The organism is Enterococcus sp. DIV0294, from assembly GCF_050558155.1.
GTDB lineage: Bacteria > Bacillota > Bacilli > Lactobacillales > Enterococcaceae > Enterococcus > Enterococcus faecalis.
On record NZ_CP187889.1, the window covers coordinates 282,040 to 397,382 of the forward strand.

Annotated in this window: 108 protein-coding genes, 1 tRNA gene, 2 pseudogenes and 3 other annotated features (2 of these 114 only partly in view); of the genes and pseudogenes, 82 read left to right on the forward strand and 29 right to left on the reverse strand. The window is 38.1% G+C overall.

The window, feature by feature from the left end; translation table 11 throughout:
- Window positions 1–29, reverse strand: partial view of a PucR family transcriptional regulator gene (locus IGJ20_RS01485; RefSeq protein ID WP_002355248.1) — the 5' end (the start) only. It extends 1,564 nt beyond the left edge of the window; 29 of the gene's 1,593 nt are visible here — the first part of the coding sequence; the start codon lies at window positions 27–29; its stop codon lies off the left edge, out of view.
- A 122-nt stretch (window positions 30–151) separates the two neighbouring features.
- Between IGJ20_RS01485 and fdrA the strand changes: the two genes are divergently transcribed.
- The 9 genes and pseudogenes from fdrA to IGJ20_RS01530 all read left to right on the forward strand — a co-directional run bounded on the left by fdrA (window position 152) and on the right by IGJ20_RS01530 (window position 14,113).
- On the forward strand, window positions 152–3,163 hold the full coding sequence (gene fdrA, locus IGJ20_RS01490; protein ID WP_002355249.1) for a DUF1116 domain-containing protein: 3,012 nt from the start codon (window positions 152–154) through the stop codon (window positions 3,161–3,163).
- Window positions 3,156–3,989, forward strand: coding sequence for a DUF2877 domain-containing protein (locus IGJ20_RS01495; RefSeq protein WP_002355250.1), 834 nt, complete (start codon window positions 3,156–3,158; stop codon window positions 3,987–3,989). The genes fdrA and IGJ20_RS01495 overlap by 8 nt, the downstream gene beginning before the upstream one ends.
- Window positions 3,990–3,998: 9 nt before the next feature.
- Entirely contained in the window at window positions 3,999–5,252 is a 1,254-nt protein-coding gene (locus IGJ20_RS01500) for an MFS transporter (RefSeq protein WP_002355251.1), read from the forward strand.
- A 134-nt stretch (window positions 5,253–5,386) separates the two neighbouring features.
- Window positions 5,387–6,325 carry a carbamate kinase gene (gene arcC / locus IGJ20_RS01505; protein WP_002355252.1) on the forward strand — a complete coding sequence of 313 codons (939 nt, stop codon included), beginning with the start codon at window positions 5,387–5,389 and terminating at the stop codon, window positions 6,323–6,325.
- A gap of 6 nt (window positions 6,326–6,331) precedes the next feature.
- Window positions 6,332–7,552 carry a dicarboxylate/amino acid:cation symporter gene (locus tag IGJ20_RS01510; RefSeq protein WP_202522299.1) on the forward strand — a complete coding sequence of 407 codons (1,221 nt, stop codon included), beginning with the start codon at window positions 6,332–6,334 and terminating at the stop codon, window positions 7,550–7,552.
- 89 nt (window positions 7,553–7,641) lie between these two features.
- The gene (gene allD, locus IGJ20_RS01515; RefSeq protein WP_202522300.1) at window positions 7,642–8,703 is read left to right on the forward strand and encodes an ureidoglycolate dehydrogenase; all 1,062 of its coding nucleotides are present in this window, start codon (window positions 7,642–7,644) and stop codon (window positions 8,701–8,703) included.
- Window positions 8,703–10,124 carry a hypothetical protein gene (locus IGJ20_RS01520; RefSeq protein WP_002392492.1) on the forward strand — a complete coding sequence of 474 codons (1,422 nt, stop codon included), beginning with the start codon at window positions 8,703–8,705 and terminating at the stop codon, window positions 10,122–10,124. Before allD ends, IGJ20_RS01520 begins: the two co-directional genes overlap by 1 nt.
- Before the next feature lie 24 nt (window positions 10,125–10,148).
- Window positions 10,149–11,372 carry an amidohydrolase family protein gene (locus IGJ20_RS01525; protein WP_002389547.1) on the forward strand — a complete coding sequence of 408 codons (1,224 nt, stop codon included), beginning with the start codon at window positions 10,149–10,151 and terminating at the stop codon, window positions 11,370–11,372.
- 446 nt (window positions 11,373–11,818) lie between these two features.
- Window positions 11,819–14,113 (forward strand): annotated as a pseudogene (locus IGJ20_RS01530) (WxL domain-containing protein).
- Window positions 14,114–14,205: 92 nt separating this feature from the next.
- Here the strand turns inward: IGJ20_RS01530 and IGJ20_RS01535 are convergent.
- Window positions 14,206–14,385 (reverse strand): hypothetical protein, encoded by a 180-nt coding sequence (locus IGJ20_RS01535; RefSeq protein WP_033591568.1) that lies wholly within the window; start codon window positions 14,383–14,385, stop codon window positions 14,206–14,208.
- Between the two features lie 185 nt (window positions 14,386–14,570).
- Between IGJ20_RS01535 and IGJ20_RS01540 the strand changes: the two genes are divergently transcribed.
- On the forward strand, window positions 14,571–15,944 hold the full coding sequence (locus IGJ20_RS01540; protein WP_202522301.1) for a PcsB-like coiled-coil domain-containing protein: 1,374 nt from the start codon (window positions 14,571–14,573) through the stop codon (window positions 15,942–15,944).
- Between the two features lie 117 nt (window positions 15,945–16,061).
- Window positions 16,062–16,291 (forward strand) — a binding site (T-box leader).
- 60 nt (window positions 16,292–16,351) lie between these two features.
- Window positions 16,352–17,479, forward strand: coding sequence for a 5-methyltetrahydropteroyltriglutamate--homocysteine S-methyltransferase (locus IGJ20_RS01545; protein ID WP_202522302.1), 1,128 nt, complete (start codon window positions 16,352–16,354; stop codon window positions 17,477–17,479).
- Between the two features lie 50 nt (window positions 17,480–17,529).
- Here IGJ20_RS01545 and IGJ20_RS01550 read toward each other — a convergent pair whose 3' ends face one another.
- Together IGJ20_RS01550 and IGJ20_RS01555 are read right to left on the reverse strand one after the other, a co-directional pair.
- The gene (locus IGJ20_RS01550; protein WP_077932736.1) at window positions 17,530–18,714 is read right to left on the reverse strand and encodes an AI-2E family transporter; all 1,185 of its coding nucleotides are present in this window, start codon (window positions 18,712–18,714) and stop codon (window positions 17,530–17,532) included.
- Between the two features lie 15 nt (window positions 18,715–18,729).
- Window positions 18,730–19,245 (reverse strand): HdeD family acid-resistance protein, encoded by a 516-nt coding sequence (locus IGJ20_RS01555; protein WP_002395439.1) that lies wholly within the window; start codon window positions 19,243–19,245, stop codon window positions 18,730–18,732.
- Between the two features lie 192 nt (window positions 19,246–19,437).
- On the opposite strand from IGJ20_RS01555, the gene IGJ20_RS01560 reads away from it, so the two are divergent.
- From IGJ20_RS01560 to IGJ20_RS01585, 6 genes are all read left to right on the forward strand, one after another.
- Complete coding sequence (locus IGJ20_RS01560) at window positions 19,438–20,124, forward strand: DUF969 domain-containing protein (protein WP_002355265.1); 687 nt, start codon at window positions 19,438–19,440, stop codon at window positions 20,122–20,124.
- Window positions 20,121–21,065, forward strand: coding sequence for a DUF979 domain-containing protein (locus tag IGJ20_RS01565; RefSeq protein ID WP_002355267.1), 945 nt, complete (start codon window positions 20,121–20,123; stop codon window positions 21,063–21,065). The genes IGJ20_RS01560 and IGJ20_RS01565 overlap by 4 nt, the downstream gene beginning before the upstream one ends.
- 15 nt (window positions 21,066–21,080) lie before the next feature.
- Complete coding sequence (gene pcp, locus IGJ20_RS01570; protein ID WP_077932735.1) at window positions 21,081–21,722, forward strand: pyroglutamyl-peptidase I; 642 nt, start codon at window positions 21,081–21,083, stop codon at window positions 21,720–21,722.
- A 281-nt stretch (window positions 21,723–22,003) separates the two neighbouring features.
- Window positions 22,004–22,179: a binding site (T-box leader), on the forward strand.
- 131 nt (window positions 22,180–22,310) lie between these two features.
- On the forward strand, window positions 22,311–23,714 hold the full coding sequence (gene nhaC / locus IGJ20_RS01575; protein WP_202522303.1) for a Na+/H+ antiporter NhaC: 1,404 nt from the start codon (window positions 22,311–22,313) through the stop codon (window positions 23,712–23,714).
- Window positions 23,715–23,867: 153 nt separating this feature from the next.
- Window positions 23,868–24,302, forward strand: a complete 435-nt coding sequence (locus tag IGJ20_RS01580; RefSeq protein ID WP_002362972.1) for a MarR family winged helix-turn-helix transcriptional regulator — start codon at window positions 23,868–23,870, stop codon at window positions 24,300–24,302.
- A 4-nt stretch (window positions 24,303–24,306) separates the two neighbouring features.
- Window positions 24,307–24,942 (forward strand): nitroreductase family protein, encoded by a 636-nt coding sequence (locus tag IGJ20_RS01585; protein WP_002358386.1) that lies wholly within the window; start codon window positions 24,307–24,309, stop codon window positions 24,940–24,942.
- Window positions 24,943–24,984: 42 nt separating this feature from the next.
- On the opposite strand, the gene IGJ20_RS01590 is transcribed toward IGJ20_RS01585, so the two are convergent.
- On the reverse strand, window positions 24,985–25,818 hold the full coding sequence (locus IGJ20_RS01590; protein ID WP_002367875.1) for a Cof-type HAD-IIB family hydrolase: 834 nt from the start codon (window positions 25,816–25,818) through the stop codon (window positions 24,985–24,987).
- A 183-nt stretch (window positions 25,819–26,001) separates the two neighbouring features.
- On the opposite strand from IGJ20_RS01590, the gene IGJ20_RS01595 reads away from it, so the two are divergent.
- From IGJ20_RS01595 to IGJ20_RS01605, 3 genes are read left to right on the forward strand one after another with little or no spacing between them, the layout of a single operon-like run.
- Window positions 26,002–27,750 carry a PTS transporter subunit EIIC gene (locus IGJ20_RS01595; RefSeq protein WP_202522304.1) on the forward strand — a complete coding sequence of 583 codons (1,749 nt, stop codon included), beginning with the start codon at window positions 26,002–26,004 and terminating at the stop codon, window positions 27,748–27,750.
- Window positions 27,741–29,774 carry a BglG family transcription antiterminator gene (locus IGJ20_RS01600; RefSeq protein ID WP_202522305.1) on the forward strand — a complete coding sequence of 678 codons (2,034 nt, stop codon included), beginning with the start codon at window positions 27,741–27,743 and terminating at the stop codon, window positions 29,772–29,774. The genes IGJ20_RS01595 and IGJ20_RS01600 overlap by 10 nt, the downstream gene beginning before the upstream one ends.
- Before the next feature lie 10 nt (window positions 29,775–29,784).
- Complete coding sequence (locus IGJ20_RS01605) at window positions 29,785–30,219, forward strand: PTS sugar transporter subunit IIA (protein WP_002358391.1); 435 nt, start codon at window positions 29,785–29,787, stop codon at window positions 30,217–30,219.
- A gap of 255 nt (window positions 30,220–30,474) precedes the next feature.
- Here the strand turns inward: IGJ20_RS01605 and IGJ20_RS01610 are convergent, their stop codons facing one another.
- Window positions 30,475–30,570 carry a type I toxin-antitoxin system Fst family toxin gene (locus tag IGJ20_RS01610; protein ID WP_122975133.1) on the reverse strand — a complete coding sequence of 32 codons (96 nt, stop codon included), beginning with the start codon at window positions 30,568–30,570 and terminating at the stop codon, window positions 30,475–30,477.
- Between the two features lie 245 nt (window positions 30,571–30,815).
- Here IGJ20_RS01610 and IGJ20_RS01615 point away from each other — a divergent pair, with 245 nt between their 5' ends.
- The 5 genes from IGJ20_RS01615 to IGJ20_RS01635 all read left to right on the forward strand — a co-directional run bounded on the left by IGJ20_RS01615 (window position 30,816) and on the right by IGJ20_RS01635 (window position 35,729).
- Window positions 30,816–32,588, forward strand: coding sequence for a PTS mannitol-specific transporter subunit IIBC (locus IGJ20_RS01615; RefSeq protein WP_010821364.1), 1,773 nt, complete (start codon window positions 30,816–30,818; stop codon window positions 32,586–32,588).
- A 14-nt stretch (window positions 32,589–32,602) separates the two neighbouring features.
- Window positions 32,603–33,040: a PTS sugar transporter subunit IIA gene (locus tag IGJ20_RS01620; protein ID WP_002355279.1), complete on the forward strand. Its 438-nt coding sequence runs from the start codon at window positions 32,603–32,605 to the stop codon at window positions 33,038–33,040.
- A gap of 14 nt (window positions 33,041–33,054) precedes the next feature.
- A complete protein-coding gene (locus tag IGJ20_RS01625) occupies window positions 33,055–34,209 on the forward strand; it encodes a mannitol-1-phosphate 5-dehydrogenase (protein ID WP_202522306.1) in 1,155 nt (384 codons plus the stop codon).
- 117 nt (window positions 34,210–34,326) lie between these two features.
- Entirely contained in the window at window positions 34,327–34,884 is a 558-nt protein-coding gene (locus IGJ20_RS01630) for a helix-turn-helix domain-containing protein (RefSeq protein WP_430605247.1), read from the forward strand.
- Entirely contained in the window at window positions 34,854–35,729 is an 876-nt protein-coding gene (locus tag IGJ20_RS01635) for an IS3 family transposase (RefSeq protein WP_430605285.1), read from the forward strand. The genes IGJ20_RS01630 and IGJ20_RS01635 overlap by 31 nt, the downstream gene beginning before the upstream one ends.
- A gap of 61 nt (window positions 35,730–35,790) precedes the next feature.
- Here the strand turns inward: IGJ20_RS01635 and IGJ20_RS01640 are convergent, their stop codons facing one another.
- Together IGJ20_RS01640 and IGJ20_RS01645 are read right to left on the reverse strand one after the other, a co-directional pair.
- Window positions 35,791–36,906 carry an NAD(P)/FAD-dependent oxidoreductase gene (locus IGJ20_RS01640; protein WP_202522308.1) on the reverse strand — a complete coding sequence of 372 codons (1,116 nt, stop codon included), beginning with the start codon at window positions 36,904–36,906 and terminating at the stop codon, window positions 35,791–35,793.
- A gap of 78 nt (window positions 36,907–36,984) precedes the next feature.
- Entirely contained in the window at window positions 36,985–37,623 is a 639-nt protein-coding gene (locus IGJ20_RS01645; protein ID WP_010819173.1) for an NAD(P)H-binding protein, read from the reverse strand.
- A gap of 320 nt (window positions 37,624–37,943) precedes the next feature.
- Here IGJ20_RS01645 and IGJ20_RS01650 point away from each other — a divergent pair, with 320 nt between their 5' ends.
- From IGJ20_RS01650 to IGJ20_RS01660, 3 genes are read left to right on the forward strand one after another with little or no spacing between them, the layout of a single operon-like run.
- Window positions 37,944–39,122: an efflux RND transporter periplasmic adaptor subunit gene (locus IGJ20_RS01650; RefSeq protein ID WP_202522309.1), complete on the forward strand. Its 1,179-nt coding sequence runs from the start codon at window positions 37,944–37,946 to the stop codon at window positions 39,120–39,122.
- A 9-nt stretch (window positions 39,123–39,131) separates the two neighbouring features.
- Window positions 39,132–39,842 (forward strand): ABC transporter ATP-binding protein, encoded by a 711-nt coding sequence (locus IGJ20_RS01655; protein ID WP_002383683.1) that lies wholly within the window; start codon window positions 39,132–39,134, stop codon window positions 39,840–39,842.
- Window positions 39,839–41,068 (forward strand): ABC transporter permease, encoded by a 1,230-nt coding sequence (locus IGJ20_RS01660; RefSeq protein WP_202522310.1) that lies wholly within the window; start codon window positions 39,839–39,841, stop codon window positions 41,066–41,068. Before IGJ20_RS01655 ends, IGJ20_RS01660 begins: the two co-directional genes overlap by 4 nt.
- A gap of 54 nt (window positions 41,069–41,122) precedes the next feature.
- On the opposite strand, the gene IGJ20_RS01665 is transcribed toward IGJ20_RS01660, so the two are convergent.
- Together IGJ20_RS01665 and IGJ20_RS01670 are read right to left on the reverse strand one after the other, a co-directional pair.
- Complete coding sequence (locus IGJ20_RS01665) at window positions 41,123–41,827, reverse strand: DUF4811 domain-containing protein (RefSeq protein ID WP_002361178.1); 705 nt, start codon at window positions 41,825–41,827, stop codon at window positions 41,123–41,125.
- Window positions 41,827–43,344: an MDR family MFS transporter gene (locus IGJ20_RS01670; protein WP_016634022.1), complete on the reverse strand. Its 1,518-nt coding sequence runs from the start codon at window positions 43,342–43,344 to the stop codon at window positions 41,827–41,829. Before IGJ20_RS01670 ends, IGJ20_RS01665 begins: the two co-directional genes overlap by 1 nt.
- 100 nt (window positions 43,345–43,444) lie before the next feature.
- Between IGJ20_RS01670 and IGJ20_RS01675 the strand changes: the two genes are divergently transcribed.
- The 6 genes from IGJ20_RS01675 (at window position 43,445) to IGJ20_RS01700 (ending at window position 48,277) form a co-directional block, all read left to right on the forward strand.
- Window positions 43,445–43,912 carry a MerR family transcriptional regulator gene (locus IGJ20_RS01675; RefSeq protein ID WP_010819735.1) on the forward strand — a complete coding sequence of 156 codons (468 nt, stop codon included), beginning with the start codon at window positions 43,445–43,447 and terminating at the stop codon, window positions 43,910–43,912.
- A 130-nt stretch (window positions 43,913–44,042) separates the two neighbouring features.
- Window positions 44,043–44,795: an IclR family transcriptional regulator gene (locus IGJ20_RS01680; RefSeq protein WP_002355294.1), complete on the forward strand. Its 753-nt coding sequence runs from the start codon at window positions 44,043–44,045 to the stop codon at window positions 44,793–44,795.
- Window positions 44,796–44,955: 160 nt separating this feature from the next.
- Window positions 44,956–45,603 (forward strand): bifunctional 4-hydroxy-2-oxoglutarate aldolase/2-dehydro-3-deoxy-phosphogluconate aldolase, encoded by a 648-nt coding sequence (locus IGJ20_RS01685; RefSeq protein ID WP_002367887.1) that lies wholly within the window; start codon window positions 44,956–44,958, stop codon window positions 45,601–45,603.
- A gap of 4 nt (window positions 45,604–45,607) precedes the next feature.
- Entirely contained in the window at window positions 45,608–46,615 is a 1,008-nt protein-coding gene (locus tag IGJ20_RS01690; RefSeq protein WP_202522311.1) for a sugar kinase, read from the forward strand.
- A gap of 12 nt (window positions 46,616–46,627) precedes the next feature.
- Window positions 46,628–47,467 carry a 5-dehydro-4-deoxy-D-glucuronate isomerase gene (gene kduI / locus IGJ20_RS01695; protein ID WP_002355301.1) on the forward strand — a complete coding sequence of 280 codons (840 nt, stop codon included), beginning with the start codon at window positions 46,628–46,630 and terminating at the stop codon, window positions 47,465–47,467.
- Between the two features lie 21 nt (window positions 47,468–47,488).
- Complete coding sequence (locus IGJ20_RS01700; RefSeq protein WP_002355302.1) at window positions 47,489–48,277, forward strand: gluconate 5-dehydrogenase; 789 nt, start codon at window positions 47,489–47,491, stop codon at window positions 48,275–48,277.
- A 61-nt stretch (window positions 48,278–48,338) separates the two neighbouring features.
- Here IGJ20_RS01700 and IGJ20_RS01705 read toward each other — a convergent pair whose 3' ends face one another.
- Window positions 48,339–48,539 carry a hypothetical protein gene (locus IGJ20_RS01705; protein ID WP_002355314.1) on the reverse strand — a complete coding sequence of 67 codons (201 nt, stop codon included), beginning with the start codon at window positions 48,537–48,539 and terminating at the stop codon, window positions 48,339–48,341.
- A 106-nt stretch (window positions 48,540–48,645) separates the two neighbouring features.
- Window positions 48,646–50,127, reverse strand: coding sequence for a peptide MFS transporter (locus IGJ20_RS01710; protein ID WP_002355315.1), 1,482 nt, complete (start codon window positions 50,125–50,127; stop codon window positions 48,646–48,648).
- A gap of 816 nt (window positions 50,128–50,943) precedes the next feature.
- Here IGJ20_RS01710 and IGJ20_RS01715 point away from each other — a divergent pair.
- Window positions 50,944–51,543: a LysM peptidoglycan-binding domain-containing protein gene (locus tag IGJ20_RS01715; RefSeq protein WP_002355317.1), complete on the forward strand. Its 600-nt coding sequence runs from the start codon at window positions 50,944–50,946 to the stop codon at window positions 51,541–51,543.
- A gap of 69 nt (window positions 51,544–51,612) precedes the next feature.
- Here the strand turns inward: IGJ20_RS01715 and IGJ20_RS01720 are convergent, their stop codons facing one another.
- On the reverse strand, window positions 51,613–51,993 hold the full coding sequence (locus IGJ20_RS01720) for a PaaI family thioesterase (RefSeq protein ID WP_181036290.1): 381 nt from the start codon (window positions 51,991–51,993) through the stop codon (window positions 51,613–51,615).
- Between the two features lie 110 nt (window positions 51,994–52,103).
- Between IGJ20_RS01720 and menB the strand changes: the two genes are divergently transcribed.
- Genes menB through menC form a run of 6 tightly spaced genes read left to right on the forward strand, consistent with a single transcriptional unit; the run spans window position 52,104 to window position 59,448 of the window.
- Window positions 52,104–52,973, forward strand: coding sequence for a 1,4-dihydroxy-2-naphthoyl-CoA synthase (gene menB / locus IGJ20_RS01725; RefSeq protein WP_002391106.1), 870 nt, complete (start codon window positions 52,104–52,106; stop codon window positions 52,971–52,973).
- 4 nt (window positions 52,974–52,977) lie between these two features.
- Complete coding sequence (locus IGJ20_RS01730; protein WP_202522617.1) at window positions 52,978–54,435, forward strand: o-succinylbenzoate--CoA ligase; 1,458 nt, start codon at window positions 52,978–52,980, stop codon at window positions 54,433–54,435.
- Entirely contained in the window at window positions 54,432–55,799 is a 1,368-nt protein-coding gene (locus tag IGJ20_RS01735) for an isochorismate synthase (RefSeq protein WP_141416877.1), read from the forward strand. The genes IGJ20_RS01730 and IGJ20_RS01735 overlap by 4 nt, the downstream gene beginning before the upstream one ends.
- The gene (gene menD / locus IGJ20_RS01740; RefSeq protein WP_202489134.1) at window positions 55,799–57,532 is read left to right on the forward strand and encodes a 2-succinyl-5-enolpyruvyl-6-hydroxy-3-cyclohexene-1-carboxylic-acid synthase; all 1,734 of its coding nucleotides are present in this window, start codon (window positions 55,799–55,801) and stop codon (window positions 57,530–57,532) included. The genes IGJ20_RS01735 and menD overlap by 1 nt, the downstream gene beginning before the upstream one ends.
- Window positions 57,520–58,344, forward strand: a complete 825-nt coding sequence (menH, locus tag IGJ20_RS01745; RefSeq protein WP_202522312.1) for a 2-succinyl-6-hydroxy-2,4-cyclohexadiene-1-carboxylate synthase — start codon at window positions 57,520–57,522, stop codon at window positions 58,342–58,344. Before menD ends, menH begins: the two co-directional genes overlap by 13 nt.
- Window positions 58,345–59,448 (forward strand): o-succinylbenzoate synthase, encoded by a 1,104-nt coding sequence (gene menC / locus IGJ20_RS01750; RefSeq protein ID WP_010817022.1) that lies wholly within the window; start codon window positions 58,345–58,347, stop codon window positions 59,446–59,448.
- A gap of 56 nt (window positions 59,449–59,504) precedes the next feature.
- Here the strand turns inward: menC and IGJ20_RS01755 are convergent, their stop codons facing one another.
- Complete coding sequence (locus IGJ20_RS01755; protein WP_002379076.1) at window positions 59,505–60,203, reverse strand: glucosamine-6-phosphate deaminase; 699 nt, start codon at window positions 60,201–60,203, stop codon at window positions 59,505–59,507.
- Window positions 60,204–60,454: 251 nt separating this feature from the next.
- The gene (locus IGJ20_RS01760) at window positions 60,455–61,981 is read right to left on the reverse strand and encodes an AMP-binding protein (protein ID WP_002361196.1); all 1,527 of its coding nucleotides are present in this window, start codon (window positions 61,979–61,981) and stop codon (window positions 60,455–60,457) included.
- A 220-nt stretch (window positions 61,982–62,201) separates the two neighbouring features.
- Here IGJ20_RS01760 and IGJ20_RS01765 point away from each other — a divergent pair, with 220 nt between their 5' ends.
- Entirely contained in the window at window positions 62,202–62,603 is a 402-nt protein-coding gene (locus tag IGJ20_RS01765; protein WP_430605248.1) for an organic hydroperoxide resistance protein, read from the forward strand.
- A 43-nt stretch (window positions 62,604–62,646) separates the two neighbouring features.
- On the opposite strand, the gene IGJ20_RS01770 is transcribed toward IGJ20_RS01765, so the two are convergent.
- On the reverse strand, window positions 62,647–63,417 hold the full coding sequence (locus IGJ20_RS01770) for a sulfite exporter TauE/SafE family protein (protein ID WP_262238536.1): 771 nt from the start codon (window positions 63,415–63,417) through the stop codon (window positions 62,647–62,649).
- Window positions 63,418–63,586: 169 nt separating this feature from the next.
- On the opposite strand from IGJ20_RS01770, the gene IGJ20_RS01775 reads away from it, so the two are divergent.
- The 7 genes and pseudogenes from IGJ20_RS01775 (at window position 63,587) to IGJ20_RS01805 (ending at window position 68,911) form a co-directional block, all read left to right on the forward strand.
- Window positions 63,587–64,390 (forward strand): PTS mannose/fructose/sorbose/N-acetylgalactosamine transporter subunit IIC, encoded by an 804-nt coding sequence (locus IGJ20_RS01775; protein WP_002358431.1) that lies wholly within the window; start codon window positions 63,587–63,589, stop codon window positions 64,388–64,390.
- Window positions 64,383–65,200, forward strand: a pseudogene (locus IGJ20_RS01780) (PTS system mannose/fructose/sorbose family transporter subunit IID). Before IGJ20_RS01775 ends, IGJ20_RS01780 begins: the two are co-directional and overlap by 8 nt.
- A gap of 30 nt (window positions 65,201–65,230) precedes the next feature.
- On the forward strand, window positions 65,231–65,707 hold the full coding sequence (locus tag IGJ20_RS01785) for a PTS system mannose/fructose/N-acetylgalactosamine-transporter subunit IIB (protein ID WP_002355337.1): 477 nt from the start codon (window positions 65,231–65,233) through the stop codon (window positions 65,705–65,707).
- Between the two features lie 16 nt (window positions 65,708–65,723).
- Window positions 65,724–66,575: a MurR/RpiR family transcriptional regulator gene (locus IGJ20_RS01790; RefSeq protein ID WP_002355339.1), complete on the forward strand. Its 852-nt coding sequence runs from the start codon at window positions 65,724–65,726 to the stop codon at window positions 66,573–66,575.
- A 14-nt stretch (window positions 66,576–66,589) separates the two neighbouring features.
- Window positions 66,590–67,480 carry an N-acetylmuramic acid 6-phosphate etherase gene (gene murQ / locus IGJ20_RS01795; RefSeq protein WP_002409113.1) on the forward strand — a complete coding sequence of 297 codons (891 nt, stop codon included), beginning with the start codon at window positions 66,590–66,592 and terminating at the stop codon, window positions 67,478–67,480.
- A 12-nt stretch (window positions 67,481–67,492) separates the two neighbouring features.
- Window positions 67,493–68,482, forward strand: coding sequence for a serine hydrolase domain-containing protein (locus IGJ20_RS01800; RefSeq protein WP_202522314.1), 990 nt, complete (start codon window positions 67,493–67,495; stop codon window positions 68,480–68,482).
- Window positions 68,483–68,491: 9 nt separating this feature from the next.
- A complete protein-coding gene (locus IGJ20_RS01805; RefSeq protein ID WP_202522618.1) occupies window positions 68,492–68,911 on the forward strand; it encodes a PTS sugar transporter subunit IIA in 420 nt (139 codons plus the stop codon).
- 178 nt (window positions 68,912–69,089) lie between these two features.
- On the opposite strand, the gene IGJ20_RS01810 is transcribed toward IGJ20_RS01805, so the two are convergent.
- A complete protein-coding gene (locus tag IGJ20_RS01810) occupies window positions 69,090–69,899 on the reverse strand; it encodes a DUF1189 domain-containing protein (RefSeq protein WP_002355344.1) in 810 nt (269 codons plus the stop codon).
- 193 nt (window positions 69,900–70,092) lie between these two features.
- Between IGJ20_RS01810 and IGJ20_RS01815 the strand changes: the two genes are divergently transcribed.
- From IGJ20_RS01815 to IGJ20_RS01845, 7 genes are all read left to right on the forward strand, one after another.
- Complete coding sequence (locus IGJ20_RS01815; protein WP_002361201.1) at window positions 70,093–70,701, forward strand: superoxide dismutase; 609 nt, start codon at window positions 70,093–70,095, stop codon at window positions 70,699–70,701.
- Between the two features lie 147 nt (window positions 70,702–70,848).
- Entirely contained in the window at window positions 70,849–71,829 is a 981-nt protein-coding gene (gene dapF, locus IGJ20_RS01820) for a diaminopimelate epimerase (RefSeq protein ID WP_010777383.1), read from the forward strand.
- Window positions 71,830–71,978: 149 nt separating this feature from the next.
- A complete protein-coding gene (locus IGJ20_RS01825; protein WP_002394662.1) occupies window positions 71,979–73,187 on the forward strand; it encodes an LCP family protein in 1,209 nt (402 codons plus the stop codon).
- A 130-nt stretch (window positions 73,188–73,317) separates the two neighbouring features.
- Complete coding sequence (gene nagB / locus IGJ20_RS01830) at window positions 73,318–74,019, forward strand: glucosamine-6-phosphate deaminase (protein WP_002355352.1); 702 nt, start codon at window positions 73,318–73,320, stop codon at window positions 74,017–74,019.
- A 95-nt stretch (window positions 74,020–74,114) separates the two neighbouring features.
- Window positions 74,115–74,816: an MgtC/SapB family protein gene (locus IGJ20_RS01835; RefSeq protein ID WP_002355354.1), complete on the forward strand. Its 702-nt coding sequence runs from the start codon at window positions 74,115–74,117 to the stop codon at window positions 74,814–74,816.
- Window positions 74,817–74,974: 158 nt separating this feature from the next.
- Window positions 74,975–75,544 (forward strand): LemA family protein, encoded by a 570-nt coding sequence (locus tag IGJ20_RS01840; protein ID WP_002385314.1) that lies wholly within the window; start codon window positions 74,975–74,977, stop codon window positions 75,542–75,544.
- A gap of 44 nt (window positions 75,545–75,588) precedes the next feature.
- Entirely contained in the window at window positions 75,589–76,875 is a 1,287-nt protein-coding gene (locus tag IGJ20_RS01845) for a TPM domain-containing protein (protein ID WP_202522315.1), read from the forward strand.
- 39 nt (window positions 76,876–76,914) lie between these two features.
- On the opposite strand, the gene nrdF is transcribed toward IGJ20_RS01845, so the two are convergent.
- From nrdF to IGJ20_RS01865, 4 genes are all read right to left on the reverse strand, one after another.
- The gene (nrdF, locus tag IGJ20_RS01850) at window positions 76,915–77,880 is read right to left on the reverse strand and encodes a class 1b ribonucleoside-diphosphate reductase subunit beta (RefSeq protein WP_002355357.1); all 966 of its coding nucleotides are present in this window, start codon (window positions 77,878–77,880) and stop codon (window positions 76,915–76,917) included.
- A 200-nt stretch (window positions 77,881–78,080) separates the two neighbouring features.
- Entirely contained in the window at window positions 78,081–80,240 is a 2,160-nt protein-coding gene (nrdE, locus tag IGJ20_RS01855; protein WP_002355358.1) for a class 1b ribonucleoside-diphosphate reductase subunit alpha, read from the reverse strand.
- Window positions 80,221–80,598 carry a class Ib ribonucleoside-diphosphate reductase assembly flavoprotein NrdI gene (nrdI, locus tag IGJ20_RS01860; protein WP_002355359.1) on the reverse strand — a complete coding sequence of 126 codons (378 nt, stop codon included), beginning with the start codon at window positions 80,596–80,598 and terminating at the stop codon, window positions 80,221–80,223. Before nrdI ends, nrdE begins: the two co-directional genes overlap by 20 nt.
- A 1-nt stretch (window position 80,599) precedes the next feature.
- On the reverse strand, window positions 80,600–80,824 hold the full coding sequence (locus IGJ20_RS01865) for a redoxin NrdH (RefSeq protein ID WP_002355360.1): 225 nt from the start codon (window positions 80,822–80,824) through the stop codon (window positions 80,600–80,602).
- Between the two features lie 512 nt (window positions 80,825–81,336).
- Between IGJ20_RS01865 and IGJ20_RS01870 the strand changes: the two genes are divergently transcribed.
- The 12 genes from IGJ20_RS01870 to IGJ20_RS01925 all read left to right on the forward strand — a co-directional run bounded on the left by IGJ20_RS01870 (window position 81,337) and on the right by IGJ20_RS01925 (window position 96,065).
- Window positions 81,337–81,810 carry a ferrous iron transport protein A gene (locus tag IGJ20_RS01870; protein ID WP_002355361.1) on the forward strand — a complete coding sequence of 158 codons (474 nt, stop codon included), beginning with the start codon at window positions 81,337–81,339 and terminating at the stop codon, window positions 81,808–81,810.
- On the forward strand, window positions 81,807–83,957 hold the full coding sequence (gene feoB, locus IGJ20_RS01875; RefSeq protein ID WP_002355363.1) for a ferrous iron transport protein B: 2,151 nt from the start codon (window positions 81,807–81,809) through the stop codon (window positions 83,955–83,957). Before IGJ20_RS01870 ends, feoB begins: the two co-directional genes overlap by 4 nt.
- Window positions 83,958–83,963: 6 nt before the next feature.
- A complete protein-coding gene (locus tag IGJ20_RS01880; protein WP_002355364.1) occupies window positions 83,964–84,101 on the forward strand; it encodes a hypothetical protein in 138 nt (45 codons plus the stop codon).
- Window positions 84,102–84,182: 81 nt separating this feature from the next.
- Window positions 84,183–84,256 (forward strand) — tRNA-Lys (locus tag IGJ20_RS01885).
- Window positions 84,257–84,534: 278 nt separating this feature from the next.
- Window positions 84,535–85,410 (forward strand): aldo/keto reductase, encoded by an 876-nt coding sequence (locus tag IGJ20_RS01890; protein WP_002392650.1) that lies wholly within the window; start codon window positions 84,535–84,537, stop codon window positions 85,408–85,410.
- Window positions 85,411–85,432: 22 nt separating this feature from the next.
- On the forward strand, window positions 85,433–85,915 hold the full coding sequence (locus IGJ20_RS01895) for a VOC family protein (RefSeq protein WP_002382933.1): 483 nt from the start codon (window positions 85,433–85,435) through the stop codon (window positions 85,913–85,915).
- Between the two features lie 164 nt (window positions 85,916–86,079).
- Window positions 86,080–87,525, forward strand: a complete 1,446-nt coding sequence (gene cls / locus IGJ20_RS01900; protein WP_202522316.1) for a cardiolipin synthase — start codon at window positions 86,080–86,082, stop codon at window positions 87,523–87,525.
- A 291-nt stretch (window positions 87,526–87,816) separates the two neighbouring features.
- Window positions 87,817–88,031 (forward strand) — a binding site (T-box leader).
- Window positions 88,032–88,222: 191 nt separating this feature from the next.
- On the forward strand, window positions 88,223–89,479 hold the full coding sequence (gene tyrS, locus IGJ20_RS01905; RefSeq protein WP_202522317.1) for a tyrosine--tRNA ligase: 1,257 nt from the start codon (window positions 88,223–88,225) through the stop codon (window positions 89,477–89,479).
- Between the two features lie 298 nt (window positions 89,480–89,777).
- Window positions 89,778–91,640, forward strand: coding sequence for a tyrosine decarboxylase (gene tdc / locus IGJ20_RS01910; RefSeq protein WP_002355450.1), 1,863 nt, complete (start codon window positions 89,778–89,780; stop codon window positions 91,638–91,640).
- Between the two features lie 202 nt (window positions 91,641–91,842).
- Window positions 91,843–93,261, forward strand: a complete 1,419-nt coding sequence (gene tyrP / locus IGJ20_RS01915; protein WP_002355453.1) for a tyrosine-tyramine antiporter — start codon at window positions 91,843–91,845, stop codon at window positions 93,259–93,261.
- 124 nt (window positions 93,262–93,385) lie between these two features.
- Window positions 93,386–94,792, forward strand: a complete 1,407-nt coding sequence (nhaC, locus tag IGJ20_RS01920) for a Na+/H+ antiporter NhaC (RefSeq protein WP_002363118.1) — start codon at window positions 93,386–93,388, stop codon at window positions 94,790–94,792.
- A 355-nt stretch (window positions 94,793–95,147) separates the two neighbouring features.
- Complete coding sequence (locus IGJ20_RS01925; protein ID WP_202522318.1) at window positions 95,148–96,065, forward strand: hypothetical protein; 918 nt, start codon at window positions 95,148–95,150, stop codon at window positions 96,063–96,065.
- A gap of 51 nt (window positions 96,066–96,116) precedes the next feature.
- Here the strand turns inward: IGJ20_RS01925 and IGJ20_RS01930 are convergent, their stop codons facing one another.
- The 3 genes from IGJ20_RS01930 to IGJ20_RS01940 all read right to left on the reverse strand — a co-directional run bounded on the left by IGJ20_RS01930 (window position 96,117) and on the right by IGJ20_RS01940 (window position 98,298).
- Window positions 96,117–96,566 (reverse strand): YehR family lipoprotein, encoded by a 450-nt coding sequence (locus IGJ20_RS01930; RefSeq protein ID WP_002379087.1) that lies wholly within the window; start codon window positions 96,564–96,566, stop codon window positions 96,117–96,119.
- Window positions 96,567–96,706: 140 nt separating this feature from the next.
- On the reverse strand, window positions 96,707–97,213 hold the full coding sequence (locus IGJ20_RS01935) for a phosphatidylglycerophosphatase A family protein (RefSeq protein ID WP_002355457.1): 507 nt from the start codon (window positions 97,211–97,213) through the stop codon (window positions 96,707–96,709).
- A 131-nt stretch (window positions 97,214–97,344) separates the two neighbouring features.
- Window positions 97,345–98,298 carry an L-lactate dehydrogenase gene (locus IGJ20_RS01940; protein ID WP_086317632.1) on the reverse strand — a complete coding sequence of 318 codons (954 nt, stop codon included), beginning with the start codon at window positions 98,296–98,298 and terminating at the stop codon, window positions 97,345–97,347.
- Between the two features lie 168 nt (window positions 98,299–98,466).
- Between IGJ20_RS01940 and IGJ20_RS01945 the strand changes: the two genes are divergently transcribed.
- Together IGJ20_RS01945 and IGJ20_RS01950 are read left to right on the forward strand one after the other, a co-directional pair.
- Complete coding sequence (locus tag IGJ20_RS01945; protein ID WP_002361220.1) at window positions 98,467–98,829, forward strand: DUF4809 family protein; 363 nt, start codon at window positions 98,467–98,469, stop codon at window positions 98,827–98,829.
- A 15-nt stretch (window positions 98,830–98,844) separates the two neighbouring features.
- Entirely contained in the window at window positions 98,845–99,255 is a 411-nt protein-coding gene (locus IGJ20_RS01950) for a DUF4809 family protein (RefSeq protein ID WP_202522319.1), read from the forward strand.
- 46 nt (window positions 99,256–99,301) lie between these two features.
- Here the strand turns inward: IGJ20_RS01950 and IGJ20_RS01955 are convergent, their stop codons facing one another.
- Window positions 99,302–100,129 carry a LysR family transcriptional regulator gene (locus IGJ20_RS01955; protein WP_002358639.1) on the reverse strand — a complete coding sequence of 276 codons (828 nt, stop codon included), beginning with the start codon at window positions 100,127–100,129 and terminating at the stop codon, window positions 99,302–99,304.
- A gap of 141 nt (window positions 100,130–100,270) precedes the next feature.
- On the opposite strand from IGJ20_RS01955, the gene IGJ20_RS01960 reads away from it, so the two are divergent.
- Both IGJ20_RS01960 and IGJ20_RS01965 read left to right on the forward strand, forming a co-directional pair.
- Window positions 100,271–101,239, forward strand: coding sequence for a TDT family transporter (locus IGJ20_RS01960; RefSeq protein ID WP_002355462.1), 969 nt, complete (start codon window positions 100,271–100,273; stop codon window positions 101,237–101,239).
- Between the two features lie 20 nt (window positions 101,240–101,259).
- Window positions 101,260–102,219 carry a GDP-mannose 4,6-dehydratase gene (locus IGJ20_RS01965; protein ID WP_086317634.1) on the forward strand — a complete coding sequence of 320 codons (960 nt, stop codon included), beginning with the start codon at window positions 101,260–101,262 and terminating at the stop codon, window positions 102,217–102,219.
- Window positions 102,220–102,232: 13 nt separating this feature from the next.
- On the opposite strand, the gene IGJ20_RS01970 is transcribed toward IGJ20_RS01965, so the two are convergent.
- The gene (locus tag IGJ20_RS01970) at window positions 102,233–102,580 is read right to left on the reverse strand and encodes a winged helix-turn-helix transcriptional regulator (protein WP_002355464.1); all 348 of its coding nucleotides are present in this window, start codon (window positions 102,578–102,580) and stop codon (window positions 102,233–102,235) included.
- A 111-nt stretch (window positions 102,581–102,691) separates the two neighbouring features.
- Here IGJ20_RS01970 and IGJ20_RS01975 point away from each other — a divergent pair, with 111 nt between their 5' ends.
- Both IGJ20_RS01975 and IGJ20_RS01980 read left to right on the forward strand, forming a co-directional pair.
- Window positions 102,692–103,309, forward strand: coding sequence for a nitroreductase family protein (locus tag IGJ20_RS01975; protein ID WP_172759308.1), 618 nt, complete (start codon window positions 102,692–102,694; stop codon window positions 103,307–103,309).
- A gap of 187 nt (window positions 103,310–103,496) precedes the next feature.
- The gene (locus IGJ20_RS01980) at window positions 103,497–104,510 is read left to right on the forward strand and encodes a lipoate--protein ligase (protein WP_002371455.1); all 1,014 of its coding nucleotides are present in this window, start codon (window positions 103,497–103,499) and stop codon (window positions 104,508–104,510) included.
- A 70-nt stretch (window positions 104,511–104,580) separates the two neighbouring features.
- On the opposite strand, the gene IGJ20_RS01985 is transcribed toward IGJ20_RS01980, so the two are convergent.
- Together IGJ20_RS01985 and IGJ20_RS01990 are read right to left on the reverse strand one after the other, a co-directional pair.
- Window positions 104,581–105,435, reverse strand: coding sequence for a M48 family metallopeptidase (locus IGJ20_RS01985; protein WP_202522320.1), 855 nt, complete (start codon window positions 105,433–105,435; stop codon window positions 104,581–104,583).
- 182 nt (window positions 105,436–105,617) lie between these two features.
- Window positions 105,618–105,896, reverse strand: a complete 279-nt coding sequence (locus tag IGJ20_RS01990) for a hypothetical protein (protein WP_010819744.1) — start codon at window positions 105,894–105,896, stop codon at window positions 105,618–105,620.
- Between the two features lie 291 nt (window positions 105,897–106,187).
- Between IGJ20_RS01990 and IGJ20_RS01995 the strand changes: the two genes are divergently transcribed.
- From IGJ20_RS01995 to IGJ20_RS02030, 8 genes are all read left to right on the forward strand, one after another.
- Window positions 106,188–106,472, forward strand: coding sequence for a hypothetical protein (locus IGJ20_RS01995; RefSeq protein WP_025190152.1), 285 nt, complete (start codon window positions 106,188–106,190; stop codon window positions 106,470–106,472).
- Between the two features lie 4 nt (window positions 106,473–106,476).
- Window positions 106,477–107,412 carry a LacI family DNA-binding transcriptional regulator gene (locus tag IGJ20_RS02000; RefSeq protein ID WP_002361227.1) on the forward strand — a complete coding sequence of 312 codons (936 nt, stop codon included), beginning with the start codon at window positions 106,477–106,479 and terminating at the stop codon, window positions 107,410–107,412.
- 170 nt (window positions 107,413–107,582) lie between these two features.
- Window positions 107,583–108,179, forward strand: a complete 597-nt coding sequence (locus IGJ20_RS02005; protein ID WP_002355475.1) for a nitroreductase family protein — start codon at window positions 107,583–107,585, stop codon at window positions 108,177–108,179.
- Between the two features lie 42 nt (window positions 108,180–108,221).
- The gene (locus IGJ20_RS02010; protein WP_002355476.1) at window positions 108,222–109,067 is read left to right on the forward strand and encodes a VOC family protein; all 846 of its coding nucleotides are present in this window, start codon (window positions 108,222–108,224) and stop codon (window positions 109,065–109,067) included.
- Window positions 109,068–109,196: 129 nt separating this feature from the next.
- Window positions 109,197–109,958 (forward strand): DeoR/GlpR family DNA-binding transcription regulator, encoded by a 762-nt coding sequence (locus IGJ20_RS02015; protein ID WP_002371456.1) that lies wholly within the window; start codon window positions 109,197–109,199, stop codon window positions 109,956–109,958.
- A 12-nt stretch (window positions 109,959–109,970) separates the two neighbouring features.
- On the forward strand, window positions 109,971–111,371 hold the full coding sequence (locus tag IGJ20_RS02020; protein ID WP_086317638.1) for a M24 family metallopeptidase: 1,401 nt from the start codon (window positions 109,971–109,973) through the stop codon (window positions 111,369–111,371).
- A gap of 86 nt (window positions 111,372–111,457) precedes the next feature.
- A complete protein-coding gene (locus IGJ20_RS02025; RefSeq protein ID WP_430605249.1) occupies window positions 111,458–112,108 on the forward strand; it encodes a uracil-DNA glycosylase in 651 nt (216 codons plus the stop codon).
- A 174-nt stretch (window positions 112,109–112,282) separates the two neighbouring features.
- Window positions 112,283–113,623, forward strand: coding sequence for an MATE family efflux transporter (locus IGJ20_RS02030; protein ID WP_202522322.1), 1,341 nt, complete (start codon window positions 112,283–112,285; stop codon window positions 113,621–113,623).
- 24 nt (window positions 113,624–113,647) lie between these two features.
- Here IGJ20_RS02030 and IGJ20_RS02035 read toward each other — a convergent pair whose 3' ends face one another.
- Window positions 113,648–115,343, reverse strand: partial view of a M3 family oligoendopeptidase gene (locus IGJ20_RS02035; protein ID WP_025190153.1) — the 3' portion only. Its footprint extends 131 nt past the window's final position; 1,696 of the gene's 1,827 nt are visible here — the last part of the coding sequence; its start codon lies beyond the right edge, outside the window; it ends in the stop codon at window positions 113,648–113,650.

Sequence of the window (115,343 nt, forward strand, 5' to 3'; positions counted from 1 at the left end):
CCTATCGATAATAACTCTCTTAATTTCATCATTTTCTCCTTTTTTCCTCTTATGGATAAAAATTATACCATTTTTTTAGAATTATGTCCGATGAAAACACTTTCTCGTTTCGATACAATAGCATTGTAAGGAATAGATAGGAGGATGAACAATGTTACACACAGTAATTTTGAAAAACAATTACCAAGACTCCATCAACTTAATGTTATTGACCAATAAAATCAATGCATTAGATGGTGTAACCATGAGTCAAATCATGATGGGAACAGATGCCAACAAAGACATCCTTAACAACACGAACTTGTTAACGGATGAGGCCAATAGTGCATCTGCAAACGACATGATGATTGTGGTTGACAGCGAAAAAGAAAACATCATGGAAGAAGTTATGCCAGCGATTGATGAATTCTTAGATGATTTATCAGCAAAGGGAACTAGTGAAGAAGCACAAGCAGCAACTTCTTGGTCAGAAGCGTTTGATCTTTTACCAGAGGCGAATGTAGCGCTATTCAGTATTCCTGGTGAATATGGTGCGCCAGAAATGGAACGTGCCTTAAAAAATGATTTACACGTGTTCTCTTTCACGGATAATGTGTCAATTGAAGATGAAGTACGTTTGAAAAAATTAGCGCATGAAAAAGGCTTACTAATGATGGGCCCTGACTGTGGAACTGGTATTATCTCAAGTATTCCAATCGCCTTTACAAATGTTGTTTCTCCAGGAAACATTGGCGTTGTTGGTGCTTCAGGAACAGGGATTCAAGAAGTTACAACGATTATTGACCGCTTAGGTGGCGGAGTTGTTCACGCCATTGGTACTGGTGGTCGTGACTTAAGCGACAAAGTAGGCGCTATCACAGTGAAAGATGCTATTGTGGCTTTAGAAAATCACGAACCAACCGATGTGATTACAGTTATTTCTAAACCACCTGCAAAAGAAGTTCGTGATGAAGTGGTTGAATTATTACAAAGTATTTCAAAACCAGTCGTTGCGATTTTCTTAGGAGAAAAACCAACAAGTCACGAAGGCAAAGTTTATCTAGCTCATACATTAGAAGAAACAGCTAAAATTGCTGTTGATTTAGCAAATGATGTGGCCGTGAAGAAAAATTACTTTGAAGCATTAGCAAAACCAGCTGTACCAACATTACCAGAAGATAAAGTTGTAAAAGGCTTATATTCAGGTGGTACATTAGCTTCTGAAGCAGGTATGTTAATTTCTGAAGCTTTAGATCTTGGCGGTTTAGTGAAAGCAGAAGGTTATGTCTTGAAATCTCACGGTTATGAAGTCATTGACTTAGGCGATGATATGTATACACAAGGTCGTCCGCACCCAATGATTGACCCAGATGTTCGTATCGAAAAAATTCGTGAATACGCACAAGATGAAAAAACTGGGATTATCTTATTCGATGTGGTGTTAGGCTACGGTGCTCATGAAGACATGGTTGGTGCATTGTTACCAGCAATTGAAGAAGCGCGTGCCACAGCCAAAGAAGCCGGACGTGATCTTTACTTTGTTGCAACTGTTTGTGGGACTACGAAAGATCCGCAAAATTACCAATCGTCGGTTGATCGTTTGAAAGAAGGCGGCGTTTTAGTTGCAGAAAGCAATGCTAAAGCTGTTCAATTAGCTCTATTGCTAAAAGGAATCGAAATTTCAGAAGACGATAAAGAAGTGGTTGCTTACAACGGACCAACTGTCGATGTACCAAAACCAGGCGAAAAAGTAATGGAACTATTAACAACCAAACCAAGAATTATTAACGTTGGGTTGCAAAGCTTTACAGAATCAATCGTTGATTACGGTGGCGAAACCGTTCAATTTAACTGGCGTCCACGTGCTAACGGCAATAAAAAAATGATTAAAATTTTGGATGCTTTGGAAGATTACAGTGAACAAATCGAAGCTGAAAATCACAAAGTAACAGACAAAATTAAAAATGCACAACCATTCTTAGTAGATGTGGTACCTGCGAAATCAGTGATTCCAGAATTAAATGATGATGCACAAAAAACATTACTTCATGCTGGACCACCAATCCAATGGTCTGAAATGACTGGACCAATGAAAGGTGCTTGTATCGGAGCTGCATTATTCGAACGTTGGGCAGACAATGAAGAAGATGCTTTGAAGATTTTTGAAGCTGGCGAAGTACGTTTCATTCCTTGTCACCATGTAAAAGCAGTTGGACCAATGGGCGGTATTACTTCTGGTAATATGCCAGTCTTTGTTGTAGAAAATCGCTTAGAAGGTAACGAAGCATACTGTATCTTGAATGAAGGTATCGGTAAAGTATTGCGTTTTGGTGCTTATTCACAAGAAGTAGTTGATCGTTTAGATTGGATTAAAGATGTTTTAGGACCAACTATTGCGAAAGCCTTGAAACTTTCTGAAGAAGGCTTGAACTTAAACGTATTGATTGCGCGCTCTATTACAATGGGTGACGAGTTCCACCAAAGAAATATTGCCGCATCTTTGAACTTCTTAAAAGAATTGTCTCCATTAATTATCAAAACAGATATTCCAGAAGATCAAAAATACGAAGTAATCAAATTCTTAGCTGACACAGATCAATTCTTCTTAAATGTCATGATGGCAACTGGAAAAGCAATTGTTGATGGTGCCCGTAAAGATACCAACGGAACGATTGTCACAACGATGACTCGTAACGGCGTGAACTTTGGGGTTCGGATTGCAGAAACAGGCGATCAATGGCATACCGCACCAGTAAATACACCAAAAGGTCTTTACTTCACTGGTTTCAGCGAAGAAGACGGAAATCCTGATGTCGGGGATAGTGCAATTACTGAAACAGTAGGCGTTGGAGCAATGGCTATGGTAGCTGCACCTGGCGTAACACGGTTTGTTGGTGCAGGTGGCTTTGAAGATGCGTTAGCAACCTCAAATGAAATGGCAAAAATCTGTGAAGGACACAACCCAACATTCTCAATTCCAACTTGGGATTTCCAAGGAACTTGTTTAGGAATTGATATCCGTAAAGTGGTGGAATTAGGAATTACACCAATCATCAATACAGGGATTGCACACAAAAATGCCGGTGTTGGTCAAATTGGTGCAGGGACAGTTAGAGCACCTCTAGGCTGTTTTGAAAAAGCCCTAGAAGCGTATGCTGAGAAACTAGGCATTACGGTTGAATAACCAACTAGTCATTAGTGACTACATTTTTCCTATCCACCAATATGGCAAGATGGGAACCATTCACAGTGTTTTTGAACGTTCATTTAATCTGAAAGTCCAGGATCAATTAATCAATGTTGCAAACTTCCATAATTATTTATCAAGCTTTGGTATGTTTTTGCCAGATCAATTGTTTCAAGAAATCTTTCCGTATGTACAACAAGGTAATAAAGTCAAAATCACAGAAAATCAGTTGACCTTTTACAGTACAGTCGGCGTGAAAACGATCCAACTCACACCTGCCGAGGTCGTTTCTTTAAACATTACTCATTTCAAGTTAGAAAAAGACCAATTACGCTTGTTGCGAGACCGCTTATTAGCGAGAAACTTAGAACGTAGAATTGGCCTGCCTTTAGACGAACGAGCAAAGCATATTTTCAAAAAAATGAGCCAAAAACAAAAAGTTTGGACACTATCGGAATGGCAAGAAGTAACGAATTATCTGATTGGTCGGGGCAAAGGGTTAACCCCGAGTGGTGATGACATTTTAGTAGCGTATCAAACAATTCTGTTCATACTTGCTGATGAAAGAGCTGCGGCGTTAGCCGCTACTCTTTCGGCAGCAAATTTATCCACAACAGATGTTAGTAAAGGCTATATTGCAAGCTCGGCTAAAGGATATGTAAATTCATTGTTGTATCAGTTACTCTTGGATTTGGAGAACCATCGGGATAATAGAGTTGACGAAAATATTGACAGAATTATACAAATCGGACATTCCTCTGGTAAAGATATGTCATTTGGAATGTTACTAGCTTTACAATCTGTAGAGTTAGATGAGAAGTGAGGAGAAGACATGGAGAATAGTAAAAAAAATCAAGCAGTGCAAGTGAGCAATAGTTACTGGATTAAAGTCGTAGCCATTTTCTTCGTAGGCTGGATTTTAATGTACGCAACACGAACTATTTTTAATCCAGTGATGGGGGTCATTGGAGAACAATTTGGTCTAAGTAACACACAACTTGGTTTAGCCAATAGTATCTTCTTTCTAACCTATGCTGTTGCACAGATTCCTTTTGGGATGATTGGCGATAAAATTGGGCGGAAATTAGTCATTGCTGTTGGGTTTATCGTTCTTGCTATTTCTACTTATTTTAGTGGATTAGCGACAACCTTTGTTATGTTTTTAGTCATTCGTGCAATTGCTGGTATTGGTCAAGGAGCTTACTATGGCCCACAATATGCGCTATCGACAGAAGCGATTCCAGCAAGTAAACGGACCATCGGTAATGCCATCATCAATAGTGGGATGGCCTTCGGTACATCAGGTGGGTACCTACTTTCAAGTAAGTTGGTTTTAGAAAATGGTGAACATTGGAGCAAACCATTCTTTATCATGGCGATTCCAACGTTTATCGTAGGAATTCTTTTCTATACAATTTTGAAAGAAAAAGTGATTCGTCCTGGTGAAGAAGCCGCACGAGCAGCTGCTGAAGAAGGACCGCAAGAAAAGATCTCATTAAAAGAAATTTTCTCAAATCGTAATTTATTAGCCGCATTTATTTTATGTTTCACAAGTATTTATGCAAACTTTGTCATTATTACTTGGTTGCCACAATTTTTAATTGCTGAACGTGGCTTTACAGGAGCGAGCGTTGGTTTCATTTCATCACTTGTACCATGGGCCTCTATTCCAGGCGCCTTAATCTTCGCTCGTTTGAATGATAAAACAGGTGCGACGAAAAAATTAGTCTTTACATTAGTACCTTTAGCAATCCTATCTGTCTTTGCGATTGCTTTTGTAACAAATCGGACATTGTTAATTTCTGTTTTAATTCTTTATGGGTTAACAGGGAAATTAGCGTTAGATCCAATTATGGTGACTTTTGTTACCAAACATGCACCAAAAGCGGCCTTAGGAACAACGTTAAGTGCCTATAATTTTATCGGGATGTCAGGGTCAATCCTAGCACCGTATGTCACAGGATATTTAGCAGATACAGCAGGCTCAATGCAAGTTGGCTTCTATCTTTCTTGTGTACTATTAGTTATTGGTTTACTAGCTTTTGCTTTCTTAGCTAAAGATGAGAGTAAACCGAAATTAGGTTAATTATCCCTTCGATAATGACTGAAACAATCAAAATGAGCAAGACAAAATCTTTCATTTCGTAAACAAATTATTTCTTATCCGTCGATACTGAAAAGATTTTGTCTTTGCTTTACTAAAAAGGAGCGAATCAATCAATGAGTTTAAACGTAATTGCCCTAGGTGGGAATGCTATTTTAGATACGGATCCAACAGATGAAGGCCAAAAAGCCGTCGTTAATCACGCGGCCAAATATATTGCAGAATTTGTTGCTAAAGGTGAACAAGTCATTGTCTGTCACGGAAACGGACCACAAGTAGGGAATTTGCTTTTACAACAAAAAGCAGGCGAAAGTGAAAAAAATCCAGCGTTGAAATTGGATACTTGTGTTGCGATGACACAAGGAAGCATCGGTTACTGGTTACAAAATGCTTTAACTAATGAGTTTGAAAAACGTAACATTGCTAAACCAGTTATCTCTGTAGTTACGCAAGTGCGTGTGGACAAAGAAGATCCTTCGTTTAAAAAACCATCCAAACCAATTGGTCCATTCTATACAAAAGAAGAAGCTGACGCGGAAGCAGCCAAAGATGGCTCTACGTATGTGGAAGATGCTGGCCGTGGCTACCGAAAAGTTGTTCCATCACCAATGCCTAAAGAAATTGTTGAAAAAGAGGCGGTTCGTGCTTTAGTAGAGGCGGACGTTTTAACTATCTGTTCTGGTGGCGGGGGCATTCCGGTCGTAGCAGAAGACGGACAATACGTAGGCGTGGAAGCGGTTAACGACAAAGATTTCTCTGCACGTGTTTTAGCTGAAAACGTTGATGCAGACCGTTTGATTATTTTGACAGGCGTTGATAACATCTACATTAATTACAATCAACCAGATCAAAAAGCATTAGAACAAATCAGTGTAGCCGAAGCAGAAGAATACATTAAAGAAGGTCACTTTGCTGCTGGTAGTATGCTACCAAAAATCGAAGCTGCCTTAGACTTCGTAAAAGGTGATGACAAACGGAAAGCAATCATTACTTCTATCGAAAACTTAGAAAACATCGATAAAGAAGCAGGAACTGTGATCAGTCAAAAGGGGTAGTTTACCATGAAAAAACCGTCCATGATCACCCAAATTGCAATTGCTGTTGTCGTAGGAATCCTCGTAGGACTCTTGATTCCTGCTAGCGGTAATTACTTGAAAATAGTTGGAGATGTCTTTTTGCGACTGATGCAAATGGCTATTCCTATCTTGATCTTAGGGCAAATTGTCCAAGCAGTTGGCAGTATTAATCCAAAAGAATTAACGAGCCTTGGGGGTAGAACAATCGCTGTTTTCGGGATTTCCTCCTTAGCTGCCGCTTTATGGGGCGTCCTAATGGCAGTCATTTTTAATCCAGGATATGGTGTTGAAATGACTGGCTTCCAAGATGCTTCTATTAAAGCGCAAGAAATCTCAATTACTGATACGATTTTAAATTTCGTTCCGAAAAATATTTTTGATTCACTGACTCAAGGATCGATTATTCAAATTATTGTCTTTGCATTATTTTTTGGTTTAGCACTGAATAAATACTTACAAAGCCATCCAGAGACACAACTCTTCCAAATAATTGTGGACTTTAATGAAGTTATCATTACAGTCATTCGATACGTCATGTATCTAGCACCTCTGGGGATTTTTGCTTTAATTGCTTCAACAATTAGTCACTTAGGCCTTCAAATTATTTTACCGTTAGTGAAGTATCTATTGGTCTATGGATTAGGAACTATTTTATTTTTGGGCATCTGGATTTTGGTTATCACATTGTACTGTAAAGTAAGTCCACTACGTTTAATTACAAACATGAAAAATATGTCTGTGATGGCCTTGGCGACAACTTCTTCAGCAATTACTTTACCAGTAGCTTTGGAAGAAACAGAAACAAAATTAGGTTTAAGTAAGCGAATTACTAACTTAGTGTTGCCGTTAGGTATGTCATTAAACAGTAACGGTTCAGCGATGCATATGGCTTTTACTGTAATGACTATCGCTCAGATGTATCAGCTAGAGTTTGATATTACGAAAATGATTTACTTAGCAATTACAGCAACGTTTGTCTCACTAGCAAACGCAGTTGTTCCCGGTGCGGGCTTAGTCTCACTGGCAGTGATTGTTCCGCAAATGGGTTTACCCATTGAGAGTATTGCAATTTTTGCAGGCGTCGAATGGTTTGTTGGCATGTTACGAACAATTTTAAATGTCAATTCAGATGTTTACTCTGCTATCCTAGTTGCAAAATCAGTGGATGAAATTGACTATACTGTCTTTAACAGTAGCAATAAGTAGTGAAAAAAGGGGAGGAAATGCAAGGACGAAGAAGAAAATCACTTGTTTTCTTTCCCTTTTTTAAGATTAATGATAAAGGAGCAAGCGCAATGGAAGAAATGGTTGTCGTTACACCGAAGAAATTAGAAAAGCTGATGAAACAAAAATTAGAAGCTGCTGGTTTACATTCTGAACATGCCGAAGAAGTTGCTCGACATTTAACTTTTGCAGATGCTAGCGGTATTCATTCACACGGGGCGGTTCGTATGGATTATTATGCGGAACGGATTGCAAAAGGCGGGATCACGATTGACCCCGAATTATCATTTGAAAAAACTGGACCGTCCACTGCCATTTTTCATGGCGATAATGGCGTGGGTCAATTTGTTTGTAACGAAGCATTAGCTGCTGCAGTTGACCTAGCCAAAGATTCAGGGTTAGCATATGTTGGCGTTTCTCAAACGAGTCATAGCGGGACGTTATCGTATTATGTTAAAAAAGCAGCGGAACAAGGCATGGTTGCTCTTTCGATGTGTCAATCTGATCCAATGGTGGTACCGTTTGGTGGTACAAGCAATTATTTTGGAACAAATCCAATCGCTTTTGCAGCACCTAGAGCAGGTCATGAACCAGTCGTGTTTGATATGGCTACGACAGTACAGGCATGGGGGAAAATTTTAGATGCACGTTCAAGAGATGTTGAAATTCCCGACACGTGGGCAGTAGACGAAAAAGGCCAGCCAACGACTGATCCTTATGAAGTACGAGGTTTATTGCCGATTTCAGGACCAAAAGGATATGGACTAATGATGATGGTCGATGTCTTAGCTGGTTCGTTGTTAGGCTTACCTTTTGGTAAACATGTCAGTTCCATGTATGCGGATTTAACGGAGAAACGGAATCTGGGTCAGACGTTTTTAGTCATTGATCCAAGCCGCTTTACAGATTCTGAACGATTTAAAGAAAATATTAATCAAATGGTGGAAGAACTTCATAGTGTGCCTACAGCAGAAGGGTTTCAACAAGTTTACTATCCAGGAGAAATTGGTCAGCTAAACTATCAAAAAGCCATGTCAGAAGGCATTGAAATTCCACAAAGTATTTATGATTATTTAGTTAGTGAGATTGTACATTACGATAAATATGGCGGGCAAGGTGCCTTTGCCAAATAATGAGGAGCGCAGAGAGTATTCGCTGCTGCGTTGCTCTCGCCTTCTTTCTATTGGAGGAAAGTAAAATGAAAAAATCGTCAAAAGTAGCACTTATTTTTGCATTCTTAGTTAGTATTTTTGTGCCAGTTGCGGCCTTTGCTGATGAGATTGGGGATGTAGTTGCCCCGACAGGAATCATGGCATTAGTTGTGATTATTCCATTGATTGTTGTTTTGGTTCTATTGTTTATGAAAGTCGATATGATTATCGCTGGTTTAATTGGTGGCGTCTTAGCGATGCTGATTGGTGGCATTGGACTAGAAGAAGCGAATAAACAGATGTTGGAAGCTATCCCAATGATGTTAGGAATTACCGTTCCCATCATTAATTCAGCTGTTGCGATGGCGGTCTTTAAAGCAGGTAGTTATTCAGCTGCATTAACTTTAGCCAAACGAGGCACAAAAGGAAAAGTCGAGTATGTTTCAGCTTTTATTGTTATCTTATTAGCCGCAGCCACATATATGTCAGGAATTGGTGGCGGAAGTGCGATGGTTATTGCACCATTGGCCTTTGCTGCAGTTGGCGTTGTTCCTGAATTAATTGCAGCAATGTCTTTAGCTGCTGCGGTATCATTTACAACATCACCCGCTTCATTAGAATCAAGTATTGTTTCAAAATTAGGCGATATCAGTGTCGGTTCATATGTTTCAACCATGCGACCTTACTGGTTATTCTTCGTAGCATTAGCGATTGTTTTAGCCTTTTGGGGCACGAAACATAGAAATGTTGGCTTTAAAGAGTCGGCAGATGATGAATTTGATAAAAAGAGCAATGGTGAATTATTTAAAATTACCTTGCCAGCCATTTTCTTATTGTTTGCTGTAATTTTTGGACCAATTGTGAATGATTTAATTGGTTTTGCCTTCTTTACGCCACTTGTATACATGATTTTAACATTAGTTTTAATTTTCTTATGTACAGATTTCTCAATGAACAAATCTGTCGAAGCGATGGTAGATGGGTCTACATATATTTTGACTCGTTTATTCCAAGTAGGAATTTTCTTAGCCTTTATTAATGTTATTGCGGAAACAGGAACGTTTGCTGTAATCGCAGGTGTTGCTGAAAATGCACCAGCCTTTATTGTCGTGCCAGTTGCCATTTTAACAGGGATTTTAATTGGGATTCCAGCTGGGGCCTACGTAGGTTCTGTTTTAACTTTAGTGCTACCAGTTGCTGTATCGTTGAACTTCCCACCGTTAGCATTAGGTTTTGTAGCAATGGGTGTTGGTTTAGGTAGTCAAATGAGTTTTGTTAATATTACTATGCAAGCTTTATCTTCAGGCTTCCAAATTCCAATTTTGGATGTAGTTAAAGGAAACGTGAAATGGTTAAGTATTGCCTCTGTACTATTATTAGTTATCGGTTTAATCTTTGGATAAAAAACAATTTAGGGAGTGGAAAACATGGATTTATTAATTAAACAAGTTCGTCTTCAAGACGGTGAAGCATTACAAGATGTAGCTATTAAAGAAGGAAAAATCATTGAAATCGCCCCAGTTATTACTGGCGATGCCAAAGAAGTCATCGAAGCAGATGGTCGTGTTTTAATCCCAGGTTTTGTAGAAAGCCATTTACATTTGGACAAGGCATTAATCGCTGATCGTAAACCAAATAAATCAGGTACGTTGAAAGAAGCGATTGAAGTAACCGCAGAATTAAAACCAACATTTACCGAAGAAGACATTTACGACCGTGCTAAACGTGCCTTAGAAATGTTAATCGTTCATGGAACCACGGCGTTAAGAACGCATGCAGAATTTGACCCAGCGCAAGGTTTTACTGGCTTCAAAACAATTATGCGTTTGAAAGAAGAATACAAAGAGTTAATTGACATGCAAGTAGTGGCGTTTCCGCAAGAAGGAATTTTTAAAGCCCCTGGAACAGAACAAATGATGTATGAAGCAATGGATATGGGCGCAGACGTTGTCGGCGGTATTCCTTATAATGATGCACCAGCGAAAGAACATATTGATTTAGTGTTTGAAATTGCTAAAAAATATGATAAAGATGTAGATTTACACCAAGATTTTGCCGATGAAGCTGATGATATGAGTATTGAATATTTATGTGAAAAAACCATCGCTGAAGGCTACCAAGGACGTGTTTCAGTGGGCCACTTAACGGCATTGCACGCCTTACCTGAAGCGGAATTGGCGCCTATCATTGCAAAAATGGCGGAAGCAAATATTAGCGTGATGGCTTTACCAGCAACGGATTTACATTTAGGGGCTCGCGGTGATCAGTACAATGTTCGACGTGCGGTTACGCCAATCCGTAAATTACGCGATGGTGGCGTGAATGTCTGTATTGCTACAAATAATATTCGCAATGCTTTTACACCATATGGCACAGGGGATATTGTTCAAACAGCGATGCTAGCCATTCCTGTTGGGCACCTAGGTGGAGCGGATGACTTAAAAACAGTGCTACCAATGGTAACAACAAGTCCTGCTCGTGCGATGGGACTAGAAGGATACGGTGTCGCAGTTGGGAATAAAGCAGATTTAGTCTTATTAGACACAAAAGTGGTTGAACATGCGATTATTGATATTCCAGAACGGTTATATGTTATTAAAAACGGCCGTGTTACAGTTAAGACAGACAAAAAAGTCGAAATCATTCGTTAAGAAAAAAACAAAAAGCTCAAAAGGTTAGTTTGCGCAACTAACTTTTTGAGCTTTTTTTGATAAAGGTAAAGCTAGGAAGGTGAAAATATGATTAATTTATCCTGTTTTAGCTATGATTCTCTATTGAAAAGTTTATTTTCAGTTTATTTTTGGTCGATTTTCCTTGATATATATAGAATCTTCAGGAAATGCTCCTGTCTGTTTAAAATTCGGAATTTCAGAAATTATTCTTTTTTGCTAAACTAGTTATAACTGGTTAGTAAAAAGAAGTATTGGACGAATAGCGCTGAAACAAGTGAATGATCCAAAGTATAAAGAAAAATGAAACCGATACCACAAGACAAGACTGTTGCTGAAAATGGTAAGTGATCATTCTGCTAAGTTTAGTGTCTTAATGTTTAGTTAACTAAGAATTGTTGGATTGTTCTTTAGAAAGAAGGGACAATATGAAGCGAAGTAAATGGAAAGAATTGATAGTAACGGGCATCTGCCATATATTAGTATTCCCCATACTAATACAGACAACTGTTTTTGCAGAAACATTACCAAGTACAAAACAAGTAAGAGAAGGAACCAATCATTCATTAACAGCAGAAAAAGCCGAAAGTGAACAACCACAGACAAAGGATAAACTACATGATGAAGAACCACTAGCATTGCCAAAAAGTGAGTTAATCGATAATGGGGCTAATGTTACAAGTCAAACGATTAGAGAAAGAATTGAGACGCCTAACCTAACTTATCGTTATGGATTTATTAATGAAGAGGGGCAGCCAGTAAACGCCAATGAGATCCTTCTACAGTATCATAGTTGGCAAGGCAATTCCCCAAATGGCATAAATGTGTGGGAAGGTGAAAGTCAACCAGTGACAGCATCTACAGTGGCTAATTTAAAAGAAGTGGTAATTCCAAGTGAGAAAGTAGCCGTCTATCCCGACATGTCAACGGTGCTTGCAGCGAGTAATCAAACATTTTTTTTACCAAGATATTATACTTCTTTAAGCTTATACAATAAGAAAGGGGAAATTGATCCCAATTATCCGCTGCCAACTATTTCCGACGCACCAGGAAACCAATATCCAACAACAATTTCGCAATTTGAATTGGAAAAAATGTCTGAACAACAATATAGTCAGAAAATAGGAGTAACGTTTAACATTAGCGAGAGCCAAAAACTAATCGTTCCTTTGTACAACCAAGTGAAGGTTGATTCATCGAATCAATCTGGGCTATTGAATTACTTTGAATTTTCAGGGCCGGTTTACTATCATGTTATCAATCGCAAAGTGACAGAACATTTTGTGAATAATCATGGGAAAACAATTCTGCCGCCACCGGGGTTTAGACAAGGAAAGCAAACGCTTATTGAACGTGACCCTTACACCTTTAAACAGAACGGCCTTTTGCCAAGTAGCTATGAAATCGACTCAAAAACGTATCAATTTCAAGGATGGTATAAAGGGAAAACGAAACCTGAAAATTTAGAAAAAAGCGTAACGCCCAGTTATGATATTACCTATGATGACAATGATGATTTAACTGTTGTCTATAAGGAGATACCTCAAAAAAATTATACATTTGAGGATGTAAACGGTGTTGAAATTGCACCACCATCTGATTTTATTCAGGATCACCAACAACCAATAACTACGGATGGCTTTCGCTATTTAGCTGGAAAAAAACTGCCACAACAATACAGCGTTAACGGTAAAACTTATTTATATCAAGGTTGGTATCAAGATAAAACAAAACAAGAGAGCTTAGAAAAAACGAAGCGCCCCATAAACTCCCCTGTTTTTAATGAAATGAACGCTATTACAGCAGTGTATAAGGAAATAACTGCAAAAGCTGAAATGCAAATAGAAGGACTAGTCAAAGTCATGCCAAGTGGTTATATACAAATTTGGCAGATTATGCTTACAAATGTGGGAGAAGTACCGTTAAAAAAAATAAACTTAAAGCCAGCAAGTGGTTGGTCACCAGGTCTAGCTCGGCCAATCCAAGTCACGATTCGTGTTGGATCTGAACCAAACAAAATTGTTCCTATTGCTGATGAAAATTGGCGAGTTGGCATTGCTTTAAATACGGAAGTGCCTATTGGTCAGACAGCAACTATTATGATGACAACAATTGCTACAGGTGAACCAGATCAAGTGTTACAAGCGGCTGTTGAAATGAATGGGAATTTTTCTGCTGCTCACGCAGCTGATACTGTCAGAATCCAACCTAAAAATCAAGAAATTGTGGCACCAGATGAGGAAGGTTTTATCAGCACACCAACTTTTGATTTTGGTAAAGTCGCCATTTCTAGCAACACGCAGCAACATGGTTTAAAGCAGGCAGCAGATTATTATGAAAATGGTCAGGAAAATCCATATTTACGTTTGAAAAAATCACAATCCAATTGGGCACTAACTGCAGAACTATCCCCCTTTGAAGGAAGAGTGGATCAACTATCATCAATGACAAAGTTATTGTTAGGAACAACCAATGTTTCAGGTTTTATTCAGTACAATCAACCAACGGAAACTAAAGTTGCTCTTGGCAAAACAACCGCTATTTAATTAGTTGCCAACGGTGTAGCTAGCCATATTGTTGCCAATGGTCAGTTTGACGAAAGTGATGTTTATCAATTTGATTTTTCTTTTGATCAAATCAAATTAGAAATTCCAGCAAATCAAGGTAGAAAAGATCAAACTTATCAAGCAATGGTGACTTGGAATTTAGTGACAGGCCCATAAGTCCATAAAAAATAAGTTGAATAGTTTGGATCAAAAACATTGCATAGAAATAATAAAAGGCGGCTCAACGAAGCGGCCTTTTTCTTGGTTCATTACCAAAATATAACGAATTTTGTAACAAAAACGTTTGATAAAAAGAAGGAAAAATGATTAATTTTACGAAAAAAAGCATATATCGACAAAAAAGAAGCAAAATTTGAATAAAAAAAGAAAAAATATGAAAAAAAATCGAAGAATTGTTTAACAATTGAAAACACGTGAAAACCAGTCATGGCAAGGTGTAAAAGCCTTACAAAAGGTAAGTTTACCTATTATGGAGAAAGAAGGAGTGATCTGAAATGTTTTTGTAACATTTCTATTGCTTAATTGAAATATGGGTGTGGTAGAATGTTTTTGTCGTAAGAAAAGATTAAGATATTTTAAATAAACTTTAGAAATTAATTCGGAGGAATGACAAGTGAAGAAACGTCTATTTGCATCAGTATTACTATGTTCATTAACGCTATCAGCAATTGCTACCCCAAGCATCGCTTTGGCGGACAATGTTGATAAAAAAATTGAAGAAAAAAATCAAGAAATTTCATCATTAAAAGCAAAACAAGGGGATTTAGCTTCACAAGTATCTTCTTTAGAAGCAGAAGTATCTTCAGTATTTGATGAAAGCATGGCTTTACGTGAACAAAAGCAAACACTAAAAGCAAAATCAGAACAATTACAACAAGAAATTACAAACTTGAATCAACGTATTGAAAAACGTAACGAAGCAATCAAAAATCAAGCACGTGATGTTCAAGTTAATGGACAAAGCACAACAATGCTAGATGCAGTTTTAGATGCGGACTCAGTTGCAGATGCAATCAGCCGTGTTCAAGCTGTTTCAACAATCGTAAGTGCCAACAACGACTTAATGCAACAACAAAAAGAAGACAAACAAGCCGTTGTTGATAAAAAAGCTGAAAACGAGAAAAAAATGAAACAACTTGAAGCAACAGAAGCTGAATTAGAAACAAAACGTCAAGATTTACTTTCTAAACAATCTGAATTAAACGTAATGAAAGCTTCATTAGCATTAGAACAATCATCAGCTGAAAGTTCTAAAGCTGGCTTAGAAAAACAAAAAGCAGCTGCTGAAGCAGAGCAAGCACGCTTAGCTGCTGAACAAAAAGCTGCAGCTGAAAAAGCTAAACAAGCTGCTGCAAAACCAGTTCAAGCTAAAGCTGAAGTAAAAGCAGAAGCACCAGTTGCCTCTTCTTCAACAACAGAAGCGCAAGCGCCAGCAAGCTCAAGCTCAGCAACTGAATCAAGCACGCAACAAACAACTGAAACAACTACACCAAGTACAGATAATAGTGCAACAGAAAATACTGGTTCTTCTTCATCAGAACAACCAACAACACCAAGTGGTAATGGAAGTAATGGTGGCCAAACTGGTGGTGGAACAGTTACACCAACACCAGAACCAGAACCAACACCAGAACCAGAGCAACCAACACCAGCGCCTTCTGCTGATCCAACAATCAATGCATTGAACGTTCTACGTCAATCATTAGGTTTACGTCCAGTAGTATGGGATGCAGGCTTAGCAGCTTCTGCAACTGCTCGTGCAGCACAAGTTGAAGCAGGTGGCATTCCAAATGATCACTGGTCTCGTGGAGATGAAGTTATCGCAATTATGTGGGCGCCAGGTAACTCAGTAATCATGGCATGGTACAATGAAACAGGCATGGTAACAGCTTCAGGTAGCGGTCATCGTGATTGGGAAATTAACCCAGGTATTACACGTGTCGGTTTTGGTTACTCAGGTAGCACAATCGTAGGACACTCTGCCTAATCAGCAATGATAAAAATAGACGTAAGCAGCTTCTGAAAAGAAGCTGCTTTTTTCGTTACTATTTCATCCGCTTCCGTTGACAAATTTGCTAAACGTGGTATTCTAATTATAATCTAATAATTTCCGTTGAATAGGAAAGTAAGTACAAGACAGCTGGTAGAGAGACTTTGGTTGGTGAAAAAAGTTAGATGTCTGTATCGAAAAATGGCCTAGGAGGAATTTTTGTCGAAACGTAGGCAAAAACGTAATGTCTTTCGTTAACAAGACCGCTGATTATGATTGTCAGTTGAAGGGAAAGAGTCATCTTTCCGAAAAAAGGTGGTACCGCGATAATAATCGCCCTTTTACTAGTTACGGCTAGTAAAAGGGCGTTTTTTTATAAATAAAAATAGGAAAGAGTGAGGCAAATGAGTAGTCAGATTCCTTTTACAGTTGATCATGTGGGAAGTTTTTTACGTCCAGAAACAATTAAGAAAGCACGGAAAAAGGTCCAAGCAGGTGCTTTATCTCAAGCAGAGCTACGTCTTATTGAAGATGAAGAAATCAAAGCATTAGTAGCAAAACAAAAAGCTGGCGGCTTACGGGGAATCACAGATGGTGAATTTCGTCGCGGTTTTTGGCATATTGATTTCTTAGAAGGATTAAATGGTGTGACAGGCTATATCCCAGAAACGGGGTATAACCAAACCTTTCATGGAAAAGCAGCTCCGGCCTATAATATCCGCGTAGTGGATAAAATATCTTTTCCTACGCAACATCCATTTTTAGAGGACTTTTCATTTTTAAAAGAGGTGGTGGAAGTTGGTGATGGCACGGTAGCCAAAGCAACGATCCCTAGTCCGACCATGATTTTACGTCAAGAAATTTTATCTAACGATGGCACCTCGCGCATTCAAACAATTTATTCAGAGATTGGTGATTTTTATAAGGATTTAGCACAAACATATAAAGATGCAATTGCGGCCTTTTACGAGAGAGGTTGCCGTTATTTGCAATTTGATGATACAAATTGGGCGTTTCTAGCGGATCAGACAAAACAAGAAGAATTACGAGCAAAAGGAATACAGCCAGAAGAAATTGCACAAGTGTGTACCACGATTATTAATGAAGCCTTAGCTGGCAAGCCAGAAGATTTAACTGTAACCACACACATTTGCCGTGGGAACCATGCTTCGTCTTGGCTATTTTCAGGTGGTTATGAACCGATAGCAAAAGAATTATTTGCTACGAATTATGATGGTTTCTTCTTGGAATATGACTCAGATCGTGCAGGGGACTTTTCACCATTAAGACATTGGCAAAATAATGGCAGCAAAGTCGTTTTAGGTTTAGTTACTTCTAAGTTTCCTGAATTAGAAGAGACTGAACAAGTGAAAGCACGAATTGAAGAAGCCCAACAGTTTGTTCCTTTAGAAAACTTAAGTATTAGTCCGCAATGTGGTTTTGCTTCAACGGAAGAAGGAAATCGTTTGACGGAGAAAGAACAATGGCGCAAAGTTCAATTACTTCAAGAAATTGCTAGAGAAATATGGTAAAAAACTGGGACATAAGTCTAAACGGCTTATGTCCCAGTTTTTTCATTGTATTATTTTAAATATTGATCTTTAGTAAAATTCGTGTGTTCATACTCGCCGTTGTCACCATAAAAGCGGTTATAGCGTTGTTTGAATTTGCGGAATAAATAAATGACTGTCACTTTAACTAGGCAATACATTGGAATCCCGAAGATAACGCCCATTAAACCAAACAGTTCGCCCATAACTAACAAGACAAGTAAAATAGTAATCGGATGGACTTTTAATTTATCGCCCATCACACGAGGAATAACAAAATCACCATGAATCAATTGGATGGCAAACCAGACGATAACAAATTTAACTACCATAAATGTGGAATCCTGAAAGGCAATAATCAATCCAGGAATAAAGGCAATAAATGGCCCGATATAAGGAATAATACATAAAATACCCGCAGCTAAAGCTAAAATGCTACCAAATTGTAAACCAATTAATAGAAAAGCTGGCCAATACATAATCCCTAAAACCAACGAAGCAATGACTTGACCTTTTAGATAATCGCCAATTTGAATGTTGGCAATTTGGCTATATTCATCAAAATCAGGACGAAAAGCTGGGGGAATGATGCCTTTTACAAAGCGATAAAACTTTTCTTTGTCTTTTAAAAGGAAAAAGGCGATGATAGGTCCTGTAAACAAGGTTAGGAAAGTAGAAGAGACTGCAGAAAAGACGCTTCCCAGACCTTGTGCGCCTGTTTGTAGGTAATCCCCTGCAAAGTCTTTAAAGGAGTTTGCAAGTTTGCCCCAGAGCTGATTAATCGACTCATTAGCGGATTCTAAATCTTTTGCAAAAGGTGTTTTAGCCATAAATTCTTGTACTGTTTGGAGCGTGCTGTTCCAAAAACTTGGGAATTGTTTGATTAATTCTTCCGTTTGGTCTTGGATAATTGGGAAAAGTTGCAGTCCAGCTAACACTAGTAATGCAATAATTAAGACATAGAGAATCGCAATCGCCCAAACACGGGGAATTTTTTTCTCAAGGCGTTTCACCATTGGATTAAGCAAATAAAATAGAATAATACCAAAAAGTACCGGGCCTAAGACGGCACTAAAAATAACAAAAATTGGTTTAAAGATAAATGAAACAGTGTTGAATAAAAAGATAGTTACAGCAATTAGACAAAGGATAGTTAATGTGTAAAGTAAATTTTTCCCACCTAAAAAGCGGATCCACTTGGTACTTTCTTTATCCATAAGTTGCTCCTTTCGTTAAGCTTTATTTCTAAAATGACCAATAATTTCAATGACACCCATGAAAATCAGGATAAATCCAAAGACTTGCATCAAAACTAAGAGACTTTTGAAGGGGTTGAAAACTAAAACAGCTCCAGCGATTAAAACCAGAATACTGTAGATAAGCGCACCTGTTTGACGAGTATTTAAAGCAAAAGTCAATTGAACGAGGCCGTTTATAACGATACTAATCCCTAATAAAAACGGCAGAATCGAAACAATCACCGGTGCAAAAAATAAAAAGGCTACTGCTAAGACGACAAAGATTAAACCTGTTACGAAACCAAGTCCCCAGCTACCCGTTTGTTTTTTTATTTTGTAGTCATCATAAATATTAATTAACCCTAAAAGCATCAAATAACCAGCAATTAAATAACCGACGAACTGGAAGAAAGCACTGGGATTAAAGACAATGGCACTTCCGATAACGATAAAGACGGCGTCGCGCAATAGGGTATGGCGCCGAAAATTTTCTCTAAAAGTTTGGAACATAAAAATCCTCCTCAATGTTATTGTTTCTTTTATTCTAGCGGAAAAAAGAAAAAAGTGCGAGTGGTAGCTCTAAAAAGTGTTGGAAACTGTATCTTTAGAAAAAATAACATTAAAAATTAAAAAAGTCTTACAAATGAGCGAAAATTGGCATATAATGGAAAGTGAAATTTTATTTTAAGAAGGAGAGATTTGATGGATTTATTACCTTTATTAGGCGTATTGATCGTCATTGTCGGCTTCGCATTGAAATTTGATGCTATCTTGATTGTGATGGTTGCTTTAATAGTGACGGCTTTTACTGGCGGGCTTGGTTTGACATCGATGCTAGAAACACTAGGAACAACCTTTGTGAATAATCGAGGAATGGCTATCTTTATTATTATTATGTTAGCAACAGGAACTTTAGAAAGAAATGGCTTGAAAGAGTCAGCAGCTACGTTGATTAAACGATTCAAAAAGGTATCTGCTGGTGTGATTATTGACATTTATGGTGTCTTTCGGATTATCTTCGCCGCTTTTAACGTAAGTTTCGGTGGGGTAGCAGGTTTTGTGCGTCCGATTATTTTGCCAATGGCGTTAGGAACAATTGAATCAAAAAATTTACCAATGGTGCCAGAGTATGAAGAAGAACTAAAAGGGATGGCTTCAGCCATGGAAAATATCTGTTGGTTCTTTGGTCAAGTTCTGTTTGTTGGTGGGGCTGGGGCATTGCTTGTTCAATCAACATTGAAAGATTTAGGCTATGAAGTGACATTAGGAAAATTGGCTTTAGTGGAAGTACCAGTCGCCTTAGTTGCCTTAATTTCGGCAAGTATTTACTTTACTTTAAAAGAAAAAAGATTACGTAAAAAATATTATGGACAGGAGGGACTGAAATGAGTTTTTTCACAGATCCAAGTATTGATTTGAGTGCAAAGTTATTGGAAGTCCTTTATATTTTTATGGGGATTATCTTGTTATATACAAGTTTTCGTAGTTTTCGTGATAAAACCAATCAACATGCGTATGGGACTAGTTTATTCTGGGGGATTTTAGGGATCTTAATCGGTTTTGGTCGGTTTATTCCACCAGTTGCCTGTGGCGTACTTATTTTTGTGATGACAATTCCGGCAATTCTTCAAAAAGTGACAAAAGGAGAAAGTCGCTTACCTTCGAAAGAATACATGGAAAAAATGTCTCAAAAATTAGGAATGAAGATTTTTATTCCCGCACTAAGTATCGGGGTTTTTGCAATTCTTTTTGCCACATTGACTACTTTAGGAGCTTTAGTCGGTGTCGGTGTTGGTGTCTTTGTAGCGATTTTCATCATGATGTTCTTTTCTAAAAATAATACGCCGAAAGTATTTTTTGATGATGCGGCGGAAATGTTAGAAACAGTCGGTCCTCTTAGTACGTTGCCAATGCTATTAGCTTGTTTAGGTGCTGTTTTTACTAGCGCTGGTGTTGGTGAGATTATTTCAAAAGGGGTTAGTGCCGTAGTACCAGCAGGAAATGTCAATGTAGGGATTATTATTTATGCTGTGGGAATGGTTATTTTTACGGCTATCATGGGCAATGCCTTTGCAGCAATAACCGTGATGACAGTCGGAATTGGTGTGCCGTTTGTCTTTTCTTTAGGTGCAGATCCCGCATTAGTTGGGATGGTTGCCTTAACATGTGGTTTTTGTGGTACACTGTTAACACCGATGGCTGCGAACTTTAATATCGTACCTGTAGCCATGTTGGAAATGAAAGATAAGTACGGCGTCATTAAAAATCAATTGCCGATTGCACTTTTCATGTTAATTTTCCAAATTGTTTATATGATTCTATTCAAATAAGAAAGGATGATCGAAATGAAAGTTGTCGTTACTGGCTTTGATCCATTTGGAGGAGAAGCAATCAATCCTGCCTTTGAAGCAGTCAAAAAATTACCTGCTGAAATTGCAGGAGCTGAAATTATTAAAGTTGAGGTGCCAACTGTTTTTGGCACTAGTGGTGAAAAAGTGGCTGAAGCAATTGAAACCCATCAACCAGATATGGTGATTTGTGTTGGACAAGCAGGCGGCCGCCAAACAGTCACTGTTGAAAAAGTGGCGATTAATTTAGCGGAAGCGCGTATCCCGGATAATGCAGGACAACAACCAAGCGATGTGCCGTTGGTTGAAGATGGAGCAACAGCCTATTTTACAAATTTACCGATTAAAGCGATGGTAAAAAATTGTCATGACCATCAATTACCTGCAGCGATTTCTTATACAGCAGGAACCTTTGTATGTAATGATATTATGTATCACTTACTACACTTAATTAACACTAAATATCCAACTATTCGTGGCGGATTTATTCATGTTCCGTTCCTACCAGAACAAACAATTGATAAACCAACGTTTGCTTCTATGTCATTAGAAGCAATCACAGATTCTTTGTTCTATATGATTGAAGCAGCAGTAAAAACGCAAGAAGATATTCACCTACAAGGTGGCACAACCCATTAATTAACAGGAGTGTGGAACAAAAATCACTTTGGATTTTTGTTCCACGCTCAAAAACTGATAAACGGCGGGAACAGAAGCAACTCCTTCGGAAATAAGCCGAAATTCTCCAAAAATTAAAGAACAATTTTCGGAAATTCCTTCTTATTTCTCGGAGTTAAACGCTGCTGTCCCGACCTCTTTCTATTTTTACAAAAAGAAAAAGTAATTTTTGTTGGCGTGTGAAAAAATTTTTTATACTATTTTCGTTGACAAGTCGGTTTCTTCTTGGTATATTGAGATTCATAAATTATTAGCCCAGTAGGAAATAGATGTTTTGTTCAGAAAGTCGATGGTTGCTGCGAATCGATCAAGTCTATTTGTGAATTACACTAATAAGTAGTAACAATTACATAATACATAAGCGAGAAGCAAGTAAGCTTCTAATTAAGGTGGTACCGCGGAGAGATTCGTCCTTATTCTTTAAGGATGAATCTCTCTTTTTATGTAGCTTTAGGAGGCGTTTTCAATGAGTTGTGGAGGAGTTATTCGTTATCATAAGATCCTTTAATGTCAGAGTATTCAGAAAAAAGATTAGAGGAGAGTAACGAAATGAAAGAAAAACAGAAAAAGAAGATCGTGAGTGTTCGAGAAGCAAGTATCGTGTTATTAATTATTGTGGCAGCTATTGCAACAGGAGTAATTGGCTTAAAGATATCGCCAAATATTACTATTTTGTTTGTGATTGCATTGATTTTAGGCTACGCAATGTTTCGTAAAGTACCATTTGATCAAATGCATAAAGGGATTGTTGATGGCTTGAAGCCAGGGATTATTCCAATTTTTATTTTCATTTTAGTGGGTGCATTGATTGCCGTTTGGATTCAAGCAGGAATTATTCCAACGATTATGGTTTTTGGTTTTAAAATGATTAGTGTTAAATGGTTTGTGCCGTCAGTTTTTATTGTCTGTGCGATTGTCGGCAGTGCAGTAGGTAGTGCTTTTACAGTGATGTCAACAATTGGAATTGCCTTTTTCGGTATTGGCAGTACCTTAGGATTAAACCCTGCTTTAGTTGTGGGGGCGATTGTTTCTGGTTCAGTTTTTGGTGATAAAATGTCGCCTTTATCAGAATCAACAAACTTAGCCGCAGCGATTGTTGAAGCGGATTTGTTTAAACATATAAAAAACTTGATGTGGTCGACTGTACCAGCATTTATCGTCTCTTTAATCTTGTTTATGATTTTAGGGCAAACGTACGCGAATACAAGTCTGACAGAAGTAGTTCAAGTTATTCAAGTATTGGAAGACCACTTTACCATTTCCATTTGGTCATTGTTACCATTAGCCTTAATGTTAATCTGTGCCTGGCGCAAAATTCCAGCGATTATCACGATTTTGTTAAACATTATTGTGGCAGTAATTATGATTATTATTCAAAATCCGAAAGTATCGTTGCAGGCATTAGGAAACACGTTGGAAAATGGGTTTGTTTCTCAAACGGGGAACGCACAAATTGATCAATTATTAAGTCGTGGCGGAATTATGAGCATGATGCCGACTGTGGCACTTATTATTCTAACGTTGTCTCTAGGTGGCTTATTAATGGAATTAGGATTGATTTCTGCGGTCATGGAAGTTGTTTCGCAGAAAATGAGCAGTACACCGAAATTGATTTTATCAACGTTATTAACAGGAATTGGCGTAAATATTTTTATTGGTGAACAATTCCTATCGGTTATTTTACCAGGGAATGCCTTTAAAGAAGTTTACAAAAAAGAAGGTTTGGATCCGACTGTTTTAGGCAGAACCTTGGAGGATGGTGGGACGGTCATTAACTACCTCATTCCTTGGGGGATTGCAGGTAGCTTCGTAGCGGGGACCTTTGGCGTACCAACGTTGACTTACTTACCATTTGTTTTCTTTAGCTTATTATCGCCTGTCTTCTCAATGGTCAGTGCGTTTACTGGTTTAGGGATTAAGCGGTTATCAGCAGAACCTGTTACCGAAAAATAGATTGATTAAAATAGAACAGTTGATGGGGAATACTGTAGTTTCTCTCTGTCAATTGTTCTATTTTTCTTGTAAAAAAAAGGTTGCATTTTTAGAAAGAAACAGTTATAGTTGACTAGTCAATTGTTGACGAGTCATCTTTTTAAGGAGGAAACTATGTCGTTATCATTACGGGAAGTCAGCCAATTATTATGTCAGTTAAAGGTATTAGATCAAAAAATTACCAAAGTTTTTGAAGAGCAAGTTGGCTTGAGTTTGACTCGTTATGAGTTGCTGATGATTTTAAAAGAACGTCAGCCGTGTCTTCAAACGGAGATTCAAGAACACTTAAAAATCGATAGTGGTGCGGTCACTCGCCACTTGAAAATTTTAGAAGAGAAACAGTATGTGACACGACAGCGAAATCCAGAAAATAATCGGGAAGTGCTAGTGCATTTAACAGAAAAAGCACAACAAGAACTACAGCAATGTACAGCCAAGCAACAAACGGTAACAGAAATTATTCCCAGTACATTTACAAAGGACGACTGTCGCCAGTTAAAAGAACTTTTGACAAAACTAGATCAAAGCATTACAACGAAAGAGGTATGATAGAATGACAACATATACAACGAATGATTTTTCAGAGATTGTTTTTGGCCGCAAATCAGTTCGGGTGTACGATGAAACCCATAAAATTTCTCATGAAGAAATGTTAACAATGATTCAAGAAGCGACCACCGCCCCTTCTTCTGTTAACATGCAGCCATGGCGTTTTGTCGTAGTGGAAAGTGAAGCAGGCAAAGAAAAATTAAAACCCTTAATTCGCTTTAATACGCGTCAAAATGAAACATCTTCTGCAATGCTCTTAATTTTTGGTGATCTAAACTGCCATGAGCGAGGAGAGGAAATTTACAATCAAGCCTATGCTAGTGGTAAAATGCCTAAAGAAGTGCGGGACCAACAATTAGCAGCCATTATTCCCCATTATGAAAGTTTAAGCAGAGAACAAATGAATGACATCGTAAAAATTGATGCGAGTTTAGCAGCTATGCAATTTATGTTAGTGGCCCGAGCTCACGGATATGAAACAAATCCAATCGGTGGTTTTGAAGCGGAAAAATTAGCCGAAACATTTGGTTTAGATCAAGAGCGCTATGTCCCAGTAATGATTTTATCTGTGGGTAAGGGCATGGAAACTGGCTATGAATCTGTTCGTTTAGCACCAGAAAAAATCACGACATTTGAATAGGCAATAAAAAATGACGGCGTACGCTTGCATCAACCAACGATCTTAAAGAAAGTTGGCTAATGCAACAGCGATGCCGTCATTGTCGTTGGATAAAGTGACTTCCGTTGCGATGCTTTTAAGCTCGTCAACGGCGTTTTCCATAGCAATCCCCGTGCCGGCCCATTCCAACATTGTATAATCGTTGTGACCATCACCAAAAGCAATTACTTCTTCAGCAGCTATACCTAACTGTAGGGTTAGTTTTTCTAAAGAACGCGCTTTATCAATATTTTTTGCGGTAAATTCAAAATAGAAAGGAGCGGAAAAAGCAGCGGTGACGGTTTCTTTGAAAGGCGCGTAGATGGCCTCATGATATTTTTGTAAATAGGCGGGTTCACCAGCAATTAAAATTTTGTTCAAGGGAAAATTTAGTCTGGCGGCTAAATCACGCCACTCACATAATTGAAAGTTGCCACCCCGTGATTCATATTCAATAATATTAAAATCACCAGTCTCTAAATGTAAGGTGTTATGAAAAACATCATTGACATACATAAATGTTTCATCATTAATCATTGGAATTACGTCAAATTGTTTCAAATGTTCTAAAATTTGTTGACTCAATGACTTTGAAATTGTCTGGTTAAATAGTTGTTGCTGACTGCCATGATGGGTGACACAAGCGCCGTTATAGGAAAGTAAGTGTCCATTATAATGAGCCATCTCCAATTCATCTGCTAAGGGCCGCATACCGTTAGTCGGGCGGCCAGAAGCCAAAATCAGTGAGAGGCCTTGTTTTTGTGCAGCTACTAATGCTTGTCGCGTTTTTGGTGAAATCTTTTTTTCTGAAGTTAACAAGGTACCATCAATATCCATTACAATTGCTTTGATTGCCATAATTGGCCTCCAATCCGAAGAGTTTCTTTCTTTTAGTATAAAAGTTTTGTCTATTAATGTAAACGGATTCTCTTGTGAGGTGTATAAAAGAATTATTTTACAAAAATCTATACTATTTTTTTGTGAAATTTCATATAATAGAAGTATTCTAATTATCTACATAGAGAGCGAGGGACAAGGAATATGAAGGAAAAAGAAATGCATTCGCTCTTTTTTAAACATAAGTTTGTGAAAGTAACTCCCTATTTACGTCGTTTTGGTCATCGTTTGAGTGGGATGATTATGCCAAATTTGAGTATTTTTATTGCGTGGAGCTTATTGTCTTTGGTGGCTGGCTATACGACAGGGAATCTACGGCTAGCTCTTTCTGAAGTCGAAACGATAATGATTCGAGTTGTTTTACCGATTTTAATTGGTTTTACAGGCGGAAAAATGTTCGAGGAACAACGTGGCGGCGTCGTTGCTGCTATTGCGACAGTGGGCGTGATTGTTTCCACAGATGTTCCACAGTTGTTTGGTGCTATGTTTATTGGACCTTTAGCAGGATATACTTTCGCCAAAATTGAACAAATTCTCTTACCGAAAGTTAAAGAAGGCTATGAGATGCTGACTAAAAACTTTTTAGCAGGAATTGTGGGAGGACTGCTGTGCTGTTTTGGTATTCTGGTTGTAGCTCCTGCTGTTGAAAGTGCTAGTTTTTGGCTGTATCAATTTTCTTCTTGGTTAATTGAAGCCAATCTTTTGCCATTGGTTCACGTTTTCTTAGAGCCCTTAAAAGTGTTATTTTTTAATAATGCGATTAACCACGGATTATTAACGCCTCTAGGTTTAGAAGGCGCTAGTCAAACAGGTCAGTCCATTTTATTTTTATTGGAAACAAATCCTGGACCAGGCGTGGGCGTTTTGGTTGCTTTTCTGCTGTTTGGGCCTTTAGGACAACGAAAAACAGCAGGAGGTGCCACCATGATTCAACTGATTGGGGGCATTCATGAAATTTATTTTCCGTTTGTTTTGATGGATCCGCGCTTATTTTTAGCAGTAATTGCTGGAGGAATGAGTGGTACGCTTGTTTTTCAAATATTTAATGTGGGGCTAAATGCTCCAGCTTCGCCAGGTTCATTGGTTGCGATTTTAGCCAATGCCCCGACTGATGCGAGGCTGGCGGTTTTTAGCGGAATTTTTGTTAGCTTTCTGTGCTCTTTTGCAATAGCAAGCTTGTTATTAAAACGTCAACGAGGAATTGAACCAGTTTCAATGATAAAGATGAAGGAGAAGGAGGAAGACCAAGTGGAAACAGTCACACCTAACTATCAGCAAATTTTATTTGTTTGTGATGCAGGAATGGGCTCAAGTGCCATGGGGGCTAGTTTGCTAAGCCGACAATTAAAAGCTGTGAACTTGGAGATGCCTGTGACTTACCAGTCCGTTCATCAGATGAAGTGGCAGCCTAAGACATTAGTGGTCATTCAAGCAGAATTGAAACAGTTAGCACAAAAGTACGTCCCAGAAAAGGATATGGTGAGTGTTCAAAATTTTTTAGAAATTAAATCCTATTACCCGCAAGTTTTAGCCAAACTGACTGCTTCTTCTCAAGAGCAATCTTCACTTGGTTCAGAGTCTACTGAAACGAACCCGACCAAACAAATACAGAAGCTTGTTTTTTTATATGCCGAGAATGTTCGAGGGTCGCAAACAATGGGAATGGAATTATTGCGGCAACAAGCGGCGAAACAAGGAGTCGCGATTGAAGTATCTAAAGAACCACTGGAAACAGTCTTTTTTACCAAGGAGACAACCTACGTAGTGACTCGTGAACTGGCGCAAGCCTATCATTTAGATCTAACGCAACAAAATTTATACGTAGTTACTAGTTTTTTGAATAAGAAAGAGTATCAAGAATGGCTGGAAGGAGGAGCTGATAGATGTTTTTAACGACAAGAGAAACTGTTCTATTAACGGAATTAGTGAATAGTCCCACCCCCGTTTCAGTAAACCGCATGATGAATTTGTTAAAGGTTAGCCGCCGGACGGTATATCGTGAATTAGAAAATTTAGAAACCTCGCTAGCATCGATGGGCGCGACGTTGGAAAAAGTAGCTCGTGGGCGCTTTTCGATTCAAGCAGATGAAGCAGCGATGACGGAAATTCAGGCTGCTATTTTAGGAGAAGAGACACAGGAACTTTCTACTTTGGCGCGGCAACATGCGATTTTATTGACATTACTGCAAACAAAAGAGCCAGTCTCTATGCATTATTTTCTGGAAACGTATTGTATTAGTAATACGACTTTTTATGCCGATATTAAACAATTAGAAACACGGATTGCTCGGATTCCGTTGACGATTTCTCGGAATCAAGGTTATGAAGTGACTGGTTCTGAAAAATATCGCCGTCTTCTAATGGCGAATATTCTAAGTATGGAAATTAATGAGTACCAATTTTTTCATTTTACCGAATTAACGACAAACGACCATTTTTTCTTTCAGTTTATTCATGCAGAACATTTAGCATTTGCACAAAAAATTGTTCAGCCAGAAGTAGAAACTTTATTTCCAGCATTAAGTGATCGCAAATTACAACATTTGATTTTAATGTTAACAATTGCGATGGATCGGGTCACTGCAGGTTTTTATTTAGCTGATGAGACCTATACTGGGCAGATGAATAAGGCCTTTCTAAATTGTTCTAAACGACTTTTTTCAAAAGTCGCTGCTGAAACGAAACAACTATACGCTGTCAGTGAGATTGTTTTTTTTGCTAGCTTATTAAGTGATTTTTCTAATTCTTTTGATGAAGATTTTTTTGATGAACATTTTGACACTCAGCTAGCTTATGCAGTGAAACAACTGATTGAAGCAGTAAGTCAAGAAACAGAAGTTAATTTTTTCGAAGATACCAATTTGTATAAAATGTTGTTGACGCATTTATCAGGTGTTTTTTCTCGGGCGGTTTTACAAGAAGAAGATTTAACGAATCCCATTTTAGAACGGATTATGAATCAATATCAAGAAATAGCTGCGGCTTTACGCCAAGCGTTGCCGCAAATTTTTCCGCAAAAGAATTTATCGGAAGAGGAAATTGCCTACATGGTACTTCATTTTGCCAATTCTTTAGAGCGGAGTCCCAAAATTATGGAAGTTGATATTGCTGGTTTTTCTCCTAGCGGTTTGGCTTCGACAAGTATGCTGGAAATGCGATTACGGCGCTACTTTCCTTTTATCAACCAGATTCATTTTTTTCGGATTGCGGATTTAGGTAAGGTGGATGTTGAGGAAAACTATGACTTAGTGATTTCCACTTCGTTATTACCAGGATACAATGGTAAATATAAATTGATCTCACCGTTACTTTTAGACGATGAAATCCGCCAATTGAAAGAAGAGTTTAAGCGGATTAGTCACGAAAAACGCTCGCTTAGGAAAGCGCCTGTGAAAAAAATAGGTGGCGAAGAAAGCTACGAAACAGTGGTCGCTTTCATGGAAGAAATTAGTAAACTATTAGAAACATTTTTCATAGCAGATTTAAATACTCAAGCGGATTTAGCAGAAACCGTTCAACAAGCTCTCGCGCAACTTTCCGCAGATTTAATCACCGATAGTGCAATCGTCTGTCAGCAATTGATGAAACGTTACGAGCAAGCGCCTATTGGGATTCCTCAGACGGAAATGGCCTTATTCCATACCTCAAGTACAGCAGTGACACAGCCTGTTTTTTGTATTTTTAATCTGGCCCAGCCACTTATGATTGAAGGTATGGATAAAAAGCCGATGCAGTTACAACGTATGTTACTCATGCTAGCGCCAATGCCGATTGATGAAACAATCGGGAAAATTTTAGGAAAAATCAGTGGTGCGATTATTATGAATGATTTAAATACAGAAATTTTTCATTCAGGAAATGAAGCCATTGTTTATCAGTTGCTTTCGTCATTATTAATTGAAGAAATGAAAGGCTAGGTGTTGAGAGATGTTTGAAATTACAGCGGAGCAAATAATGTTGAATCAATCGTATGCTAGTTGGGAGGAAGCACTTGCAGCTTCTGGTGAATTACTGCTAAAAAATCAGTTGGTCACGCCTGACTATGTCAAAGCAATGTATCAACGTCAACAAAAAGTCAGCGTGTATATCGGTAACTTCGTGGCATTGCCTCATGCGGAAGGACAAGATGAACAAGTTTTAAAAGAAGGGATTTGCTTTATTCAAGTGCCTGATGGGGTCAACTTTGGTACGGAAGCAGATCGAAAAATAGCTACTTTGTTATTTGTCGTTGCTCTAAAAAGTCAACGGCAACTAAGCATGCTTCAAGAATTAGCTTTTTTCTGTTCAGATCTCGAAAACATTCAGCGGCTCAGTGATTGTCGAACAATAGATGAAGCGCAAAAAATTCTGGCTCAAGCCTAAAGTTACGTCTGAAAAAATCAATTCAATTTGAAATGTTCAATAATTATTGAAATAATTTTATATTAAAAAATAAAATATTTTAATTTAAGAGATCAAACAAAAAAGATAAGAAGATTCCTTGACAAAAAATAGGCCCTATGATAAATTTAAGGTAACTTGTGACAAAGTCGTGCATGGATGCACTAAAAAGACACCCTATCAGTAGTAGGGTGTCTTTTTTTGCTGTTTAGACAGCAGCGGCTGGAAGCAACTTGTTTATTCCTCGTTCTGTTTTTCCAACCAAATGGTTACAAGTTTCAGGACAATCCCGACAAAAATCGGCACAAGAATTTTTGTGACAATGTCGTACATGTGATGCACCTCCTTTCGAGGCAAGTCGCCAATTTAAGTATAGCATAAAAAGTTGTTCATTTATTATTGAAATTATTAGAAATGGAATAAGCACGTGTTTTCTGGTTTTCGTAACTAGAGAACACGTGCTTTTTTCTTTCAACTTTTGGCACAATGGTTTGTGCCAAAGTACGACTTTTTCCAGATTCGGAAAGCGGATACAATTTAGTCAACAAGAAAAGTTACTTGAGAGAAGGGGAATAAAAATGGAACAAGTACCAGAAAAAAATAAAGTATCAATTAAAGCGAAAGTCCAAAGACTTGGCAGTACCTTATCTAGCATGGTGATGCCCAATATCGGGGCGTTGATTGCGTGGGGCGTTTTGACAGCGCTATTTATCCCAGATGGATATCTGCCAAATAAAGCTTTTGCCACGATGGTTGGCCCAATGTTGACCTATTTAATTCCATTATTAATTGGCTACACTGGTGGGAAAGTAATTGCAGGTGATCGCGGTGCCGTAGTTGGCGCAATTGCGACAATGGGCGTGATTGTGGGAACCGATATTCCGATGATGCTAGGTGCCATGATTATGGGTCCACTTGGTGGCTTTACAATTAAGAAATTTGATCAGTATTTCCAACATCGGATTAAAGCTGGTTTTGAAATGTTAGTAAACAATTTTTCAGCTGGATTGATTGGTTTTGCGTTAGCTTTACTTGGTTTTTCAGCGATTGGCCCAATTGTCGATGCGCTGACTGCTGCAATGGCACGTGGTGTGGAAATCATTTTAAATGCTCATTTGATTCCATTAACGAGTATTTTTATTGAACCGGCAAAAGTGCTCTTTTTAAACAATGCGATTAATCATGGCATTTTAACACCCCTAGGGACAGAACAAGTCTTATCGGCTGGTAAATCAATTCTTTTCCTATTAGAAGCAAACCCTGGTCCTGGGTTAGGTGTCTTATTAGCATTTATGTTTTTTGGAAAAGGTGCGGCAAAATCTTCTGCGCCGGGAGCAATAATTATTCATTTCCTTGGTGGTATCCACGAAATTTACTTCCCATATGTAATGATGAAACCGTTATTATTCTTATCGGTTATTGCAGGTGGTGCGACAGGTAGTTTGGTTTTCCAAACGTTAGATGCTGGTTTACGTGCGCCCGCTTCACCAGGCTCCATTATAGCTATTTTAGCGATGACACCAATGGGTTCTTACTTACCAGTTATTTTAGGTGTTTTGGCAGCAACTGCTGTTTCCTTTGCAGTATCCGCAGTCATTTTAAAAGCAGATGCGAAAGAAGAAAGTGATGAATTTGCCCAAAAAGTGAAAGAAACCCAAGCTGCTAAAGCAGCATCAAAAGGATTAACTGTCGCAAATGGTAGTGCTTCATTATCAGGAATTCAACAAATTATTTTTGCTTGTGATGCTGGGATGGGCTCTAGTGCAATGGGGGCGTCTATCTTACGGAAAAAGGTCCAAGAGGCTGGTTTAGTACAAACTGTGACGAATCGGGCTATTAATAATTTGACCGATGAGGGAAATACATTGATTGTCACACAAGCGGAATTGCAAGAACGGGCCAAACAGAAAGCACCTAATGCAACCTTTGTAGCAGTTGAAAATTTCTTGAACTCACCACGTTATGATGAAATTGTGGCTGAACTATCAGGTACCAAAGAAAAAAACGACGCACAACCAACAGTCTCCAAAGCAACACCTGCTTCTGAAATTGAGGGAGATTTAGCAAATGTCAATGAGATTCTTTTGGTTCACGATGATCGTGTCGGGTCAGCAACGATGGGAATGAAAGTCTTAGAAGAAATTTTAGATAAAGAGAAAATTTCAATGCCGATTCGAAAAATTAATATTAATGAATTAACTCAACAAACACAGGCTTTAATTGTCACAAAAGCTGAACTAACGGAACAAGCCCGTAAAAAAGCACCGAAAGCGACACACTTATCAGTAAAAAGTATGGTTAATCCCCAAAAATATGAAACAGTGGTTTCGCTCTTAAAAGAAAGTGCCTAGAGAGGAAGAAAACAATGGAAAATCTTACGAATATTTCAATTGAATTAAATCAACAGTTTAATACAAAAGAAGAAGCTATTCGCTTTTGCGGCGAAAAACTAGTCGAGGCAGGCTGTGTTGAGCCCGCTTATATCGAAGCAATGATTGAAAGAGACCAATTGCTATCTGTTTATATGGGGAATTTTATTGCCATTCCTCATGGAACAGAAGAAGCCAAAAAATTAGTGAAAAAATCAGGAATCTGTGTAGTGCAAGTCCCAGAGGGCGTTAATTTTGGCACCGAAGAAGATGAAAAAATTGCTACCGTATTATTTGGGATTGCCGGAGTCGGTGAAGAACATTTGCAATTAGTCCAACAAATTGCACTTTATTGTAGTGATATGGATAACGTAGTGCAACTTGCCGATGCATTAAGTAAAGAAGAAATAACAGAAAATTTAGCCATTGCTTAAAGGAGAGAATAAGAATGAACGCAGTACATTTTGGAGCAGGAAATATTGGACGCGGCTTTATCGGCGAAATTTTAGCTAAAAACGGGTTTCATATTACGTTTGTGGATGTTAATGAAACCATCATTCAAGCGTTAAAAGAACGTAAAAGTTATACAATTGAATTGGCCGATGCCTCACATCAACAAATTAACGTTGAAAATGTGACCGGGTTAAATAACATGACAGAACCAGAAAAAGTAGTAGAAGCAATTGCGGAAGCCGATTTAGTCACGACGGCGATTGGTCCCAATATTTTACCAAGAATTGCTGAATTAATTGCTCAAGGAATTGATGCACGTGCCGAAGCAAATTGTCAAAAGCCGCTGGATATTATCGCTTGTGAAAATATGATTGGTGGTTCAACCTTTTTAGCAGAAGAAGTGGCCAAATATTTGAAAAATCCAGCTTATGCTGAACAATGGATTGGTTTTCCTGATGCGGCAGTTGATCGGATTGTTCCATTACAAAAACATGCAGACCCACTTTTTGTTCAAGTTGAGCCTTTTTGTGAATGGGTCATTGATGATACCAACCGAAAAGCCAAAGAGATTCAGTTAGAAGGCGTTCATTACGTTGCTGATTTAGAGCCGTATATTGAACGAAAATTATTTAGTGTAAACACTGGCCATGCTACAGTTGCCTATACAGGGGCGTTGTTAGGCTATCAAACCATTGACGAAGCGATGCAGGACGCCTTAGTGGTAGCACAACTCAAATCAGTTTTGCAGGAAACCGGTAAACTTTTAGTGGCTAAATGGAATTTTGATGAACAAGAACATGCAGCCTATATTGAAAAAATTATTCAACGTTTCCAAAATAAATATATTTCAGATGCTATTACACGTGTAGCACGGACACCAATCAGAAAATTAGGTGCGCAAGAACGGTTTATTCGACCAATCCGTGAATTACAGGAACGCAATCTAGTGTCGCCGCATTTATTAGCAATGATTGGTATTGTCTTTAATTATCATGATCCAGAAGATGAACAAAGCCGTCAATTACAGGAAATGCTTGACCAAGAAAGCGTTGATACAGTGATCGCTGAAGTAACGGGCATTGAAGATCCAGAAACGGTTAAAAATATTAAACAAAACGTAGAACGCTATGCGCGACCACAAGTAGCATAATAACAAAATCCTTCTATCAAGATACTTCACATTTCTTAATTAAAGAAAAAACAACCGCTCACTGAGCCGACCCCCAAAAGTTAGACCTAGAAATCTAACTTTTGGAGGTTTTTTTGTATGGCAAAATACAGTTTTGAATTTAAACTTAAACTTGTTCATGACTACTTATCTGGTCAAGGAGGTCTAAGGTTTCTCGCAAAGAAGTATGGGCTTAAAGATAGTTCTCAAATAAGCAAATGGATAAATGCCTATAAAGAACTTGGTGAAGAAGGCCTACTTCGCAGTCGAAAAAATAAGAATTACTCTGTTCAATTTAAGCTAGATGCGATAGAGTTATATTTAACAACAGAGTTGTCCTATCAAGAAGCAGTTAATCTTCTAAAAATGAACAATCCATCATTGATTGCGAATTGGCTTAGAACGTATCAGAAGTTTGGTATAGAGGGACTCTCTAAACAGAAAGGACGTCCACCTACCATGTCTAAAAAGAAACGAAATGAACCCCAACCACTACCAAGTGAACGATCTCAAGTAGAGAAACTAGAAAAAAAAAATAGAATGTTAAAAATTGAGAATGCCTATTTAAAAGAATTGAGGAGACTGCGTTTAGAGGACGAACAAAAAATGAACGAATCGCACGAATCATTCACAGTCTCCGAAGACACTTTCGATTAAAAGATATTTTGGAAACCCTAAGGTTTCCAAAATCTACTTACATGTACTGGCAAAAACGCCTCGACAGAACAGCTTCAACACAAATCATCGAAGAAGAAATTCAAGCGATTCGTAAAAAACATCAACATTATGGCTATAGAAGGATGACCCAAGAATTGAAACGACGTGGATTTCAAGTGAATAAAAAGAAAGTCCAGCGATTAATACAAAAGTTAAAGTTACAAGTCAAAGCTTTTACTAAGAAATCCAGAAAATATAATTCCTATAAAGGAACCGTTGGTAAAATCGCTAAAAATTTGATTCGTCGCCGATTTAAAACCTCTGTTCCTCATCAAAAAATTACAACTGATACAACTGAATTTAAGTACTTTGAAGCAGATAACGCAGGCATCTTTCGTCAGAAAAAACTATACTTAGATCCATTTATGGATATGTATAATAGTGAAATTCTAAGCTATAGCCTTTCTACTCAACCAAATGGTAAAACAGTTATGGAAGGTCTGAAAGAAGCAATTTCTCAAACAAATGATTGTCCCTATCGGCGCACCTTTCACTCTGATCAAGGCTGGGCTTATCAAATGAATGTCTATATACAAACATTAAAGGACAATAATATCTTTCAAAGTATGTCTCGAAAAGGAACCTGTTTAGATAATTCTCCTATGGAGAATTTCTTCAGTATCCTAAAACAAGAAGTGTACTATGGAAAAATCTATCAAAGTCAAAATGAATTGAGAGAAGCAATTGAGAACTACATTTATTATTACAATCATCACCGAATCAAAGAAAAACTTAACTGGAAAAGCCCAGTAGAATTTCGACAATTCAATCAAAAAAATGCATAAAAATAGAGTGGAAAAATCCACTCTATAAAAAGTCTAACTTTTTGGGGTCACTACACACTGATTAAAGTGAGGGGTTGTTTTTTACATATTGACTAAGTGGTTTTTGATAAAGCTCTCCTTTGAAGACACCTGTATTGAAGTATTCAGCTAATTGGTAACCAATGAATGGGCCAGTAGTGAGTCCTGATGAACCAAGTCCGCTAGCAACCACAAGGTGGGGCATTTCTGGCAAAGGGCTAAAAAACGGAGCGAAATCAGATGTATAAGCACGTGTACCGACACGGTAATGCATGGGTTGCTTAAAAAGCTGCTCTGCTTCTTTTAGAAATGGCGCAGTCCCAGAAGTTAGTTGTTGAAAAGCGCTAGCAGTCTCTTTTAAATCCCAGGCTTGTTCATTTTCGTGGGTGGCACCTAATAAAATTTTTCCTTGATTAAAAGGAATTAAATCGGCTTCGCCATCTAACATAGCAACAGGCCATTGCTGACTGTTTGTAAAAGGGGTCTCGAAAACTAATAATTGTCCTTTTTGGGGACGAATGTCCACAGATAAATTTAAAGTAGCGAGTAATTCCTTTAAATGAGGACCAGGTGTTAAAGCGAGAAAATCAACGCTCTTTTTTTCTGAATTTGTGACAATTTCCCACCCTTGATTCAGTTGTCGAAAGTGCGCCCGTTGTGAGCAAAAAGTGACCCCTTTAGCTTCGGCGCGTTTCTGAAGATGGTTTAGATAAGCTGGTCCATCTAGGCGACCGCCGCCAGAAATAAAAAGTGAGGGAGTTTCCTTAAGTAGCGGTAAGAACTTCGCTGTTTGAACCGCTGACAACATCGTGATTTCTCCAATTTCAGGTGCAGTTTGCTTACGCTCTTCTGCCAAATGGGCTAAGTCTGCCAAAGCGGCTGCCGGGCGCAAAATGACTGTCCCTGATTGACGATAAATATCCTCCGTCAGCTGAAAATCTTTGACTAGCTTTGGAAATAGGGCAGCGCCCTCTCGCGCTAATTGGTACCATTTCTTATTCCGACGTTTGGATAGCCAAGGGGAAATAATCCCGGCGCTCGCTTTAGTCGCTTGGCCGAGCCCTTCATCATAAACGGTAATGTCAAATTTTTGTGGATCTAAATAATTAGCTAACGTCATTCCGATAATGCCGCCGCCAATAATGGCAATTTTTTTCATGCTTCTTCTCTCCTTCGAACAGTTGTATTGTAACACAAAAAAACCGCCTCTAGACAGAGACGATTGGGAGATAACTTGTTAACGGGTCCTTCTGTGTGTGTAAATAGAATTGCCGCCTTCTAAAACGTGAACAATTTCTTGTGCCATTTCTGCCACAGGCACAGGATCATAGCCAATAAATAAGTTCTTTAAAAAGGGGATTTTCTTAAAAAAATAAATACATTTACTAAAAAGTATGGTGCCGGTACGTTCTTGACCTACAAGTAAACTAGGATAAAAAATCACTGCTTCGGCGACTTCTTGGTGGATTAGTTCCTCCGCTGCCAATTTGGCCTCCATATATTTTCTCAAAGGGAAAGGAACAGTATTGGCTGAAATAAATAAAAACTTAGCTGGCTTTTTTTGTTGTGCTAAAAAAGAGCTGATTTTTTTCACTGGCGTCAGAATTAGCCGTTGATAGGTTTTCTTTTTTCGTGGATTTTCAAATAAAATACCTACTGTATCAATGACCCAGTCAGCACGCTGGACTTGTTCTTGCCAATTCGTGTCACGAGTAACATCGGAGCATACCCACTGCACTTGGTGGCTCCAAGATGCGGAGAGCGTGGCAGGCTTTCCATGACGTGAAACACTGATGACTTGATGTTGGCGTTGGACTAAAATTTTCGCGATTTGTTGACCTAAAAAACCGCTACCGCCAAAAATAATGACTTTCATGGCAAGCCCTCACTTTCAATTGTTTCTTCTAGTGTACCTTAAATAAAAAAAGAAGCAAAAAATCTCGATTGCGCATAGTTTAGTTATAAATAACATAAAAATAACCTTTTTAGATTGTTGAAACACAAAGACCCAACAATGGTTATTTATTGTCGTGAAATAAATAAAAAAATGAACAAAAATGAAATAAATCAGACTAAAGGCCTAGAGAAAGGCCCTTGTTTCTTGAATTCAAGCATGGTTAAATAGTTATAAGTGAATGACCGAGCAATTTAGTTTGTTGGGGAAAATAGACAGAATGAGGAGATGAAACGAAGAAAATGAAGAAGAAAACGATAATTATATTGGGGGCAGTTGCGGTAATTGCGGTTGGGGGCATCGTAACTGTGAATGCGTTAAATAAAAATGCACAACAAATAGCTGTCAAGCAATCGCCTAAAGATGACTGGGGAATTGACTATTTTGACGTTCCCGACTTGCAACAAATTTATATTAACGGTGTCATCCAACCGGAACAAATGGAAGCCTTTGCGCGTGATCAAAAAATAACAAAGGATCCAGAGATTAAGGTGAAAAACGGCGATGTCGTAGATGCAGGCACAGAATTATTTACTTATGAAGATGAGGCGGTCACAAAAGAAATTGAGGCACAACAAAATAGCTTAGCCAAATTAGAAACGAAGCGGGCGAATATCTATAATAAGTGGAATCGGGCCATTGATAAATTTAATAAAACTAAAGAAGAAGACCGCACGATGTCTGGTGATGATTTAAATGAACAATATCAAACAGAAGTCGATGCGGTAGATGAAGAGATTACCTTCACCAATGAAACCTTAGCGGATTTAGGAGCGAAGCAATATATTTCCACAAAGGCTAATTTCAAAGGCCGCGTATCAATTCCAGAAGTAAAAGATGCCAATTCACCGATTTTACGGTTAACTTCAGAAGATCTTTATTTAGCTGGGAAAGTGAATGAAAAGGACTTGACTAAAATTAGTGTTGGGCAAAAAGCTAAACTAACTTCTGTTTCCAACAATGTGGTTGTGGATGGCTCAATTTCTTATATCGATGATAATCCTCCTGAAGGCAACAGCGATGCCGCGAGTGGCAATCCAGAGGGCGGCACGACGATGTCTAGTTATAGCGTCAAAATTGCGTTGGCCAATTTAGACAAAGTCAAAAATGGTTACCATATGCAAGCAACCATTGATTTAGGCGATTTAGGGGCGATTGAGTTACCGAAAAAAGCGATTCAAAAAGAGGGTGAACAGGCCTACGTTTTAGTGAATGATTTTGGAACCATCATTCGTCGTGATGTCCAAGTCGGGCAAGAAAATGGCGACAAAATAGCGATTGAATCTGGCTTAGAATCAGCCGACCGAGTGGTTATTTCTTCAAAAAAACCAGTAAAAGTCGGTGATATTGTTGAATCAGATGCAGCGATTGCTTCTGATGAATCAGCAACCAACGAATCAATGACAGATGCGTCGAAATAGGAGTGCTTGATGGTGGAAGCAAACAATACAAATCAACCCCTCATTGAATTGCGGGACATTAACAAGTTCTATCCAGTAGGTAAGGAAAAACTACATGTTTTAAAAGAATTGAACTTGACCATCCATCAAGGAGAGTTCATTTTAATCATGGGGAAGTCCGGTAGCGGTAAGACAACGCTGATGAACATTATTGGTTTCTTGGATCGCTTAACAGACGGAAGTTATCATTTCTCAGGAACAGATGTTTCAAAATTGTCTGAAAATAAAAAATCAGCCTTTCGCAATGAATATCTAGGGTTTATTTTTCAACAATTTTTCTTGATTAATTCTTTAAATGTTAGTCAAAATGTTCAATTGCCCTGTGTTTATGAAGGGAAAAAAAGCCGCGCTGAGAAAAAAGCGATTGCTGAAAAATACCTAAAAATTGTCGGGTTGGAAACAAAAGCCAAATCAAAAGTTACTGAACTTTCTGGAGGACAGCAACAAAGAGTAGCCATTGCTCGTTCCTTGGTGAATGATCCATTATTGATTATGGCTGATGAACCGACTGGGGCATTGGATAGTGAAACGGGTACAGAAATTATGGAATTATTGAAAGAATTGAATGAACAGGGCAAAACAATTGTCATGGTGACACATGATGAAGATATGAAAAAATATGCCTCACGAGTGATTCATATGAAAGATGGTCGCTTTTTGGAAGAAGAGGTGATTAGATGATTGCTAATTTATTTGTTAGTACTTTTTTAAGCTTAAAGGCGCATAAGTTGCGGGTATTTTTAACGATGGTCGGGATTATTATTGGGATTACATCAGTCGTAACGATTTCTGCGCTAGGTGAAGGGATGAAGCGTCAAGTTGTGAAGGCATCCAGTGCAGTGAACGCGGATGTTTTGAAGATTCATTATACAATGTCGGATGGTAGCAGTGACAATTTTATGTCCTATGAAGAGCCAGATTATACGTTTAGCCGAGTGGACTTGAAAAAATTACAAGACATTCAAGGAATTGAAAGTATTTATCCTCAATATGGTGAATCAATGATGGGGGGCGGAGACAATTTGTTTGTACCAATGGATTATTTTGGGGCGCAAGCGAATTTATCCATTACGTCGACTAAAGGGCAGAATGATATTTTATATGGTCGTGATTTTCAACCGAGCGATGCAAATACAGATGCGATTGTCTTAAATCATGATATCTTTGAAGCGCAAATTCGGCTTGATGATCCTAGCCAACTCATTGGAAAAGCTGTTTCAATTGGTGGTTATATGTACAAGGTGATTGGTATTTTAGCACCAAAAGATTTAGATAGTTTGGGTATGAATGATGATTGGGCAACTGCTATGAGCAGTTTTGTTTCTCGAGAATCATACAATAAATTAGCAAAAACAAAAGCAATTAGTGGCATCAATATTAAGGTTCGTGAGGGAGCGGACCGTGAAGCAATTTTGGGACAGGCAATCACTATTTTAAGTGAAAATCATCCTGAAGTGAAAGGGACGTTTAAAGAAAACGACCAAGACCAACAACTCCAACAACAAATGGAAGAAATGGTCACGGGTATGACAATGTTTCTGATGGCAATTACTGCAATCTCCCTATTAGTCGGGGGAATTGGCGTCATGAACATCATGTATGTGTCTGTCACGGAACGGAAACGAGAAATCGGGATTCGTCGGGCCATTGGTGCTAAACCACGAGTCATTTTATTCCAATTTTTAATGGAAGCAGCGTTTATCACATTGATTGGTGGTTTGATTGGTGTCGGCTGCGGCTACTTATTGGCAACTGTGGTCGGTGGGTATATTTCGATTACGCCAATTATTACGCCGTCCATCTTTGCTATTTCAACATTGTTTTCGGTCTTCACAGGTATCTTTTTCGGGATTATTCCAGCAATTGGTGCCTCGAGGATGGATCCGATTAAAGCGATTTATAATTAAAAAGAAGAGCTTGGTAGTCACATCTTGTTTGATGATCCTATCAAGCTCGCTTTTTTATTTCATGTCACTAAGAATTTTCTGAATCAATTCTTGTTGAAACTCTTTGGTATATTGTTCGGTGAGTTTCGCTTGTTCTTCTTGGGACATTGATGGATTCGCCATCATAGCAGCCATCATTTTTTTGCCAACTGTTTCAGTCCCTTCTTTTTTGATATCAGCGGCATGTTGTTCCATATATTCGCCTAATTTTTTGGCTTGATCAGCACTTAAAACTAGCCAGTCACTAGCAACGTTGAAGGTGTTTTCTTGTTTTGCAAATTGGTTATCGTTGTCAGCAAGGCCAAATAGTGTTTTGGCCCAAGACTCTTGATAGGACCATTTCGTCGTTTTTTGGACTAATGTGGCTTTTTGAGCATCTTTTTGAACTGTGTTTGTGACGTTTTCCGTTCCTGTTTTTTGTAGTTTCTTTTTATCTGGTGTGTTATATAAATAAACTTTTTCGGAACCATCGCCCAACGGCTGGTACAATAACATGTTGGGGCCATCTTTGCTTGAACTACTGCTTTTTAGTTCAAACGTTTTGTCCTGAGTAACTTCGGTCATACCAAAATGATCTTTATCGTTTAAAACGATAAGACTTAACGAAGCTAAGAAGCCTAAACCAAAAATAACCATACAGAATTTATGCCAGACTTTTCGGCCAAATACATTCGTATAGGCAAAGCCTAACACGCAAAGGATTAAAAGAAAAATAATCATTATTTCATTGCACCTACTTCCTTAACCGGCATCGCTTCTTTTTTATTTAAGAAGAAAGTAATCGCCAAGCCGAGAACGCCAAAAATTGTTGCCACGAAGAAGGCTGCGTGATAGCCGTTTAATGTTGCGTTTGTTGCTTGATCGCGATAAGCGAGTGGGGCTGTTTTTAATAAGTCTGATGCAGGTAAGCCGTCTTTGGTAACATTTGTTAAAACACTAATCAAAACAGCTGTTCCAATTGAGCTAGCTACTTGTCGGAAGGTGTTGTTTACAGCAGTTCCGTGACTTAATAAATTCATTGGTAAAGCATTCATGCCAGAAGTTGTCACAGGCATCATGACCATCGAAATACCAAACATCCGAATCGCATAGAGGACAATGATATAAATAATAGGTGTTGCTTTTGTTAAGAAAGCAAACGGTAACGTTGCAGCTGTTAAAATAAACATCCCAGTAATCGCAAGACGACGGGCACCAATTTTATCAAAAATGCGACCAGTTACTGGCATCATAAGTCCCATGACTAACGCTCCTGGTAAAAGCATTAACCCTGAATGGAAGGCAGATTCGCCACGAATATTTTGGATATACAAAGGTAAAACCATTTCGGCACCAATCATTGCCATGTTGGTTACGCCAGATAAAATGGCTGCAACAGTAAAGACTTTTGATTTAAAAACGCGTAGTTCTAAGAAAGGTTGTTCTAAATGCAATTGTCGATATGTAAAAAGACATAAAACAATCGCACCAACAATTAAGAATCCATAGACTTGCGGGCTACCCCAACCTTTATCACCAACGCTTGAGAAGCCGTAAAGTAAGCTACCAAAGCCGATAGTAGAAAGAATGACCGATAAGACATCGATACTTGGATTAGATAATTGGATGACATTTTTCATTAAGAATGAAGCCAAAATTAGGACTAAAACAACAATTGGAATGACCATCCCAAAAAGGTCACGCCATGTATAAGAATCAATAATCCAACCAGATAATGTTGGACCTAAAGCGGGTGCTAATCCGATAACAATTCCCGTTGTGCCCATGGCAGCGCCACGTTTTTCAGGCGGGAAAATTGAAAGCATAATTGTTTGTAAAAGAGGCATAGATACGCCGACCCCTGCGGCTTGAACAAGACGTCCAGTCAATAACATGCCGAAGTCTTGAGCTACAAAACAGATGATGGTTCCGATTAAGAACGTTGACATCGCTGTTATGTATAATTTTTTTGAACTGAATTTGTTAATCAACCAAGCACTGATTGGAATCATAATGCCGTTCACAAGTAGGAATCCAGTGGTTAGCCACTGTACACTTGAAGCTGAGATATCAAATTCTTTCATTAATGTAGGTAAGGCCGTCGTTAAAAGTGTTTGGTTTAAAATCGTACAAAATGTTCCGATTAGTAAAACGCCGACTAGTAACGACCGGTTATAAGGTTTTCCGTGAATATCCACAGGTTGTTGTGAAGTCACATATATCGCTCCTTTTTCTGTAAGTTTCAAATTAAATTGCATTAACTACTTTACAACTAATTAGAATCTTTGTCAACTTACTTGACAAAGGTGTAAAAAAAACTACAATTAAGGAAAGGATAAGGGAAAGGAAGTTAAACTAATGTGGTCAAAAATGATTCAGCGTTTGTTAAATGAAGAAAATTTGTTGATAGGAATTAGTGAACTAAGTGAAATTGCTGAAGTTTCGCCACGTCAACTTCGTTATTGGGAAGAAAAAGGGTATATTTCATCCATTGCGAAAGACGCAAACGGTCCACGGAAATATCGCTTACATACAGTTGTCAAAGTGCATTGGATCAAGCGTTTTTTAGATGAAGGATATACGTTACAAAGTGCGGTGGAAAAAGCAGAAGAGCAGCATCGTAATGTGGGGATGACGAAAAAAATCTTTAGTCAAATGTTTCATGGTATCTCAGAAGTTTGTCCCAATTACGTAGCGATTGATTTGGGCGATTTCGATGAAGAACAAAAATTATATGTCGTATTTAATGAAACCACAGAAGTCAATGAGTATCTTTTAATTCCTAAGGATGCAGATGTTTCTGATGAGTTAAAGAAAAGAAAATAAGAATGAAATAGGACTGGGAGAAAGACCTGAAGTGAAAGTAAAACGTTACTGAATGAATCTTCGAGTTCTTTTTTTCTTGCAATTTCTTTATTTTTCTATATAATTTCTTATATGGAAAAGGAGGGTTTCGATGAAAGAAACAAAACCTTACGGAACAGTCTTGTTAAAAGCGGCTAAAATCATGGACTGTCTAAGTTTACAACCCGATCAAACCTTACAGGAAATTGCAAAGAATACCGAAATGACGGCATCAACGGCAATCAAAATTTTAGAAACCTTAACATTAATTGGCTATGTTCAAAAAGACACGAACAAGACGTACCGCTTAGGAACAAAATTGATTCGCTATGCGAATCAAAGTGTGGAGCAAATCGATTTAGCTGAAATTGCGGTACCTTATTTAGAAAACCTTCAAAATACGGTCGATGAAACCATTCATTTAGGGATTTTAAATAATAATGAAATTCTGTATATCAATAAATTAGAACCGAAAAATCAAACGATTCGCATGTCCTCGAAAGTGGGAATTACTCGGCCGTTGTATAATTCGGCCATGGGTAAAGCCGTTTTAGCAGAATTTTCGGAAGAACAAGTGCAACAATATTTAGACACGCAGACATTAATTCCCTATACCGAAAATACGATTACCAATCCCTTGCGTTTGAAAAAAGAATTAAAACAAGTGCAACAAACGGGGGTTGCTTACGATGATGAAGAAATTGAACAAGATATTTTCTGTAGCGGAGTATCTTTAATGAAAGATGGCGAAATTGCGGGTGCTTTTAGTGTAAGCATGCCGAAATATCGTTTGACAGAGGAAAATAAAACGACGATTAATCAAGCCCTTTTAGCAACAAAAGCAGCGATTGAAGCGAAATTATAGTAGAAAAAGAAAGGCAAACAAAAGTCGATTGGGATTTTTGTTTGTCTTTCTTTTTTTATTTTTGTAAAAACGTTTGCATTTTCTTTTTTTATCTGTATAATGAAGTTGTGAATTTCTTTATAATAAATATATATTTCTAAATAAGAAATGAGGGAGTCTGTTGAAGCGAGTATCAATTTTACAAAAATTAGAAAATGCTGGCGTAATTGCTGTGGTTCGCGGAAAGACAAAAGAGGAAGCGCTAAAAGCTAGTCAAGCCATTGTAGCAGGCGGTATGCGGGGGATTGAGTTAACCTTTACTGTTCCTCAAGCAACAGAAGTGATTCAGGAATTAGTTGCGTTATACCAAGAGAATCCTGACGTAGTCATTGGTGCGGGGACAGTTTTGGATGCTACGACTGCTCGTTTAGCTATTGTAGCAGGGGCTGAATATATTGTGAGTCCAAGCTTCGATGAAGAAACCGCTAAAATTTGCAATTTATATCAAGTTCCTTACTTGCCAGGCTGTATGACCATCACAGAAATGAAAGAAGCACTGAAAAGCGGAGCAGATATTATTAAACTATTTCCGGGAAGTGTTTATGGACCGAGTGTTATTTCGGCATTTAAAGCGCCATTGCCTCAGTTAAATATTATGCCAACGGGTGGTGTCAGTTTGGAAAATATGGCCGAGTGGTTTGCTGCAGGTGTGACGGCCGTCGGTGTTGGTGGCAATCTGTTAGCGCCAGCAGCAACTGGGGATTTTGAAAAAGTTCGTGAGGTTGCCCAAGCCTATATGGAAAAATTCCAAGCAATCAAAGGGGTGTAGGCACATGGGGAAAGTCGTAACATTGGGAGAAATCATGTTGCGTTTGTCAACGCCTGTCGGAATACGCGTAGAACAAACAGAAAATTTCGCTGTACATTACGGCGGTGGTGAAGCGAATGTAGCGATTTCGTTAGCGAACTATGGCCACCAAGTGACTTTTGCTAGTAAAGTGCCCGATAATTCATTAGGAGAAGCCGCCAAAAAGCATTTAAGTCGTTATGGGGTTTCAACGGAATTTGTACGAACTGGCGGAACACGTCTAGGAACGTATTACTTGGAAACTGGTACAGGAGAACGAGCAGCCAGTGTTGTCTATGATCGCGCCTATTCAAGCTTTGCTCAAATCGAAGAAATGGAATGGGACTTACATGAGCTGTTTTCAGGAGTAGAGATCTTTCATATTTCAGGGATTACAGCGGCGTTATCAAAAAATTGGCAAAGTATGACGGTTGCGCTAGTTAAAGCAGCGAAGCAAGCAGGGTGCCAAGTAAGTTTTGACATTAATTATCGAGGGAAACTTTGGTCCCAGAAAGAAGCGAGCGTGGCATTGAAGGCCATTCTTCCATTTGTTGATATTTGTTCAGCTGGGGTATTAGATGCTCGTTATTTATTGGAGATTCCAGAACCCGAGGAAGAACTTGAAGACGCATTAACGTGGTACTACCGAAAAATGCAAGAACGTTATCCCAACATTCAAGTATTTTATTCAACCAAACGTCAAGTACACTCAGCGACAGATAATGAATTAATCGGAACGCTATGGTACAAAGGTGCGTATTATATGTCCAAATGTCATCGATTACAACCGATTGTTGACCGTGTCGGTGCCGGTGATGCGTTTGCTGGTGGGGTTTTACATGGCATATTAGCTGCCTATGATCCACAAACCTGCATTGATTTTGCGACAGCGGCTAGTGCGTTAAAACATACTGTCCATGGTGATTGTAATCAATTTAGTCAAAAAGAAGTCCTTGCTTTTTTGGCAACGAGCTCAGGAAAAATAAATAGATAGGAGATTTTAGTTATGCAAAATATGGAAACACGTTATACACATAGTCCGGCGGATATCCGTCACTATTCAACAGAACAATTGAGAGATGAATTTTTAGTAGAGAAAGTTTTTATTCCAGGTGCAATCAGCTTAACCTACACACATAATGATCGGATGATTTTTGGTGGTGTGACACCGACCACAGAAGAATTAGAAATTATTTTGGACAAGGAATTAGGAGTTGATTATTTCTTAGAACGTCGTGAACTAGGAGTTATTAATATTGGGGGACCAGGCTTTATTGAAATTGATGGCGCCAAAGAAACAATGAAAAAACAAGATGGCTATTATATTGGGAAAGAAACAAAACATGTTCGTTTTTCTTCAGAAAACCCTGATAATCCAGCGAAATTTTACATTAGTTGTGTGCCAGCACATCATAAATATCCCAACGTAAAAATTAGTATTGATGAAATTACCCCAATGGAAACGGGTGATCCATTAACATTGAACCAACGTAAAATTTACCAATACATTCATCCGAACGTTTGTGAAAGTTGCCAGTTACAAATGGGCTACACCATTTTAGAACCAGGTAGCGCTTGGAATACAATGCCTTGTCATACACATGAACGTCGTATGGAAGCGTATGTTTATTTTGATATGGAAGAAGATACGCGGATTTTCCACATGATGGGTAAACCAGACGAAACGAAACATTTAGTAATGAGTAATGAACAAGCAGCCATTTCACCAAGCTGGTCAATTCATTCTGGGGTTGGTACAAGTAATTATTCCTTTATTTGGGCCATGTGCGGAGAAAATATTACGTACACAGACATGGATATGGTTGCAATGGATCAATTAAAATAAACTAAAGAAAGAGGAGAAAACATGGAATTTAAAATGAATGATTTTCAATTAGATGGAAAAGTAGCGTTAATTACAGGTGCTGTTTATGGGATTGGCTTTGAGATTGCGAAATCCCTAGCTGAAGCAGGAGCAACAATTGTTTTTAATAACTTATCTCCTGAATCAGTTGAACAAGGCTTGGAAAATTATCGGGCTGCAGGGATTGAAGCACGTGGTTATGTGTGTGATGTCACTGATGAAGAGCAAGTTCAAGCGATGGTTGCTCAGATTAAAGAAGAAGTCGGCTCTATTGATATTTTAGTCAATAATGCGGGAATTATTAAACGAATTCCAATGGTGGAGATGTCAGCAGAAGAGTTCCGTCAAGTGATTGATGTTGACTTGAATGCGCCATTTATTATGGCAAAAGCGGTTATTCCAGATATGATTGAAAAGGGTCATGGCAAAATTATCAATATCTGTTCAATGATGAGTGAACTAGGTCGTGAAACAGTTAGTGCGTACGCGGCAGCAAAAGGCGGACTAAAAATGTTAACGAAAAATATTGCTTCTGAATATGGACAATATAATATTCAATGTAATGGGATTGGACCTGGCTACATTGAAACGCCACAGACGGCGCCATTAAGAGAACCAGGGCATCCATTTAACGAATTCATCTTGGGACGAACACCTGCTAATCGGTGGGGCACACCAGCAGACTTAGCTGGCCCAGCAGTTTTCTTAGCATCTAACGCTTCTGACTTTGTTAACGGACATATCTTATATGTCGATGGTGGAATTTTAGCTTATATTGGAAAACAACCATAAAAAATAAGTAAAAGGAGCGAGACTAGCAATCTCGCTCCTTTTACTTATGGCTAGCCTTCTACTAAAAACTCACATAAAAGAAAGAAGCAATCGCCACAGCAAATGAAATAATAGCAAACACTAAACTACTCCATAGTCCTAACAGAATAAATGGTGAGGTTCTTTTGCCGCCCTCTTTCTTTAAGTAGGAAAATGTCCGTCCAGTAACAATGAATTGCCAGATACTAATCAATAAAAAAATACCGCCAATTAAGTAACGCATGTCCTCGTCCTCCTTCTATTTAGTATACCACTTGATGAAAACGTTATCAAAACGCTGTATAAAAAAGTTGCCTTTCAAAAAAGAGAAAGGCAACTTTTTTGACGGTTTAACGGACGTCACCCATTAAGTTTTGGATTGGTTTTTTCACAATGAATAAGAGAATCCCAGCAACGACAGCTACAAGTCCGACAATCCCAAAATATGCTGACTCTGTTCCAGGTGTATAGAAACGAGCAATTTGAGCGTTAATGGCTTGTGAAGCGGCATCTGCTAATAACCAAATAGCAACGGTTTGAGCTTCGAAAGCTTTCGGTGCTAATTTTGTAGTAATCGATAAGCCAACGGGAGATAAACACATTTCTCCGACAATCATAATGAAGAAACTAAAGAATAACCAAAGTGGACTCACCCGTCCTTCGGTACCATAAAGTAGACCTGGCAACATTAATAAGACGAAGGAAAGACCAGCAAAGACTAGCCCTAGTGAAAACTTCACAACTGTTGATGGTTGACGTTTACCTAGTTTTGTCCATAATGTAACAAAAATAGGGGTCAAAATAACTACGAATACAGGATTTAATGATTGGAACCAGCTAGCGGCAATCGGGAAGCCAAACAAACTCGTTTGCGTCCGTTCATTTGCAAATAGAGCAAGAATAGACGAACCTTGTTCTTCCAATGACCAGAAAACAATTGCTGCTAAGAATAATGGCAAGTAAGCCAGAACTTTTGGTTTTTCTTCAGCAGTGACATCTTTAGACGTTAACATTTTGCTGAAATAATAAACAGGTAACAGGATTCCTAACACGCTGATGGTATTAATAAAGAAATCAATTGTTAAATGTCCTGTGACATAGGCGCCACCAAAAATAAGTAAAGCAACGACAATTGCCAACATAAATGCTTTAGCAAATTTCTTTTGCTCTTCTTTAGACATTGGATTAGTTGGGGCCTGACCAATCCCAGCAAGAGATTTACGTCCTTGGAAATAATATTGTAGTAGCCCGAAGAACATCCCTACTGCGGCAACGGAAAAGCCTAAATGATAATTATATTCTTGTCCTAAAGTTCCGACAACAAGGGGAGCGATTAAGGCTCCGATATTAATCCCCATGTAAAAAATGGAGAAGCCTGCATCTCTACGTAAGTCAGTTTTTGAATAAAGATGGCCAACCATCCCTGAAACGTTTGGTTTTAACATCCCAGTCCCAAATACAATTAACATAATAGAAACGAATAAGGCGGGGACACCAAATGGGGTAGCGAGAACAATATGTCCAGCAATGATTAACAAACCACCAATAAAAACAGTTTTCCTTGAACCTAAGACACGGTCAGAGACCCAACCGCCAATGATACTGGACATGAAAACCATTGATCCATAAATGGACATGATGGCTAAGGCAGTTGCTTTGGGGAGACCTAAACCGCCATTGGCTACGGTATCGTAAATGTAATACATTAGAATAGCACGCATGCCGTAGTAACTGAAACGTTCCCACATTTCTGTGAAGAACAGTGTTGCTAGTCCTTTCGGTTGTCCCAGAAAGGATTTGTCTAATTTCTCAAGTTGTTCTTTGTCACTCATAGATAAAACTCCAATTCTTATAATATTCAGAATATTTGATAATAAAATGACTTAAATGTAGATTCATATATTTTATTACTCATAGATTGGAAAATAGAAAGAGAAAAAACTGATTACGTTTTTAAATAACAAGCGTTCGAGTGATTATTTGTTTTTTATTCGTGAATTACAATAAAAATGAATATTTATTCTGCTGTATTTTCAATACTTTGTTTTCATAGTTGCTTTAGCTGTTCCTTTTTTGAATAAGATTAAAATGAATAAATAACAAACAAAATATAAGATTTTTTTGTTTAACTCTTTTTGTTTCAATAGGAAGTGCTTAGTGTTTTTTCAGAATCGAAAAATGAATACGATAAAAAATTTAACTATATAATAGAAGGAAAAATAAAAATAGTGAATGATAAAAAAATTCAAAGAAAACACCTGTTCTTTTTAGGCGTGAGTTTTTGAAAAAACATTCTCATGTCTAGTATCTTTAACATTTTGTTACTTTTTGACTGAAACGAATGTAAAAAAAACGACATTTAATGGCTAATCAAGGGCTGGAAAACGGTTTCTAAAAAATAAAATCCTGTTTTTTTAACTTTTTTTCGCAAAATATAAACAGGATAATATCAAGCTTCCAGCAGCTTTTTATTACAAAATGTAACAAAACCGACATTCTAGTAATAAATTGTCACGAGATATTCACCTACGGCCGGCCATTCGATGATAAAGTATGTGAAGTCGTTTCGATAAAGCGAAGCAGACGTGGTTGTTGCCGAGTGCTAAGAGCAACAATCAAATATTTTTAATTACAAAGGAGAAACATACATGAAATCAATCAAAACGATTTTACTTGGAACAACTTTGGCCGCAGGTTTAGGATTATTCTTAGGAACAGACGCAAACGCAGAAAGCTTATATACAGTTAAAGCAGGAGATACTTTATCAACAATTTCTCATCAATTTGCAGGAGACAATAGCTTAATTCAAAAAATTGCTTCTGATAACAAATTGCCAAACCTTGATTTAATTTTTGAAGGAGAACAATTAGTTATTCGTTCAGAAAAAGAAGTTGCTAATACTCCAGCACCAGCTGTAGAAGTTGCACCAGTTCAACAAGTAGTTGAACAACCTGTTGCACAACCAGTACAACAAGAAGTACAACAACCTGTTGCTCAAGAAGTAGCGCAACCAGCAGCACCTGCCGCAAGCAGTGATGCAAAAGAGTGGATCGCACAACGTGAATCTAGTGGTTCTTACGATGCAACAAACGGTCAGTATATCGGTCGTTACCAATTATCTGCCTCTTATTTAAATGGTGACTATTCACCTGCCAACCAAGAACGCGTGGCAGATCAGTACGTAGCAGGTCGCTATGGTTCATGGGATGCAGCTAAATCATTCTGGTTAGCAAATGGTTGGTACTAAAATTAAATAAACGAAGTAATCTAATTACTTATTAAAAACCATAAACAAAAAAACAGTAACCTGTAAAGATTACTGTTTTTTTTGTCGATTTGTTAAGGTACAACGCCCCACGCTCGTCAATTGGTGGTCTGCGTTATAAATTTTTGCTTCCCAAACTTGAAGGGTCTTTCCCGAGTGATTGGGTGTCGCAATCACGGTAAGGATACCATCAGGGACACTACGAAGATGATTTACTTGTAAGTCTATGCCGACAGCAAAAGTGTTTTCAGGAACGTTTTCGTTCGCACCTAAACTACAGGCAGTTTCAATTAAGACGCCGTTTAAGCCCCCGTGGACAAGGCCATAGGGTTGTTTATGCACGTCTTTTACCGTTAAAGTAAGCTGACATTTCTCAGCAGAAACGTGTTGAATCGTGATGCCTAAATACTCTAAAAGATGAATAGTAATCAGTCCTTTCTAATAAAAGAGAGAATAAAAGGTTTTTTATTTATTATACAGGAATGAAGAAAATTTGAAATAGCCATGTTTTTTCTTAAAATTCAAGCGACTTTTTCTCTAAAGTGCCGATTCTTGTGTATAATAGAAAAGATGAGATTAATGAAGGAGGTTTCCTAATGAGAAACTGGACAACAATTAAAGAATATGATGAAATTTTATTTGAACAAGCAGGCAAAGTAGCAAAAATTACTATCAACCGCCCGCATGTTCACAACGCATTCACACCAAAAACAGTCATGGAAATGATTGATGCATTCAACATTAGTCGTGATAAAGAAGATGTCGGGGTTATTATTTTAACAGGCGCAGGTGACCAAGCATTCTGTTCTGGTGGCGATCAAAAAGTTCGAGGTAATGGTGGTTACGTTGGCGAAGACAATATTCCACGTTTAAATGTGTTAGATTTACAACGGTTAATCCGTGTCATTCCCAAACCAGTCATCGCAATGGTGAAAGGCTGGTCCATTGGCGGCGGCAATGTTTTACAATTAGTTTGTGATTTAACAATTGCGGCTGAAAATGCTAAGTTTGGGCAAACAGGACCAAATGTCGGTAGCTTTGATGGTGGATACGGCTCAGGTTACTTGGCGCGCGTTATCGGCCATAAAAAAGCGAAAGAAGTTTGGTTTATGTGTAAACAATATTCTGCCCAAGAAGCTTTAGATATGGGCTGGATTAATACAGTTGTTCCATTGGATCAAGTAGAAGATGTGACAATGGAGTGGGCAGAAGAAATGTTAACCAAAAGCCCGATTGCTTTACGGATGATTAAAGCCTCTTTAAATGCCGATACAGATGGCTTGGCTGGTGTGCAACAATTAGCTGGTGATGCGACACTTCTTTACTATACAATGGCTGAAGCACAAGAAGGCCGAGATGCATTTAAAGAAAAACGGACACCAGATTTCGATCAATTCCCTAAATTCCCATAAACCAATGACTTGGTTAAATAAACAAGTACAAAAACGTCCCGATCATCCTGCTTTTTATTTTCAGGATGAATCTTGGACGTTTTTAGAAGTGCAACAAGAAGTCAGCCATTGGGTAACCACATATCAACAGGTGCTTGCACCAGAAGAAAAACGTGTGGCTTTATTCAGTAAGAACAGCAAAGAGTTGTATTTTTCAATTCTAGCCTTATGGGAATTGGGGAAAGAGTTATTATTTTTAAATACGCATTTGACACTTGCTGAACTGACTTTTCAGTTAAAAGATGCGCAAGTTAAAACGATTATTGGTGCGCCTGAAACGCAGGCTTTGTTAGAGGAGATTTCTTTTGTCGACGTTCAGCCAATGGTTAAAAAACAGCATAGTCTTTCACATCAGGAGTTTCAACAGCCAAGTGACTTAGAGTCGGTGGCTTCTATTATGTATACATCTGGAACTACAGGACAGCCTAAAGGGGTCTTGCAACGGTTTAAAAATCATTTGGCCAGTGCTAGAGGCACTCAAGAAAATATGGGGATTACTGCTGAAGATTGTTGGTTGTGTGCAGTCCCATTATTTCACATTAGCGGATTGTCGATTGTTGTTCGACAACTCGTCTTAGGTTGTAGTATTCGCCTTTACGATAAATTTGATGAACAGCAAGTGACACAAGATTTACAAGAAGGCCGTGGAACCGTCATTTCAGTGGTTGCGACAATGTTGCAACAATTATTGTTTGTCTATCCTGAAGCTGGCTACAGCGCCAGCTTTAAAGGAATGCTATTGGGCGGCGGACCGATTGCACCGGATAAATTAGCGCAGTGTGAGGAAAAAGGGATTCCAGTTATTCAATCTTATGGGATGACGGAAACGTGTTCGCAAGTTGTTGCCTTGAAATTTGAAGATGCGGCGCTGAAAATCGGCTCTGCTGGGCAACCGTTAAAAGATATGCAGATCAAAATTGTTGATGAACTAGGACAAGAACAGCCAGAAAAGCAAGTCGGGGAAATTTTACTTAAGGGACCAAACGTTGTTTCAGGTTACCTTAACCAGCGTCAACCTGAAAAATGGACAGCAGATGGTTGGTTTAAAACAGGCGACATGGGCTATTTAGATGCACAAGGTTACCTGTATTTGGTTAGTCGTTTAAGTGAACTCATTATCTCTGGTGGTGAAAATATTTACCCCACTGAGGTTGAACAGGTGTTACAGGCGATAACAGGAATTAAAGCAGCGGCAGTTGTAGGAGAACCAGATGCGCAATGGGGAGCCGTCCCAGTTGCATATGTGATTAGTGACCAAGAAATCACCTTAGCGCAAATTCAAGACCAGTGTTCACGAAAACTGGCAAAATATAAACGACCGAAACGCATTTATTTTTGTCATTCTTTCCCGCAAACAGCAAGTGGAAAGATTGCCAAACATCGTTTCATGACAGAAGAAAGAGAGGCGTTTTTAATCAGATGAAATTGCCTGATGAATTACGACAAGCCTATCAGAAGAATGCCCGTCAGTTCAGTTGGGTTTTTCCATTAGAAACAGAACAAACAGCCTTGGCAATTTTTGCCGCTGGTGAAAAGGCATACCAAGGAGAACGTTTTTTTTGGCAAACGCCGAAAAAAGATTTTGCTTTGGTTGGCTTCGGATATGAAACTATCTTAAAAGGCGCAGAAACAGAAACGCATCAATTGAACAACTTTTTAAAAAAAGAGGCGGCAACTCGTTTTCAAAATATGTCTATTTCTGGTACGGGGGCTCTTCTATTTGGCGGTTTGCCTTTTGATACAGAACAAACGCCTACTGAGGCCTGGGGAGAGTTAGGGGAAGGTTGGTTTTATCTACCAAGTATTCTATTTACTTTTTCAGGTACACGTATTTATGGAACGCTGAACTTTTCAGGTTCTAGTGAACAAGAAGTCGAGGAACGTTGGTCGACTTTGGTGGCTCAGTTTGATCGCTTGTTAGCTACCTGTGAGGAGTTGCCAGCTGTAGCGGAAACAAAAATTGACAAGGAAGAAGTTGCCGTGACTGAATGGCTACAAGCTGTCAACGAAACCGTAGCAGTCTTAAGAGAAGATGGCCCTTTAAAAAAAGTGGTTTTGGCTCGACAACTTGCTGTGAGCAGTCCTGAAAAAATTCGAAGTAACCAAGTGCTCGTTAATTTAATGGCACAACAACAAAATACGTATTTGTTTGCTTTAGAAGCCAAAGACACAAGCTTCATTGGTGCAACACCAGAACGACTTCTGTTGGGTACTAAAGAAACGTTTGCGACCGCTTGTATTGCAGGAACCATTAAAACGGGTCAAACACCAGAAGAAACGAAAGCTTTAGGAGCACAACTTTTACAAGACCGCAAAAATACCGGAGAACACCAAATTGTGGTGGAACGTTTAGCGAAAGAGTTGGCGAAGATGACGACTTCTGAAAACAGTATTCAAGCACCCATTATTTTGGAAAATCGAGATGTACAACATCTTTATGTGCCAATCTCGGGTCAACGTAAACCGGGAATTTCGTTTTTGGAAAGTGTGATGCAGCTACACCCAACGCCAGCTTTAGGCGGTGAGCCCAAAGAGTTGGCAGTCGAATGGATTCGACAATATGAGCCAGGGAGTCGTGGGTTATATGGTGCGCCAATCGGTTGGATTTCAGGGAATGATGATAGTGGCGAGTTCGCTGTGGCCTTGCGTTCAGGTGTCTTTGCTGGTCAGCAAGGCGTTCTTTATGCAGGTTGTGGTATTGTTGCGGATTCCCAAGCAGAGCTAGAAAGAGAAGAAACGAAAATAAAATTTCAACCGATGTTACGAGGAATTGGAGGGCAGGTTTAATGAATCATCAAGAAACAATGACCGATTATTTAACGGCCTTTATTGAAGGCTTAAAAAATAGTGGGGTTGAACAAGCAGTCATTAGTCCAGGGTCCCGTTCCACACCACTGGCTTTATTACTTCATCGGGAAACCGCAATCCAAACTTTTGTCGATGTCGATGAACGTTCCGCTGCTTTTTTTGCTTTAGGATTAAGTAAAGCGAGTCAAAAACCAGTGGTCTTACTTTGTACCTCTGGAACAGCAGCTGCAAACTATTATCCAGCAATTTGCGAAGCCAATATTAGCCATGTACCCTTAGTTGTTTTAACAACGGATCGGCCGCATGAGTTACGCCAAGTTGGCGCCCCTCAAGCCATGGACCAATTACAAATGTATCAAAATCATGTGAAATTATTTGTTGAAATGGCTTTGCCAGAAGCAACAGAAGAGATGTTGAATTACGCCTATTGGCAAGGCGCTAAAGGAGCAGCATTCGCGCAACAAACGCCTGCAGCACCTGTTCATTTGAATTTTCCTTTGCGGGAACCATTATTACCTGACTTAGAGAGAAAAACAAAGAGTTCTCAACAAACGGCTTTATTCGCTGGTCAATCAATCCTTTCTACAGAACAAGTGCAACAGCTAGCGGATCAATGGTACCAGAAAAACGGCGTTTTGGTTGTCGGTGGCAGTCATACAGAGGAAGAAGCGGCGTTATTTATTCAATTAGCCGAAGCTTTGCAATGGCCGTTACTAGCGGATCCTTTAGCAAACATTGTGACACATGGGCAAAATAGTGAAGTTGTTATTGCACACAGTGATCTGTTTCTAAATGTGGCGACCTTGCCACAAGAACCAGAAGTGGTAGTGCGTTTTGGTTCGCTGCCAATTTCTAAAAACATCATGTTATGGTTGAAACGCTTAGCAACGACAGAGACTGCTTTTTATTTTGTGGACGAAAATGGGCAATGGCAAGAGCAATTGAAAAAATCACAAACAGTTATTCAGGCAAAGGAAACTACGTTTGTAGAACAACTACTAACGGTTGTCAAACCAACAGAAGCGACTTGGTTAGCACAATGGCTCCTGCTGGAAAAAACGGTCTCTGAAGTTCTTCTAGAAACGCTGAACGCGACAGAATTAAATGAAACAACAGCCAGCTTAGCTGTTCACCAAACAATGAAAGAGAATGGTCAGTTATTTGTATCTAATAGTATGGCTATCCGCTACTTAGATCGATTTATGGATAGTCGCCCTTATCGGATGTTTGGAAATCGCGGCATCAACGGGATTGATGGGATTGTTTCAACTGCTTTAGGAATGAGTGCCGTAGCACCGACACAGCAAAACGTTCTACTGATTGGTGATTTAGCGCTATATCATGATATGAATGGTTTATTTTTGGCTAAACGTTATCAGTTGCCGTTAACAATTGTTTTATTAAATAACAATGGTGGCGGGATTTTCTCTTTTCTATCTCAACGAACTTTACGTGAGGACGATTTCGAGCCTTTATTTGGAACACCGCTTGATTTAGATTTTTCGTTAGTTGCTGAACTTTACGGTGCTTCGTACCAAGAAGTCAAAACAATCGCGGAGCTCAAGCAAATTTTACAAGCAGCGGCTGAAGAACCACAATTTCAAGTGATAGAAGTCAAAGGAAATCGCCAAGAGAATGTTCATTTGTACGAATCAATTTTAGCTGAAATTGGTAGACGAGTAGAAAGACAGGGGATTTCATGGAACGGTTAATTCGGGGGATGCAGTACCATTATCAATGGTTAACACCTTTTGATGCAAAGCGAACGACAGTAGTCTGTTTACACGGTTTCACAGGAACGTTAGCCACGTTTGCAGCCGTTTTTCCCAGTCAAACACCTTATAACGTTTTAGGAATTGACTTACCTGGGCATGGCGCGACTGCTAGTTTGGTAGCACCAGAGCGTTATACCATGAAACAGGTTTGCCATGATCTTGCTGAACTAACCGAATCGCTAAATTTGCCTTGCTTTTGTTTATTAGGCTATTCAATGGGCGCTCGAACAGCTTTAGGTTTTGCATTACATTATCCACAAAAGGTACAGCATCTTTTATTGGAAAGTGGGTCACCAGGTTTGGCCACCGTCGCAGAACGTCAGACTCGTATCTGTCAAGATCATCGTTTGGCGGAACGTCTCTTAGAGGAACCGCTGGTGGATTTTATTGATTTTTGGCAAGAATTACCGTTATTTCAAACGCAAAAAGCCTTGTCTGTGGCACAGCAAATGGCCATTCGTCAGGAACGTTTGAGCCAATCGGCCTTTGGATTGGCTAGTAGTTTGTGGTATATGGGGACAGGAGCGCAAGAGAGTTACTGGGAACGTCTAGTAGAATTGCAGCCGATTCCTACCGATTTATTGGTAGGCGGCGAAGATCAAAAATTTATTGGGATTGCGAAAAAAATGCAGGCACGTCAACCGTTGTTGAGGCTGACAATTTTTCCTGAAGCAGGACATTGTATCCATTTGGAACAACCAACGATTTTCTATGAAAAGGTGACAGAGTTATTGGAAGGAGCTATCTGAATGAACATTCAATCAATTGAAACCTATCAGGTTCGTTTGCCTTTAAAAACGCCGTTTGTCACGAGCTATGGTCGCCTGGAAGAAAAAGCGTTTGATCTATTTGTAATAACAGATGAGCAAGGAAATCAAGGGTTTGGCGAATTAGTGGCTTTTGAGCAACCTGATTATGTGCAAGAAACGTTGGTAACCGAACGCTTCATCATCCAACAGCATTTAATTCCGTTACTTTTAACAGAAGCGATTGAACAGCCGCAAGAGGTTTCAACAATTTTTGAAGAAGTTAAAGGGCATTGGATGGGAAAAGCTGCGTTAGAAACTGCCATCTGGGATTTATATGCCAAACGGCAACAGAAGAGTTTAACTGAATTTTTTGGACCAACGCGGAGGAAAATTCCTGTAGGGATTAGTTTAGGGATTCAAGAAGAGTTACCTCGATTGCTTAAACAAGTTCAGTTAGCTGTAGAAAAAGGGTATCAACGAGTGAAGCTGAAAATTCGTCCCGGTTATGATGTGGAACCCGTTGCTTTGATTCGTCAGCATTTTCCTAACTTGCCTTTAATGGTCGATGCCAATTCAGCGTATACATTGGCTGATTTGTCTCAATTGCAACGTTTAGATCACTATCAATTAGCGATGATTGAACAGCCTTTTGCTGCAGATGATTTTTTAGATCACGCACAATTACAAAGAGAACTGAAGACAAGAATTTGTTTGGATGAAAATATTCGCAGCCTCAAAGACTGCCAAGTGGCTTTAGCGTTAGGCAGTTGCCGTAGTATCAATTTGAAGATTCCTCGTGTAGGTGGGATTCACGAGGCGTTGAAGATTGCCACATTTTGCCAAGAAAATGATTTATTGGTTTGGTTAGGTGGTATGTTTGAGTCTGGTGTTGGTCGCGCATTGAATTTGCAATTTGCGTCACAGCCTACCTTTTCCTTTCCAGGTGATATTTCAGCAACGGAACGCTATTTTTATGAAGATATCATCACGGAACCTTTTATTTTAGAGCAAGGGACAATGACCGTGCCTCAGGGACATGGTATTGGTGTTACACTTTCCCAGACGAATTTGCTAAAATACAGTCAGTATCAAAAAATCATGTAATGATAACAAAATTGCGCCTATGACTATGCAGAGAAGCATAATATAGGCGCAATTTTTTATTTTTCTAATTGACTCGCTGCGGCTTCATCCAAGAGAACCGTTAAATTTGGATGAAGTTGAAGAATAGAAGCAGGATACGTTTCTGTGACAGGTCCTTGGAGTACTTGTTTGACCATCTGAGCTTTTTGTTCACCATTTACAATTAGGACAAGATGCTTAACTTTCATGATGCTGGCTGGCCCCATCGTAACAAAGGTCATGCCTGGCTGCATCATTTCAGGAACAAACCAAGGCTCTGAACCAGTGACGGTCACTTGATAGGTTTCGTTTTTAAAATGAGTGGTAGTGGGCATGTTCCCACAAAAATGACCATCTGCTCCTAAGCCAATTAACATCAAATCTAAGCCGCCTGCGTCAGCAATCCGTTGTTCTTGTTGTTGAAAGTTTTCAACAGTTAATGGATGGATGTTTTGCTCGGATATTTCTGCAGGTGTCAAATACAGCGTCCGCAAATCTGTCAGAGTAATGCCTTCCTTTTGATGAGGAACGGGGATTTCATCAAAGTTATAATAATGAACATTATCAAAGTCAGATGAATTTTTCACAATCGAGGCTAATTTTTGGTAAACAAGTGTTGGCGTTTTGCCAGCGGTAATTGATAAATTCACTCGTTTATCTTGGCTCATCGTGCTTAGAAGTAACATTTTTGCCCATTCGCTCATCGCGTCGAAATCTTGTTTAATTAAAATTTTCATACTTGCTCACTCCATTCTTTGAATAAGCTAAGTATAATTTGTGGGAACCATCCCATGTCAAGCTCTTCACAAAAAGGATTTAATTAACGGTAGGCAAAAGAAAGAGGAGCAGCCGTCAAAACGACGACTGCCCCTCTTTTTAAAACTTAAGATAACCTACAACGAGTTAACTTTTTAGCTTTCTGTTCCACTTTCTCCAACGCTGGTCTAAACGTTCTTTTGACCAACATTGTTTAACAAAGAACCTTATTTTATTGTTCTTTTAACCATTTTTCTAGTTGTAAACGTTGCACTTTCATAGTAGCTGTGTGAGGGATTTCATCAAAAGCCATAATGATAGGTTCGTTTAAATGTGGTAAATCGGCTACTTGTGTCCACCAAGCGTCCCAATCCATTTCTTCCCCAGGGACAACCGCTAAAATTGGCTGTGGTTCATTTTCTTTGCCACGGACAATAATCACTTCTTCTAAGAAATCTAATGCATCCAATAAATGATCTTCAATAGCTAAATTACTGTCGATGTTTTCAATTAGATCTACTTGGCGATCTTTCAAGAATAAGTGGCCGCGTTCATCTAACATCCCGTAATCGCCGCTGTCCCACCATTCGCCGTAGACATTTTCTGCAAAGCGGGCATCTTCTTTGTAATATGTTAAGGCCCGTCCTTTGGATAAGAATTGGATATGGCCGTCCGTCATCGCAGGTAAAACTTGTCCTTTTTCATCGGTAATTCGAGCTTGTGTTAAATCCTCTAAACCAACACCCATGTCACGAGCGTCTGAATCTTTTAGGGATTCTAAAGTATGCGCTCGTAAGATCATTGGCCCGCATTCACTTTGTCCATAAACTTGTAGGAAAATTGGTTCATTGGCAGCAGATGCTTTTAAGAAAGCCACCATTGTAGCGTTGTTAATTGCATCAAAAGTAGAATGATAATAATGGACACTAGCGAAGGCTTCAGGTTTTTCTTTGGCCAAACGAACCCATTGAACGAAGTTATTGGGGTGTGTTTCTACAGCGATTGGTTGATAGGTGCTGAACATTTCAGCGACTTTTTCGCTCGAAGCATTTGCTAAAGGCATCATAGGGAAGCCCATGGCCATTAAAGAAGACACGCCAATGTTAAAACGAGAATGAACTGGCGAAATATGAAAGCCAACTAATTTCTTTTCAGCAATTTTTGTAAAAATGGTTTTTTGCCATTTTGTACGCCAACCCATAGAGTGATTGGAATGACAGATAAGTTTAGGAATACCTGTTGTTCCAGAGGTGTGAGTCATGTAGGCAATTTCGTCTTTAGTCAGTTCGTCTTGAGGAACTTCCGTGGCATCAGCTTCTAAAAGAGAAGCAACCGAAAGTTTTTTATTGGCAGAGCTGTTACGAACAGCTTGAACTTTTTCAGCAGTCACATCATCAAATAAAATATAAGGATCTTCTAAACGATCAACGAATACTTCAATTGTTTCAAAAGGTAAATGATATGAAACCATTACAGGAACGGCTGCTAGATATGAGGCTGCAACAGCTAGTAAATACGTGTCGAATTTAGGACTTTTATAAATAATAATTTTGTCGCCTTTTTTTACACCTAAAGCGGCTAATTGATATGCCCGTTTCAAAATTTCTTGATGGCTTTCACCATAAGTTGTTTCTAAGCCAAGTGCAGGAAAAGCAGGCAAAGATTCATCAAAAATAATTGGAACAGTTGGTGTTTTTTCTGCGGCTTCTTGATAGTTTGTGTAGAGGTTTAATGGTTGATAATCAAGTAAGTGTGTCAAGGGAAAGTCTCCTTTGTAAAATAGTTTGTGTACAAATGTACAAGTTCACTTTATCCTATCATAGAATGGGTTCTTTTTCTACGTCAAAAATACAACGTTAAATGTTATTTTTTATTATTCACAAGCACAACGTTTGCTGTATCTGGCAAAGTTTCCTACAATAATTATGTAAGTAACAAGTTCTCAGAAGTGTAAAACTTTACAAAGGAGAGGAATTTACATGAAAAAAATCTATGAAATAACTATCATTAATACGGGTGGACGTGCAGGAGAAGTTCACTCACCGGATAAATCATTTTCTTATGCGGTTGCTTCGCCAGGTGTCAAGAAAGAAAATACAACAAATCCAGAACAATTATTCGCAGCGGCTTACAGTGCTTGCTTTAACGGTGCATTAGAATTAGTGATGGATCAAGAAAAAGTCGAAGGTAAAAGTACAGTAACTGCACGTGTTTCCTTATTCCAAGGAGAAGATGGATTTAGCGTTGGTGCTGAATTAGAAGTTCATATTGATGGGGTAGATCAAGCTAAAGCAGAAGAACTTGTTAAAAAAGCCCACGAAATTTGCCCATATTCTAAAGCAACAAGAAATAATATAGATGTTAAATTAACAGTGATTTAATTAAAAAAGAAGCGCTTTGTCTATACGACAAAGCGCTTCTTTTTTAGATAACAGTCCACAAATTATACATATTTAACAAAATAACTAAAAAAACAACTAAACTATAAATTTGGGCGACCCGTTGTTGAGATAATTTTTTACTGAAAAGACCGCCGACATAACCACCGAATAAAGCGGCAGGAATAATAGCCCAAAGCATTGTCAAATCAAAAACCGCAAACCCTGTGGTCAAGCCGATATTGCCAAGTTTGGCGAGTTGGGAGAAAAAAATAGTAATGATGGAATAAACAGTTGCTGATTTGATATCCATTCCAAAAAAGAGAATAAGGCAAGCTACATTAATGGGACCGCCACCGATGCCTAAAAAGGTTGATAGAATCCCTAAGCCTAATCCAACAATCAGAAAAATGCTCAATCCGTTGAGGTGTAAGTGCCAGTTGGAAAATTGATTGTAGAGAAGAACCAAAACCAAGGTCAGCAACATGATGATATATTGGATTAGTTGTACTTTTTCTTCATTTGGCGCTAGTGCAATCGCCTGATTAAGAAGTAAATCACCTAACATGCCGCCGACTAAGGAACCAAACGAAATACTCGCGGCTTTTTTCCATTCAATTTGGACACCATTTTGATACTGTTTATAAGTCGAAGAAATGGACATGACAAAAACAGCGACACTTGAATAGAACGTAATACTGCTTAACGAATGGAACCCAAGAAAATCCAAAACAGGCTTAATAATGACGCCTCCACCCATCCCAGAGAGCGCCCCAACTGTATTGGATAGAAAAATAGTTATGAAATAAATCAGCAAAACCCGCACATAATCACTCCTAAACCGTTTTCTTTTAGTATAGCACAAAAATTATATAAGAAATGTAATTTCATTTAAAAATATTTTTAAAAAGAACTTGAAATGATATTTCTTTAATGGTATTCTACAAATACAAAAAAGAAAACGCATTCAAGGAGGATGAGAAAGCATGACAGTATCGATTGGTATTATTTTGATTTTATGTCTTTACACAGTTGTTGGTGTACTTGACCAAATTTCTATTCAGATTGGTCCATATACACCATTGTTTGCTGCAACGTTTACTGGCCTAGTCTTAGGAGATGTTCAAACAGGTTTGATGATTGGGGCAACGCTTCAATTGATGACATTAGGCGTAGCGACTTATGGAGGAGCAACAGTCCCAGACTTTCTTTCGGGGGCCATTATGGGAACGGCTTATGCAATCATTTCAGGGAAAGGGGCAGAGTATGGTATCGGAGTTGCGGTTCCGATTGGGTTATTATTAACACAACTAGATATTTTAGGCAGAATGGCTAATACGTTTTTCCAACACAAAGCAGATCGCTATGCGGAAGAAGGCAATTATAAAGGGGTCGAGCGCTGCAATGTTTTAGGAATTTTTCCTTGGACGATTTCTCGTGTCATCCCAGTTTTTATTGGCCTAGCTTTTGGTGAACAAGTTGTAAACGCTATCAATAATTGGATTCCTATTTGGGTGATGAATGGGTTAAAAGCAGCAGGTGCTATTTTACCAGCGATGGGGATTGCTATTTTAATGCGTTACTTGCCAATTAAAACATACTGGCCTTATTTTATTATTGGGTTCGTGTTACTTGCTTATGGGGCCCAATTCTTCTCAGTTTTAGGTGTCGCACTGGTTGGCTTGGCTTTAGCAGCGATTTATGTGATGAATCATAACAAAGGCGGCGCAGCTACAACAAGTGGCACGGTTATTTACGAAGATGATGAGGAGGTTGAGATTGATGACTAACAAATTAACAAAAAAGGATATTAATAAAGTTTACGTCCGTAATCTTTTTGGCTATCAGTGGGGCGGAACTATGAAAAAATGCAAGGACTTGGTTACGCTTGGGTGATGATGCCTGCATTAAAGCGACTATACAGTGAAGATCCAGTAGCTATGAAGAAAGCCTTGAAGACACATCTTGGCTTTATGAATACAACGCCAGCCATGTCGCATTTAATTGTCGGAGCTGATATGGCTTTGGAAGAAGAAGTTGGTATTGAAGATGAAACGGCCATTACTGGCTTGAAAACAGGTCTAATGGGTCCGTTTGCTGGTGTTGGTGATACCATTTTTATCGCGATTTATCGTGCGATTGTTTTTTCGATTGCAGCTTACATGGCGCAAGGGGGCCAGGTTGTTGGGTTACTGATCCCGTTAATTGCCGGAGCAGTGGTCCTATGGGTTCGCTATAAATTCACTTGGATTGGTTACCATCAAGGGAAAAAAATTGCGACAGAATTTGCGGATAAAATGAAATTGTTTACGCAAGGTGCAGCCATTTTAGGGTTAACAGTGGTCGGCGGTTTGATTCCTTCGGTAATTACTTACAAATTAGATTTAACTTATAAAATGGGAGATGTAACATTATCTGTTCAAGAAATGTTGGATAAAATTTTACCCGCATTAATTCCTTTAGGGATTGTTCTTTTATCCTATTGGTTACTAGGGAAAAAGAAAATGAATTCAACACGGCTAATCTTTGTTTTAATTTTAATTGGCATGGTTTTAGGCAATTTACAACCAATGTTGGCTTGGGTTGGCGGTTTATTTTAAAAAAATAGTATATAATAGGAGAGATTTATTATGACAATTGTACATGCAAGAGTAGATGAGCGTTTAATTCACGGACAAGTTGCAACCGTTTGGACGAATACGGTTGGAGCACAAAGAATCATGGTAGTAAATGATGCCGCTGTCAAAGATCAATTACAAATTGGTGCCTTAAAAATGGCAAAACCTGCAGGAGTTAAATTATCCATTTTATCAAAACGTAAAGCGATTGAAAAAATTTTAGCAGGCAATTATGATGAAGAAAAAGTCTTTTTAATTACGAAAGACATTGCAGACATGGCGGCTTTAATTGATGGCGGTGTCCCATTACAGAGCTTCAATGTCGGCAATATTTCTCAAAAAGAAGGCAGTCGAGCAATTAAAAAATCTGTTGCATTAACCGATGAAGATATTCAAACCGTTCGTCGTTTAACAGATAATGGGGTGACTATTACCGCACAGATGATCCCTTCTGAACCAAACGAAGCAATTTTAACTTTCATAAAATAGAAATGGAGATGAGAAGATGGAGCCAATCCGTTCAATCAGACAAAAATATAAGGACTTTTCCAAAGTAAATAAGAGAATCGCAGACTATATACTGAAGGATCCGACCCGTCTTCTCTCATTAACAGCAAACGAAATTGCTAGCAATAGCGAAACTTCTCCGGCGTCAGTTACCCGTTTTTCTAAACAATTAGGGTTTGACAGCTGGGAAGAGTTAAAACTATCCATTGCAGCGGTACAAGCTGCCAGTAACGGTAAAAAAGATATTGATCCAATTGTAGCGGCAGATGATTCGGTGGATACTATTTGTATGAAAGTGGAATCTTTATTAAATGCTACGATTGAGGATTTATTTTATACAGTAGATAAACAAGCCTTGGAACGAGCAATCGCGCATGTTAAAAAAGCGGAAAAAATTCATTTGGTTGGAATTGGTGCCTCTTCTTTAACGACTTATAATCTTTATCACAAGTTTAACCGCGCTGGTCGCCAAGCAATTTTTAATTATGATAGTCACATGATGTTGGAGTTTTTAAATTATGCAACGGCACAAGACATTTTGATCACGGTCTCCTATAGTGGTTTGACAAAAGAAGCCTTAATCGCCTGTGAAATTGCCAAAAATAGAGGTGCAACGGTTATTTTTATTACCAGTAACGATGGAGAAAACGTGCGATCATTGAGCGATGAAGTTCTTTTAGTCCCCAATAATGAGCACCTCATTCGAGTTGGGGCTATTTCATCGATTGCTTCGTCAATGGCAATTGGCGATGTTCTGTATTTAGGTTCAATTCAAGATGATTTAGACACAGAAATTGAACGCAATATGATTGAAACGAGTCAACTTGTCAGCCGTCTAAAAGAGAAGTAGGGGTGTGCAAGCAAATGAACTTAGAAGGATTAACGACAGAAGCCAGAAATGAAGCGACTAAAAAGATTGACCAAGTGTCAACATTAGAAATGGTAACTTTAATAAATCAAGAAGACCAAAAGGTAGCACAAGCAATTGAAAAGGTGCTTCCGCAGATCGCTGCAGCAATTGATGCAGCGGCAGAACGATTTAAAAAAGGGGGCCGTTTAATCTATTGTGGTGCAGGAACGTCTGGACGTTTAGGTGCTTTGGATGCGATTGAATTAACGCCCACATATAGTGTGTCGCCAGAACGCGCATTTGGTATTTTAGCTGGTGGTGAAAAAGCAATGTATCAAGCAATTGAAGGCGCTGAAGACTCGAAAGAATTAGCTATCGAAGATTTAACGCAACATCAATTGACCGCCCGAGATGTCGTAATTGCGATTGCTGCTAGTGGTCGGACACCATATGCTGTTTCCGCAATTGAATACGGAAAAAAAGTGGGCGCTCTAACCATTTCAGTTACCTGTAATAATCAAAGTCCGATGAATCAATTGGCGGAAATTGGGATTGCGCCAATTGTAGGACCGGAAGTCATTACAGGATCAACTAGAATGAAAGCGGGTTCAGCACAGAAAATGGTGTTAAATATGTTTTCAACAGGGATTATGGTTAAAGTAGGGAATATCTATCAAAATTTGATGGTCAACGTACAACCAACGAACGAAAAATTAATTCAACGTGCCACGAATATCATTAAAGAAGCAGCAGAAATCGAGGAATCGCAAGCCAAAGAATACTTGGAGGCAGCACAGCTAGAAGTGGCACCAGCCATTGTAATGGCGAAAGCCCACGTTGATTTTCAAAAAGCCAAACAACTATTAGCAGATCATGACGGACGGATTTCAGAAGTTTTAGCATAGAAGTGGTGAACAATGAATCAAATCGCAATTCAAGAAACAATTCAGAGACTGATTAATCAGCAAGTCGTTCCGGGTGTCGCTTGGGGGACGATCACAGAAGATAGCTTATCAGAACAGTATACGGGCTTTTTAGGTAATACTGGTCCATTTGCAAGACAAAAGGTTTCATCAGCTAGCCTGTATGATTTAGCGTCCTTAACGAAAGTTATTGGGACAACAAGTCGAATGTTACAATTAATCGATACAAATCAGCTTGCTTTTTCAACCACTGTGGGGAAAATCCTACCTGATTATCAAGGACTATCTTGTTCGATTGGGGAGCTTCTACTGCATCAGAGCGGACTGCCAGCTGATGTTGCCGATAAGAAAAATGTCACAAAAAAAAGCTTGCAAGAAATCATTTTAACGCATTCGTTATCTGAACGAGGGAAAACCACTTATTCTGATTTAGGGTATTACTTATTGGGAGAAATTATTCAAGTATTGGATCGCTGCTCATTAGAAGAGAGCTTTCAAACATATGTATTTCAACCAATGAACCTACAGCATACAAGTTTTACGGTCAGCGATTTTGCCCAGGCAGTGCCCACAGAGATTACAAAACAACGCGGCGTTATTCAGGGGGTGGTCCACGATTCGAAAGCCTATCAACTGAAAGCGCCAATCGGCAGTGCAGGTTTATTTACAACTTTACCAGATTTACTCACTTTTGTTCAGTGTTTTATGAACAATCGCTACCCGTCTGGCAAACCATTATTTTCTGAAAAAATGTTCGATGCTCTCTGGTCTATGAACCAAGGGGGACGTACATTTGGTTGGGAAGTGAAAAAGACGCAAGCTGGGGCAGACTATTTGTATCATACTGGCTTTACTGGAACGGCGATTGGTATGAAAAAAGAGACCAAAGAAGCCCTAATTTTGTTAACGAATCGGATTCATCCCACTCGTGAAGAACGTGGCTTTCTGAAAGCACGAACAAAAATTTATCAGCAGTATTTTTAGGAGGATATGATGAAACCAAAATTAATTTTAATGAGCCATGGACGGATGGCAGAAGAAACTTTAGCTTCTACTCAAATGATTGTCGGGGAATTAGCAGATGCTGCGATTGTGTCAATGACCGCAGAAGATGGCTTGAGCGGCACGCAAGCAAAACTGGCAGCAATCTTAAAAGAAGCTGGCAATGCCCCGACGCTTGTATTAGCTGATTTAAAAGGAGGAACACCATGTAATGTGGCTATGATGGCCATGGGCACTTATCCGCAATTGCGAGTAGTCGCTGGACTTAATTTAGCAATGGCAATTGAAGCAGCCGTCTCACCTGTGGAAAATGTGGATGAATTAGCTGCATATTTAACGGAAATTGGCCAATCTGCGGTGACCACGATTGACTTACCTGAATTAACAGATGAAGAAGAATTTGAAGAATAGAAAGAGGTCGGGACGGAACCGTTTAGCTCCGAGAAATAAGAAGGAATTTCCGAAAATTGCTTTTTAATTTTTGGAGAATTTCGGCTTATTTCCGAAGGAGTTGGTTCTGTTCCCGCCGTTTATCAGGTTTTGAGCCTGGAACAAAAATCCAAAGTGATTTTTGTCCCAGGCTCTTTTTTTAAGAACCAGGGATATTCCGTGGTTCGTTTTTGGTTGTGACAAAGAAAAAGAATAGACTCAGTAAAATAACTAGGATGCCATCGTTAAACATCGGATTTACGAAGTTTAAAATAGCACTTAAGATAACTGGCACGGTAGCACAATACGTAATAATTTTTAAACAATCAATCAAACGTAAAGAATAAAAACGTAATTTTGAATAGAGAGATGCACCGATAGCGGCAATCAGTAAGTCTAAAACTAAACCGATTAGAACAGGGTAGATAGCCACTAAAAAGACAATGAGTTTTGTCCACCAAGGGATTGCTGCTTCACTTAGCGCAGTCTTGATACTCTGAGCGTTAACGCCATCTAAGGTTCCTTTACTATAGGGGAAGATAAATTGGTCGGTGCCTAGAATTGATTCAGTTGCGCCTGAATTTGGTAAGGCGACTACAAATTCATCTTGTAAAAAAGCCAAACCAAACGCATTACCAATTAAATCTTTTTGGACATCAGCGGCTGTACGCTTTCCATCTGGATCAAACGTAAAAATAATCGAGTCGGTTTGATAAATAAAGCCAGATTCTTTAGCCTTTGTTTGCAACGTGCCATTTTCAATAGAAAAGTCAGGCAACTTTTCTGCAATTTTTTGGCCATCTTGTTGCACCTCTTGTAGCACAGAAAAGACTTGTTTGGTAATAGGTAGTGCTAAAATAGCACTTAAAAAAACAGCATAGAGAATTACTTTCCAAAACGCCATTTTTTTCGCATGCCGTAATTCTGAAACTGAAAAAAAGGCCTGCTTAAATAATTGCAATGTATTCATTTATTTACTCCTCACATCATTCTTCTACAGGTCATTCTAGCGAATTTATGAGGGAAACACAAGGTAATCTCCCTCTTTTGTAAAACTTTTCTTTTGGCAAGCAAACTATTTTGTAGAAAGCGGTTCACTCTGTTATCATAATAGTTGTATGAAAGACGTATGTTACATACTAAAAAATAGGGGGATTTAAAAAATGACTTACACATTACCAGAATTACCATATGCTTATGATGCATTAGAACCTTACATTGACGTGGAAACAATGCACTTACACCATGATAAACACCACAACACTTATGTGACTAACTTAAACGCAGCGATTGAAAAACATCCAGAATTAGGCGAAAAATCTGTAGAAGACCTAATTTCAGATATGAATGCTATTCCTGAAGATATCCGTACTGCCGTTCGTAACAATGGTGGCGGTCACGCAAACCATACATTCTTCTGGGAAATTATGGCACCAAATGCTGGTGGACAACCAACTGGCGCTATTAAAGAAGCAATCGATGAAACATTTGGTAGCTTTGATGAAATGAAAGCTGCTTTCAAAACAGCTGCAACTGGCCGCTTTGGTTCAGGTTGGGCTTGGTTAGTTGTGAATAACGGTAAATTAGAAATCACTTCAACACCAAACCAAGATTCACCATTAATGGATGGCCAAACACCTGTTTTAGGTCTTGACGTTTGGGAACATGCGTATTACTTAAAATATAAAAACGTTCGTCCAGATTACATTGAAGCATTCTGGAACGTTGTTAACTGGGATAAAGTAAACGAACTTTTTGCTGCAGCAAAATAAGTTTGCCAATTGTGAAGGAAAGAGTCAAATGACGGCTGTCATTTGACTCTTTCCTTTTACAAATCCAGGGTCGAAATAGTTGTTCGTTTATGGCATACTAAAGTAAGTAGGGAAAGATAACGGATACATAAAGAAGGAGCTAAAAAAATGAATGTTATGATGCAAAAAGTACACGGGTCAGAAAATGATTTCTTTTTATTGGATGAAACACAGTTTGAGCGTTCTTTAACCGCTGAGGAAATTGAGCAATTGCGCATCCAGTTATGTTCGCGGGAAACAGGATTATTGGCGGGAGCAGATGGGTTACTTTTGGTAGGAGAAGGGACTCACGGCACGTCCAATGCTAGAATGCGAGTGATTAACAGCGATGGTAGTGAAGCAAGCATGTGCGGGAACGGCTTGCGTACGGTTGCCCGTTATTTATCTGAAAAAAACCAAGAAAAATCATTTACAGTTGAAACAATGTTTGCAGATTTGAAAGTACGTCAAGCCCCCAATTTAGCTGAAGAAGTAGCGACTTACCAAGTGGAAATTTCACCAGTAAGTTTTGAAGCAGTCACTATCCCAATGCATTTAGGGGTCCAAACATTAATTGATGAAATCGTACCAGCCTTATCTAAAACCATTCGCTTTACAGCGGTAGCAGTGCCTAATCCGCACCTTGTAGCATTTGTGGATCACGAAACCTTAAATGGTCCAGAATTTGAACGAATCGCTACCTATGTAAATAATGAAAATCCATATTTTCCAGAAGGGATAAATGTGAGTTTTGTTGAAATTCTTGGCAAAAATCAACTATTTGTTCGAACGTATGAACGTGGTGTAGGTTTTACAAGTGCTTGTGGGACAGCTATGTGCGCAAGTAGTTTACTTTATACGTTATTGAAAGATGGTGTTTTTTATGAAGAAATAACCGTCAAAAATGCTGGAGGTATGGTGAAAACAGTCGTCCACGAAACGTCTGATGGCAGTTATTGGATGGAATTAATTGGGAATGCCACGATTACGCATTTGATTGAAGGATCACTGACTGATTTACTAAATGGTGCATTTGAGAAAATAACTATAACTGAAACGAATGAACAGAAACATTATCAAGAATTTCTGCAAACACTTTCTCAAAAATAACAATTGTTCCTTGATAAAGCGCTCTTTTATTTTACAATTGTGTTAAGTTCTTGTTCCAAAAAATAAAAAATATTGCTTGAATAAGCAAACTATGAGAAAATAAAGGGCATGAATTAAGAATTATTCTTAGATAAACGAGGAAGTGTCTTATGAAACTATGGAAAAAAGTAGTACTGGGCTTCTTGAGCGTCTTGCTAGTGGTAGTAGCTGGGGTATGTGCTTACGGGATTAAGATGTATTCAGATGCCAATTCAACAATTAATGGGATCTATCAATCAGTTAACCGTAAGTCCAATAAAGGAGCCACGGCCAATATTGATGCGCAAGAACCATTCTCTGTTCTTTTAATGGGGATTGACACAGGCGATTTAGGCCGAACAGAGCAAGGTCGTTCAGATACTACAATGGTTGTAACCATCAACCCGAAAGAAAACAAGTCCACAATGATCAGTTTGGATAGAGATATTCTAACAGATATTGTTGGAAATGACACACAAGACAAATTGAACCATGCCTATGCATTTGGTGGCGCCGAAATGGCGATTAATACAGTCCAAGAATTACTGGATATTCCCATCCATCACTATGTATCCATTAATATGAAAGGGTTAAAAGACCTGATTGATGCGGTAGGCGGTATTGAAGTAGATAATACGATTGGTGAATTTACGTTGGACGGTATTACTGTTCCAGCAGGTAAAATCAAGTTAGATGGCACGACAGGTTTGGCTTATGCGCGGATGCGTCACGAAGATCCTGAAGGAGATGTGGGTCGTCAACGCCGCCAACGAGAAGTTGTTGAGAAAATTGTGCGCAAAGTCATGAGTTTTGATGGTGTTTCAAAATATCGAAAAATTCTTGATGCTGTTGAAGCCAACGTAAAAACAGACTTAACCTGGGATGACATGATGGACATCCAATCAAAATATTTATCTGCCTTTAAAACAATTGACTCAGAACAATTACAAGGATACAGTGCAACCATTGATGATATTTATTATCAAGTCCTAGATCCAAATAGTTTATACAAAACACAAACAACGCTTAGAAAACAACTTGGTTTAAAAGAACATGCTTCTGAACGTGAAAAAGATTTAGCCTTTTATAATCAGTTTAGCTATGCTGTTACAGATACTGCACTGATTGGTGAATCTGGTGATTCAAGTGCCAATAGCTCTACTAGTTCGAGTAGCACAGCGGACACCACAGCCGGACAAACAGAATACAACGGCAATACGCAACAAGCAGCAGAAGGAACCTACGATCCGAATACGTACGTTGACCCAAATGCGTACACAGATCCAAACGCTTATGCTGATCCAAATACGTATGTGGATCCCAACGCACCACAATATTAATCTGTTAAACAAGCTCGAAAACTTCTATTTCTGATGGGAAATAGAAGTTTTTTTCTTTTATTCTAGAAATTTTTTTCAGAAGGTGTTATAATTGGACTATACCAAAATAAACCGTAAGGAGCGTGTCAAAATGCAAATTATCCGTGTAGCAAATGCAGAAGAAGGCGGCAAAAAAGCGTTTGAATTAATTAAAGAAGGTATGAACAATGGTGCGAAAGTTTTAGGCTTAGCAACAGGTAGTACACCAGAAACATTATATAAAGAAATGACTGCAAGTGATGTCGACTTTACAGAAATGACTTCTGTAAACTTAGATGAATATGTTGGTTTAGGTGGCGAAGATGAGCAAAGTTACCGTTATTTCATGAACAAACACTTATTCGACAAAAAACCATTTAAAGAAACATTTGTACCAAATGGTAAAGCAGAAGATTTAGATGCTGCTTCCGCAGAATATGAAAAAATTATCGATGCACATCCAGTAGATATCCAAATCTTAGGTATTGGTCAAAATGGACACATTGGTTTCAACGAACCAGGCACACCTCTAGATAGCTTAACACATGTCGTTGAGTTGACTGAATCAACAATCAACGCAAACAAACGTTATTTTGACAAAGTAGAAGATGTCCCAACACGTGCTGTTTCTATGGGGATTGGCTCAATCATGAAAGGTAAAAAAATGATTTTAATGGCTTATGGCGAAGCAAAAGCAGAGGCCATTAAAGGAATGATTGACGGACCAGTAACAACAGACATGCCAGCAAGTGCATTACAAAACCATCAAGATGTTGTTGTAATCATTGATGATGCAGCTGCAAGTAAATTATAATCGTTGATGAAAAAGAACTTGAAACATAAGGATTTCCTTATGTTTCAAGTTCTTTTTTTGTTATACTGGAAGTAATAGAAGAAGAGGTGAAAAGGATGTTACAGCTAACAATTCCAGAAATTATTTTACGGTTAGTCCTAGCGATGGTGATGGGTGGCGCAATTGGTTTTGAAAGACAATATAAGAATCGCCCAGCAGGGATGCGCACTCACATTTTAGTTTGTATGGGCGCGGCTATTATTGCGTTAATTCAGTCGCAAATTGCAATCAATGCATTGAAAGATGCGTTAGCTAATCCGGCTTTGACGGGGGTCATTCGTTCAGATCAAGCAAGGTTGATTGCACAAGTTGTAAGTGGAATCGGCTTTTTAGGTGCTGGAACCATCATTGTAACGAAACAAAGTGTCACAGGATTGACGACAGCAGCGTCACTATGGACCGTTGCTGGTTTAGGGATCGCGGTGGGCATGGGCTACTATACGATTGCCTTAACAAGTTTTATCGGTGTATTATTTGCCTTAACCATTGTCAAACGAATTATTCACGTACCAACAATCAAAAAATTAGAAATTCGCTATCAACATAAACAAGAAACCAAAGAATTTATTAATCAGTATTTTGAAGAAAAACATATTGAAATTTATGATGTGAATTTCAATGTTTCTTGGGTAGATGATACAAAAATCTATACGAATATCTATACTATTGATTTACCTAAAGGCCTAACGTATGCCGATGTTATCGAAGATCTATCTGTTTCAAATAATGTAACAAAATTACGATTGATTAATGTGTAGAAACATCTATTTATAATTAATGACAACCGCTATAAGTTAAAATGCTTATGGCGGTTTTCTTCTAGGGCCTAGGACTGATTTTTTAAGTTTAATATTTCAAAAAGATTACAAAAGAGTTATGATTGTATTACGAGTTAGAAAGAAAGGTGATAAGTAAGATGAATAAAAAAAATAAATTTCTTAGTATTATTGTTGTTGTCGTTGTGATTATTGGTGCATTTGTGATGAAAGCTTATAATCAATTGATTACTTTAGATAATAAAGTCGAAGCAGAATGGTCACAAGTAGAGAATGTAATGCAAAGACGGGCTGATTTAATTCCGAATCTTGTCAGTAGTGTTCAAGGCAGTATGACTCAAGAAAAAGAAGTTTTAAAAGAAATAACGGAAGCACGTAAAGCATACGCAGGAGCAAAATCTTCTTCTGAAAAAGGGCAAGCAAATGAGCAAATTGAAAAAGGATTAGGTAATTTTGTTACAGTATTGAATGAAGATTACCCAAAGTTAGCTTCTTCTGAAAATGTCAAAACCTTAATGACTCAATTAGAAGGATCTGAAAATCGAATTTCTGTTGAACGCCGTAACTATATACAAGCTGTTGAAACATATAACCAACAGATTTCAAAATTCCCTGATAAAATAATTGCAAAACTTTTAGGATTTGAGAAGAAAACTAACTATGTTGCGACAGAGCAGGGAAAAGAAGTGCCGCAAGTAAAATTTAAATAAAAATTTATAGAAAATTTGGGTTAAAAAGAAAGAAGTGAGGAAGGTTGGATAAAAAAGTCGAAAAAATTCAAGAAAAAGTTCGTTTGTTTTATAAAAAGCATCAGCGGAATACAACGATTGTTGTGGTAATTAGTTTAAGTATGATTTTAATATTAGGAATGGCTGCTTGGTATGAAGTAAAGGGAATCTCTTATGAAGCAAAACAAACTGCACTGAGAGAGAAGCAACATGCCTTACAAAAAAAGAGAGACGATATCTTAGCAGGGAAAATGACTGAAGCGTCAACCCAGACAACAATAAATAACTTTTCTAAACAAGAAATAACTGGTGAAAATGAATTAGTGACAATTACTGGAACGAATGGGCAGTTGAACATTAATGATGCTAATATCTATGTTTCAGATAATGCAGGTATTGTCTCAAATCAACTTAAACAGAAAATGTTTCAATTGAATCAACAATTGTTGGAAAATGCGAATGGCGCACAATTTATGCTTATTACCGTTCCTGCGTTACCTAGTGGGGAATCTGTTGAATCTTACAGCAATAAGATTGCTAATCAATTAGGTGTAGGGGATCGTGAAAAAAATAATGGTGTGGTTTTTCTAATGGCAATTGAGGATCGCGAGTCTCGCTTGGAAGTTGGATATGGCTTAGAGAGTATTTTAACGGATAGCTATGCGGATGATATTATTAATAATGAAGAAGTAAAAGAGGCTTTTAGAGACGAGGATTATAATACAGGTCTCAATAAAATTATTGATCAAGTATCGGCTGCAATCAATTCAAAAACCGCACAAGTGGATAATGAATTAACAAATATACAAACAGAGTTAAACACTAACACAACGAAAAGAAATGTTCTTTTAATGGCAAGTATTGCTGGGATGCTCATTTGTGCTGTTTATATTTTACAAATTTTAAGAACAAGAAAACTTGTTAAAAAAATGTATCAAGATTATTTGAATTGTTTACCAACAAAGGCTGTCCTAAATAACTCAGAACAGACAAAGAAAGTATTAAATAAGATGAAAAAGACTTCTTTTTATTGTTTATATCTTAATGGAGCAACGTTATTTGCCACAAAAGGGAAAATAAGACGTGCCACTAAGCGTGGTTCTTTACTAAGTATATATCCAAATGCAAAAAAACAATCTTTTGGGCGTTTATTAGTAGGAGATACTTTATATAGTTATGATGGTAGTGTTTTGACGTATGCTTATTTAAACTCACAATACAATCCGTCTAATCATAGTAGTTCTGGTAGCAGCAGTGGTGGTTCATTCGGTGGCGGCTCATTCGGCGGTGGCGGTGCCTCAGGAAGTTGGTAAAATAAAAAGCTAGAAACGTTAATCGTTTCTAGCTTTTTGCTATTTATCTAAACCGTAAAGATAGTCATCATCTTTCATGGCTTCAACTGTTCCTAGTAAATAGCCATTTCCTACTTGGGAGAAGAAGTCATGGTTGCTAGTTCCTGTCGAAATACCATTCATTACAATCGGGTTCACATCATTGGCTGTATCCGCAAATAAGGGATCCATACCTAAGTTCATTAAAGCTTTGTTGGCGTTGTAACGTAAAAAGGTTTTTACTTCTTCGGTCCAACCTAAGTCATCATATAATTCTTCTGTATAACGTTCTTCGTTTTCGTACAATTCGTAAAGTAAATTATACATCCAGTCTTTTAGTTTATCTTGCTCATCTTCTGGTAATTCATTAAATCCTAATTGGAATTTATAGCCAATATACGTGCCGTGCACTGATTCATCACGGATAATCAATTTAATAATTTCAGCGACGTTCGCTAGTTTATTGTTTCCTAAATAGTAAAGGGGAGTGTAAAACCCAGAATAGAATAAAAACGTTTCTAAAAATACACTAGCAATTTTTTTCTCTAACGGAGTACCGTTTTTATAAATTTCGTTAATCCGTTCTGCTTTATATTGCAGATGTTTGTTGGTATTTGTCCACTCAAAAATATCATCAATCTCTTTTTTTGTATTTAATGTACTGAAGATAGAAGAATAACTTTTGGCATGGACAGATTCCATGAATTGGATGTTATTTAAGACGGCTTCTTCATGAGGCGTCCGCACATCATTTCTCAGTTGATCCATGCCGCTTTCTGATTGAACAGTATCTAATAAAGTTAAACCGCCGAAAACGTAGCCGACAGTAGTTTTTTCTAAATCGGAAAGAGTCCGCCAATCATCTAAGTCATTGGATAACGGAATCCGTGTATCTAACCAAAATTGTTCGGTTAATTTTTCCCAAGTGGATTTATCAATGACGTCTTCAATGGCGTTCCAGTTAATTGCTTCATAATACGTTGCCATGGTTATTCCTCCTGTATGCTGGGACAGCAGTCTGTTTGACTAGTTGTCTCGTTTCTTCGCTTAAAACGTTCTACAGAGTCCAAATAGGAGCGTGCAGCCGTTCTTCTTTGTCCAGTATATCTGAAAATGTCCTGTTTAAAAAGAGAACATTCCTAAAAAATAAGACGCTCAAGCAGAACGCCTTATTTAAGTGCTTTTCATTAAATCACGCAAGACTCACATTGATTGCTGCCAATTTCTTCAGCATCATCTGTAAATGTACGAATATAGTAAATTGATTTAATCCCTTTGTTGAACGCATAATGACGTAAAATGTTCAAGTCACGGGTTGTTTGTTTTGGTGTTTCTTTCCATTCATACAAGCCTTCAGGGATTTCTGAACGCATAAACAAGGTTAAACTCATTCCTTGATCAACGTGTTGTTGCGCTGTTGCGTAGACATCAATCACTTTGCGCATATCCATGTCGTAAGCAGAAGTATAGTAAGGGATTGTATCATTAGCTAAATAAGGCGCTGGATAGTAAATCTTACCAATTTTCTTCTCTTGACGTTCTTCAATCATGCGAGTAATTGGATGAATGCTGGCACTAGTATCATTAATATATGAAATTGAACCATTTGGCGCTACGGCTAAACGATTTTGATGATAAAGACCATCTTTTTTCACAGCATCGCGTAACGCAGCCCAATCTTCAGCCGTTGGAATCTGAATGTCTTTGAAGATTTCTTTCACTTTATCAAATTTTGGTGTAAAGTTGCCTTCAATATATTTATCGAAGTAAGCACCAGAAGCATAATCTGATTTTTCAAAATTATGGAAGACTTGGTTACGTTCTTTCGCAATTTGGTTACTTTCCATTAAAGTCCAGTAATTTAATAACATGAAATAAATGTCTGTAAAGTCTAATGATTCTTCAGAGCCGTATTCCATATGATTTTTAGCGAAGAAGGTGTGTAAGCCCATTGCGCCTAGTCCGATTGTATGGCTTAAACGATTTCCATTTTGGATAGTTGGCACGACATCAATTTCAGAAGCATCTGTTACAAAAGTTAACGCACGCGTCATAGCGCGGACAGATTTTCCAAAGTCAGGACTTTCCATTAAATTAACAATGTTAGTTGAACCTAAGTTACAACTAATATCTGTTCCTAAAACTTCATATTCTTGTTTCCCATTAATAACAGAAGGCGTTTGAACTTGAAGAATTTCAGAACATAAGTTACTCATGATAATCTTGCCATCAATCGGATTGTTTTTGTTAGCAGTATCAATATTGATGATATAAGGATAGCCAGATTCTTGTTGTAATTTAGAAATTTCATTTTCTAAGTCACGGGCTTTAATTTTACGTTTACGTATGTTTGGATTGGCCACTAGGTTATCATATTCTTTGGTAATATCTACATAGGAATAAGGCACACCATATTCACGTTCCACACTATAAGGACTAAATAAATACATATCTTCGTTGTTACGTGTTAATTCGTAAAATTTATCTGGAACAATAACACCAAGAGACAACGTTTTTACACGGATTTTTTCATCAGCGTTTTCTTTTTTAGCAGATAAGAACATTTCAATATCTGGATGGAAGACGTTTAGATAAACCACACCAGCACCTTGACGTTGACCTAGTTGGTTAGAGTAGCTAAAGCTATCTTCAAATAATTTCATAACAGGGACAACACCACTTGCTGCGCCATCATAACCTTTGATTGGTGCGCCCGCTTCACGTAAGTTGGAAAGAGTAATCCCTACGCCACCGCCGATTCGTGATAATTGAAGGGCAGAATTAATTGAACGCCCAATGCTGTTCATATCATCTGTTACTTGAACTAAGAAACAAGAAACCAATTCACCTCGACGTTTACGCCCAGCGTTTAAGAAAGAAGGTGTGGCTGGTTGATACCGTTGATGGATCATTTCATCCGCCAATGTTAAAGCCAACTCTTCATCTCCATCCGCAAAATACAAGGCATTAAAGGCAACCCGATCTTCATATGTTTCTAAATACTCTGTTCCGGCGTTGTTCTTTAAAGCGTATTGAGAATAAAATTTATAAGCCGCCATGAAAGACTTGAATTGGAAATGTTGTTCATCTAAGAAAGCATACAATTTTTCAATAAAGTCCATTGAATATTTTTCGATGAATTCAGTTTCAATAAAATCTTCTTTCATTAAAAAGTTGATTTTTTCTTCAGCAGAGCTGAATTTACGTGTATTCGGTTCTACATTTTCTTTAAAGAAGGCTGCGAGTGCTTCTTTATCTTTATTTAAAGGGATTTGACCATCAACAGGACGGTTAATCTCGTTATTCAGTTTGAAATAGCTGACATCTTTAATTTCTTTTAGACTCAATTTCTTCCACTACTTTCTTAAAGGTCTCCACGTCTTCGTCTGTTCCGCTAAACTCAAAGGAGTATAGAAGCGGAACGTGGTAATCGCGGGCAATATCTTTGGCGGTATAGACAAATAATTCAGCAAAATTACGGTTGCCCCCACCGGCTACACCAACTAGCAGTTCTTGATTACTTTTATAATCAAGAAAGTCATTCACTACCTCTGTAATTTCTGCATCATAGGTAGGAATGACAAGAATAAAAGGCTCATTTATTTCAAAAAAAGGATTCGCTGGCTCAAGTTCATAAGCAGGCAAATCCAATTTTTTAATAAAGCGCCTTGTTTGACCGGTGACTGAAAAATAAACAAGTTTCATCTTAGCTAGCCAATTGTTTTAATTGGTCTGGACGGAAGCCAACAACGGTTGTTGCTTCAGATGTGATTACCGGTACGCTTTGGAACCCTTGTTCTTTTAACCAGTCGATAGCATCTGGTTGTGCGTCGATATTGATTTCTTCAAAAGCGATGTTATTTTCACTTAGGAAACGTTTCGCCATTTTACATTGGATACAGTTATTTTTTGAAAAGATTTTTACGTTCATTGAAAGTTCCTCCTCTTTTTTTCTACATAGACTAGTATAAATCTATGTAGAAAAAAGTCAACACTTTAACACTATATATTGTGGTGCGTTTTTCTCATAATACTAGTTTTTGTGTTTTTGAAAGAAAAATGAAAACACGTGAATCCTCGTTTTTGGGAGAAAAAACACATTGGTCAGTGTTTGACAAACAAAAAAATTAAAATTTTGAAAGAGAACATTTAGTGAAAAACACTAAATATTGTGTTGACATTTGAGTTAGGCACAAGAAGAAAAAATAAGCGGATTTGTTATTGAATGAGTGGAATTTTACAGTAGCTAGTAACATAAAAAACAAGTGCTGACTTTTTTTCAAAAATGGTAACCTGAAAAAAGTGTCTCTATATAGAAGGAAAATAGAAGAAAACAGGAGATACATCCAGAAATTCATTGACTTTCCGTGTAAGCAAGCGTATTCTTTTAATTGAGAACGATTCTCATTTTCGTTTGAAACTTTTTCACATGGAGGAAAGTAAATGATTACGTTAGCGCAGGCAGAAGTTGGGAAAGTCTATACAGTCGAAAGCGTCCAAGCAGATGTTCAGACAAAGAAACATCTGAACAATTTAGGCGTCGTTGCAGGCCAAGCAGTTGTCCTTGTCAATTATCAAAATCAAAATGGTATTGTTTTATTACATAATAGTCGAATTGCGCTGACAGATACGATTTTACAAGCGATTCATGTGGAGGAGCGCTCGGCGAATGAGAAAGTTTGGGTCTCCTTGGATACCTTGAAAGTTGGAGAACGCGCTACAATAGTAGGGATCCACGGACAAGGAGCGGTGAAACGTCGGTTGATGGACATGGGCTTAACAAAAGGAACAGTAATTTTTATTCGCAAAGTAGCTCCTTTAGCTGATCCAATTGAAATCAATGTACGTGGCTACGAACTAACGTTACGAAAAAGTGAAGCGGAACTAATCTTGGTTGAAAAGGAGGAAAGCGAATGACTCAGCAAATTGCACTAGCCGGCAACCCTAATAGCGGTAAAACGACAACGTTCAATATGTTAACAGGAGCCAACCAATATGTTGGAAACTGGCCAGGGGTGACTGTGGAACGCAAAGAGGGGGTGGCAAAGAAAGATAAGACACTCATTATTCAAGATTTGCCAGGGATTTACTCTCTTTCTCCTTATACGCCTGAAGAAATTGTGGCACGAGATTATCTTTTGGAGGACCAACCTTCAGTGATTTTGAATATTCTCGATGTGACCAATTTGGAACGGAATCTTTATTTAACAACACAATTAATTGAAACTGGATTACCGGTTGTTTGTGCGTTAAATATGATGGATTTGTTGGAAAAAAACGGCCAAACATTGAATAGTGAAAAGTTAAGTTATGGCTTAGGCGTGCCTGTCGTTGAGATTAGTGCTTTGAAGAATCGTGGGTTGGATCATGCTTTAAAACAAAGTAAGCAGCGAGCGAATGCCATAGAGACAGAGGTTATTTATCCTTCTTATGATAATCGCTTAGAAGCAGCACTTGCTGAAATTGTTGATATTTTAGGAAATACTGTTCCTGAAACGCAACAGCGTTGGTATAGTTTAAAACTTTTTGAACGAGATGTTCGAACCAAAGAGCAATTATTATTGAGTTCTTTTCAAGAAAAAGAAATTGAAGAAGTCATACAAATTACCGAAAAAATCTTTCAAGATGAAAGTGAAGCCATTATCATTAATGAACGCTATGCCTTTATTGCTCGATTAATTGCTTTGTGTGCGACGAAAAAAACAGAAATGACATTTACTCACAGTGATAAGATTGACCGAGTGGTAACCAATCGGTGGTTGGCGTTGCCAATCTTTGCGTTTGTGATGTGGTTGGTCTATTACTTGTCTATTCAAACGGTTGGTACAATGGGGACAGACTGGTTAAACGATGTCTTTTTCGGGGAATGGGTTCCTCAATTTGTAGGAAATTGGTTGGCGCAATGGCAAGTAGCGCCATGGATGCAAAGTTTAATTTTAGATGGGATCATTGCAGGTGTTGGGGCTGTGTTAGGATTTTTACCACAACTGGCCGTCCTGTTTTTATGTTTAGGTTTTTTAGAAGATTGTGGCTATATGGCACGGATTGCCTTTGTCATGGATCGCTTGTTTCGGAAATTCGGCCTATCTGGTAAGTCGTTTATTCCAATGTTAATTGCGACAGGTTGTGGGGTCCCAGGCGTGATGGCTAGTCGAACGATTGAAAACGAACGCGATCGGCGAATGACTATTATGGTCACGACTTTTATGCCATGTTCGGCGAAGTTGCCAATTATCGCTCTGATTGCAGGTGCATTTTTTCCTAACCAAAGTTGGGTCTCGCCCTCTGCTTATTTCTTAGGGGTTGCTTCCATTGTGTTATCAGGAATTGCTTTAAAAAAGACCAAGCATTTTTCGGGAGATCCAGCACCATTTATTATGGAACTTCCCGCCTATCATTTGCCACAGCTTAGAAGTGTGGTTCGGCATGCCTATGAACGATGTCGCTCATTTGTAAAAAAAGCAGGAACGATTATTTTTGTTTCCAGTATTCTCATTTGGTTCATGTCCCATTATTCTGTGACGTTTCAACCCGTTCCAGAAAGTCAAAGTATTCTAGCATTTCTAGGTAAAGGGTTGGCGGTGCTATTTATCCCATTAGGCTGGGGTAATTGGCAAGGGGCAGTTGCCACAATTACAGGATTGATAGCGAAAGAAAATATTATTGGTACTTTAGGCATTTTATTTGGCAATGTGAAAGATGTTTCTGAAAACGGGGTAGAAGTCTGGGGCGCACTGCAACACACCTTTACGCCAGTCGCGGCCTATTCGTTCTTAACTTTTAACTTATTATGTGCACCTTGTTTTGCTGCAATTGGCGCAATTCGTCGTGAAATGGGAGATCTCAAATGGACATTAGGAGCCATTGGTTATCAATGCGGTTTGGCTTATATGGTTAGTTTTGTGATTTATCAATTGGGCCATGTGTTAGTCGAAAAAGGCACACTAACTCTGGGGACTTTTTTAGCGATGGGTGTTGTTTTAGCTGGCTTTTATTTCCTTATAAGAAAACCAAAGCCAGGCAAAGAAAGTGTCCAAGCAATCACTTCTTTAGAAAGAGGGTAATAACGGATGGCAACAATTATTTTATCCATTTTAATTTTTGGAACAGCAGGAATCATCACCTATCGACGAATCAAAAAAGGGGAAAGTTGTGAAGATTGTCAAACAGCTTGTCCTGTAAAAAAAGAACAATCTTCACAAGAATAACAACTGAAAAAAATTCCCTCTTGTATAAATAATAGCGGAGTGCTACAATATTGAGGTAGCTGAAAAGCCATTTTATACAACGGGGGCATAGCTCAGTTGGTTAGAGCATCTGACTCTTAATCAGAGGGTCTAGGGTTCGAATCCCTATGCCCCCATTGGGTGCCAAACCCACGAGAACGGTATTCTGTCGGCGTCTTAGGACGTTTCGAAGACGGAGTACGCGTTCTCTTTTTTTACATAAAATGTCGTGTGTCGTGAGAGATACACTAGTTAAATCGTTTAAAGAATGCTACGCTTAGAAGAGCGAGAAAGTACGTTATATAAAAAAAGTTAAAAAAATTTCAGGCTAAAAAAGCGAATTTACCAAAAAGCGCACTTTTTGGTTCCTATGAAACGAAAAAGTACGTACTATACAGCATGTACGGCACGGTATATGATGATATCAGAAAACGTTAAAGGAGCGAATCAAATGATTACATCACTAGCAGATACAGTAACATTAAACAACGGCACTAAAATTCCAGGAATGGGTCTCGGGGTATTCCAAATACCAGATGAAGAGACAGCAAAAGTGGTCGAAGAAGGGATTATCAATGGTTATCGTTTAATCGATACAGCGCAAATCTATGGCAATGAATCTGGCACAGGAGCGGGAATTAAAGCAGGTTTAGCGGCAACTGGTTTGAACCGTGAGGACTTATTTGTTACCTCGAAAGTTTGGAACGCGCATATTTCCTATGATGAAACAATTCAAGCTTTCAATGATAGTTTGGAACGTTTAGGTTTAGATTATTTAGATTTGTATTTAATTCATTGGCCAGGAAATAATTCTTACAAAGAATCATGGCAAGCTTTAGAAACTTTATATGCTGAAGGAAAAGTGAAAGCGATTGGTGTCAGCAACTTCCAAGTTCATCATTTAGAAGATTTACTTTCTTATGCAAAAGTTGTTCCGGTAATTAACCAAGTGGAACTACATCCAAAATTGGATCAAAAAGAAGTGCGTAATTTCTGTGAAAAACATGATATCAAAGTCCAAGCTTGGTCACCATTGATGCAAGGCCAATTATTATCTAATGAAACCATTTTGGCGATTGCTGAGAACCATAATAAATCAGCAGCCCAAGTGATTTTACGTTGGGATATTCAACAAGATATCTTATTAGCCGTGAAATCTGTCCACAAAGAACGGATGATTAGCAATGCAGCGGTCTTTGATTTTGAACTAAGTGCAGAAGAAATGGCACAAATTAACCAATTGAATGAATCGTTACGTGTGGGACCAGATCCAGACACGTTTGATTTCTAAAAATTAACTAGGAGGAGATACAATGAGTGAAGCAGTTAAAGGTTTTTCAGTAGTCAACCACGTGGGGATTACAGTCAGTAATTTGGATGAATCAGTAAAGTTTTATGAAGCATTAACAGGAACAAAAATCGCAAATCGTGATGAAATTGGTGGAAAACGGATGGCCCAAACACAAGGGTTAGATGATACATTAATCAAGTATGCTAATGTGCATCTAGAAAACATCAATATTGATCTATTAGAATATGTTAAACCAAAATCAGAAAAAGCTTCTTATTCCAACGAACAAATTAGTGCAATGCATCTGTGTTTCGAAGTGGAAGATATTGATGCAGCTGTTGCACGTTTAAGAGCGATTGGCGTAGAACCTGATGGAGAGCCGATTACATTCCAAGAAGAAGATGGCTTGAAGAGCGGTTTTGGTACAGGTGTCGCTTACTTTACCGACCCAGATGGTACAAATTTAGAATTGATTGCTCCTAAAGGTCCATTTACACGAAATTAAGTTAAAAGACTTTCAAGCAAACATCAAAAAGAACCCCTCATTCTAGTATCACTAACTAGAATGGGGCTCTTTTTATTTTTTGAGACAGAAGTCGCTAAAGAAAAGATATTCCAAATCCGTAATTGATGGTATACTAAAACGTAACAAATAAAGGAGGAAGACAATTGATTCTTAGCGTCTTAACAGTTATTTATTTTATTAATGCAATTATTGCGGGAATTACCATTTTGTTAAAACCTCGAGATGTAGCAGCAATTTGGGCATGGCTACTCGTACTGATTGCTCTACCCGTTTTTGGTTTTTTCTTATATTTATTCTTTGGGCGCGGTTTAACCGACAAAAAGAAATTTTATTTGCAACAAAGTGATTTACGGGAATTAGAGAATTTCCAGAATTTCCAAGAAGAAAGTTTTGAACTTTATAGTCAAAAGATGCCGACGGAGGAGCAACAACAGTTTACAGACTTTTTTTCCTCGTTAAATAGGATGCCTCTGACTAAGAAAAATGATGTTGAAATTTTTACGGATGGTACGGAAAAATTCAATGCGTTGATGGCGGACATAAAAAAAGCTCAGCACTCCATTCATATTGAATATTATGCCTTTGTAACGGATCATATCGGCACCAAAATTTTGAACTTATTAGAAGAAAAGGCGGCTGAAGGGGTTGAAGTGCGGTTGCTTTACGATGCCTTTGGCTCAAAGGGCACCAAGGTTCATCATTTGAATGAATTGAAAAAAAACGGCGGTTTTGTCCAAACGTTTATTACTTCTCAAAAAGCACTTTTGAAGTTTCGTTTGAATTATCATGATCACCGGAAAATTGTTGTTATTGATGGGAAAGTAGGCTACATTGGCGGCTTTAATGTTGCCGATCAATATGCCGGAACGACTAAAAAGTTTGGCTATTGGCGGGATACACATTTACGGATTCAAGGGCCAGCAGCCTCATTACTGCAAATGCGTTTTTTAATGGATTGGAACGTCTCTTCCCCTGAGAAAAATCGTGTGGCGTATCAATTGGATTATTTCTTTAAACTTGAAGCGTTGGTGCCAGAGGCAAATACATCCATTCAGATGATTGCCAGTGGTCCTAACAGTGACCGTGAACAAATTAAATTGGCCTTTATTAAATTGATTATTTCTGCCAAGAAAAGAGTCTGGATTCAAACGCCGTATTTAGTTCCTGATGATAGTGTCTTGGCTGCTTTAAAGGTTGCTGCGGCTTCAGGAGTAGATGTTAAAATTATGATTCCAGATAAGCCCGACCATCCGTTTATTTATCGAGCAACACAGTATTACGGCCGCTTATTGATGAAAGAAAATATTGAAATTTTAATTTATAACGGTGGTTTCTTACATGCGAAAACAATGATTATGGATGATGAAGTCTGCACAGTTGGTTCAGCCAATCAAGATATCCGAAGTTACAAATTAAACTTTGAAGCAAATGCTGTGTTATATGATAAAAAAATCATTGATCAATTAGAAGCAATTTTCTTAGAAGATCGAAAAAAATGTACAACAATGACTCCAGAAGTTGTTCGTGACATGTCAAAATGGTTGATTTTTAAACAACAAATTTCACGATTATTTTCACCAATTCTTTAAAACTGTTTTTCACAAAATGACGAACTTCTGATCCGAAGTTCGTCATTTTTCTTCGGGAATTTTATAAAAGTATAGAAAATCACAAAAAAAGTCAAAAAAATTTTAAAGAATATTTTTTAAATTTTTTCGTTATTTTTTTATCTTTAGTTGCTGTTAAAACAAATAAATCTTATTGTGAATTTGTTATTTTATTTTCGTGAAAAAGGGACATCTTTTATAAAAGTAAAAAAAATTAAGCAAAGAGTGTTGACAAAAAAAACGAAAAGGAATATGCTACATGTACAAGTTAAATACAAAGCAATGACAGAAAAGCAGTAGAGAAATAACCACTGTTACAGAAAGCTAGTGGCGCTGGAAACTAGTACACGTTATTTATCGAATTACATTCTTGAGCTTCTGCCTACAGGGCACGGGTAACAGCGTTATTTGTTAAGAGGTATATAGTATTTTAAATAAACTAAACTATGTATAAATTTGGGTGGTACCACGAGAAATTCGTCCCTAAGTCGTTTCGACGGCTTAGGGATTTTTTGTATTCTTTTTTTGAATACGTGGCAGACCAAAGAAAATTTCGTGAACCCGTGTATACATAGAAATAAACACGGGATATCGTGTAAAAACAAGTGTGTTAATCGTTTATTTCGTTAAATGAACGATTTCCTATAAAGAGATAATTATAAATATGGAGGGTGATAACATGAATATCATTGACGAGCTAGCATGGCGTGATGCAATCAATCAACAAACAAACGAAGAAGGACTAAGAGAACTTACAGAAAATACGAGCATTTCGCTATATTGCGGTGTCGATCCAACTGGAGATAGCATGCATATTGGACATTTAATTCCTTTTATGATGATGAAACGATTCCAATTAGCAGGTCATCACCCATACATTTTAATTGGTGGCGGAACTGGAACAATTGGTGATCCAAGTGGACGAACAACCGAACGTGTCTTACAAACGATGGAAGCTGTGCAACATAATGTGGACAGTCTTTCAAACCAAATGAAAAAATTATTTGGTAAAGATTCTGAGGTAACAATGGTGAACAACTACGATTGGTTATCAGAACTATCTTTATTAGATTTTTTAAGAGATTACGGGAAAAACTTTAATGTCAACACGATGTTGGCAAAAGACATTGTCGCTAGTCGTTTAGAAAGTGGCATTTCCTTTACAGAATTCACATACCAAATTCTTCAATCAATTGACTTTTACACATTGCATAAAAAACATAATATTCAATTGCAAATTGGTGGTGCTGATCAATGGGGCAATATCACTGCAGGATTAGATTTGATTCGTAAAAAAGAAGGACCAGAAGCCAAAGTATTCGGGTTAACCATTCCTTTAATGCTAAAAGCAGATGGTACAAAATTTGGGAAAACAGCGGGTGGCGCTATCTGGTTAGATCCTAAGAAAACTTCACCATTTGAATTCTACCAATTCTGGTTAAACCAAGATGATCGTGATGTCATCAAATACTTGAAATTCTTTACTTTCTTAGATAAAGAAGAAATCGATGCGTTAGCTGAAAAAGTTGAAAAAGAACCAGGTAAACGTGAAGCACAAAGACGCTTAGCTGAAGAAGTGACACGATTTGTTCACGATGATGCAGCATTAGAAGAAGCGCAAAAAATTTCAGAAGCTCTTTTCTCAGGCAATATTAAAGACTTAACGATTGAGGAAATCGAGCAAGGGTTAGAACATGTGCCAACTGTTGAAATTACCAAAGATGCTAAAAACATCGTAGATTGGTTAGTTGACACAGAAATCGAACCATCAAAACGTCAAGCTCGCGAAGATGTGAGCGGAGGAGCTATAAGTATTAACGGTGACCGAGTTACCGATTTAGATTTTGCAGTCGATCCAACACAACATTTCGATGGAAAATTCGTTGTTGTACGGAAAGGGAAGAAAAATTACTTTTTAGCAAAAGTAATGGATTAGAAATTGATAATAATTTCACGAAGAGAAGACGTGTGATTATTTGATCAAAGTTAAAATTCTATTTCTCCTTACAGGTAGTGGTGAAACCGTTAATACACCTAATAAGAGTGGGATTGTACACACAATCCCACTCTTATTTTTTTATATAATGGTTCTGACAAGACACCTTGTGAAAAAATTATAAAATTAAAGAGCTATGATAACCATTGTTATTTTTCTTCTTTACACTTTAGCCGTTTGGGTGTAAGTTGTGAATGCAAAATCTAATTCATTAAAATTTGTAAGGAGGAATTTTCGTATGAAAAACGAAAAATTAGCAAAAGGCGAAATGAACCTTAATGCACTATTCATTGGGGACAAAGCCGAAAACGGACAATTATATAAAGACTTGTTGATCGACTTAGTAGATGAACATTTAGGATGGCGTCAAAACTACATGCCACAAGACATGCCAGTTATCTCTTCTCAAGAACGCACATCTGAAAGCTACGAAAAAACTGTCAACCATATGAAAGATGTATTGAATGAAATCTCTTCTCGCATGCGTACACATTCAGTTCCATGGCATACAGCAGGTAGATATTGGGGACATATGAACTCAGAAACATTAATGCCTTCTCTATTAGCTTACAACTTTGCAATGCTATGGAACGGGAACAACGTTGCCTATGAATCTTCTCCAGCAACTTCTCAAATGGAAGAAGAAGTAGGACATGAATTTGCTCACTTAATGAGCTACAAAAATGGTTGGGGACACATCGTTGCTGATGGTTCTTTAGCTAACTTAGAAGGCTTATGGTATGCCCGTAACATTAAATCATTACCATTTGCTATGAAAGAAGTAAAACCAGAATTAGTTGCTGGCAAATCAGATTGGGAACTATTGAACATGCCAACAAAAGAAATTATGGACTTATTAGAATCAGCTGAAGATGAAATTGATGAAATCAAAGCTCATTCAGCTCGTTCAGGTAAACATTTACAAGCAATCGGTAAATGGTTAGTCCCACAAACTAAACACTATTCTTGGTTAAAAGCTGCTGATATTATCGGTATCGGTTTAGATCAAGTTATCCCAGTACCAGTTGACCATAACTACCGTATGGATATCAACGAATTAGAAAAAATCGTTCGTGGCTTAGCAGAAGAACAAATTCCAGTGCTAGGTGTTGTCGGTGTAGTTGGTTCTACTGAAGAAGGTGCTGTTGACTCAATCGATAAAATTATTGCTTTACGCGATGAATTAATGAAAGACGGTATTTACTATTATGTACACGTTGATGCTGCTTATGGTGGTTATGGACGTGCCATCTTTTTAGACGAAGACAACAACTTCATCCCTTACGAAGATTTACAAGATGTTCACGAAGAATACGGTGTCTTCAAAGAGAAAAAAGAACACATTTCAAGAGAAGTGTATGATGCATATAAAGCAATCGAATTAGCAGAATCAGTAACAATTGATCCTCATAAAATGGGTTATATCCCTTATTCAGCTGGTGGTATCGTTATCCAAGATATCCGTATGCGCGACGTTATTTCTTACTTCGCAACTTACGTATTTGAAAAAGGTGCCGATATTCCTGCGTTACTAGGTGCTTATATCCTTGAAGGTTCAAAAGCTGGTGCAACAGCTGCTTCTGTATGGGCTGCACATCACGTTTTACCTTTAAACGTTGCAGGTTATGGTAAATTAATTGGTGCTTCAATTGAAGGATCACATCATTTCTATAACTTCTTGAATGATTTAACATTCAAAGTTGGCGACAAAGAAATCGAAGTCCACACATTAACTCATCCAGACTTCAACATGGTTGACTATGTGTTTAAAGAAAAAGGCAACGATGATTTAGTAGCAATGAACAAATTAAACCATGATGTATATGACTATGCATCATACGTTAAAGGAAATATTTACAACAACGAATTCATTACTTCACATACTGACTTTGCTATTCCAGATTATGGCAACAGCCCATTAAAATTTGTAAACAGCTTAGGATTTAGTGACGAAGAATGGAACCGTGCAGGTAAAGTAACTGTGTTACGTGCTGCTGTAATGACTCCATACATGAACGATAAAGAAGAATTTGATGTTTACGCTCCTAAGATTCAAGCTGCTTTACAAGAAAAATTAGAACAAATTTACGACGTAAAATAATTGAATCTTAAACGGAAAAAAGAAATGGTAACCGAACGAGGGAACGTTGGTCTGGTTGATTTATTCAAGAGATAAATCAACCAGACGGCTAACCTCTTAACCAATTCTTTGTCTGGGTAAGAGGCAGTCGAATGGCTGTTTTACTCAGCGTATAACAGTCATTCATGCTCCTTATCCAAAATCTTATAAGGAGTGTACAAAATTGGATAAACAACAAGTTAAAAAAATTGAATTAGGTACTTTTATCGGTTTAACAATGGCATTGTGTGCAACTGTACGTAGTATCCCAACACTTGCTGCTGTTGGTTGGACATTAATTTCTTACACAATTTTCGCGGTCTTATTCTTTGCTGGTCCAATCGCATTGATATCTGGTGAATTATCTACGATGCTTCCTCAAGAAGGTGGCCCTCAACTTTGGGTTAAAACTGCCTTAGGTAGCAAATGGGGTTTTGTTGTCGCTTGGTTACTATGGGTGCAAATGTTCCCAGGAATGGTAATGGTTGCTTCTACATTAGGCCCTTTGCTAGGTAATACATTTGGTAATGTTCATTTAGGTGAAAATCATTGGTTCGTATTAGGTTGTATCTTAGTGATTTACTGGATTATTACAATCTTGAACTTGAAATTTGACATGGCGAAAGTTGGCGGAAATATTGGTGTTTGGCTAGGTGTTTACATCCCAGTATTAGTTATGTTTGTTTTAGGTCTTCTTTCAATGATTAAAGTAGGCTTAACACCTGGCGGCTATTTAGGTGCCTTCTCTTGGTCAAAAGTTTTACCAAACTTAGAAAATATGGACACATTTAAATATCTAGCAGGGATTGCGTTTATCTTTGTTGGGATTGAAATGTCTTCTGTTTATATTCCTCGTTTGAAAGATGCAACAAAAAATTATACAAAAGGCGTTTTCATTTCATTAATTGGTTTAGTTTTATTAAACGTTATTAATGCAATGTTTGTTGCTAATATTGTTCCAAATGGCAAAATGGAATTGTCTAACATTACACAACCAATTTTACTTTATTGTGACGTTTTAGGTTTACCAACAATTATTGGTAATATCTTTAGTTTCATGGTCTTCTTAGGCGTGTTATTACAATTATCTGCTTGGGTTACTGGACCATCAAAAACAATTATTCAAGTTGCTCGTGATGGCTTATTGCCACCAAAATTTGGTTTCCATCGCGAAAATAAATATGGCGTTTCTCGTAACGTTGTGTTAACACAATCTGTGGTTATCTCATTATTCGCATTACTTTATGGGGTAATGGATGATGTCAACGCTGTATTCTTAACTTTAACAAATGCAACAACAATTATTTATAGTATTGTGTATGTATTGATTGCGATTTCCCTAATTAAATTACGTAAATCTCAACCAGATACACTACGTCCTTACCGAATTGGTAAAAAAGGTAATGGCTTAGCTTATTTAGTGGCAGCAATGTTAATTTTTAGTGTTATCATTGTTATTTTCGCCACATTAGGTACAACAACCGTGACTGATGCAGTCTTAGTTGCATTAATCACTATTGTTATGTTTGTGATTCCGTTAATCATTAATCGCTTTAAAAAAGCAAGTTGGGCAACGGAAGTAAAAGAAGATTTAGGTGAATAAAAAGGCCAGCAATTATTTTGCTGAGTGCCTCTTCACCTGATGACTATAGTAAATTGTCGTTTGGAAACTGAAGCAAGTTCGATTATTGCTTCAGTTTTCGCTTTCCATAAAAGGAGGTTTTCATATGAAATCAACGAAACCCACTGTTTCGTTCGCTGAAAGTTTAGGCATTTTGATTGCCTTGTTAGCGATTCTCGGGTACTTAATTATTGGTCAAAAATTAACCCCTCACATACCGATTCTTTTTGTATTCATGTTGTTGTTGCTTTATGGCAAATGGAAAGGATTTTCTTGGGATGAGATCCACGAAGGCATTGTGGAAGGGATTAAACCAGGGATCATTCCGATTATTATTTTCTTGTTGATAGGTGTCTTAGTTGCTACTTGGATCTTGTCTGGGACGATTCCAACAATTATGGTCTATGGTTTTAAAATTATCTCAGTGAAGTTCTTCTTACCAACCGTTTTTGTGGTCTGCGCACTAGTTGGTGTGACGGTAGGGAGCTCCTTTACGACTGTTTCAACTATGGGGATTGCCTTTCTAGGTATTGGACATATTCTTGGATTCGACAATGCGATGACAGCTGGCGCAGTTGTTTCAGGTGCCTTTTTAGGGAACAATATTTCACCGTTATCTGATACAACAAACTTAGCTGCTGGAATTGGTGGCGTGAACCTTTTTGAACATATACTAAACATGATGTACACTGTTATTCCGGCGTTTATTATTTCGATTGTCGGCTATATCTTCTTGGGGCATCAATCTGGTTCGGCGGATTTACAATCGGTTGATGCAATGGTCCAAACGTTACATCAAGGATTCTGGATTTCACCGATTACATTGTTGCCAGTAGCGGTTTTATTCTTATTCGCTTGGAAAAAGGTACCGGCTATTCCAACGTTACTAGTCGGCTCTACAGTGGCGGTCATCTTAGCTTTTATAAATGATCATCACCTAAGTTTAGCGAAAGTTTCTACCATCTTAATGAGTGGTTATGTGGCAGATACAGGGGATCAAAGTATTGATACACTTTTATCTCGTGGTGGGATTGAAAGCATGTTAGGTTCTGCTGCGTTGATTATTTTGGCATTAGGTTTGGGCGGTTTGTTGATTAAGTTTAACATCGTGGCTACTTTAATTGATAAAATTAAAGGCTATGTGAATAATCCAGCCAAATTAATCGCTTTAACTGCCTTAAGTTCTGTGGGAATTAACTTACTAGTTGGCGAACAATATTTGTCAATTATTTTACCAGGGGAAACATTTAAATCCTCATTTACTCGTTTAGGTATTGATAAAAAATATTTAACTCGTACTTTGGCAGATGCTGGGGCGGCAGTCAACTCGTTAATTCCTTGGGGAGTTAGTGGTACCTTCATTATGGGAACGTTAAAAGTTGGTGCACTAGAATACTTACCGTATGCCTTTTTCCCATTGCTTTGCCCTATTATCACTGTCATTTTGGGGATATTCTTAAAAAAACAACAAGGGGAAAACAAAAAAGCACCAGGGACTAACGTTGAATTGTGAGTTTTTTCAGATAATTAAACAATTGGTTACGATTGAACCTCAGTGTATCTACTGATTGGTTCAATCGTTTTTTCGTCACAGATTTTTTACAATTCTTCATATAATCTTTGAAGCTCCTTAAAGGCAATTTAATTATTCTAAGTTATGATACAAAGGATCAATCAAATAGGTGGATGAACGTGGTGTTAAACTCATAGAGACTAACAGTAGTTTATTCTTGCTCAATGTTGAGGTGTAGGTTCGAATCCTACCGTCCACTTTTGTTATTTAAACCAACTTAGAACGAAACACAAACAAGTGACGGATACACATGATTAAGGTACAATAAGGGTAGGGAAAACAAGGAGGAATTCTTATGAAAAAGATAGGGCTTATTTCTAGTGCTTTTCTTTTAACCCTTGCTTTAGCAGCATGCGGCGGCGGAAAAAGTACAGAAAATACGGATAGTCGTTCCAGTGCTGCGGAAAGTACCACAGTCGAGAGTACAAAAGCATCTGCTACAAAAGAATCAAGTAGCAAAGCAGCAACAAAATCTAGTGATGCGAAACCGTCAGGAACAACAACAGCTGATTCGAAAGCAACAGCTTCTTCTACGAAGGAAGCGGCAAATAATGGCTCAGCAGAGAAGCAATCACCAGCGAAAAATGCGAATCCAGATGACCAAGCCAACCAAGTGCTTAACCAGCTAGCAAACATGTTTCCTAGTCAAGGCTTACCACAGGCAATTTTAACGAGTCAAACGAATAACTTTTTAACTGCAGCGACAACATCACAAGCGGATCAAAACAATTTCCGTGTTTTATATTATGCAGAAAAAGAAGCGATTCCAGTGAATGATGCACGTGTTAATCAGTTAACGCCAATTAGTTCTTTTGAGAAAAAAACATATGGCTCTGATGCCGAAGCAAAAAATGCAGTGAACCAAATCATTGACAATGGCGGTCAACCAGTAGATTTAGGTTACAATATTACTGGGTATAAACAAGGGGCGGCAGGTTCTAGTTACTTATCTTGGCAAGAAGGCAATTGGAGTTTAGTCGTACGGGCCTCAAATATCAATGGTGAATCGCCTGATGATTTAGCGAAAAATGTTGTCAACATTTTGGAACAAGAAACATTACCAGCACCGAATACCGTTGGTCAAATCACACTGAACGTGTCAGGAACCACTGACTATAATCGCAACTCAGTAGTTTGGCAAGCCGGTACAGTCGTTTACTCTGTCCATCATTTTGACCCAATTCAGGCAGTGAAGATGGCAACATCGATTTAAATAATCAAAAGAAAGCGTGCAACAATGCCCATTGTCGCACGCTTTCTTTTATTATTTTTGTTCTGTATAACCTTGTGACTCCACCAATTCTTGGCTTTTCTTCATGCTGATTCCCTTAGAAGAATCGCCATCAATCTGGATACCATCCACTTTTTTGGCTTTATCATAATCAAGTTTTTCATAATTAATCGTCAATTTTTCGATGGCTTGTTTGTCCTCATAGGTCAGTTTGTAATCAAGCCCTTTGATGTCCTCATATTGTTTAGAAACGGGTTCCAACGCTGTTTTTGCCTCTTCTTTTGTAATCCCCAACTTGTCATAAGAAACAATGTTTTTAGCCGTTTGCGTTAAGACTTTATCTCCTTGGTACGTATAGGTTAAGGTGGAATCAATCCCATCTTGTGGCGAACCTACAAAGGTTTTTGTCTCTATTTTTGAACCGCAACTTGCAAGAAAAAATACCCCAATAAAAATTAAAAATATGCGCAAAAACTTTTTCATTTCTAGATAACCTCCTTTAGCTGTTTATTCTTGACTGTAACATAACACGGCAAATAATTACTGTTAAGTAGAAAGCTTGTGAGAAGTCCAGCAAATAAAAAAACTTGCCTCTTCTCATAAAAATGAAGAGGCAAGTTTTTTTATTTAGTAATATCACTTAAATCTGGTTGTGAGTGAGCCAACCGACTGGCAGCCGCAGCTGCAATTGCGCCCACGATATCATCCAAGAATGTGTGGACATGTTCGCCATCATGCGCATTTAACTCTTTTAAAATGCCTGGTTTTACCTTGTCGATATACCCATAGTTCGTAAAACCGATAGATCCATAAACATTTACAATGGAGAGCGCCATAATTTCATCAATGCCATAAAGCCCTTCATCTTCCGTTAAAATTTCTTGTAACGGTGAGAGTAGCTTGTTTTCTTCTGCCAGAATATCCAATTGAACACCTGTAATAATCGCGTTGTGTACTTCACGCTTTGTTAACACGGCATCAACACTTTCTAAACAAGTATCTAATGTTAAATTATCAATATAATCTTTTTGTAAAAATAACACAAGTTCAGCTAAATCATTCATTGTTACGCCACGTTCTTGCAATAAACGACGTGCGCTATTTTCTAACGTATCTCCTTGGATTACCATTTTTTGTCCTCCTAATTTCTGCTTTAGTTGAAGTTCTTCTTTCATGGTACCAAAAAGAACGATAAAGGGGAATTAGAATCTATTTTGGTAGAGAATAATTTAGTTGAAGTGTTATTTTTAGTTAAAAATTACTAAGCGTTCGGTTGTAACGATGCCATCACTTGTTTTAATTGTGTCACTGATTTTTGGAAGAGTTCTTTTTCAGCGGCATTCAGATTCAATTCAATAATGTCAGTCACACCTTGATTGCCAACGATTGCAGGAATCCCTGTAAATACATCTTGTTGCCCATATTGCCCATCTAAGTAAGCTGAGACAGGTAAAATAGCTTGTTCATTATTTAAAATGGCTTTAACAATGCGTGCAGTACTCATACCAATCCCATAATAGGTCGCTTGTTTGCGATCGATAATTTCATAAGCTGTATTTTTCACTTTATCAGAAATGATTGGTAAATCGTCACTAGTTAAGCGCTCTGTCGTATCCACAATTTCTAAAATAGGTTTGGTACCAATCATGGTATGAGACCAGACAGCCACTTCAGAATCCCCGTGTTCGCCAATAATATAGCCGTGAACATTGCGTGGATCAATCGCTAAACGTTGAGACAGTTCTTTGCGGAAACGAGTTGTGTCCAAAGTTGTACCAGTTCCAATTACTCTTGAAACAGGTAAACCAGAAGCTTGCCAAGCCACATAAGTCAGTACATCGACAGGATTTGAGGCAATCACTAAAATTCCATCAAAACCAGATTTCATGATATTGTTAACAATTGTTTTCATAATTTCTGCATTGATTGAAACCAAATCTAGACGACTTTGCCCAGGTTTTTGATTAGCACCAGCTGTAATCACGACGATATCGGCATCTTGGCAGTCTTGATAGTCGCCAGCCCAGACGTTTACATTTTCTTGACCCCAAGACACACCATCTAATAAGTCAATTGCTTCGCCTTCAGATTTGGCTTTGTCAATATCAACTAAGATTAATTCATTCGCAATCCCTTGGTTGATCATGGAGTAGGCAATACTTGTGCCAACAAAACCAGTACCAATAATTGCGACTTTTTTGTTAAATACTTTCATCGTTCATCTCTTCTTTCTGTAATATTTCTTTCTTAGTGAATTATATCACGAACTTTTTAGGTGTGGTTATACCAATCTGTAATAGTCTTTATTAACAATTTAAATAAGGGAAGCGTGCTTTTTTTTGTTATGATAAGAGTAGGAAAATAGAGGAGATAAGGAGGCAAAATGACAACGACAACAGTGTATTATGCAAGCAATAATGAAAAACAGCCGAACTGTTTTCAACTAGTTATCGGTAGCTGTAGCTATGAACTTCCAAAAATAGAAATCTACGAAATCCTGGAATGTGTCGCTTCAGCATATGGCTATCAAAAAGAACCATTCATTGAAGAGCAAACAGAATGTTTTGTTAAAGGCAACCGTTGTATACATGTTTCCCAACAAGCGACGACGTTGACTTTTGTTGTGAATGATCTGCGTTTAGTAATGGAAAAACAATGCCGGAATCACGAAGAAGTCTTTCAAGAAGTCAATCATATTTTATTGAATATTTTTGAGGAGACCCCTTGTGTTTTTCTCGAAAAGTAGGAAAGAAGGATTAAGATGAAACAGGTAAAAATAACAACTACCTCAGACTTGATTAATGGCGGCTGCAATGCCTGTCCGAATGTGAAGTGTACGAATTATCTTGTTCATGTAGAAGATGAAACAATTGCGTTAGAAACGCTAACCGTTGCAGATTTAGTAACTTTATTAGCACTCAAAGAAGGGTTTCGTCAAAAATTAGTTATGGAAATGTTCGAAGAATATACGGTGTTTGAAAGGGAAACTCATCAAGTTGTATTCAAGGAAGAGGAAACGAGAATTCTTTTTCAATCAAAAAAACAGACCATTCAAAGCACTCTTTTGTGTAAAGAGCCACAACAAGTGTTCCAAGAAACCCAGCAAATTTTACGCCAACTATTTGAGTTAGAACCTTTTGAATTTGAATTGGTAGAGGAAACTGATGAATAAAAAACAGGAAAACGATTTAGCGAAAGCTAAGTCGTTCTCCTGTTTTTTAGGTTTGTCGTTCACGAATTTTTTCAACGATTCGGTTATAAACTTCAGAGAAGGAAGTATTGGCATGGTGATCGGTCTGGACAATGAAAATTTTTCGAGAAGCAAAGGACTGATCAATTGGTTGCCAAGGGATCTCATCGGAAATAGATAATCGAGAAACAATTGATTGCCCAATGTTATTTTTTAGCAATTGTAACAGGACTTCGTTGTTGTTTAATTCGATAATTGGTAAGTTGATGCTGTGTTCGTTGAGATAAAGCTCATTGAAAAAACGTAAGCCAGAGTTCTTTTCTCTTAAGAGCCAAAATTTTGAAGCGGCATCTCCTGCTAGAACTAGTTGGTCTTCATAAACAATTTCTTTGTGTAGATTTTTGGTTTCAATGGGTTTTTCAATTAGTCCAATGTGGGCATGATTATTTTGAACCATATCCACGACTTCGTTTGAATTCATCAGTTGAATCGAAAAGTTGATGAGTGGAAAAGCGGTAACCAAACTCTCCATAATATCTGGCAGTAAATAAATAGCAACTGTATTTGAAGAGGCTATAATGCAGTCTTCTTTAAAATTCTCTTTTTCTGCAGCTTGCGCAAAAGAAGTAGTTAAGCTTTCAATAATCGAGAGCATTTTTGGATATAAAAAATCAGCTTCTTTGGTAGGAATAACCGATTGTTTTCCATTACGATAGAACAGCTTGATCGAAAAGTGTTGCTCTAATTTCTTGATTTGCAAAGAAACAGTTGGCTGAGAAATATACAATTGTTTGGCCGCCGCACTAAAATTTTTGGTTTCATACACAGCAATAAATGTTTTGATCCATTCGAACATAAAATCGCCTCTTTCTATTTGCTATCTTAATAGTTGGTATTGCAAATATTTATTTTACAAATATAAATATTTCATTTAGTATAATAACATACTTTTGATTAATATCAATAATAATAAATAAAGACGGAGTGTGACTACATAATGGTAGAAAGTGCGAAAAAATTCTTGCGGAAAGTCCCGATTCCCATTTGCGGACTAATTTTAGGGATGGTTTCTTTGGGGAATTTACTTTATTCCTTGGGATATGCAACAATTGGGACCATTTATTGTGTACTTGGCAGTCTCTTAATGATTTTAGTTATTTTAAAAATTATTTTTACAATGAAACATGCATTAAGCACCTTAGATGATCCAATTATTGCTTCGGTATCACCAACATTTACAATGGCTTTAATGGTTATCTGTGTTTTCTTAGATCGGATATTTACCAATGCTGCTTGGATTAACGTGTTGTGGATTGGCGCAGTGATTTTACATTTTATTTTAATGATTTATTTTGTAGCGGTGCATATTTTTCCAACAAAAATCGAACTGGAACATATTTATCCAAGCTGGTTTATTACGTTTGTCGGCATTGGCGTTATTCCTAATACTTCTCAATTGTTTATCAATGAGTTGGGAAAAATTGTTTTTTGGGTAGCGTTGTTCTTTTATTTACTCTTGTTACCAATTTTAATCAAGAGAATTACGAAGTCGAAAGAAATGCCTGAATCGACCATTCCTTTATTGACGATTATGACAGCACCAGGTTCGTTATGTTTAGCTGGCTATATTTCAATGGGTGGTCATTTGTATATGCCATTAGTTGTTTTCTTGCTAATTTTATCTCAATGTATTTATGGGATTGTAGTAGTGAATCTATATAAAATTATGCAAGTGACATTCTATCCAAGTTATGCTGCCTTTACATTCCCATTAGTGATTTCTGCGACAGCATTAGTCAAAGTTAAACCTTTATTTGCAGAAAAGGTAGGCCTAACGAGTCTGTTAAATATTTTGTCTACTTTTGAACTCTTATTAGCTGTGGCTATTGTAAGTTATGTGTTCATTCGATATTGCATTTTTTTATTCCAAAGAGAAAATAACACGAAAAAAGTGGAATTAAATTAAAAAAGAGAGGAAGCAAAGAGGTGAAGAAACTATTAATTACTGGAGGAGCTGGCTTTATTGGTTCTAATTTGGCTAATTTTTATAGTCAACAGTATCAAGTTTTTGTGATTGATGATTTGTCCATGGGGCGAGTGTCAAATTTGCAACAAACTGAGCAGTTGGTTTTTATTAAAGGAAGTGTGACGGATCAGCAATTATTGGACGAAGTACTTTCAAAGCATTCGTTTGAGTATATCTTTCATCTTGCGGCCGTGGCAAGCGTGGCAAGTTCTGTGGCACAGCCTCTAGAGACACATGAGGTCAATTTTTTAAGTGTATTGAAAATACTGGAGTCAATAAAAAAATATCAAAAAAAGCTCAAACGTTTTGTTTTTGCTTCGTCGGCAGCCGTTTACGGTGCAGAGCCAACGTTGCCTAAAAGAGAAACTTCGGTGATTTGCCCTTTGAGTCCCTATGCTATTGATAAGTTTGCTGCTGAACGTTATGTTCTCAATGAATACCATTTACACGGGGTACCCACGAGCGCAGTTCGCTTCTTTAACGTCTATGGTCCCAATCAAAATCCTGCTTCACCCTATTCTGGTGTCCTGTCCATTTTGATGGATCGTTATATCCAGTTAGAACAAGGGCAAGCGAGCCAATTTCAAATATTTGGAGATGGTCAGCAAACACGTGACTTTATCTACATTGAGGATGTCCTAACTGCATTAGATTTAGTAGCAACCAAAAGTGAAGCGTTGGGACATGTTTATAATGTGGGTACCGAAGTTGCCATTTCCCTTAATCAATTAATTGAAGAAATGAACCAATTAGTGGGACTTTCTTTGCCAGTTTCTTATCAAAAGGAACGAGATGGCGATATAAAATATTCTCTTTCAGATAGTTCTGCTTTGAAAGGCTTAGGTTTTTCACCCGTTTATTCAATTCAAGAAGGACTTCAAAAATATCTTAAGTTTACCCATAATACCCAAAATAGATAAAAAAAGACGAGACTTATTTGTTAAGTCTCGCCTTTTTTTGTGCAAATGTTTCGCCCCAATGGCAAAGTGAAGAGAGGGCATCGTAAAGAGCATATCCTTCCGGAGTGAGCGTATATTCCACACGAGGGGGCAGTTCGTTAAAGGATTCTCGATGGACTAGGCCATCTTTTTCCATTTCTCTCAAGCGATCTGTCAGGACGCGCTGAGTGATTCCGTCGAGCGCACGCATCAATTCACCGTTGCGCTTGGTTCCTTGGAATAATTCATCCATTAATGATAATTTCCATTTGCCGTTAATGGTGGAAAGGGCTAAGTTAATACTGGTTTGTTTATCAGTTGTCATAGTTTCTCCTTGTGACACGTAATGGTTACTTTTTTCTTCCTAGGTGAATAAAAAGTGCGTACTTTTTTTCTTCATCATAGTGAGTAATAATAACTATGTCAAGTAAGGCAAGAGGAAGGAAGAAGAAATATGATGTATCAAGATGTTGTTCGCAGCCGCCGCTCAGTTCGGGATTTTACGCCAGATGTTGAGATTCCTAAAGAGGAATTAATGGCCATAATTGAGGAAGCGATGTTCGCGCCAAATAGTACCAATTTAAATTCATGGCGTTTTTTAATTGTCACAGAAAAAGAACAAAAAGAGGCCCTTTACGAAGTTTCGATGCAACAACCAGCAGTTAAAGGGGCAGCGGCGGTGATTATTTTATTAGGTGATTTGACTGCTTATACAGTGGCCAATGCAGATGAAATCAGTGCTAAAGCTGTCGCACAAGGAACGATGACGGAAGAAATTCGTCAAGGAATTAATGAAAATGTTTCTTGGTACTATGATGTTAGCGAAGAACAAAAAAGAGAGTGGCTAATGTTAGACCAAGGCTTAGTTGCAATGCAGCTGATGCTTTCTGCAAAAGATCGAGGCTATGATACTGTGGCGATGTCTGGTTTTGAAACAGAAGCTGTTCGCAAGTTATTTAATATTGAGGATCATTTAGTGAACGGACTGATTATTCCGATTGGCAAAGCTCAAACACCCGGCTTTGAAACAGTCCGACGAGATGTTTCAGAAGTAGTAACTTGGTCAGACTAAAAAGCTAAACAGTTTTGCAATTGCTGTTTATTAGATTTTGAGCGTGGAACAAACATCCAAAGTGATTGTTGTCCCACGTTCGTTTTTTTGTTGATCATCCGCTTTTGAGAATGGCCAGAGAAGACGTTTAGTGAACCAAGTTTGAAAGAAAGTGATACACTAGAAGAAAAAGAAGTGGGGCGACCTTATGCGTTATGTCATAATGCAGTCACGAGATATTCGTGAAAATTTAGCAACGGAAGATTATCTATTAAACACTCTCTCTTTTGAAGAGCCCTTAGTATTGTTTTATATTCAGGAACCCTGTGTTATTTTAGGCCGAAATCAAAATGCTTATGAAGAAATTGACTTAGCTTATGCTAGAGAGAAGGGAATCGTTATTACTCGCCGTTTATCGGGCGGTGGTGCTGTTTATGATGATCTCGGGAATGTCAGCTTTAGTTTTGTTGTTCAGGAAGGACATCAAGCTTTTGGGGATTTTAAAGCGTTCACTAAACCAATTATTGAAGCATTACACAAAATGGGCGCAACGGGGGCCGAGATTAGCGGTCGCAATGATTTATTAATTGATGGGAAAAAATTTTCTGGCAATGCCATGTATACAAAAAAGGGGAAGATGTATACTCATGGTACCTTGATGTATGATGTTGATTTGGCAGAAGTTCAACGTGTCTTAACTGTTTCTAAGAAAAAAATTGAATCAAAAGGGACAAAATCTGTTCGGGGACGCGTAACCAATTTACGGCCGTACTTAGACGAAAAATATCAACAATTAACCATCGAGGAATTTCGCAATCGTTTACTGATGGAGCTCTTTGATGTCGAATCTCTAACTGAAATTGCGGAGAAAGAATATGTCCTAACCAAAGCAGATCAACAGGAAATTAGGAAATTGGTCGCTGAAGTGTATGGCAATGAAGCTTGGATTTTTGGTGAAGCGCCTAAATTTACGATCAAAAAAGAAGAAAAGTTTAAAGGTGGCATCGTGGATGCACGTTTGACTGTTGAAAAAGGTAAAATAATTGAGTTAACGATTTATGGTGATTATTTTGCCAAAAAAGAGACAACGGAAATCGTTGCAGCTTTATTAGGTGTGGACTATCAGTATTCATCAATTTGGCAAGCATTAGCAGCGTTTAACTTTGAAGACTACTTTGTAAATATCACCAAAGAAGAATTTGTTCATTTATTGGTGGATTAATAAACGTGCTGGGACAAAAGTTAAAGAATCTTTTGTCCCAGCACGTTTATTTAATGATGGTTGGCTCTTGCTAGAAAAATTTTCCATGAACATCCCAATTGCCAGTATCTTTGTCTTTTTTCAATGTTTGCATTCGACGGAAGCCAACAGGATGATCGGATAAGAAGTTACTCAATTTAAGCCAGATGGTATCATCATGTAAATCAATACTGTGAAAGTATTCTTCTAAATCCACACGACTGCCCATGTATTTTCCTGAAAATAAATAAATCATGCTTAAAGCACCTTCTTCTGCGTAGTATAAACCTGCGCGATCAGCGGTATATTCTTGCGTTCTTGTAAAACTTTTATCTAACGCAACTGGTTTCAAAATAATGGATAACATTAGTCGCCATAAATTAGTGTGCCCACATTTATGGTGTCCTAGCTCGTGTGCCAAAATAAAGCGAATCAGCGAAAAATCGCCTGTATTGTACGCGATATCCAACAAATCACTGTGAATGACAACATAGCGTCTGTGTAAAGAGCATTTTGCCGCAAAAGCGTTTAAGACACCATTCCCGTTGATTAAATAAAGACGTGGCATCCTTAATTTTTTAGTGCCAAAGCCCATTTCTTTTGCCAAATCAATATACAAGGAATAAATTTCTGGTAACTGATTTTCTGTAATTTCCACTCCGTTAGAAGCAGTATCCATGTACATATAACGAATGGTAAAAAAAGCAATGACTGGCGCAATTGGTGCAATTAAGACAATTAATAACCAGTCAGGAATCGGCAAATCACTCAATATCAATAAAGCAACTAACCCCAATGCTAAAAACAATAAAACAAAACCAATGATAATCATTGGTACTTCAAAACGATAACGTAACTTAGCAACAGAAATTTCTTTCTTTTTTTCCTGCGGTTGACACATAAACATTCCTCCCAAAACATTTCCCAAACACTTTTTCAAATAAAATGACTTATCTGTTACTTCTAATATACCATTGGTTAATCGATAATGACAATGGTGGGAACTTGAATAAAGGTAATTATATCAAGTGATTAATGAAAGGGACTCGTTGCACGCGGGGAATTGGTCTATCTTGATTAAATAAAATTTTAATAATCTAACTGTTTTAGACGTAATAAAGTAGTTTCTGGAGTTAATTTTTTAATAACATACAAACGCAAAATCGCATGTTCAATTTTTTGTTCTTCTGGCGATAGCTCCGAATTTATATAGGATAACTTCTCGATTAAATAGGTTAAAAATGAGCCAGCACCTTGGCTGCCCACTAAAAAGCCCATTTCTTCCGTTTCGGTTAATTGTTGTTTTTTTAAGTGGTAAATTTCTTGTGCAAGTGCCCCCGAGGCTGAGACAAAAGTGTTTAGCTCCAAGAAATAAGAAGAAATTTTTGAAAGTTGCTTTTTGACTTTCGAGGAATTTCAGCTTATTTCCGAAGGAGCTACTTTTGTTCAGCTGATTATCTTAAAAGTTATAAAAGAGTTTGCTTGTTCAAATTTGTTAGTAAGTCGCTTTTTGTTGCTACTGTAACAGTTTCCATTGCACTCATCCTTTGCTTTTATATGATACATCTAGTATAACATGGTCTCACTTTTTTTTATTTTTCCTCTTGCTCTGGTACGCGTTTCATAAGGTAAGCTATGTGTATCAAAATATTGGAGGGCATGAAAATGAATGTTATAGTGGAGATAAGCGATAGACTTGGTATGGATTACTATTTTGTCTCGGTGACTACGACGGCCAAAAGTCTGCAGTTAAATAGTCCCAAAAAATACTATAAGATTTGGCATCAAGAAATTCCGTACCATCAGATAACGGAGTGGCACTTGACACAGCAGGAGGATATTCAGGAAATTTCTTTTGCTTGGCAGGAGACCTTTTATCGTTTTGTTGATTACGGGACAGGGATTGTGCCTTATTTAACTCAATTTTGTAAAGGAATGAGGTGAAAGTATGACAACAATTCGAGAAATTGCGCGCCTTTCAGGATCTTCAGTTACGACTGTTTCGCGTGTGATTAATCATCATCCGTATGTTTCTGAAGAAAAACGACTGAAAATCCAAGCAATTATCGATGAGTTGGGCTATAAGCCCAATATATTAGCGAGAAATCTTAGCTTTGGGAAAAGTAATACATTAGGTGTCATGGTTCCTTATACGAATCAACCTTATTTTGATGCTATTTTAAGTGGGATTATCCACCAAGCATTTCAACAAGGGATGATGGTCAGTTTATTACCAACGGATTATGATAAAGAAGTTGAAAAAAGTTACTTGGAAAAAATGGCCACGGGTGCGTTTGATGGCATGATTGTTTTGTCAAAGGCAAATCCTTTAAGTGTGTTTGCTCCGTATAAAGAGCAAGTTGTTTTTTGTGAAAAAATAGAAGACCCTAGTTATGCTAGTATCTATATCGATCGTTTAACCGTTTATCGGCGGGTCTTCCAAGCGTTGAAACAACAAGGATGTAGTGAAGTGGCAATTACGATTAACCGTGCACCAGAAAAAAGTACAAGCGCACGCTATTTAGTTGACGCATATCAGGAAATTTATGGAGCGATTCCTGAAAATCGGTTATTTAAGGACTGTTTAACCTATGAAGATGGGTGTGAAGTAGGACGTCACTGTGGGCAAGATCCAACGCTCCAAGCGGTTGTGACCAACGGTGATGAAATTGCCGCAGGGATTCAAGCCGTTATTGAAAGACCACTCTTTTTAGTGGGACAGGAGCAAACTTTATTAAGTGAAATTTTAAATTTTTCAACAATCTGTCATCCATTAATGGAGTTAGGGGAAAAAGCCACACACTTATTTCAAGAAAAACGGCCGAAAACGATTCAATTGACTTCTACATTTATTAATCGACAACCAGATTTTTCTTTTTCTTAGAAAAAAGCTGGTTGTTTTTTCTTTGGTAGAATAAGGTTTTTCACTAAAAAATAAAAAAACTTACAAAAAGTAAGACAAAAAACTTTACTTACTTTTAGTAAGGTAGTATAGTAAGCATGTAAACAAAATTAAATGAATTTACTGAGGAAATTCGAAAGGATGAACATATTATGTCAAAATTTACTGAAATGATGAAAAACCGTCGTTCAATCTATGCTTTAGGAGAAAACTTACCAATTTCAAAAGAAGAAGTAACTGCTTTAGTAAAAGAAGTTGTTAGAGAAAGTCCAACAGCTTTTAACTCTCAAACACAACGCGTTGTGTTCTTATTCGGCGATGCTCACAAAAAATTATGGGCAATGACTGAAGATGCCTTAAAACCATTAACTCCAGCAGAAGCATTTCCAAACACACAAGCTAAATTACAAGGTTTTGCAGCTGGTGCGGGCACAATTTTATTCTTTGAAGATACAGATATCGTGAAAAACTTACAAGATAGCTTCCCATTATATGCGGATAACTTTCCTGTTTGGTCTGAACAAGCAACTGGTTTAACACAAGCGAACGTTTGGACTGCCTTAGCGCAAGAAAATATCGGCGCAAACTTACAACACTACAACCCAGTCATTGACGAAGCGGTTGCTGCAGAATGGTCAATTCCTGCAAACTGGAATTTACGTGCACAAATGGTCATTGGTTCCATTGAAGCGCCAGCTGGCGAAAAAGAATACATGGAAGATAGTGCTCGTTTTAAAGAATTCAACTAAATCATTGCTTTAGTAAAACGAAGAGGAGAGGAGTGAAAGCAAATGGTTCAAGCATTACCAAGTAATATTGGGATTCAACAAGTCACTTTGAAAGTGGCTGATTTAGATAAAATGGTAAACTTTTATACGAAAACAATTGGCTTAAAACTTTTAAAACAAGGAGAGGGACGTGCTTGGCTAGCGCCACAAGGCACCAACGATGCAATTCTTGTTTTAAAAGAACTAACAGCTGGGGAAGAAAATCAGGGTACCACTGGCTTGTACCATATTGCTTTCCTGCTACCAACCCGCAAAGATTTAGGCAATATGTTGCTGTGGCTTTTGCAGGAAAATGTGCAAATTGGCGCAGCAGATCATGGCTATAGTGAAGCCCTTTACTTAAGTGATCCAGAAAATAATGGCATCGAAATTTATTGGGATAAACCAGAAGAAGTCTGGGATATTCGTCCAAATGGTGAAATTATCGGTGTGACAGAAGAATTAGACGGTGATAGTTTAGCTGCAGAAGCTGACGGTCACTGGCTAGGAATTTCCGAAGGTTCTAAAATTGGGCACATTCATTTGAAAGTGGCCGATTTAGATACCACTGAAACGTTCTATAAAAATTTAGGGTTTGGCTTAAAGTCTAACTTTGGTCAACAAGCGAAGTTTTTTGCAGCGGGTCAGTACCATCATCATATTGGGACAAATACATGGAGCGGCAAACAGCTGCCAACGATTCAAGAAAATCAATTTGGCTTAGAAAATTACACCTTCCGTTTACCAACTGCGGCAGATTTAGAGATAGTCCAAGCCAATGCGGAAGAAGCAAAGTTACATTTTATTGCCAAAGATCATTTACTTGCGTTAGAAGATCCTAGCGGCATGATTATTCAATTTACCTATTAAAACCACTCTCAAACTAGCCCTTCGTTAGAAAATGAAGGACTAGTTTTTTTGTCTTTTTTTGCATTGTTTTGCATTTGTTTGCAAAACAATGCAAAAGATGCTATCTTTACTTAGAAGAGGTGAGGAAGCATGTTGATTGAAGAACGTTTAGCCAAGATTCAAAAAATAGTGAATGAACAAAAAAGTATTTCCATGGAAGCGTTAGCGGAGCAAGTCTCCGTTTCAAAAGATACTATTCGGCGAGATTTAATTCGTTTAGAAAAGGAAGGACATTTAAAGAGAACGCATGGTGGCGCTATCTCAGTGCAGTCTGAAGCAACTATTTACGATTATGCTCAACGAATAGTGAAGCATCCAGAGAAAAAACAAGCGATTGCCCAAAAAGTTTGGGCAAATATTCCCAAACAAGCGTCCATTTTTTTTGATTCATCAACCACGGTGGAAGCAGCTATTCGAGCGATGGAAAATAGTCCGATTCACGCGATCACGAACTCTCTCAGTCATGCGCTACTTCTAGCGCAAATGGATCAAACAAAAATTACAGTATTACCTGGGCAACTGCATAAACAACAACTCTTTTTGTTTGGGGCAGAAACAGTCGCTAAGGTTGGGGAATTTGCCCCCGACTATACATTATTAGGTGTGTTTGCGTTATCTGAACAAGGATTATTTATTCACACAGAAGAAGAAGGTCAAGTCAAACGGCGAATGATTCAACAAGGCAAACAAGTCATTGCCTTAGCAGACCAAACGAAATTAAACAAAACGGGTTTATTTAAAATTTGTGAATTAACAGAAATTGATTGTTTAGTGACAGATACACGACCTGATGAAAAATTTTGCGAGCAGTTAGCGCAAGCAGGCGTAACGTTGATTGTCGCAGATGAATAATGGAGGATAATAATGAAGCGAAAAATTAATTATACACATATTGCTGAACCTACTGTTTTTGAGAATGTTTTTCCAACGTATTTGACGAATGAAACGATGATGGCGCGTAAGCAGAAAGTATTACAACGAATGGAAACAGAAAAATTCGATCAATTGGTCTTCTATGCAGACAAAGAGCATGGCAGTAATTTTGAATACTTAACTGGCTTTATTCCAAGGTTTGAAGAAGGACTTCTTGTGTTAAATAAGGATGGTATGGCGACACTTATTTTAGGCAATGAAAATTTAAAACTGTGCCAACATGCACGCATCTCAGCTGATTTAATTCATTATCCAGCTTTTTCACTACCTAATCAACCAATGGCTGGGGAACAAAAGTTGTCGCAGATTTTTGAAACGCTTCTCGATGAAACTGCTCAAAAAATAGGTATCGTTGGTTGGAAAATGTTTACAACACAACAGCAAGAACCTGCTACTATGTTTGATGTGCCACATTTTATTGTCGAAGCACTGAAAAAAGCGCTGCCGAAAGAAGCTCGTTTACTAAATGGGACCCACTTATTGATTGGAGCAAAGGGGGCCCGCACAACAAATAATGCCAACGAATTGGCGCACTATGAATATGGGGCGAATTTGGCTTCTCGCAGTATGTTAAAGGCTTTAAATGCAATTGAAGTAGGACAGCGTGAAACGGACATTGGGGCTTTGTTAAATGATGAAGGTCAAACGCCGACGGTAGTAACCATTGCGGCAACTGGTCAACGTTTTGAATATGCAAACATGTATCCGACTGCCAAAGAAATTCAGTTAGGTGATGCCTTATCATTAACTACAGGCTACAAAGGCGGCTTGTCTAGCCGAACAGGTTTTGTTATTGAAAACGAGCAGCAATTGCCAGAAGCGCAACGTGATTATTTAGAGCGCGTAGCAAAACCCTATTTTCAAGCTGTCGTTCACTGGCTTGAAACCATTCGAATCGGACTATTAGGACGAGAAATGTACCAAGCAATTGAAGAACAGTTACCAAAAGAAATCTATCACTGGCATTTGAATCCTGGGCATTTAGTTTCGGATGATGAATGGATGTCGTCGCCTATTTATCCAGATTCAGCCATTCGCTTGGAAAGTGGCATGCTCTTTCAAGTGGATATTATTCCTTCTGTACCTGGTTATACAGGGGTGAGTGCAGAAGAATGTGTGGCTTTGGCTGATGAAACATTGCAAAAAGAGATTCAGCAAACTTATCCAGACATGTGGCAACGGATTGCGACACGCAAAGCCTATTTAAAGGAGACATTGAAGATTGACTTACCAACGGAGGTTTTACCAATGTCTAATTTAGTTGGTTACTTACGGCCTTTTTATCTAGCTAAAGACAAAGCTTTGTGTGTAGAAAAACCAGCTCCTAAATGAGTAGGCTCCTTTTTTGAGTTTCTTTTGGGCCTTATTTATAATCAATATAGCAAAGGAAGAACACCAGAAGAGAGGCGTGATGGTAAATGCACTATCCTGAACATCTGAAACAAGCAGTTTTAGCTAAAGCGAAAGACTTACCATTAGAAGGTTTTGTGGAAGGGCAAGGTCCGCAACAGCCAAAAGTGATGCTGATTGGGGAAGCCACTGGAAAAGAAGAAATTAAAGAAAACGTACCATTTATAGGGCGTTCAGGTCAATTGTTGATGGAACAATTACAACAAGTTGGCTTAAGTCGTGAAACGGTGTATATCACCAGTGCGGTTAGGAGTCGACCTTTTTCTGTGAAAACGAAGCAGATTGCAAAAACGGGAGAAAGAGTAACCAAATTTCCTAATCGAACGCCAACCAAAGAAGAAATCAAAATTTTTGCGCCTTTGCTTGATTGGGAAATCGCTGTTTGCCAACCTGAACTAATTTTGACACTGGGGAATATTGGGTTGCAACGACTTTTAGGATCAAAGCCAACAATCACTGCAGTGCACGGAACGGTCATTCAGTCGCCCATTCAAACATTTGATGAGCAATCACAAAACTATCATTGGACGCAGAAAACCTATCAAATCATTCCACTCTTCCATCCAGCGGCTGTCTTTTATAATTATCGTTTAAAAGAAGTCGTGAAAGAAGATTGGCAAGTGGTTCAAAAACAACTGCAACTGCTTAAGATAGTTTAAAATGAGAAAAATAGAAGGATGGTTGTTTTTTCGAAGAGAGAATGCTACCCTAGAAGTATCAATAAATAGACAGATTATTTAATCGCTGGGTTGAATAATTGAAGGATTCTGATTTTTGCGTAAGCCTTGAAGCAAAAAGAATGAGTCCTTTTTTTGTTAGAAGGAGATTTGGGTATGGAGCAAACACAGCAAAACCATTTTACTGCGTTGTTTTATAAAAATGTTCTGTTAGGAATTTTAAGTATGGCGGCGCAATCAATTTTTATTTTGGCGGACACATTTTTCATTGCAAATGGGATCGGCACTGAGGCGTTGGCGGGGCTTAACATTGTCTTACCACTCGTTAATATTATTAATGGATTAGGTTGGATGTTTGGGGTTGGCGGCGCTACGTTATTTTCGACCACGGTTGCGCAAAAAGAAATCAAAAAAGCTAATCAGTATTTTAGTTTAACGATTGGGTTAGTTTTCGTTATAGGGAGTCTCTTTACTTTAGCGAGCTTGATTTTTTCCGATCAAATTATTCGGGGACTTCAGGGGACCGGTGTCTTGTTTGGTTTGGCGAAGGAATATTATATGATTTACCTTAGCTGTTCATTATTATTTATTTTAAACAATTGCCTGATTACTTTTTTAAGAAATGACCATAATCCTCGTTTGGCAACGATTGCTTTTGTCAGTGGGGGAATTGTCAATATTATTTTGGATTATGTCTTTATTTATCAATTTGGGTGGGGCATGGCAGGTGCGGCCATTGCAACGGTGATGTCACCGTTAACAAGCTTAATCCTGATTACGTTGCATAAGTGGTCGCCGCAACGAGTTTTGCGTTTTGAAAAGTTTAAAGTGAAATTTCAGGATGTTCGAGAAATTATGTCGATTGGTTTTTCCTCCTTTTTAAATGAATTTTCTTCGGCCTTTGTCATGTTTTTATTTAATATTGTTTTGTTAAACTTAGTTGGTCATGTGGCGATTTCAGCTTATGCGATTGTTGCCAATCTCAATATTATTGTGATTGCCATTTTTACAGGGATTGGGCAAGGGGCGCAACCATTACTCAGCCGATACTATGGTTTAGGGGAAACGAAGGTGTTGCGTAAATTTGTTAAACTTAGCTTTATTACGTACTTGGTCGCCGGCTTCCTGTTCTTTTTAATCAGTCAAGTGTTTACGGGACAAATTATTGAGGTCTTTAATAGCGAAGGGAACGACCAGTTGGCGCAAATTGCTAGGACAGCCATCCGCTTATATGCGATTTCCTTCTTGTTTACAGGATTGAATTTTATGGGGATTTATTACTTTTCGGCAGTTCGTAAACCGAAAATGGCGCTAATGATTTCCTCTTTGCGTGGGTTCTTTTTAATTGTGCCAGTTTTATTTATTTTGGTGAAATTACTAGGATTAACCGGTGTTTGGTTAGCCATGCCAGTAGTTGAATTTGTTACGTTTGGACTAATGCTTGTGGGCTACCTTGCGTATCTAAACTATTTGAAAAAAAGAGAAGCAGTAACCTGATGTTGGTTACTGCTTCTTTTTTGCTTAGTTTACATAGTTTTCAGTTAAAGTCATGAATTGTTCCACATCTTTTAGGACTTGATCAATGCCGGCTTGCCAGAAATCAGGTTTTGTTAAGTCAACATTTAAATGTTTTTTCGCTAATTCTTCGCTTGTCATCGAAGCAGTGTCTCTTAATAACGCAATGTATTGGTCTTCAAAAGAGCTGCCTTGTTGATTGGCATACGCATAGATACCCATGCTGAATAGATAGCCAAAAGTATATGGGAAATTATAGAAAGGCACATCATCAATAAAGAAGTGCAATTTGCTCGCCCAGAAATGAGGATGATAACTGCCAAGACTATCTTTGTAGCTTTCTTTTTGCGCCGCTAACATTAATTCAGTAATATCTTCTTCCGCTACTAAACCTTTTTGGCGCGCTTGATAAAAATTATTTTCAAAGATAAAACGCGCATGAATGTTCATAAACATGGCAATGGCATTTTGCATTTTTGTGTCTAAAAGGTTAATCTTTTCAACATCTGATTTGGCCTCTTTTAAGGTGGCGTCAGCAACAATCAATTCTGCAAAGGTACTAGCTGTTTCTGCTACGTTCATGGCATACTCTCGATTCAATGAAGGTAAATCCCACATCACGCTACTATGGAAAGCGTGACCTAATTCATGGGCTAAAGTAGCTACTTCGTTGATTGAATTGCCAAAGGTCATGAAAATCCGCGACTCTTGTGTTTCAGGTAATTCTGTACAATACCCCCCAGGACGTTTGCCTGGACGATCTTCAGCTTCAATCCAACTTTTTTCAAAAGCCATTTGGGCAAAATCGGCCATTTTCGGACTGAATTTACGGAAATTTTCTAAAATAAAGGCAGCGGCTTGATCAAAGGAATACGTTTTTTCTTCTAAATCACCTAAAATAATTGGTGCATCTTGGTCTTGCCAATCCATTTTTTCTTTACCGAATAATTGCGCTTTGCGCGTTAGAAAGTCGACGAATGGTTGTTTATTTTTTTGGATGGTTTCCCACATAACCGTTAATGTTTCTTGACTCATTCGATTATAGTTTAAGGGATTTTCTAAATAATCTGTAGTGCCATGCAATTTGTAATCAGATAAACGGAACCCATCCAAGTGATTTAGGGTGTCTGCTAAAATTGAAGCTTTGCCACTCCAAGCTTTCTCCCAGGCTGTAAACAAACGTTGACGAACCTCTTTGTCAGGATCTCCCATCATGCGGTTAAAGGCTTGGCCTGCAGATAGTTCTGTCACAGAGCCATCTTTTTCTTCAAAAGGAATCACAATGGAAGCAACAATCGTATCGTAATGTGTACTCCAAGCATTTAACCCATCTAGAGAAAGCGTATTGATGATATTTTCTTCTTGTTCGGAAAGCAGTTTTTTTCCATCACGTCGTAATTCATTTAAGCGAAAAGCCATTGTTTTAAACGGTTCTTCGGCTAACAGGTCTTGCCAATGTTCTGCTGAAATCTCGGTGATTTTTTTAGTAAAAATGGTTTCAGCTAATTGAATCGCTGGCAACAGATTGTATAAATCGCCTGATAAAATTTTGGCCTTGGTATCATTAGTATTAGCAGAAATTAAAGCAGTTAAAAAACTATTACATTGTGAAAAGCCATTTGAGATTTTCCCTTGTAACGTTAAGATTTCAGCAAATTGTTCTTTGCCTTGGGCACTTTCTGGTGTCCATTTTGTGATTAAT

Excerpts from the sequence above, each read along its gene's own strand:
- IGJ20_RS01555 (WP_002395439.1), bottom strand. The coding sequence starts at position 19,245 with ATGTTCCAAACTTTTAGAGAAAATTTTCGGCGCCATACCCTATTGCGC.
- IGJ20_RS01870 (WP_002355361.1), top strand. The coding sequence starts at position 81,337 with ATGATTACGTTAGCGCAGGCAGAAGTTGGGAAAGTCTATACAGTCGAA.
- IGJ20_RS01955 (WP_002358639.1), bottom strand. The coding sequence starts at position 100,129 with ATGTTCGAATGGATCAAAACATTTATTGCTGTGTATGAAACCAAAAAT.
- IGJ20_RS01810 (WP_002355344.1), bottom strand. The coding sequence starts at position 69,899 with ATGAATACATTGCAATTATTTAAGCAGGCCTTTTTTTCAGTTTCAGAA.
- IGJ20_RS02000 (WP_002361227.1), top strand. The coding sequence starts at position 106,477 with ATGACAACAATTCGAGAAATTGCGCGCCTTTCAGGATCTTCAGTTACG.
- IGJ20_RS01690 (WP_202522311.1), top strand. The coding sequence starts at position 45,608 with ATGGGGAAAGTCGTAACATTGGGAGAAATCATGTTGCGTTTGTCAACG.
- IGJ20_RS01510 (WP_202522299.1), top strand. The coding sequence starts at position 6,332 with ATGAAAAAACCGTCCATGATCACCCAAATTGCAATTGCTGTTGTCGTA.
- IGJ20_RS02020 (WP_086317638.1), top strand. The coding sequence starts at position 109,971 with ATGAAGCGAAAAATTAATTATACACATATTGCTGAACCTACTGTTTTT.
- IGJ20_RS01935 (WP_002355457.1), bottom strand. The coding sequence starts at position 97,213 with ATGGTAATCCAAGGAGATACGTTAGAAAATAGCGCACGTCGTTTATTG.
- menC (WP_010817022.1), top strand. The coding sequence starts at position 58,345 with ATGAACATTCAATCAATTGAAACCTATCAGGTTCGTTTGCCTTTAAAA.
- IGJ20_RS01980 (WP_002371455.1), top strand. The coding sequence starts at position 103,497 with ATGCGTTATGTCATAATGCAGTCACGAGATATTCGTGAAAATTTAGCA.
- IGJ20_RS01865 (WP_002355360.1), bottom strand. The coding sequence starts at position 80,824 with ATGAACGTAAAAATCTTTTCAAAAAATAACTGTATCCAATGTAAAATG.
- IGJ20_RS01710 (WP_002355315.1), bottom strand. The coding sequence starts at position 50,127 with ATGAGTGACAAAGAACAACTTGAGAAATTAGACAAATCCTTTCTGGGA.
- IGJ20_RS01945 (WP_002361220.1), top strand. The coding sequence starts at position 98,467 with ATGACAACGACAACAGTGTATTATGCAAGCAATAATGAAAAACAGCCG.
- IGJ20_RS01775 (WP_002358431.1), top strand. The coding sequence starts at position 63,587 with ATGACAGTATCGATTGGTATTATTTTGATTTTATGTCTTTACACAGTT.
- IGJ20_RS01520 (WP_002392492.1), top strand. The coding sequence starts at position 8,703 with ATGAGGAGCGCAGAGAGTATTCGCTGCTGCGTTGCTCTCGCCTTCTTT.
- IGJ20_RS01580 (WP_002362972.1), top strand. The coding sequence starts at position 23,868 with ATGTCGTTATCATTACGGGAAGTCAGCCAATTATTATGTCAGTTAAAG.
- IGJ20_RS02015 (WP_002371456.1), top strand. The coding sequence starts at position 109,197 with ATGTTGATTGAAGAACGTTTAGCCAAGATTCAAAAAATAGTGAATGAA.
- fdrA (WP_002355249.1), top strand. The coding sequence starts at position 152 with ATGTTACACACAGTAATTTTGAAAAACAATTACCAAGACTCCATCAAC.
- IGJ20_RS01535 (WP_033591568.1), bottom strand. The coding sequence starts at position 14,385 with ATGACTGGTTTTCACGTGTTTTCAATTGTTAAACAATTCTTCGATTTT.
- nhaC (WP_202522303.1), top strand. The coding sequence starts at position 22,311 with ATGAAAGAAAAACAGAAAAAGAAGATCGTGAGTGTTCGAGAAGCAAGT.
- IGJ20_RS01790 (WP_002355339.1), top strand. The coding sequence starts at position 65,724 with ATGGAGCCAATCCGTTCAATCAGACAAAAATATAAGGACTTTTCCAAA.
- IGJ20_RS01545 (WP_202522302.1), top strand. The coding sequence starts at position 16,352 with ATGAGTAGTCAGATTCCTTTTACAGTTGATCATGTGGGAAGTTTTTTA.
- IGJ20_RS02005 (WP_002355475.1), top strand. The coding sequence starts at position 107,583 with ATGTCAAAATTTACTGAAATGATGAAAAACCGTCGTTCAATCTATGCT.
- IGJ20_RS01550 (WP_077932736.1), bottom strand. The coding sequence starts at position 18,714 with ATGGATAAAGAAAGTACCAAGTGGATCCGCTTTTTAGGTGGGAAAAAT.
- nrdF (WP_002355357.1), bottom strand. The coding sequence starts at position 77,880 with ATGGCAACGTATTATGAAGCAATTAACTGGAACGCCATTGAAGACGTC.
- IGJ20_RS01660 (WP_202522310.1), top strand. The coding sequence starts at position 39,839 with ATGATTGCTAATTTATTTGTTAGTACTTTTTTAAGCTTAAAGGCGCAT.
- IGJ20_RS01640 (WP_202522308.1), bottom strand. The coding sequence starts at position 36,906 with ATGAAAAAAATTGCCATTATTGGCGGCGGCATTATCGGAATGACGTTA.
- IGJ20_RS01815 (WP_002361201.1), top strand. The coding sequence starts at position 70,093 with ATGACTTACACATTACCAGAATTACCATATGCTTATGATGCATTAGAA.
- IGJ20_RS02010 (WP_002355476.1), top strand. The coding sequence starts at position 108,222 with ATGGTTCAAGCATTACCAAGTAATATTGGGATTCAACAAGTCACTTTG.
- IGJ20_RS01655 (WP_002383683.1), top strand. The coding sequence starts at position 39,132 with ATGGTGGAAGCAAACAATACAAATCAACCCCTCATTGAATTGCGGGAC.
- IGJ20_RS01705 (WP_002355314.1), bottom strand. The coding sequence starts at position 48,539 with ATGCGTTACTTAATTGGCGGTATTTTTTTATTGATTAGTATCTGGCAA.
- IGJ20_RS01735 (WP_141416877.1), top strand. The coding sequence starts at position 54,432 with ATGAAATTGCCTGATGAATTACGACAAGCCTATCAGAAGAATGCCCGT.
- IGJ20_RS01800 (WP_202522314.1), top strand. The coding sequence starts at position 67,493 with ATGAATCAAATCGCAATTCAAGAAACAATTCAGAGACTGATTAATCAG.
- IGJ20_RS01895 (WP_002382933.1), top strand. The coding sequence starts at position 85,433 with ATGAGTGAAGCAGTTAAAGGTTTTTCAGTAGTCAACCACGTGGGGATT.
- IGJ20_RS01500 (WP_002355251.1), top strand. The coding sequence starts at position 3,999 with ATGGAGAATAGTAAAAAAAATCAAGCAGTGCAAGTGAGCAATAGTTAC.
- IGJ20_RS01675 (WP_010819735.1), top strand. The coding sequence starts at position 43,445 with ATGTGGTCAAAAATGATTCAGCGTTTGTTAAATGAAGAAAATTTGTTG.
- arcC (WP_002355252.1), top strand. The coding sequence starts at position 5,387 with ATGAGTTTAAACGTAATTGCCCTAGGTGGGAATGCTATTTTAGATACG.
- IGJ20_RS01880 (WP_002355364.1), top strand. The coding sequence starts at position 83,964 with ATGGCAACAATTATTTTATCCATTTTAATTTTTGGAACAGCAGGAATC.
- dapF (WP_010777383.1), top strand. The coding sequence starts at position 70,849 with ATGAATGTTATGATGCAAAAAGTACACGGGTCAGAAAATGATTTCTTT.
- IGJ20_RS01960 (WP_002355462.1), top strand. The coding sequence starts at position 100,271 with ATGGTAGAAAGTGCGAAAAAATTCTTGCGGAAAGTCCCGATTCCCATT.
- IGJ20_RS01630 (WP_430605247.1), top strand. The coding sequence starts at position 34,327 with ATGGCAAAATACAGTTTTGAATTTAAACTTAAACTTGTTCATGACTAC.
- IGJ20_RS01890 (WP_002392650.1), top strand. The coding sequence starts at position 84,535 with ATGATGATATCAGAAAACGTTAAAGGAGCGAATCAAATGATTACATCA.
- IGJ20_RS01925 (WP_202522318.1), top strand. The coding sequence starts at position 95,148 with ATGAAAAAGATAGGGCTTATTTCTAGTGCTTTTCTTTTAACCCTTGCT.
- IGJ20_RS01560 (WP_002355265.1), top strand. The coding sequence starts at position 19,438 with ATGGATTTATTACCTTTATTAGGCGTATTGATCGTCATTGTCGGCTTC.
- IGJ20_RS01680 (WP_002355294.1), top strand. The coding sequence starts at position 44,043 with ATGAAAGAAACAAAACCTTACGGAACAGTCTTGTTAAAAGCGGCTAAA.
- IGJ20_RS01665 (WP_002361178.1), bottom strand. The coding sequence starts at position 41,827 with ATGATTATTTTTCTTTTAATCCTTTGCGTGTTAGGCTTTGCCTATACG.
- IGJ20_RS01645 (WP_010819173.1), bottom strand. The coding sequence starts at position 37,623 with ATGAAAGTCATTATTTTTGGCGGTAGCGGTTTTTTAGGTCAACAAATC.
- IGJ20_RS01525 (WP_002389547.1), top strand. The coding sequence starts at position 10,149 with ATGGATTTATTAATTAAACAAGTTCGTCTTCAAGACGGTGAAGCATTA.
- menH (WP_202522312.1), top strand. The coding sequence starts at position 57,520 with ATGGAACGGTTAATTCGGGGGATGCAGTACCATTATCAATGGTTAACA.
- IGJ20_RS01565 (WP_002355267.1), top strand. The coding sequence starts at position 20,121 with ATGAGTTTTTTCACAGATCCAAGTATTGATTTGAGTGCAAAGTTATTG.
- IGJ20_RS01995 (WP_025190152.1), top strand. The coding sequence starts at position 106,188 with ATGAAAATGAATGTTATAGTGGAGATAAGCGATAGACTTGGTATGGAT.
- murQ (WP_002409113.1), top strand. The coding sequence starts at position 66,590 with ATGAACTTAGAAGGATTAACGACAGAAGCCAGAAATGAAGCGACTAAA.
- IGJ20_RS01605 (WP_002358391.1), top strand. The coding sequence starts at position 29,785 with ATGTTTGAAATTACAGCGGAGCAAATAATGTTGAATCAATCGTATGCT.
- IGJ20_RS01985 (WP_202522320.1), bottom strand. The coding sequence starts at position 105,435 with ATGTTTATGTGTCAACCGCAGGAAAAAAAGAAAGAAATTTCTGTTGCT.
- feoB (WP_002355363.1), top strand. The coding sequence starts at position 81,807 with ATGACTCAGCAAATTGCACTAGCCGGCAACCCTAATAGCGGTAAAACG.
- IGJ20_RS01785 (WP_002355337.1), top strand. The coding sequence starts at position 65,231 with ATGACAATTGTACATGCAAGAGTAGATGAGCGTTTAATTCACGGACAA.
- IGJ20_RS01700 (WP_002355302.1), top strand. The coding sequence starts at position 47,489 with ATGGAATTTAAAATGAATGATTTTCAATTAGATGGAAAAGTAGCGTTA.
- IGJ20_RS01620 (WP_002355279.1), top strand. The coding sequence starts at position 32,603 with ATGGAAAATCTTACGAATATTTCAATTGAATTAAATCAACAGTTTAAT.
- IGJ20_RS01835 (WP_002355354.1), top strand. The coding sequence starts at position 74,115 with ATGTTACAGCTAACAATTCCAGAAATTATTTTACGGTTAGTCCTAGCG.
- IGJ20_RS01590 (WP_002367875.1), bottom strand. The coding sequence starts at position 25,818 with ATGGCAATCAAAGCAATTGTAATGGATATTGATGGTACCTTGTTAACT.
- IGJ20_RS01615 (WP_010821364.1), top strand. The coding sequence starts at position 30,816 with ATGGAACAAGTACCAGAAAAAAATAAAGTATCAATTAAAGCGAAAGTC.
- IGJ20_RS01670 (WP_016634022.1), bottom strand. The coding sequence starts at position 43,344 with ATGCAATTTAATTTGAAACTTACAGAAAAAGGAGCGATATATGTGACT.
- IGJ20_RS01805 (WP_202522618.1), top strand. The coding sequence starts at position 68,492 with ATGAAACCAAAATTAATTTTAATGAGCCATGGACGGATGGCAGAAGAA.
- IGJ20_RS01585 (WP_002358386.1), top strand. The coding sequence starts at position 24,307 with ATGACAACATATACAACGAATGATTTTTCAGAGATTGTTTTTGGCCGC.
- IGJ20_RS02030 (WP_202522322.1), top strand. The coding sequence starts at position 112,283 with ATGGAGCAAACACAGCAAAACCATTTTACTGCGTTGTTTTATAAAAAT.
- nhaC (WP_002363118.1), top strand. The coding sequence starts at position 93,386 with ATGAAATCAACGAAACCCACTGTTTCGTTCGCTGAAAGTTTAGGCATT.
- IGJ20_RS01755 (WP_002379076.1), bottom strand. The coding sequence starts at position 60,203 with ATGAAAATTTTAATTAAACAAGATTTCGACGCGATGAGCGAATGGGCA.
- IGJ20_RS01610 (WP_122975133.1), bottom strand. The coding sequence starts at position 30,570 with ATGTACGACATTGTCACAAAAATTCTTGTGCCGATTTTTGTCGGGATT.
- IGJ20_RS01650 (WP_202522309.1), top strand. The coding sequence starts at position 37,944 with ATGAAGAAGAAAACGATAATTATATTGGGGGCAGTTGCGGTAATTGCG.
- IGJ20_RS01940 (WP_086317632.1), bottom strand. The coding sequence starts at position 98,298 with ATGAAAGTATTTAACAAAAAAGTCGCAATTATTGGTACTGGTTTTGTT.
- nrdI (WP_002355359.1), bottom strand. The coding sequence starts at position 80,598 with ATGAAACTTGTTTATTTTTCAGTCACCGGTCAAACAAGGCGCTTTATT.
- IGJ20_RS01975 (WP_172759308.1), top strand. The coding sequence starts at position 102,692 with ATGATGTATCAAGATGTTGTTCGCAGCCGCCGCTCAGTTCGGGATTTT.
- IGJ20_RS01715 (WP_002355317.1), top strand. The coding sequence starts at position 50,944 with ATGAAATCAATCAAAACGATTTTACTTGGAACAACTTTGGCCGCAGGT.
- IGJ20_RS01840 (WP_002385314.1), top strand. The coding sequence starts at position 74,975 with ATGAATAAAAAAAATAAATTTCTTAGTATTATTGTTGTTGTCGTTGTG.
- IGJ20_RS01730 (WP_202522617.1), top strand. The coding sequence starts at position 52,978 with ATGACTTGGTTAAATAAACAAGTACAAAAACGTCCCGATCATCCTGCT.
- IGJ20_RS01765 (WP_430605248.1), top strand. The coding sequence starts at position 62,202 with ATGAAAAAAATCTATGAAATAACTATCATTAATACGGGTGGACGTGCA.
- tyrS (WP_202522317.1), top strand. The coding sequence starts at position 88,223 with ATGAATATCATTGACGAGCTAGCATGGCGTGATGCAATCAATCAACAA.
- IGJ20_RS01930 (WP_002379087.1), bottom strand. The coding sequence starts at position 96,566 with ATGAAAAAGTTTTTGCGCATATTTTTAATTTTTATTGGGGTATTTTTT.
- IGJ20_RS01825 (WP_002394662.1), top strand. The coding sequence starts at position 71,979 with ATGAAACTATGGAAAAAAGTAGTACTGGGCTTCTTGAGCGTCTTGCTA.
- IGJ20_RS01600 (WP_202522305.1), top strand. The coding sequence starts at position 27,741 with ATGTTTTTAACGACAAGAGAAACTGTTCTATTAACGGAATTAGTGAAT.
- IGJ20_RS02025 (WP_430605249.1), top strand. The coding sequence starts at position 111,458 with ATGCACTATCCTGAACATCTGAAACAAGCAGTTTTAGCTAAAGCGAAA.
- IGJ20_RS01950 (WP_202522319.1), top strand. The coding sequence starts at position 98,845 with ATGAAACAGGTAAAAATAACAACTACCTCAGACTTGATTAATGGCGGC.
- tdc (WP_002355450.1), top strand. The coding sequence starts at position 89,778 with ATGAAAAACGAAAAATTAGCAAAAGGCGAAATGAACCTTAATGCACTA.
- IGJ20_RS01595 (WP_202522304.1), top strand. The coding sequence starts at position 26,002 with ATGAAGGAAAAAGAAATGCATTCGCTCTTTTTTAAACATAAGTTTGTG.
- menD (WP_202489134.1), top strand. The coding sequence starts at position 55,799 with ATGAATCATCAAGAAACAATGACCGATTATTTAACGGCCTTTATTGAA.
- pcp (WP_077932735.1), top strand. The coding sequence starts at position 21,081 with ATGAAAGTTGTCGTTACTGGCTTTGATCCATTTGGAGGAGAAGCAATC.
- allD (WP_202522300.1), top strand. The coding sequence starts at position 7,642 with ATGGAAGAAATGGTTGTCGTTACACCGAAGAAATTAGAAAAGCTGATG.
- nagB (WP_002355352.1), top strand. The coding sequence starts at position 73,318 with ATGCAAATTATCCGTGTAGCAAATGCAGAAGAAGGCGGCAAAAAAGCG.
- kduI (WP_002355301.1), top strand. The coding sequence starts at position 46,628 with ATGCAAAATATGGAAACACGTTATACACATAGTCCGGCGGATATCCGT.
- IGJ20_RS01625 (WP_202522306.1), top strand. The coding sequence starts at position 33,055 with ATGAACGCAGTACATTTTGGAGCAGGAAATATTGGACGCGGCTTTATC.